Annotated in this window: 90 protein-coding genes and 2 pseudogenes; 47 read left to right on the top strand and 45 right to left on the bottom strand. The window is 71.6% G+C overall.

Going from position 1 to position 110,158, the window contains the following annotated elements; translation table 11 throughout:
* Positions 1 to 248: 248 nt before the first annotated feature.
* The 4 genes from AB0M83_RS20690 to AB0M83_RS20675 all read left to right on the top strand — a co-directional run bounded on the left by AB0M83_RS20690 (position 249) and on the right by AB0M83_RS20675 (position 3,520).
* Positions 249 to 758: a hypothetical protein gene (locus tag AB0M83_RS20690; protein WP_364519261.1), complete on the top strand. Its 510-nt coding sequence runs from the start codon at positions 249 to 251 to the stop codon at positions 756 to 758.
* A 14-nt stretch (positions 759 to 772) separates the two neighbouring features.
* On the top strand, positions 773 to 1,210 hold the full coding sequence (locus tag AB0M83_RS20685) for an SRPBCC family protein (protein ID WP_364519259.1): 438 nt from the start codon (positions 773 to 775) through the stop codon (positions 1,208 to 1,210).
* A 66-nt stretch (positions 1,211 to 1,276) separates the two neighbouring features.
* Positions 1,277 to 2,680, top strand: a complete 1,404-nt coding sequence (locus AB0M83_RS20680) for an MFS transporter (protein ID WP_364519257.1) — start codon at positions 1,277 to 1,279, stop codon at positions 2,678 to 2,680.
* Positions 2,681 to 2,842: 162 nt separating this feature from the next.
* Positions 2,843 to 3,520, top strand: coding sequence for a hypothetical protein (locus AB0M83_RS20675; RefSeq protein ID WP_364519255.1), 678 nt, complete (start codon positions 2,843 to 2,845; stop codon positions 3,518 to 3,520).
* Positions 3,521 to 3,577: 57 nt separating this feature from the next.
* Here the strand turns inward: AB0M83_RS20675 and AB0M83_RS20670 are convergent, their stop codons facing one another.
* The 4 genes from AB0M83_RS20670 to AB0M83_RS20655 all read right to left on the bottom strand — a co-directional run bounded on the left by AB0M83_RS20670 (position 3,578) and on the right by AB0M83_RS20655 (position 9,113).
* Entirely contained in the window at positions 3,578 to 5,239 is a 1,662-nt protein-coding gene (locus tag AB0M83_RS20670; RefSeq protein WP_364519253.1) for a fumarate hydratase, read from the bottom strand.
* A 631-nt stretch (positions 5,240 to 5,870) separates the two neighbouring features.
* A complete protein-coding gene (locus AB0M83_RS20665) occupies positions 5,871 to 6,899 on the bottom strand; it encodes a sigma-70 family RNA polymerase sigma factor (RefSeq protein WP_364519251.1) in 1,029 nt (342 codons plus the stop codon).
* A gap of 289 nt (positions 6,900 to 7,188) precedes the next feature.
* Complete coding sequence (gene dtd / locus AB0M83_RS20660) at positions 7,189 to 7,614, bottom strand: D-aminoacyl-tRNA deacylase (protein WP_364519249.1); 426 nt, start codon at positions 7,612 to 7,614, stop codon at positions 7,189 to 7,191.
* Positions 7,611 to 9,113, bottom strand: a complete 1,503-nt coding sequence (locus AB0M83_RS20655) for a methyltransferase (RefSeq protein ID WP_364519247.1) — start codon at positions 9,111 to 9,113, stop codon at positions 7,611 to 7,613. The genes dtd and AB0M83_RS20655 overlap by 4 nt, the downstream gene beginning before the upstream one ends.
* Before the next feature lie 28 nt (positions 9,114 to 9,141).
* Here AB0M83_RS20655 and AB0M83_RS20650 point away from each other — a divergent pair, with 28 nt between their 5' ends.
* Together AB0M83_RS20650 and AB0M83_RS20645 are read left to right on the top strand one after the other, a co-directional pair.
* Complete coding sequence (locus tag AB0M83_RS20650) at positions 9,142 to 10,407, top strand: amidohydrolase (protein ID WP_364519245.1); 1,266 nt, start codon at positions 9,142 to 9,144, stop codon at positions 10,405 to 10,407.
* A 17-nt stretch (positions 10,408 to 10,424) separates the two neighbouring features.
* Positions 10,425 to 10,760, top strand: coding sequence for a DUF3099 domain-containing protein (locus AB0M83_RS20645; RefSeq protein WP_364519243.1), 336 nt, complete (start codon positions 10,425 to 10,427; stop codon positions 10,758 to 10,760).
* A gap of 76 nt (positions 10,761 to 10,836) precedes the next feature.
* Here AB0M83_RS20645 and AB0M83_RS20640 read toward each other — a convergent pair whose 3' ends face one another.
* From AB0M83_RS20640 to AB0M83_RS20620, 5 genes are read right to left on the bottom strand one after another with little or no spacing between them, the layout of a single operon-like run.
* Complete coding sequence (locus AB0M83_RS20640; protein WP_364519241.1) at positions 10,837 to 11,709, bottom strand: carbohydrate kinase family protein; 873 nt, start codon at positions 11,707 to 11,709, stop codon at positions 10,837 to 10,839.
* The gene (locus AB0M83_RS20635; RefSeq protein ID WP_364519239.1) at positions 11,706 to 12,611 is read right to left on the bottom strand and encodes a pseudouridine-5'-phosphate glycosidase; all 906 of its coding nucleotides are present in this window, start codon (positions 12,609 to 12,611) and stop codon (positions 11,706 to 11,708) included. Before AB0M83_RS20635 ends, AB0M83_RS20640 begins: the two co-directional genes overlap by 4 nt.
* A gap of 9 nt (positions 12,612 to 12,620) precedes the next feature.
* Complete coding sequence (locus tag AB0M83_RS20630) at positions 12,621 to 13,241, bottom strand: hypothetical protein (RefSeq protein WP_364519238.1); 621 nt, start codon at positions 13,239 to 13,241, stop codon at positions 12,621 to 12,623.
* Entirely contained in the window at positions 13,238 to 13,729 is a 492-nt protein-coding gene (locus AB0M83_RS20625; RefSeq protein ID WP_364519236.1) for a PPOX class F420-dependent oxidoreductase, read from the bottom strand. The genes AB0M83_RS20630 and AB0M83_RS20625 overlap by 4 nt, the downstream gene beginning before the upstream one ends.
* Entirely contained in the window at positions 13,729 to 14,517 is a 789-nt protein-coding gene (locus AB0M83_RS20620; RefSeq protein WP_364519234.1) for a sporulation protein, read from the bottom strand. The genes AB0M83_RS20625 and AB0M83_RS20620 overlap by 1 nt, the downstream gene beginning before the upstream one ends.
* Positions 14,518 to 14,584: 67 nt before the next feature.
* Here AB0M83_RS20620 and AB0M83_RS20615 point away from each other — a divergent pair, with 67 nt between their 5' ends.
* Positions 14,585 to 14,827 carry a DUF3039 domain-containing protein gene (locus AB0M83_RS20615; protein WP_364519232.1) on the top strand — a complete coding sequence of 81 codons (243 nt, stop codon included), beginning with the start codon at positions 14,585 to 14,587 and terminating at the stop codon, positions 14,825 to 14,827.
* Positions 14,828 to 14,991: 164 nt separating this feature from the next.
* A complete protein-coding gene (locus AB0M83_RS20610) occupies positions 14,992 to 15,828 on the top strand; it encodes a hypothetical protein (RefSeq protein WP_364519230.1) in 837 nt (278 codons plus the stop codon).
* Between the two features lie 52 nt (positions 15,829 to 15,880).
* On the opposite strand, the gene AB0M83_RS20605 is transcribed toward AB0M83_RS20610, so the two are convergent.
* Positions 15,881 to 19,033 (bottom strand): efflux RND transporter permease subunit, encoded by a 3,153-nt coding sequence (locus AB0M83_RS20605; protein ID WP_364519228.1) that lies wholly within the window; start codon positions 19,031 to 19,033, stop codon positions 15,881 to 15,883.
* Positions 19,034 to 19,122: 89 nt separating this feature from the next.
* Positions 19,123 to 20,286 (bottom strand): YihY/virulence factor BrkB family protein, encoded by a 1,164-nt coding sequence (locus AB0M83_RS20600; RefSeq protein ID WP_364519226.1) that lies wholly within the window; start codon positions 20,284 to 20,286, stop codon positions 19,123 to 19,125.
* 224 nt (positions 20,287 to 20,510) lie between these two features.
* On the opposite strand from AB0M83_RS20600, the gene AB0M83_RS20595 reads away from it, so the two are divergent.
* The 5 genes from AB0M83_RS20595 to AB0M83_RS20575 all read left to right on the top strand — a co-directional run bounded on the left by AB0M83_RS20595 (position 20,511) and on the right by AB0M83_RS20575 (position 27,632).
* Positions 20,511 to 22,247: a DEAD/DEAH box helicase gene (locus AB0M83_RS20595; protein WP_364519224.1), complete on the top strand. Its 1,737-nt coding sequence runs from the start codon at positions 20,511 to 20,513 to the stop codon at positions 22,245 to 22,247.
* Between the two features lie 704 nt (positions 22,248 to 22,951).
* Positions 22,952 to 24,091, top strand: a complete 1,140-nt coding sequence (locus AB0M83_RS20590; protein WP_364519223.1) for a substrate-binding domain-containing protein — start codon at positions 22,952 to 22,954, stop codon at positions 24,089 to 24,091.
* Positions 24,092 to 24,181: 90 nt separating this feature from the next.
* Positions 24,182 to 24,955 carry an ATP-binding cassette domain-containing protein gene (locus AB0M83_RS20585; protein ID WP_086862680.1) on the top strand — a complete coding sequence of 258 codons (774 nt, stop codon included), beginning with the start codon at positions 24,182 to 24,184 and terminating at the stop codon, positions 24,953 to 24,955.
* Between the two features lie 20 nt (positions 24,956 to 24,975).
* Positions 24,976 to 26,439, top strand: coding sequence for an ABC transporter permease (locus AB0M83_RS20580; protein WP_364519221.1), 1,464 nt, complete (start codon positions 24,976 to 24,978; stop codon positions 26,437 to 26,439).
* 11 nt (positions 26,440 to 26,450) lie between these two features.
* Complete coding sequence (locus AB0M83_RS20575; RefSeq protein ID WP_364519219.1) at positions 26,451 to 27,632, top strand: ROK family transcriptional regulator; 1,182 nt, start codon at positions 26,451 to 26,453, stop codon at positions 27,630 to 27,632.
* Between the two features lie 154 nt (positions 27,633 to 27,786).
* Here AB0M83_RS20575 and AB0M83_RS20570 read toward each other — a convergent pair whose 3' ends face one another.
* A complete protein-coding gene (locus AB0M83_RS20570; protein ID WP_284745229.1) occupies positions 27,787 to 27,963 on the bottom strand; it encodes a hypothetical protein in 177 nt (58 codons plus the stop codon).
* 342 nt (positions 27,964 to 28,305) lie between these two features.
* Here AB0M83_RS20570 and AB0M83_RS20565 point away from each other — a divergent pair, with 342 nt between their 5' ends.
* Positions 28,306 to 29,112, top strand: a complete 807-nt coding sequence (locus AB0M83_RS20565) for an EamA family transporter (RefSeq protein ID WP_364519268.1) — start codon at positions 28,306 to 28,308, stop codon at positions 29,110 to 29,112.
* Between the two features lie 516 nt (positions 29,113 to 29,628).
* Complete coding sequence (locus AB0M83_RS20560) at positions 29,629 to 30,411, top strand: hypothetical protein (RefSeq protein WP_364519217.1); 783 nt, start codon at positions 29,629 to 29,631, stop codon at positions 30,409 to 30,411.
* Here the strand turns inward: AB0M83_RS20560 and AB0M83_RS20555 are convergent.
* From AB0M83_RS20555 to AB0M83_RS20545, 3 genes are read right to left on the bottom strand one after another with little or no spacing between them, the layout of a single operon-like run.
* Entirely contained in the window at positions 30,389 to 31,855 is a 1,467-nt protein-coding gene (locus tag AB0M83_RS20555; RefSeq protein ID WP_364519215.1) for an amino acid permease, read from the bottom strand. The genes AB0M83_RS20560 and AB0M83_RS20555 overlap by 23 nt on opposite strands.
* 46 nt (positions 31,856 to 31,901) lie before the next feature.
* On the bottom strand, positions 31,902 to 32,555 hold the full coding sequence (locus tag AB0M83_RS20550) for a response regulator transcription factor (RefSeq protein ID WP_364519213.1): 654 nt from the start codon (positions 32,553 to 32,555) through the stop codon (positions 31,902 to 31,904).
* Positions 32,556 to 32,589: 34 nt separating this feature from the next.
* Positions 32,590 to 33,762, bottom strand: a complete 1,173-nt coding sequence (locus AB0M83_RS20545) for a histidine kinase (RefSeq protein WP_364519211.1) — start codon at positions 33,760 to 33,762, stop codon at positions 32,590 to 32,592.
* A 109-nt stretch (positions 33,763 to 33,871) separates the two neighbouring features.
* Between AB0M83_RS20545 and AB0M83_RS20540 the strand changes: the two genes are divergently transcribed.
* The 12 genes from AB0M83_RS20540 to AB0M83_RS20485 all read left to right on the top strand — a co-directional run bounded on the left by AB0M83_RS20540 (position 33,872) and on the right by AB0M83_RS20485 (position 53,483).
* A complete protein-coding gene (locus AB0M83_RS20540) occupies positions 33,872 to 34,456 on the top strand; it encodes a hypothetical protein (protein WP_364519209.1) in 585 nt (194 codons plus the stop codon).
* The gene (locus AB0M83_RS20535) at positions 34,453 to 34,653 is read left to right on the top strand and encodes a hypothetical protein (RefSeq protein WP_364519207.1); all 201 of its coding nucleotides are present in this window, start codon (positions 34,453 to 34,455) and stop codon (positions 34,651 to 34,653) included. The genes AB0M83_RS20540 and AB0M83_RS20535 overlap by 4 nt, the downstream gene beginning before the upstream one ends.
* A 120-nt stretch (positions 34,654 to 34,773) precedes the next feature.
* Entirely contained in the window at positions 34,774 to 36,723 is a 1,950-nt protein-coding gene (malQ, locus tag AB0M83_RS20530) for a 4-alpha-glucanotransferase (RefSeq protein WP_364519205.1), read from the top strand.
* A gap of 78 nt (positions 36,724 to 36,801) precedes the next feature.
* A complete protein-coding gene (gene glgX, locus AB0M83_RS20525) occupies positions 36,802 to 38,922 on the top strand; it encodes a glycogen debranching protein GlgX (protein WP_364519203.1) in 2,121 nt (706 codons plus the stop codon).
* Positions 38,919 to 41,195, top strand: coding sequence for a malto-oligosyltrehalose synthase (gene treY, locus AB0M83_RS20520; RefSeq protein ID WP_364519201.1), 2,277 nt, complete (start codon positions 38,919 to 38,921; stop codon positions 41,193 to 41,195). Before glgX (AB0M83_RS20525) ends, treY begins: the two co-directional genes overlap by 4 nt.
* The gene (gene treZ, locus AB0M83_RS20515) at positions 41,192 to 42,904 is read left to right on the top strand and encodes a malto-oligosyltrehalose trehalohydrolase (RefSeq protein WP_364519198.1); all 1,713 of its coding nucleotides are present in this window, start codon (positions 41,192 to 41,194) and stop codon (positions 42,902 to 42,904) included. Before treY ends, treZ begins: the two co-directional genes overlap by 4 nt.
* 50 nt (positions 42,905 to 42,954) lie before the next feature.
* Positions 42,955 to 45,099 carry a glycogen debranching protein GlgX gene (gene glgX, locus AB0M83_RS20510; protein WP_364519196.1) on the top strand — a complete coding sequence of 715 codons (2,145 nt, stop codon included), beginning with the start codon at positions 42,955 to 42,957 and terminating at the stop codon, positions 45,097 to 45,099.
* 376 nt (positions 45,100 to 45,475) lie between these two features.
* Positions 45,476 to 47,458 (top strand): maltotransferase domain-containing protein, encoded by a 1,983-nt coding sequence (locus tag AB0M83_RS20505; protein ID WP_364519194.1) that lies wholly within the window; start codon positions 45,476 to 45,478, stop codon positions 47,456 to 47,458.
* Between the two features lie 34 nt (positions 47,459 to 47,492).
* Complete coding sequence (gene treS / locus AB0M83_RS20500; RefSeq protein WP_364519193.1) at positions 47,493 to 49,301, top strand: maltose alpha-D-glucosyltransferase; 1,809 nt, start codon at positions 47,493 to 47,495, stop codon at positions 49,299 to 49,301.
* Positions 49,302 to 49,306: 5 nt separating this feature from the next.
* Positions 49,307 to 50,680 (top strand): aminoglycoside phosphotransferase, encoded by a 1,374-nt coding sequence (locus AB0M83_RS20495; protein ID WP_364519191.1) that lies wholly within the window; start codon positions 49,307 to 49,309, stop codon positions 50,678 to 50,680.
* 4 nt (positions 50,681 to 50,684) lie between these two features.
* Positions 50,685 to 52,892, top strand: a complete 2,208-nt coding sequence (glgB, locus tag AB0M83_RS20490) for a 1,4-alpha-glucan branching protein GlgB (RefSeq protein ID WP_364519189.1) — start codon at positions 50,685 to 50,687, stop codon at positions 52,890 to 52,892.
* A 198-nt stretch (positions 52,893 to 53,090) separates the two neighbouring features.
* A complete protein-coding gene (locus AB0M83_RS20485) occupies positions 53,091 to 53,483 on the top strand; it encodes a hypothetical protein (RefSeq protein WP_364519187.1) in 393 nt (130 codons plus the stop codon).
* Positions 53,484 to 53,556: 73 nt separating this feature from the next.
* Here the strand turns inward: AB0M83_RS20485 and AB0M83_RS20480 are convergent, their stop codons facing one another.
* Positions 53,557 to 54,957, bottom strand: a complete 1,401-nt coding sequence (locus tag AB0M83_RS20480) for an RNA polymerase sigma factor (protein ID WP_364519185.1) — start codon at positions 54,955 to 54,957, stop codon at positions 53,557 to 53,559.
* Between the two features lie 199 nt (positions 54,958 to 55,156).
* On the bottom strand, positions 55,157 to 55,921 hold the full coding sequence (gene ppgK, locus AB0M83_RS20475) for a polyphosphate--glucose phosphotransferase (RefSeq protein WP_364519266.1): 765 nt from the start codon (positions 55,919 to 55,921) through the stop codon (positions 55,157 to 55,159).
* A gap of 67 nt (positions 55,922 to 55,988) precedes the next feature.
* On the opposite strand from ppgK, the gene AB0M83_RS20470 reads away from it, so the two are divergent.
* Positions 55,989 to 56,807 carry an inositol monophosphatase family protein gene (locus AB0M83_RS20470; RefSeq protein ID WP_364519183.1) on the top strand — a complete coding sequence of 273 codons (819 nt, stop codon included), beginning with the start codon at positions 55,989 to 55,991 and terminating at the stop codon, positions 56,805 to 56,807.
* Between the two features lie 145 nt (positions 56,808 to 56,952).
* Here AB0M83_RS20470 and cei read toward each other — a convergent pair whose 3' ends face one another.
* Positions 56,953 to 57,636: an envelope integrity protein Cei gene (gene cei, locus AB0M83_RS20465; protein ID WP_364519181.1), complete on the bottom strand. Its 684-nt coding sequence runs from the start codon at positions 57,634 to 57,636 to the stop codon at positions 56,953 to 56,955.
* Between the two features lie 515 nt (positions 57,637 to 58,151).
* On the opposite strand from cei, the gene AB0M83_RS20460 reads away from it, so the two are divergent.
* Positions 58,152 to 58,460 carry a DUF4193 domain-containing protein gene (locus tag AB0M83_RS20460; protein ID WP_086676737.1) on the top strand — a complete coding sequence of 103 codons (309 nt, stop codon included), beginning with the start codon at positions 58,152 to 58,154 and terminating at the stop codon, positions 58,458 to 58,460.
* A 138-nt stretch (positions 58,461 to 58,598) separates the two neighbouring features.
* Here AB0M83_RS20460 and AB0M83_RS20455 read toward each other — a convergent pair whose 3' ends face one another.
* On the bottom strand, positions 58,599 to 59,081 hold the full coding sequence (locus AB0M83_RS20455) for a DUF3093 domain-containing protein (protein WP_364519179.1): 483 nt from the start codon (positions 59,079 to 59,081) through the stop codon (positions 58,599 to 58,601).
* A gap of 24 nt (positions 59,082 to 59,105) precedes the next feature.
* On the opposite strand from AB0M83_RS20455, the gene dut reads away from it, so the two are divergent.
* Entirely contained in the window at positions 59,106 to 59,609 is a 504-nt protein-coding gene (dut, locus tag AB0M83_RS20450) for a dUTP diphosphatase (protein ID WP_364519177.1), read from the top strand.
* Positions 59,609 to 60,271, top strand: coding sequence for a DUF3710 domain-containing protein (locus AB0M83_RS20445; protein ID WP_364519175.1), 663 nt, complete (start codon positions 59,609 to 59,611; stop codon positions 60,269 to 60,271). Before dut ends, AB0M83_RS20445 begins: the two co-directional genes overlap by 1 nt.
* A gap of 54 nt (positions 60,272 to 60,325) precedes the next feature.
* Here the strand turns inward: AB0M83_RS20445 and AB0M83_RS20440 are convergent, their stop codons facing one another.
* The gene (locus tag AB0M83_RS20440; protein ID WP_364519264.1) at positions 60,326 to 61,006 is read right to left on the bottom strand and encodes an alpha/beta hydrolase; all 681 of its coding nucleotides are present in this window, start codon (positions 61,004 to 61,006) and stop codon (positions 60,326 to 60,328) included.
* 134 nt (positions 61,007 to 61,140) lie between these two features.
* Here AB0M83_RS20440 and AB0M83_RS20435 point away from each other — a divergent pair, with 134 nt between their 5' ends.
* Complete coding sequence (locus AB0M83_RS20435) at positions 61,141 to 61,521, top strand: OB-fold nucleic acid binding domain-containing protein (protein WP_072480405.1); 381 nt, start codon at positions 61,141 to 61,143, stop codon at positions 61,519 to 61,521.
* A gap of 9 nt (positions 61,522 to 61,530) precedes the next feature.
* Complete coding sequence (locus tag AB0M83_RS20430; protein ID WP_364519173.1) at positions 61,531 to 62,256, top strand: DUF3159 domain-containing protein; 726 nt, start codon at positions 61,531 to 61,533, stop codon at positions 62,254 to 62,256.
* A gap of 150 nt (positions 62,257 to 62,406) precedes the next feature.
* Here the strand turns inward: AB0M83_RS20430 and AB0M83_RS20425 are convergent, their stop codons facing one another.
* Positions 62,407 to 63,063: a TrkA family potassium uptake protein gene (locus tag AB0M83_RS20425; RefSeq protein ID WP_364519171.1), complete on the bottom strand. Its 657-nt coding sequence runs from the start codon at positions 63,061 to 63,063 to the stop codon at positions 62,407 to 62,409.
* A pseudogene (locus tag AB0M83_RS20420) lies at positions 63,060 to 63,734 on the bottom strand (TrkA family potassium uptake protein); the annotation flags it as partial. The pseudogene AB0M83_RS20420 and the gene AB0M83_RS20425, both read right to left, overlap by 4 nt.
* Before the next feature lie 135 nt (positions 63,735 to 63,869).
* Between AB0M83_RS20420 and AB0M83_RS20415 the strand changes: the two are divergent.
* The 3 genes from AB0M83_RS20415 to AB0M83_RS20405 are packed head-to-tail and all read left to right on the top strand — an operon-like array spanning position 63,870 to position 67,684.
* On the top strand, positions 63,870 to 65,903 hold the full coding sequence (locus tag AB0M83_RS20415) for an APC family permease (protein WP_364519169.1): 2,034 nt from the start codon (positions 63,870 to 63,872) through the stop codon (positions 65,901 to 65,903).
* A complete protein-coding gene (locus tag AB0M83_RS20410; protein ID WP_364519167.1) occupies positions 65,900 to 67,087 on the top strand; it encodes a TRAM domain-containing protein in 1,188 nt (395 codons plus the stop codon). Before AB0M83_RS20415 ends, AB0M83_RS20410 begins: the two co-directional genes overlap by 4 nt.
* Before the next feature lie 33 nt (positions 67,088 to 67,120).
* On the top strand, positions 67,121 to 67,684 hold the full coding sequence (locus AB0M83_RS20405; protein WP_364519165.1) for a TIGR03086 family metal-binding protein: 564 nt from the start codon (positions 67,121 to 67,123) through the stop codon (positions 67,682 to 67,684).
* A gap of 302 nt (positions 67,685 to 67,986) precedes the next feature.
* Here the strand turns inward: AB0M83_RS20405 and AB0M83_RS20400 are convergent, their stop codons facing one another.
* Positions 67,987 to 68,424 carry a hypothetical protein gene (locus tag AB0M83_RS20400; RefSeq protein WP_364519163.1) on the bottom strand — a complete coding sequence of 146 codons (438 nt, stop codon included), beginning with the start codon at positions 68,422 to 68,424 and terminating at the stop codon, positions 67,987 to 67,989.
* A gap of 107 nt (positions 68,425 to 68,531) precedes the next feature.
* Complete coding sequence (locus AB0M83_RS20395; RefSeq protein WP_364519161.1) at positions 68,532 to 70,001, bottom strand: aldehyde dehydrogenase family protein; 1,470 nt, start codon at positions 69,999 to 70,001, stop codon at positions 68,532 to 68,534.
* Positions 70,002 to 70,186: 185 nt separating this feature from the next.
* Between AB0M83_RS20395 and dxs the strand changes: the two genes are divergently transcribed.
* Positions 70,187 to 72,100 carry a 1-deoxy-D-xylulose-5-phosphate synthase gene (gene dxs, locus AB0M83_RS20390; protein ID WP_364519159.1) on the top strand — a complete coding sequence of 638 codons (1,914 nt, stop codon included), beginning with the start codon at positions 70,187 to 70,189 and terminating at the stop codon, positions 72,098 to 72,100.
* A 90-nt stretch (positions 72,101 to 72,190) separates the two neighbouring features.
* Complete coding sequence (locus AB0M83_RS20385) at positions 72,191 to 73,903, top strand: hypothetical protein (protein WP_364519157.1); 1,713 nt, start codon at positions 72,191 to 72,193, stop codon at positions 73,901 to 73,903.
* A 223-nt stretch (positions 73,904 to 74,126) separates the two neighbouring features.
* Here AB0M83_RS20385 and AB0M83_RS20380 read toward each other — a convergent pair whose 3' ends face one another.
* Genes AB0M83_RS20380 through AB0M83_RS20360 form a run of 5 tightly spaced genes read right to left on the bottom strand, consistent with a single transcriptional unit; the run spans position 74,127 to position 80,961 of the window.
* Positions 74,127 to 75,578, bottom strand: a complete 1,452-nt coding sequence (locus AB0M83_RS20380) for a cytosine permease (RefSeq protein ID WP_364519155.1) — start codon at positions 75,576 to 75,578, stop codon at positions 74,127 to 74,129.
* Positions 75,575 to 76,933, bottom strand: a complete 1,359-nt coding sequence (locus AB0M83_RS20375) for an aminobutyraldehyde dehydrogenase (protein WP_364519153.1) — start codon at positions 76,931 to 76,933, stop codon at positions 75,575 to 75,577. Before AB0M83_RS20375 ends, AB0M83_RS20380 begins: the two co-directional genes overlap by 4 nt.
* Positions 76,930 to 78,582 (bottom strand): thiamine pyrophosphate-binding protein, encoded by a 1,653-nt coding sequence (locus tag AB0M83_RS20370; RefSeq protein WP_364519151.1) that lies wholly within the window; start codon positions 78,580 to 78,582, stop codon positions 76,930 to 76,932. Before AB0M83_RS20370 ends, AB0M83_RS20375 begins: the two co-directional genes overlap by 4 nt.
* Positions 78,579 to 79,523, bottom strand: coding sequence for an agmatinase (gene speB / locus AB0M83_RS20365; protein WP_364519150.1), 945 nt, complete (start codon positions 79,521 to 79,523; stop codon positions 78,579 to 78,581). Before speB ends, AB0M83_RS20370 begins: the two co-directional genes overlap by 4 nt.
* Positions 79,516 to 80,961: a sodium:solute symporter gene (locus AB0M83_RS20360; RefSeq protein WP_364519148.1), complete on the bottom strand. Its 1,446-nt coding sequence runs from the start codon at positions 80,959 to 80,961 to the stop codon at positions 79,516 to 79,518. Before AB0M83_RS20360 ends, speB begins: the two co-directional genes overlap by 8 nt.
* A 130-nt stretch (positions 80,962 to 81,091) precedes the next feature.
* On the opposite strand from AB0M83_RS20360, the gene AB0M83_RS20355 reads away from it, so the two are divergent.
* The 4 genes from AB0M83_RS20355 to AB0M83_RS20340 are packed head-to-tail and all read left to right on the top strand — an operon-like array spanning position 81,092 to position 84,880.
* The gene (locus AB0M83_RS20355) at positions 81,092 to 82,564 is read left to right on the top strand and encodes a PucR family transcriptional regulator (protein ID WP_364519146.1); all 1,473 of its coding nucleotides are present in this window, start codon (positions 81,092 to 81,094) and stop codon (positions 82,562 to 82,564) included.
* A gap of 35 nt (positions 82,565 to 82,599) precedes the next feature.
* Positions 82,600 to 83,277 carry a response regulator transcription factor gene (locus AB0M83_RS20350; protein ID WP_169734892.1) on the top strand — a complete coding sequence of 226 codons (678 nt, stop codon included), beginning with the start codon at positions 82,600 to 82,602 and terminating at the stop codon, positions 83,275 to 83,277.
* Positions 83,274 to 84,398, top strand: a complete 1,125-nt coding sequence (locus AB0M83_RS20345) for a HAMP domain-containing sensor histidine kinase (RefSeq protein ID WP_364519144.1) — start codon at positions 83,274 to 83,276, stop codon at positions 84,396 to 84,398. Before AB0M83_RS20350 ends, AB0M83_RS20345 begins: the two co-directional genes overlap by 4 nt.
* Positions 84,399 to 84,439: 41 nt before the next feature.
* The gene (locus tag AB0M83_RS20340; RefSeq protein ID WP_364519142.1) at positions 84,440 to 84,880 is read left to right on the top strand and encodes a hypothetical protein; all 441 of its coding nucleotides are present in this window, start codon (positions 84,440 to 84,442) and stop codon (positions 84,878 to 84,880) included.
* On the opposite strand, the gene AB0M83_RS20335 is transcribed toward AB0M83_RS20340, so the two are convergent.
* From AB0M83_RS20335 to AB0M83_RS20295, 9 genes are all read right to left on the bottom strand, one after another.
* Entirely contained in the window at positions 84,877 to 86,988 is a 2,112-nt protein-coding gene (locus AB0M83_RS20335; RefSeq protein WP_364519140.1) for a 3-hydroxyacyl-CoA dehydrogenase NAD-binding domain-containing protein, read from the bottom strand. The genes AB0M83_RS20340 and AB0M83_RS20335 overlap by 4 nt on opposite strands.
* A complete protein-coding gene (locus AB0M83_RS20330; protein WP_364519262.1) occupies positions 86,988 to 88,178 on the bottom strand; it encodes a thiolase family protein in 1,191 nt (396 codons plus the stop codon). Before AB0M83_RS20330 ends, AB0M83_RS20335 begins: the two co-directional genes overlap by 1 nt.
* Before the next feature lie 127 nt (positions 88,179 to 88,305).
* Positions 88,306 to 88,935, bottom strand: a complete 630-nt coding sequence (locus AB0M83_RS20325) for a DUF998 domain-containing protein (RefSeq protein ID WP_364519138.1) — start codon at positions 88,933 to 88,935, stop codon at positions 88,306 to 88,308.
* A 59-nt stretch (positions 88,936 to 88,994) separates the two neighbouring features.
* Positions 88,995 to 90,218, bottom strand: coding sequence for a hypothetical protein (locus AB0M83_RS20320; protein WP_364519136.1), 1,224 nt, complete (start codon positions 90,216 to 90,218; stop codon positions 88,995 to 88,997).
* 31 nt (positions 90,219 to 90,249) lie between these two features.
* Positions 90,250 to 91,845, bottom strand: a complete 1,596-nt coding sequence (locus AB0M83_RS20315; protein ID WP_364519134.1) for an allophanate hydrolase — start codon at positions 91,843 to 91,845, stop codon at positions 90,250 to 90,252.
* Positions 91,842 to 95,369, bottom strand: a complete 3,528-nt coding sequence (gene uca, locus AB0M83_RS20310) for an urea carboxylase (RefSeq protein ID WP_364519133.1) — start codon at positions 95,367 to 95,369, stop codon at positions 91,842 to 91,844. The genes AB0M83_RS20315 and uca overlap by 4 nt, the downstream gene beginning before the upstream one ends.
* The gene (locus tag AB0M83_RS20305) at positions 95,366 to 96,001 is read right to left on the bottom strand and encodes an urea amidolyase associated protein UAAP2 (RefSeq protein WP_364519131.1); all 636 of its coding nucleotides are present in this window, start codon (positions 95,999 to 96,001) and stop codon (positions 95,366 to 95,368) included. The genes uca and AB0M83_RS20305 overlap by 4 nt, the downstream gene beginning before the upstream one ends.
* Positions 95,998 to 96,831, bottom strand: a complete 834-nt coding sequence (locus AB0M83_RS20300; RefSeq protein ID WP_364519129.1) for an urea amidolyase associated protein UAAP1 — start codon at positions 96,829 to 96,831, stop codon at positions 95,998 to 96,000. The genes AB0M83_RS20305 and AB0M83_RS20300 overlap by 4 nt, the downstream gene beginning before the upstream one ends.
* A complete protein-coding gene (locus AB0M83_RS20295; RefSeq protein WP_364519127.1) occupies positions 96,828 to 98,312 on the bottom strand; it encodes an amino acid permease in 1,485 nt (494 codons plus the stop codon). The genes AB0M83_RS20300 and AB0M83_RS20295 overlap by 4 nt, the downstream gene beginning before the upstream one ends.
* Positions 98,313 to 98,491: 179 nt before the next feature.
* Here AB0M83_RS20295 and AB0M83_RS20290 point away from each other — a divergent pair, with 179 nt between their 5' ends.
* On the top strand, positions 98,492 to 99,157 hold the full coding sequence (locus AB0M83_RS20290) for a helix-turn-helix domain-containing protein (RefSeq protein WP_364519125.1): 666 nt from the start codon (positions 98,492 to 98,494) through the stop codon (positions 99,155 to 99,157).
* Positions 99,158 to 99,195: 38 nt separating this feature from the next.
* Here AB0M83_RS20290 and AB0M83_RS20285 read toward each other — a convergent pair whose 3' ends face one another.
* From AB0M83_RS20285 to AB0M83_RS20270, 4 genes are all read right to left on the bottom strand, one after another.
* Complete coding sequence (locus tag AB0M83_RS20285; RefSeq protein WP_364519123.1) at positions 99,196 to 100,362, bottom strand: TIR domain-containing protein; 1,167 nt, start codon at positions 100,360 to 100,362, stop codon at positions 99,196 to 99,198.
* A 125-nt stretch (positions 100,363 to 100,487) separates the two neighbouring features.
* Complete coding sequence (locus AB0M83_RS20280) at positions 100,488 to 101,732, bottom strand: ribonuclease D (protein WP_364519121.1); 1,245 nt, start codon at positions 101,730 to 101,732, stop codon at positions 100,488 to 100,490.
* A 68-nt stretch (positions 101,733 to 101,800) separates the two neighbouring features.
* Complete coding sequence (locus AB0M83_RS20275; protein ID WP_033261886.1) at positions 101,801 to 102,517, bottom strand: response regulator transcription factor; 717 nt, start codon at positions 102,515 to 102,517, stop codon at positions 101,801 to 101,803.
* 912 nt (positions 102,518 to 103,429) lie between these two features.
* Positions 103,430 to 103,993 (bottom strand): DUF3000 domain-containing protein, encoded by a 564-nt coding sequence (locus AB0M83_RS20270; protein ID WP_364519119.1) that lies wholly within the window; start codon positions 103,991 to 103,993, stop codon positions 103,430 to 103,432.
* An 88-nt stretch (positions 103,994 to 104,081) separates the two neighbouring features.
* Between AB0M83_RS20270 and hemE the strand changes: the two genes are divergently transcribed.
* From hemE to AB0M83_RS20250, 4 genes are read left to right on the top strand one after another with little or no spacing between them, the layout of a single operon-like run.
* The gene (gene hemE, locus AB0M83_RS20265; RefSeq protein ID WP_364519117.1) at positions 104,082 to 105,152 is read left to right on the top strand and encodes a uroporphyrinogen decarboxylase; all 1,071 of its coding nucleotides are present in this window, start codon (positions 104,082 to 104,084) and stop codon (positions 105,150 to 105,152) included.
* Positions 105,149 to 106,549: a protoporphyrinogen oxidase gene (gene hemG, locus AB0M83_RS20260; RefSeq protein ID WP_364519115.1), complete on the top strand. Its 1,401-nt coding sequence runs from the start codon at positions 105,149 to 105,151 to the stop codon at positions 106,547 to 106,549. Before hemE ends, hemG begins: the two co-directional genes overlap by 4 nt.
* Positions 106,550 to 106,605: 56 nt before the next feature.
* The gene (gene hemQ / locus AB0M83_RS20255) at positions 106,606 to 107,298 is read left to right on the top strand and encodes a hydrogen peroxide-dependent heme synthase (protein ID WP_364519113.1); all 693 of its coding nucleotides are present in this window, start codon (positions 106,606 to 106,608) and stop codon (positions 107,296 to 107,298) included.
* A complete protein-coding gene (locus AB0M83_RS20250) occupies positions 107,298 to 108,641 on the top strand; it encodes a CoA transferase (RefSeq protein ID WP_364519111.1) in 1,344 nt (447 codons plus the stop codon). Before hemQ ends, AB0M83_RS20250 begins: the two co-directional genes overlap by 1 nt.
* A gap of 143 nt (positions 108,642 to 108,784) precedes the next feature.
* Here the strand turns inward: AB0M83_RS20250 and AB0M83_RS20245 are convergent, their stop codons facing one another.
* The 3 genes and pseudogenes from AB0M83_RS20245 to AB0M83_RS20235 all read right to left on the bottom strand — a co-directional run.
* Positions 108,785 to 109,123, bottom strand: a complete 339-nt coding sequence (locus tag AB0M83_RS20245; RefSeq protein ID WP_364519109.1) for a hypothetical protein — start codon at positions 109,121 to 109,123, stop codon at positions 108,785 to 108,787.
* Complete coding sequence (locus AB0M83_RS20240) at positions 109,120 to 109,920, bottom strand: DUF692 domain-containing protein (protein ID WP_364519107.1); 801 nt, start codon at positions 109,918 to 109,920, stop codon at positions 109,120 to 109,122. Before AB0M83_RS20240 ends, AB0M83_RS20245 begins: the two co-directional genes overlap by 4 nt.
* Positions 109,913 to 110,158: pseudogene (locus tag AB0M83_RS20235) on the bottom strand (TIGR04222 domain-containing membrane protein); the annotation flags it as partial. The gene AB0M83_RS20240 and the pseudogene AB0M83_RS20235, both read right to left, overlap by 8 nt.

The following is a 110,158-nucleotide window of genomic DNA, read 5'->3' as shown; positions in this document are numbered from 1 at the left end:
CCACAAATCCCAACTCGTTGCCAAACCCCAACAATCGGGTGGGCACCGCTACCCGCAGGGCGCGCCCCCCAACCCCCCCCCGGCGACCGGCCCCCCGACTCTCCAGGTACGTGAGCCGACTCTCCAGGTACGTGAGCCGACTCTCCAGGTACGCGGCCGGCCGCGAACCCGCCACCACCAGCCCCGGTTCCCAGACCGGATCGATCTTCCGTGCAACCCCTCGCCGCCCCCGTTCCGTCTTCGAGGGCATGAGGTACTTAGCGAAGGTGGCCGGGACAGGCGCGATCCTGCTGATGGCGACAGCCTGCGCCGGCCAGAACGTGCCCATCAGCCAACCGGCCGCCGGAGGGACCTCCGCGGCCCCCACCGGGAGCGTGTCGACGTCGCCGAGTGAGTCGGTGCTGCCCGCGCCGCCGTCGGCCGATCCGCCGGGCAAACCCCGGCTGACCGTGCCCGAAGGCAGCGTTCCGGTGCCGCCGGACAAGGTGGACGCCGCCGCGCTGCCCGCCGACTACCCGCACGAGGTGTGGACGGCGAACGGCGGCACCATCCTCAACATCCGCGCCCAGGAAGGCGGCTGCGGTCACGCCCTCGGTGAAGCCACCGAGCAGGCGGGTGACCACGTCGTGGTCAACCTGAGCGAGACCAAGGCCCAGACCGGCCAGATGTGCACCATGGACATCCGGTACCCGGTCATCTCGGTCGCCCTGGCCGCGCCGCTGGACCAGCGCACCGTCGTGTTGAAGACGACCAAATGATCTAGGGTCGGGTGATGGGAAGCCGCCAGGTCTCACGCACCGCGATCGTCGCCACGACCCCGGAGAAGATCTTCGGGCTCCTGGCCGATCCGGCCCAGCACCCGCTCATCGACGGATCCGGCACGGTCCGGGCCGCCCAGTCCGGCGGCCCGGACCGGCTCACGCTCGGCGCCCGGTTCGGCATGGACATGAAGATGGGCGCGTCGTACAAGATCCTCAACACCGTGGTCGAGTTCGAAGAGGGCCGGCTGATCGCCTGGCGCCACTTCAACGGGCACCGCTGGCGCTGGCGCCTCGAACCCCTCGACGGCGGCCGCACCGAGGTCACCGAGACGTTCGACTGGTCGACGGCGAAGTTCCCGCTCGCCATCAGCCTCAGCCCGTTCCCGCGCAAGAACGCCGAGGGCATCGAGAAGACCCTGGCGCGGCTCGGGGAGCTGTTCCCGGCCTGACGAGGACCCCGCCCCAATTAGTTGTACAGTGCTTAATATTGTCCGTGCAACTAGTTTGGGAGTGCGGTGCCGCAGCCGGTGCGACGGCGGGTGGTCCTGGCCATCTGCTGCCTGAGCCTGTTCATCGTCGGGCTCGACAACACGATCGTGAACCTCGCGCTGCCGTCGATCCGCCGTGAGTTCGGCGCGTCGGTCTCGAGTCTGCAGTGGACGATCGACGCGTACACACTCGTGCTGGCGAGCCTGCTCATGCTGTCCGGCTCGACCGCGGACCGCATCGGCCGCCGCCGGACGTTCCAGACCGGGCTCGCGCTGTTCAGCCTCGGCTCGCTGCTGTGCGGGCTCGCGCCGAACATCGGTTCGCTGGTCGCCTTCCGCGCGCTGCAGGCGATCGGCGGGTCGATGCTCAACCCGGTCGCGCTGTCCATCGTCGCCAACGTCTTCACCGATCCCCGCGACCGCGCCCGCGCGATCGGCGTCTGGGCGGGGGTGAACGGGCTGAGCCTGGCGGTGGGGCCGGTGCTCGGCGGCGTGCTCGTCGCCTGGGCGGGGTGGCGCTCGATCTTCTGGATCAACGTCCCGGTCGGCGTGGCCGCGATCGTGCTGACGGCGCTGTTCGTGCCGGAGTCCCGCGCTCCGCGCCCGCGCCGCCTCGACCCGGTGGGGCAGCTGCTGGTGATCGTCCTGCTGGCCTCGCTGACGTACGGGATCATCGAAGGCCGCGGTGCGGGCGCGCCGGTGGTGGCGGGCTGCTTCGTGGTCGCCGCCGCGGCGCTGGCCGTGCTGCTGCCGTACGAACGCCGGCGCCGGGATCCGTTGCTGGAACTCAGGTTCTTCCGCAGCGTGCCGTTCTCGGGTGCGACGCTCACCGCGGTCGCCGGGTTCGCGGCGTTGTCGGGCTTCCTGTTCCTCACCACCCTCTACCTCCAGGAGACGCGCGGCTTTTCGGTGCTGCACGCGGGATTGCTGACCCTGCCGATGGCCGTGCTGACCGCGATCGGCGCGCCGCTGTCGGGGCGGATGACCGGCACCCGGGGCCCGCGGCTGCCGCTTCTCGTGGCCGGCGCCGGGATCGCCGCGTCCGGCGCCGTGCTGGCGGGGATCGGCCCGGAGACGCCGATTTCGCTGCTGGTGGTGGGTTACGTGTGCTTCGGCATCGGGTACGGCCTGCTCAACGCGCCGATCACGAACGCGGCGGTGTCCGGGATGCCGCGCGAGCAGGCCGGGCTCGCGGCGGCCGTGGCGTCGACGAGCCGCCAGGTGGGGACGTCGCTGGGGGTGGCGGTGGTCGGCGCGGTCGTGGCGGGGAGCGCGGGAACACCGCCGGGAACCGGCCGGGCGGTGTGGCTGATCGTCGCGGGCTGCGGTGCGCTGGTGTTCGTGCTGGGCCTGGTGACGACGGGCCGCTGGGCGCGCGCGACCGCGGCGCGCGTGAGTGGTCCGGACCACGACGACGCTCCGGTGGCCTGACCTCCGCGCGATTCCCCTGCTGAGTGCCACCTCCGTGGCGAGTGGTTCGGACCAGTGCGTTTCCTCCGTGGTCGAAGCCGTCGAAAATTCGTCCGGATCCCGGTGAACCGCCGCCGTGACCGAGCCGTGTCCACGAGTGAGGTGATCAGAAAGGAGGGGCCCATGCCCCGGTTGAGCAGTGGCCGGCACCGCAAGCAGGCGACCGTCGGTCTGGCCGCGTTGCTGGGTGTTTCCGGCATCACCGCGGCCGCCATCGCGCTGAGCAGTCCCGCGGGCAACGCGGCCGAAGCGCCCAAAGAGAACTGCGGCGGGCTCGACACCGCCCTGCAGAACAACCTGACGTTCATCGCGGGCCAGCAGGCGAACCCGGACGCGCAGTCGTCCGCGCGGATCGCCAACCGGCAGGCGGTGGTCGACCTGATCCAGCAGCGGCGGCAGGTCGCCGGCTGCACGGCGAACGTCGTCGCGGCCAACGGCCAGGCCGCGCAGGCGCCGGCGCAGCAGGCCCCGGCCCAGCAGGCGCCGGCCCAGCAGAACCAGAACGGCGCCGCGGCCGGTGACCAGGCCAACGCGGGTGACACGGGCGCGACCGGCGAAGTCGTGTGCGCCGGCTCCACCGTGACGCTCTCGGGCGAAGCGGGCGCGCCGGCCGCGTCGAGCAACCAGTTCCCGGCGGGGACGAAGCTGAAGGTGACCAACCTGGACAACTCGAAGTCCACGACGGTCGAGGTGACCTCGGTGTCGGGCAGCTGCACGCTGCTCAACAACGCGGCCTTCGAACAGGTTCGGGAACCCGGAAAGTTCCTCATCCGGCGCGCACGGATCGAGCGCGTCGGCTGAGGGAGCAGGGAAGAAAGGGGGCACCGGCGGCGGGCCGGTGTCCCCTTCCCTTGCGTCCTAACGGAAGCTGATCTGCAGCACCGGGTCGCCGGTGCTGGCGAAGAAGTCGTTGCCCTTGTCGTCGATGACGATGAACGCCGGGAAGTCCTCGACCTCGATCTTCCAGACGGCTTCCATGCCGAGCTCGGCGTACTCGAGGACGTCGACCTTCTTGATGCAGTCCTGCGCGAGCCGCGCGGCCGGGCCGCCGATCGAACCGAGGTAGAACCCGCCGTGCGACTGGCACGCGCTGGTGACCTGCTTCGAGCGGTTTCCCTTGGCCAGCATGACGAGTGAGCCGCCGGCGGCCTGGAACTGCTCGACGTAGGAGTCCATCCGCCCGGCCGTGGTCGGCCCGAACGACCCGGACGCGTAGCCCTCCGGGGTCTTCGCGGGGCCGGCGTAGTAGACCGGGTGGTTCTTCAGGTAGTCCGGCATCTCTTCGCCGGCGTCGAGACGCTCCGCGATCTTGGCGTGCGCGATGTCGCGGGCGACGACCAGCGGCCCGGTGAGCGAAAGCCGCGTCTTGACCGGCAGCTGCGAGAGCTGGGCGCGGATCTCGGCCATCGGCCGGTTGAGGTCGACGCTCACGACGTCGTCGGAGAGGTCCTCTTCGGTGACGTCGGGCAGGAAGCGGGCCGGATCGCGCTCGAGCTGCTCGATGAACACGCCGTCCGCGGTGATCTTCGCCTTGGCCTGGCGGTCGGCGGAGCAGCTCACGGCGACGCCGACCGGGCAGCTCGCGCCGTGGCGGGGAAGCCGGATGACGCGGACGTCGTGGCAGAAGTACTTGCCGCCGAACTGCGCGCCGATGCCGAACTGCCGGGTCATCTCGAGGACCTGCTGCTCGAGGTCCCGGTCGCGGAAGGCGTGGCCCAGCTCGGAACCCTCCGTCGGCAGGTTGTCGAGGTAGCGCGCCGAAGCGAGTTTTGCGACCTTCAAGTTGAACTCGGCCGACATGCCGCCGACGACGATCGCGAGGTGGTACGGCGGGCAGGCCGCGGTGCCGAGGCTGCGCAGCTTCTCGTCGAGGAAGCGCGCAAGGCGCTTCGGGTTCAGGACGGCTTTCGTTTCCTGGTACAGGAACGTCTTGTTGGCGCTGCCGCCGCCCTTGGCCATGAAGAGGAACTCGTAGGCCGGGTCGTCCTGGCCATCCTTGTGGTAGAGCTCGATCTGGGCGGGCAGGTTGGTCCCGGTGTTGCGCTCGTCCCAGAAGTTCACCGGCGCCATCTGCGAGTACCGCAGGTTCAGCTGCTGGTAGGCGTCGAAGATGCCCTGCGAGAGCGCGCGCTCGTCGTCACCGCCGGTGAGGACGCCCTCGCCGCGCTTGCCGATGACGATCGCGGTGCCGGTGTCCTGGCACATGGGGAGGACGCCACCGGCGGAGATGGCGGCGTTGCGCAGCAGGTCCATGGCGACGAAGCGGTCGTTGCCGCTGGCTTCGGGGTCGTCCACGATGGCGCGCAGCTGCTCGAGGTGTGACGTGCGCAACAGGTGCTGGATGTCGGTGATGGCGGTGCGCGCGAGGGTGGTCAGCGCGGCGGGGTCGACCTGCAGGAACTTCCGCCCGGCGGCTTCGACGGTCTCGACGCCCTCGCCGGTGACCAGCCGGTACTCGGTGGTGGTGTCCTTGCCGAGGGGGAGGACTTCGGTGTGCTGAAACGTGGTGGTGGACGGCACTGCCAGGCTCCTTTGCCAGCTCCGGGATCGGTCCACCCTACGCACGCTGTTCGGGCACCGGGCATATGCACCCGGTCACTGTGGGGCACCCCACGCAGTTCTGCGTTCGGCCGCGGGCTTGGTATCCCCCCACAACCCCGAAGCCTGATTGGGACTACGGCCGGCAGTACCGCGTCAAGGCGGGAAAGCGTGCCTTGACCCGGCACTGCCGGCCGTGTTCTGGCTTCGGATCGGGGTTGCGGGGGAGGTCTGGCTCGGTGGGGGTGCGGGGAGGTCTGGCTGGGTGGGGTGCGGGTTGTGTCGCCGGCGTGCGTTCCGGCGAGCTGGTCGGGAGGCCGGGTCCACCCCGACGGACCCGACCTCCCGGGGAGAGCGCCCGGATGCGTGCACACCCGGCCGCGAGGTCTGTGCCGGCGCCGTAAAAGCCGCTAGACGAATGTGGCGTGACGCACGTCATAAGTCAATCCGGCCGAACGGGTGTCGGCGAAGGGTTGCTACCCAGGCATGTTGGCGCCGAAACCCCTGTTTTGTGGAAAATTTTCCACCTCGGCCCGGCACGAAGCGGATGTGCTGGTCGTGGGTATGCGAAAGGGGCGGGTGCCCGATGGCACCCGCCCCTCCCGGAATCAGATCAGCTGGCGTAGGCGCGGAGCCGGTCCGCGCGCTCACCCTGGCGGAGCTTCGACATGACCTCGCGCTCGATCTGGCGGACGCGCTCGCGGGACAGCCCGAAGTGCTTGCCGATCTGGTCGAGCGTGCGGGGCTGGCCGTCGTCCAGGCCGTAGCGCAGCCGGATGACCTGCTGCTCGCGGTCGTCCAGCGTCGAGAGGACCCGGCGCAGGTCGTCCTGCAGCAGGCTCGAGATCACGGCGCTCTCGGCGTCCGTCGCCTCGGAGTCCTCGATGAAGTCGCCCAGCGGGGCGTCCTCCTCGGTGCCGACCGGCATGTCCAGGCTTACCGGGTCACGCGAGTGGTCGAGCAGGTCCGAGATCTTGTGCGCCGGGATGCCCGACTCGGCCGCCAGCTCCTCGTGCGTCGCGTCGCGCCCGAGCTGCTGGTGCAGGTCGCGCTTGATGCGGGCCAGCTTGTTCACCTGTTCCACCAGGTGGACCGGGAGCCGGATAGTGCGCCCCTGGTCGGCCATCCCCCTGGTGATGGCCTGGCGGATCCACCAGGTGGCGTAGGTCGAGAACTTGAACCCCTTGGAGTAGTCGAACTTCTCCACCGCGCGGATCAGACCCAGGTTCCCCTCCTGGATCAGGTCGAGCAGCGGCATCCCCCGGCCGGTGTAGCGCTTGGCGAGCGAGACCACCAGGCGGAGGTTGGCCTCCAGCAGGTGGTTCTTCGCCACGTGGCCGTCACGGACCAGGGCGGACAGCTCCTTGCGGCGCTTCGGGGTGAGGTTCTCCCCGGTGTCCAGCATGTGCTGGGCGAAGACGCCGGCTTCGATGCGCTTGGCGAGCTCGACCTCGTCGGCCGCGGACAGCAGCGCCGTCTTGCCGATGCCGTTGAGGTAGACGCGTACGAGGTCGGCGGCGGGGCTCGGGGCGTCGAGGTCGCCGTCGGTGAGCGCCCCCACGCTCACCGGCTCCTCGGACACCTGAGCCGGGATGCGCTCGCGAATCCCGCGCGACTCGCGTTCGAGAGTCTGGACTGACATTCTGCCTCCCCGGTCACGGGCTGAACGTGTTGCTGCGGTCGTCCCACCGGGTGCGTACCCGCGGACCGGGGCCTGTGGAACCCGGTACGCCGGTCCGGCCGGCTTGGCTGGACATCTGGCACAACGCTCCGGGTTTCCAAAACGTTCCCGGCTCGCCTGAAAAGGAGACGGCTGCCGGCGCGCTCCGGTTGCTCCACCATTGCTGAGCTTTTGCTGAGAACGGTCCGTGACCGGACAACCTGAGAATCCGATGTGAATCGTGTCAGGATGTGAACCGCGACAAGGTGGTCTAGACCTCTACGAGAACGGTGAACGGACCGTCGTTGACGCTCGAGACCGCCATCATCGCCCCGAAACGGCCCGTCGCGACGGTGGCGCCGCGGCCGCGCAGCTCGGCCACGACGGCGTCCACCAACGGCTCGGCGACCTCCGGCCGCGCGGCCTGCGTCCACGACGGCCGGCGTCCTTTCTTCGTCTCGCCGTAGAGCGTGAACTGGCTCACCACGAGCAGCGGCGCATTCGCCGTGGCGCATGATTCCTCGTCGCGCAGCACGCGCAGCTCGTGCAATTTGCGGGCCATCACGGCGGCCTTCGCCGCGTCGTCGTCCACGTGGATTCCCAGCAGCACAAGCAAACCCGGTTCGGCGATCGCCCCGACGACCTCGCCGTCGACGGTCACCTCCGCCCGCGTGACGCGGGCCGCGACCGCCCTCACCGGCCCGCCGGGACGAGCATGCCGTGCCGGACGAGCTCCCGGACGACGGGCAGCGCGGCGGCCGCCAGCTCCTCGGACGACAGGCCCTGCGCCGCCGCGAGGAGCTCGATCAGGTCCTCCAAGGGCAACGCGCCGCGGCAGCCGGCCAGCAGCCGGGCGGCCAGCTCGTCGACCTCGTGCTGCCAGCCCGGCCCGTCGGTGCGGTGCAGGCGCCGGACGGTCGTCGCCCAGCCTTCGTCGCCGGGTTCCTCGATGCTTTCCAGCAAAACCGTGTCCGGGACCACAAAACGGACATCGAGCAACGAATCCCCTGACTCCCGAAGCCATTCCACGCGGTCGAGCCAGCCGGCCGCCTCCGGGCCCAGCGGGTCGTCGTAGGCCTGCCGGAGGTCCTCGCACACCACGGTCGGGGTGCGCCCGGCCGCCCGCCGCAGCGTGACGAAGCCGAAGCCGATGCCCTGGACCTCGTTGGCGGCGAACCAGTCGAGCCACGCCGCCGCCTTCGCCCGGCCCTCCGGCGAGCGCGGGTCGAGGCCCGCGTCCCGCAGCCAAGTGCCGACGTAGAGCGCCGGGTCGGCGACGTCGCGCTGGACGAACCACGCGTCGGTCTCGGCGGGCAGCCAGCGGCTCACCCGGTCGGCCCAGTCTTCGCGGGAGGTGTGCAGCCAGGAGGCGAGCAGCTGGCCGACGCCGCCCTCGTTGAGGAAGCCGGGTAGCTGCCGGACGACCAGCGCGCTAGCGTCGTCCCCGGCCAGCCCGGAGTCGCGGTAGGTGTAGTCGACGCGGGCGGGCCCGACCACGAACGGCGGGTTGCAGACGACCTGGTCGAACTTCCGCCGCGCGACCGGCGCGAACCACTCGCCGCGCACGAGCTCGACGTCGAGCTCGTTCAGCCGGAATGTCGCCGCGGCCAGCGCGAGGGCCCGCGCGGAGACGTCGGTGGCGGTCACGCGCTCGGCGTGCCGGGTCGCGTGCAGCGCCTGGACGCCGTTGCCGGTGCCCAGGTCGAGCAGGGAGCCGACGGGACGGCGGCTGGTCGCGCGGATCAGCGACAGCGACGCGTGGCCGACGCCCAGCACGTGGTCCTCGGGCACGGTGGTGCCGAGCACGTCGGCGTCGAGGTCGGAGACGACCCACCAGGAGCCTTCGTCGTCGCCGTGCGGCCGGATGTCGAGGGCGGCGCGGTAGCCGCCGGAAACCGTCGAAAGCACCCCCGCGGCGACGGCGTCTTCCGGCGTCAGGGGCGCGAAGGCGGCCTTGACCGCCGTCTCCGGCTCGGTCCCGCCCAGCAGGAACAGCCGGATCAGCGTGCCCAGGTCGCCCGCGTCCCGGCTCGCGCGTTCGGCGGGCACCGGCTCGCCGCGGCCCAGCGCCGCGTGCGCGGCCCCGCCGAGGGCGGCCACCACGCCGTCGGCGTCGTAGGAGGTGCGCCGGAAGGCTTCGCGCAGCCGCGCGCAGACGTCGTCGGACAGGTCGGGCAGTACGCTTCGCGTGCTCACGGTGGGTAATGCTGCCACGATGGCCCCCGTGACCCTTGAACGCGTCCTCGCCCCGCTCGACGCGGCGCTGCCCGAGCTCGAAGCGCTGTACATCGACCTCCACCGGCACCCCGAGCTGTCCTTCGCCGAGACCCGGACGGCGGCCGAGCTGGCCCGGCGGCTGGAGCGCGACGGCTACGAGGTGCACACCGGCATCGCCGGGACCGGCGTGCTGGGCGTCCTGCGCAACGGCGAGGGCCCGACGGTGCTGCTGCGCGCCGACATCGACGCGCTGCCGGTCGAGGAGAAGACCGGGCTGTCGTACGCGAGCACCGCCCGCGGTACCGACGAGCACGGCAAGGACGTCCCGGTCATGCACGCGTGCGGGCACGACATGCACGCCACCTGGCTGTCCGGCGCCGCGGCGCTGCTCGCGAAGGGCCGTGACACCTGGTCCGGCACGCTGCAGGTGGTCTTCCAGCCGGGGGAGGAGGGCGCGGGCGGGGCGGTCGCGATGATCCGCGACGGGCTGTTCGACCGCGCCGGGACGCCCGACGTCGTCTTCGGCCAGCACGTGGTGCCCGGCCCGGCCGGCTGGGTGCTGACCCGGCCCGGCGTGATCATGGCCGCGACCGACACCCTGCGCATCACCTTGCACGGCCGCGGCGGCCACGGTTCGCGCCCGGAGACGACCGTCGATCCGGCCGTGCTGGCCGCGTCCGTGGTGCTCAAGCTGCAGACGATCGTCTCGCGCGAGATCGCCGCCACCGACTCGGCGGTGGTCACCGTCGGCTCGCTGCACGTCGGCACCGCGAGCAACGTCATCGCCGACGACGCCGTGCTCGAGGTGAACGTCCGGTCGTTCGACCAGGCCGTCCGCGAGCGCGTGCTCGCCGCGGTGGAACGGATCGTCCACGGCGAGGCGGCGACGGCCGGCGCGCCGAAGCCGCCCGAGATCGTCCGGTCCGGCTCCTACCCGATCACGGAGAACGACGAAGCCGCCAACGACGCGCTCACCGAGGTCTTCCGCGGCCACTTCGGCGCCGACGTCGTGATGCCCGCACCGCTGGTCACCGGCAGCGAGGACTTCAGCGAGTTCGGCCGCGCGGCCGGCGTCCCGTCGGTGTTCTGGCTGGTCGGCGGCCTCGACGCGGAGACGGTCATCACGGCGATGACCGAGGGCCGGTTCGAGCGCGACGTCCCGTCCAACCACTCGCCTCGCTTCGCCCCGGTATTGCACCCGACGCTGCGCACGGGCATCGAGACCCTCGCAGCCGCCGCGTTGAGCCGGTTGTCCCACCCAGGTGTCGGATGAGCGGCACAGGTGGGACGATGGATCGTGGAGGTGGTGCAGTGACCACGCCCGCCAAGGACTCGGACCCGGTGCTGATCACCGGGGCGGCCCGGTCGTACGAAGAACAGCTCGCGACGCGCAAGCGCAAGTACGTGATCATGATGGCGTGCCGGATCCCGTGCCTGATCCTCGCGGGGCTGACCTACCACACGTGGTGGCTGGCGCTGGGGTTCCTGGCCATTTCGGTGCCCCTGCCCTGGATCGCGGTGCTGATCGCCAACGACCGCCCGCCCCGCAAGTCCGAGCAGGTCAACCGCTTCCAGAGCGAGCCGGCGGCGATCGAGCACACCACTCACCGGGTGATCGACGGCTGACCGAGCCGCCACTTGTCCGACGAAAGATGCGCTCCGGGTCGCCCCAGGCGCATCTTTCGGCGAGAAAGATGCGGGTTCAGGCCGGCTGAGGTCCGACCTTCCCGACGGCCAGTGCGCCCAGCCGCGTCCCGTGCCGCAACATGTCCACAGTGGACTCGCCGGCCAGCCAGCCGGTGAGCACGCCCGCGTCGAAGGCGTCACCCGCACCGGTCGAGTCGATGCACTCGGCCTCCACCGCCGGCACGCTCGTGACGCCGTCCGCGTCGACCCAGCTCGCGCCGTCCAGGCCGGCGGTCACGACCACCGCGCCGACCGCGTCGAGCAGCTCCTTCGCCGACGCCGGGTCCGCGGAACCGGTCAGTGCGACCAGCTCCTCGGTGTTCGGCATCAGCAGGTCGACGCCGCGCACGTCGTCCAGGAACGCGGCCGGGTCGGTGATGTGCGCGGCCGCCTGCGGGTCGACCGACGTGGTGAGGCCCAGCTCACGGGCGAGCGCCAGCGCGGCGAGCCCCGCGGCGCGCGACGGCGGGTCGAGCAGCACGTACCCGGACAGGTGGAGGTGGCCCGCACCGGCCAGCGCCGCCGGGGTGACGTCCTCCGGGCAGAAGCGCTGGTTCGCGCCGCGGTCGGCGAGCATGCTCCGCTGCCCGGAACCGTCGACCATCACCACGACGCAGCACGTCGGCGCCTCGGCGTCGACGGCGAACGCGCAGCGCACCCCCGCCGCCTCGAGCTCCGCGCGGATCAGCCGGCCGCCCGGGTCGTCGCCGATCCGCGCGAGCAACGTCGTCTCCGCGCCGAGGTGCCGCAGCCACAGCGCCGTGTTGGCGCCCGAACCGCCGCCGGTGAACCGGATCTTCGCGCGGGCGTCGCCGCCGTGCGGCAACGGCTTGTCGTGCCGGGCGATCACGTCCAGGGCCGCGTCGCCGACCACCACGATCCCGGTCATGCGAGCGCCACCGCGACCTCGGTCGCCAGCTTCGCGTTGTTGAGCACCAGTGCTTCGTTCGCGTCGATGCTGACTCCGCCGCTCGCCGTGTGGAAGTGCTCCAGCAGCACCGGCGTGACGTCGGCGCCGTGCACGCCCCGCTCGGCGACCAGCGCGAGGCCCTCGGCGAGCAGCCGGTCGTGCAGCTCTTTGTCCATTTCGGACGCTTCAGGGATCGGGTTCGCCAGCAGGACACCGGAACTCGCGTAGGCGCGGTGCGCGGCGACCACGGCGGCAGCCTGCTTCGGGTCGTCGACCCGCCAGCCGACGGAGTGCCCCGACGAGCGGAGGTAGAACGCCGGGAAGTCGTCGGTGCGGTAACCCAGCACCGGCACGGAGTTCGTCTCCAGCACCTCCAGCGTCGCCGGGATGTCGAGCACCGACTTCACGCCGGAGCAGACGACCACGGTCGGCACCTTCGCCAGCACGCCGAGGTCCGCCGAGACGTCCCAGCTCTGCGCGGCACCGACGTGCACCCCGCCGAGACCGCCGGTGGCGAACATCCCGATCCCGGCCGCGGCGGCCAGCGCCGACGTGCTCGCCACGGTCGTCGCGCCCGAGCGGCCGAGGCCGATGGCCGGGCCGAGATCGCGCAGCGACAGCTTGTCCAGGCCGGCGTCCGGCGCGCAGACGCGCTCGAGCTCGGCGGGGGAGAGGCCGACGACGACCCGGCCGTCCAGCACCGCGATGGTGGCCGGGACGGCGCCGCCGTCGCGCACCACGCGCTCGAGGCGGCGGGCGACGTCGAGGTTGCGGCCCGGCGGGAGGCCGTGGGACAGGATGGTGCTCTCCAGCGCGACGACGGGGTGCCCGTCACGCAGCGCCGAGGCGACCTCTTCGTGCAGGTTGAGTGGGGTGGTCACGAGGAACCATCATCGGTGATCGGTGCGCTTGCCGCGCCAGTGGGTCAGCTCGGCCGTCAGGTTCGCTCGAGCAGTGCTCGCCCAGCGTGTCCGCGCGGCTTCGCTGCGGTAGAGCGTCCGGGTGAGCATGCCTTCGAGGACGGCGATGCGTCCTTCGCGCCAGACGTCGTCGGGGTACTTCGCGTACTCCTCGCGCACGGCTTCGGCGTACGCGGCGTACTTCGCGGGTTCGGCGCCGAGGATGGCCAGATCGGCGTCGAGGAGCGCGGTCGCGAGGCGGTCGTCCGGTGGGGCGTCGTGCTTGATCGTCGCGAGGATCAGGCCTTCGACGCGCTCGACGTGCGGCTCGGCGACGCCCGTGAGTGCTTCGCGAGCCCAGTCCGCGCTCGCGCGTTCGTCCTCGCCGGGCTTCGCGTCGTACACGACGTCGTGCGTCCAAGCCGCGACGGCGACGATCGCGCGCTCGGCACCGCTGAGGCCTTCGGCCAGCCAGGCGGAGTCGCGCGCGACGGCGGCCGCGTGGTCGAGCGTGTGGTAGCGGCGGTGGGGCTCGCCGTAGCGGGCTTCGAGCCGCGGCCAGGCATCGGCCGAGGTGCCACCGAGCGCCGCGATCGCTTCGGACCACTTCACGGGAACGTCCAGCGCGTCGGGGTGCCGCTGAAGTCCTTCTCCCGCAACCCGAACGCCTTCTCCGGCCGCAGCCGCATCGAGGCGTTGGCGGCGGGGTCGAGGAAGTCTTCGCCGTAGGCCGTCGAGTACTTCGCGTTCATCGCGTCCAGGAACTCCCGCAGCGCGGCCGGGTCGGTGACGATCTCGGCGGTGCCTTCGACGACGACGGGCTCGTACGGGTCGTCCGTCGCGATCGACACCGCCGAGCCCGCGGCGACGTTCCGGGCCTTCACCGACCGCAGCGACGAGGAGAACCACAGCACCTCGCCGGTCCACACCGCCCAGACCGGCATCAGGTGCGGGCGCCCCTCCGGGGTGACGGTCGCCAGCCAGAAGTCGTGCGACTCCCGCAGCCGCGCCTCCGCCCACGACCACGGCAGCAGCCCCGCCGGATCGCCCGTGATCCCGTAGCCGGGCATGTGCGGGCGCTCGGCGCGCGGCGTGGCCATCAGTCGAAGATGCCGCGCGGCCGGGCGACCTGGTCGAGCCAGTCTTCGAGCTGCTTCTCCCAGTTCACGTCGGGCTTCATCGTGAACATCCCGAGGAAGTCCTGCCCGCGGCCGCCGAAGCCGCCGGACTTGCTCACCCGGACCCGCTTGGTGACCTCCAGGACGACGTCCGTGCGGCTCGACGACGCCAGGAAGGTGACCGCGAGCTGCGAGAACACGCCGGCGAAGCGCGGCGAAGGCACGAAGCGGATCTCCTGGAAGAAGGGCAGCTGCTGCTGGGCGCCGTTGATCCGGCCCTGCTCGAGGATGGCCTCGCCGAAGGTGAACCCGATCCGGCTCAGCGCGTCGAGGACCCGCTTCTGCGCCGGGAGCGGCTCGATCGCGACGGCGTCGGCGTCGAAGGGGTCGGACACGGCCGCGGCCAGGTCGAGCTCGGCCCGCACGCCGACCGCCGTGCCGGTCAGGGGCTTGGCGTAGACGCTCGTGACCGGCGTCTCCCAGGGCAACGGCACCTCGAACGGCAGCCGGACCTGCTGGCCGGCGCGGATCGTCTCCGCGCCCACCAGGTGCTGGGAGCCGAAGGGGAGGTCCTCGGTCTTGTCCGTGCCGGGGACCTGGACGCGGGCCAGCAGCGTCACCGCGAGGCCCTTGATCTCCTGGTCGACCTCGCCGCCGGCCAGCAGCACCTCGCCGTGCAGGGGCCGGCCGGGAGAGGCGGTCCGGTCGAGCAGGCGGGCGTCGATCTTCGCCCCGCCCGAGCCGAACGTCGCGAGCACCTTCTGGAACATGCCGCAGATCCTGCCAGGCCGAGGGGCTTTCGTACGAGCTTCCGCGGGACTGGGGCACAATGGCCGGGTGAGCACCGAGACGCTGACGAAGCCGGAAACCACGCCCGAGGGCACGGAGACCACCGACGACGACACCCCGAAGATGTTCCACTACGTGAAGAAGAACAAGATCGCCGAAAGCGCGGTCATGGGCAATCACGTGGTGGCGCTCTGCGGCGAGGTCTTCCCGGTGACGAAGTCGCCGAAGCCCGGTTCGCCGGTCTGCCCGGCCTGCAAGGAGATCTTCGAAGGGCTGCGCCCGGGGGAGTGATCCCGGCCTGATCCCCGGCAGGTGCGCCTGCCGGGGCTTCTTGCTGTCCGGAAGCGGACAGATCGCCGTCCCGAATGTGAAAAACCTTCATTCGGCGGGTGTGCGCGGCGCCGGACTCCTGGTAGATCCAGCGGGTCAGGTTCCCTCACCCACCGGAGTCGCACATGCGCAGAACCGGGATCGTCGTCGCCGTAGCCGCCCTGCTCACCGTCTTCGCCCCCGCGCTGGCGCAGGCCGTCACGGGCTGGTCGGAGGTCGGCCGGGACCAAGCCCGCGCCCTCGACGAAAGCCAGGGGCTCGCCACGATCGTCCGCCCGTCGGGCACCACCATCCGCTACACCGGGATCGGCACCATCCCGGCGGACCTGAACTCCCAGGGCTGGAACCACGTCGGCGACCCCGGCTCGGCGCAGGGCTGGTACGTCGAGCCCTACCAGCGTGACGACCGGGGCGCGAAGCTCTTCCGCGTCCAGGCCCCGGACGGCTCGTGGCGGAACTTCAAGCACACCCTCGAGTCGTGGGAAGCGAACAACAACTCGTTCGCCGCGGTGTCGCCGGACGCGCGCTGGCTGGTGGCGGGGGAGTGGGGCACGATGGACCGCCTCCTGGTCCACCCGATGCCCGGTGTGGTGGCGACGGACCCGGCGCAGAACCTGCCTCTCGCGGGCACGATCCGGCTCGACCACCAGGTCCGCGACGTCCAGGGCTGCGACTTCCAGACGGCGACCCGCCTGCTCTGCGCGTCCGACGACCCGGACGGCAGCCTCTTCGGCACGACCAAGCCGCTGCTGCAGGTCGACCTCGCGGGCCCGCTGTCCGGTGCGGACGTGACCGGGCACGTGACGTCGCTGGGTCAACTGCCGCTGCGCAGCGGGTGCAGCGGCAACTTCGAGGTCGAGGGCCTCGACTTCGACGAGCGGGACAACACCCTGCGCGTGATCGTGATGTCGCCGAGCATCTGCATCCTCTTCGACAGCATGACCTACCGCTTCAAGCAGTGAACGCCGAAGGCCCCGCACTTTCACGGGAAAGTGCGGGGCCTTCGGGGGTGTCTCAGGCGGTGGGGGCGGGGTCCAGGGACTCCGACTCCGGGGCCTTCGCCGGGGTCCGCCGGGCCTCACGGCGAGCGCGACGGCGTTCCTTGCGGGTCTCGACCATCGTGTACAGGGTCGGGACCAGCACCAGCGTCAGCAGCGTCGAACTGACCAGGCCGCCGATCACCACGATCGCCAGGGGCTGGCCGATGAAGCCGCCCTGACCCGTGATCCCCAGCGCCATCGGGACCAGCGCGAAGATCGTCGCCGCCGCCGTCATCAGGATCGGGCGCAGCCGGCGCCGGCCGCCCTCGGTGACCGCGTCGGCGACGCTCATCCCTTCGGCGCGGTACTGGTTGATCAGGTCGATCAGCACGATCGCGTTGGTCACCACGATCCCGACCAGCATCAGCATGCCGATCAGCGCCGGCAGGCCGAGCGCGGTGCCGGTGGCCAGCAGCAGCCCGATCGCGCCGGTCGCCGCGAACGGGATCGACACCAGCAGGATCAGCGGCTGGATCAGGCTGCGGAACGTCGCCACCATGATCAGGAACACGATCGCGATCGCGGCCAGCAGCGCCAGGAACAGGTTCGAGAACGCCTCCTGCTGGTCCTGGCTCACGCCGCCGAGCGAGTAGGACGCGCCGCCGGTGAACGTCAGCCCGTCCAGTTCGGACTTGATGTCCGCGGTCGTCTTGCTCAGGTCGTCGCCGGTGTTCTTGGCCGTCACCGTGGTGCTGAGGTCGCCACCGGTGCGGTGCACCGACGCCGGGCCGTCCACAGTGGACACCTTCGCGACCTCGTCGAGCCGGACGACGCCGGCCGGGCCCGGGATGGGCAGGCCCTTCACCTGGTCGACCGTGACCGGCGCGGTGCCGGCGCGCAGCACGACGTCGGTGCGCTGCCCGTCGACGGGCAGCTGCGTCACCGTGCGGCCGGCGATCGCCTGGTTGGCGACCTGGCCGATGGTGCTCGCCGACAGCCCGCGCGCGGCGGCCGCGGCGTCGTCCACCTCGACCTGCACCCGCGGCGAGCCGACGGCCAGGTCGCTGGTCACCTCGGTCAGCCCGGACACCCCGCGCAGCGCCTGCACGACCTGGTCGGACGCGGGCTTCAGCGCGGCCTCCGACGGCGCGGTCACCGTCACCGAGACCTGGTCGGAGTTGAACCCGGACGCGTCCGCGCCGATCTTGATCTCGCCGAGCTCCGGCCGGGAGGTCAGCTTCGACCGCAGCCGGTCGGACAGCGCGTCGAGGTCGGTGTCCTTCGCGACGGTGACGGAGATGCTCGTCGACGTGCCGCCGCCCCCGAAGCCGCCGAAGGCGCCGCCCCCGCCGATGCTGACCTGGTAGGTCCGCACCGCGGGCTCGGCGGCCAGTGCCTGCTCGACCGCCGTCGCCGCCTTCTCCTTCGCCTCGACGCTCGTGCCCGCGGGCAGCTTCTGCGTCATGTTCAGCGTGGTGCCGCCGGACTGGTCGAGGAAGTTCGTGTTCAGCCGCGTCGCGAGCCCGACCGTGCCGGCGAAGATCAACAGCGCCAAGAGCACGACGGTCAGCCGCCGCTTGGTCGCGAACCGGATCACCGGCAGGTAGGCCCGCTGCAGGAAGCCGCGGCGCTCCTTCTCGACGGCCGCTTCGCGGGCCCGCTCGGCCTCGATGGCGTCCGCCGGGATCGCCGGCTGCTTCAGGAACCAGTACGCCAGCACGGGAACCACGGTCAGGGACACCAGCAGCGAAGCCAGCAGCGCCACCGTGACGGTGATCGCGAACGGCGAGAACAGCTCCCCGACGAACCCGCCGACGAATGCGATCGGCAGGAACACCGCGACCGTCGTCAGCGTGGACGACGTCACCGCGCCGGCCACCTCGCGGACGCCGTCGAGCACCGCCCGTTCCTTCTCCTCGCCGTAAGCGAGATGTCGTTTGATGTTCTCCAGCACGACGATGGAGTCGTCGACCACCCGGCCGATCGCGATGGTCAGCGCGCCGAGGGTGAGCAGGTTGAGCGACAGGTCGCCGGTCCACAGCGCGATCAGCGCGACCACCACCGACAGCGGGATCGACACCGCGGTCACCAGCGTCGAGCGCACCGACAGCAGGAACAGCAGGATGACGACGACCGCGAACGCCAGGCCCAGCAGGCCTTCGGTGGTCAGGCCGCTGATCGCGTCCTTCACCGGCGTGCCCTGGTCGAACACGACGCTCATCTCGGCGCCGGTCTTCTTCCCCAGGTCCGGCAGCTTGTCGCGGACCGCGTCGGAGATCGCGACGGCGTTCCCGTTGTCCACCATGGTGATCGACAGGCCGAGGCTCGGCTTGCCGTTGGTGCGCGTGATCGACGTCGGCGGCGCGAAGCCGGTCTGGACGTCGGCGACGTCACCCAGCTTCACCGGCCCCCGCGCCGGCGTGCCCGGCCGGGACGCGGCAGCGGCGCCCGGCGTGAGGTACAGGTTGCGGAGAGTGTCCACAGTGGTCTGCTCACCGCCGACCTGGACGCTCAGCGTCTTGCCGCCTTCGGTCAGCGTGCCGGCCGGCACGGCGGCGCCGGCGGTCTGCAGCGTGGTCGCGATCGACGCGGGGTCGACGCCGGCGGCGGCCAGCTTCGCGTAGTCCAGCGTGATCGTGACGCGCGGCTGCCGCACGCCGGTGACGGTCACCGTGCGGACGCCGTCGATCTTCCGCAGCTCCGGCGCGACCTGGTCGGTCAGCGCGGGCGCGAGCTGCTGCGGGTCCCCGGCCGTGCCCGCGGCGACCAGCACCACCGGCAGGTCGTCGGTGCTGCCGGCGGACACCGACGGTTCGGAGTTCTGCGGCAGCCGGGGCCGGACCTGGTTCACCGCCTGCTGGATCTGCGAGACCGCCGCGTCGAGGTCGGTGCCGAACTCGAACTGCGTGACGACGCGCGAAACCCCGTCCGACGACGTCGAGTTGACCTCTTCGAGGCCCTTCAACCCCTGCAGTGCGCCTTCGAGGGGCTCGGTGACCTGCCGATCGACCGCGTCGGGCGACGCGCCCGGGTACGCGGTGACGATCTGGGCCTGCGGGAACTGCAGCGACGGGAACAGCTGCTGTTTGATCTGCGGCAGCGCGAAAGCACCGAAACCGACGACCACGAGCGCGAGCAGGCCGATCAGGCTTCGGTTGCGCAGGCTCAATCTGGCCAGCACGGACATGACTGTGGGAACCCCCTCGGGAACGACGCGGCGACCGACGCCGGCGTCAGTGACCCGCCGAGCTTGCCATGTCCGACCTGAGGGGCGACTCAGTCCGAGGGTGGATTCCGGGTCCTCCCCCGGGAGGAGACGCGACCCTGAGCAGCGCTGGGTGCCGGGTCCGGTGCGCTGGGTGACGGCTCGTCCTCTTCGGACGGTCCGGCGGCCTCCTCCGGCGCCTCACCACGGGGGGAGGTGTCTTCGGGGCGCGGGCGCCGCAGCGGCGTGGTCGTGCGGTCCCACAGCTTGCGGCCCTCTTCGGTGCGCAGCTGCTCGGAGGCGCGTTCCATCTCCAGCCGCCGCCACTTGCGCCGCTGCCGCCGGGTCGCCTTCGCCGGCCACAGCTCCTGGATCGCGCTGTTGAAGTACGCGCCGCCGACCACGGCCAGCCCGATGAAGAACATCAGCAGCAGGAACGCGATCGGCGCGGCGAGCGCGCCGTAGGTGTAGCCGGTCTTGGTGATCCAGTTCAGGTAGACCCGCAGGCCGACCGAGGAGAGCAGGAACACGACCATCGCGAGCCCCGCGCCGGGCAGCCCGCGGTGCCACGGCAGCTTCCGCGGCAGGGCGAGCTTGTACAGCGTGGTCAGCGCGAGGGTGATCATCGCCCCGAGGGCCGGGAAGTACAGGGCGCTCACCCACGACGTGACTGTCGGGCGCCACTCGGTGGGGAAGAACTCCGGCAGCAGGTCGGGGCCGATCGCCAGCAGCGGCAGCCCGACCACCAGGATCACCAGGCCGCACAGGTACAGCAGCAGCGCGAAGATCCGCTGCCAGACGTCGTTGCGGACGCCGTACTGGTCGTGGGCGACGGTGATCGCGTCCACGAACGACGACATCGCCGACGACCCCGCCCAGAGCGAGATCAGGAAGCCGATCGAGACGATTTCGCCCTTGCCGACGGTGAGGATGCTGTTCACCGTCGGCTCGATGATGTCCTGGACGGCGTTGCTGCTGAAGACCGTCTTGCAGAACCCGATGATCCGGTCGTGCACCTGGGTGACGACGTCCTGGCCGAACCACTCGCCGACGAAGCCGAGACTGCCGAGCAGGCCCAGCAGCAGCGGCGGCAGCGACAGCGTCTGCCAGAAGGCCGCTTCGGCGGCCTCGGAGAAGATGTTGCCTTCCCAGGCCTTGCCGAGCGTGCGCGTGAGGAGGCGCCACGGCCCCTTGCGGGCCACCTTCGTCGCTCCGGACGGCTGCACCTCACCCATGACGTGTCCAGCATGGTCCATCGCTGCTGATTTGGCTCGTCACCCTGCCTGCACCCGGGCGTGTCGGGGGACATCACCCGTGCCGGTGCCGGGAACTGTCGGACCCGGCCGGTAGACTCGCTGGAGTGCCCTCACCGCAGTCGCCGACACCGAAGTCGGTACCACAGTGAGGGTTTTCGCACGTCAAAGCACTTGAACGAGCACTTGAGCGAGGGGGGACCGGCATGACGGAGACGCAGCTCGGGGCGCCTCCCGCGGAGAAGGACTCGACCGCGCGCCCGCTGCGGGCGTGGCAGCGGCGGGCGCTCACCAAGTACCTGACGCGCCGGCCGAAGGACTTCCTCGCGGTGGCGACGCCCGGCGCCGGCAAGACCGTGTTCGGCCTGCGGATCGCCGCCGAACTGCTGAGCGACCGCACGATCGAAGCGGTCACCATCGTCACGCCGACCGAACACCTCAAGCACCAGTGGGCGGCGTCGGCGGCCGCGGCGGGCATCCAGATCGATTCGAACTTCCGCAACACCACCGGCGTCACGTCGTCGGACTACAACGGTGTCGCGCTGACCTACGCGCAGGTCGCGGCGCACCCCACGCTGCACCGGGTGCGCACGGAGAACCGCAAGACGCTGGTCATCCTCGACGAGATCCACCACGGCGGGGACGCGAAGTCCTGGGGCGACGCGATCCGCGAAGCCTTCACCCCGGCCGTCCGGCGGCTGTCGCTGACCGGGACGCCGTTCCGGTCCGACGACTCGGCCATCCCGTTCGTCACCTACGAGCCGGACGCGGGCGGCTTCCAGCGCAGCAAGGCCGACCACTCGTACGGCTACGCGGACGCGCTGGCCGACGGCGTGGTCCGGCCGGTCGTCTTCCTCGCGTACTCGGGGGAGGCCTCCTGGCGCACGAGCGCGGGGGAGGAGTTCACCGCGCGGCTCGGCGAGCCGCTGACCGCGGAGCAGAACGCCCGGGCGTGGCGCACGGCGCTCGACCCGGCCGGCGAGTGGATCCCGGCGGTCCTGCACGCCGCGGACACCCGGCTGTCGCAGGTGCGCCAGAGCGTGCCGGACGCGGGTGGCCTGGTGATCGCCACCGACCAGGAGTCGGCGCGGGCGTACGCGAAGATCCTCGAGCGCATCTCGGGGGAGATGCCGACGCTGGTGCTCTCGGACGACCCGAAGGCCTCGGGGCGGATCAAGGAGTTCTCCGAGACGAACGAGCGCTGGATCGTGGCGGTCCGGATGGTCTCCGAAGGCGTCGACGTCCCGCGGCTGGCCGTGGGCGTGTACGCGACGAGCGCGTCGACCCCGCTGTTCTTCGCCCAGGCGATCGGCCGGTACGTGCGCGCCCGGAAGAAGGGCGAGACGGCGAGCGTGTTCCTGCCGTCGGTGCCGGTGCTGCTGGAGCTGGCCAGCGAGCTGGAGGCGCAGCGCGACCACGTGCTCGGCAAGCCGCACCGGGAGAAGGAAGGCTGGGAGGACGAGCTCCTCGCCCAGGCCAACCGCACCGAGGACGAGCCGGGCGAAGAGGAGAAGGCGTTCACCTCGCTGGGCGCCTCGGCCGAGCTCGACCAGGTCATCTACGACGGCAACTCGTTCGGCACGGCGGTGTTCTCGGGCTCGGACGAGGAGCAGGAGTACCTGGGCCTGCCGGGGCTGCTGGAGCCCGACCAGGTCCGTGCGCTGCTGCGGAAGCGGCAGGAAGAGCAGATCGCGGACGAGAAGCGCCGCAAGCCCGCGAAGGAGGAGCCGGCGGCCCCGCAGGCTCGTCCGCAGTCGGTGAGCGAGCGGCTCGCCGCGCTGCGCAAGGAGCTGAACGCGCTGGTGGGGATGTACCACCACCGCACGAAGAAGCCCCACGGCGCGATCCACAACGAGCTGCGGCGGGTGTGCGGCGGCCCGGTCACCGCCATGGCGACCGTGGAGCAGCTCGAAGAACGGATCGTCACGCTGCGGACCTGGTGACGCCCTGGCCCGGCGCACCTCCCGTCGGAGTGCGCCCCAAGGTGGCCTTCGGTGCGTCTGACGCACCCAAGGGGCCCTTCGGTGCGTCTGACGCACCCAATGTGGCCTTGGGGCGCTCGCGACCGGAGCCTCACCGGAGCGTGCGGATGCCCTCAGTCCCGGCGCCCGCTGTCGCCCAGGAGGCTGAACTCGGCGGTCACCGTCCGTTCCGCCGGGGCCCAGCCGGACCTTCCACACTTTCGTGACGTTGCGTGCCCGATCGGTCGTGCCCCGGCTGCCCGAGCGTCCCTCGGCCGGTGGCCCTGAAGGCACATCCGGGTCCGAAGTTCGCAAGTCGGCGACCACTCCCGCGTGTTTGCCGTGGGTTCACCACCACTTCGCGGCGGATCGCGCTCGGTGTACACCGTCGGAGTATCTTCACCTCGGCACGAAACCTGGATGTAACACACGGTGAGTGCTGGCGATCACATCGTCAGCGGATCTACTCTTTCCGGGCGACGCTCAGCCTGTGTTGCCGAACCGTGTCCAATTGGTGTCATTTAATCGATCCAGCTATCTTCCCCGCAGCCGCTCAGCGGCATATGTTGTCGCCCACAACATATGCGCGTCGGTGCGCCGGGACTCTCCGGATCACCGCCTCGCAGGGCCCGAGACGACGTCGACGGCCCACTCGTCACCAATGCTTGGATCCGGAAGGAACGAGGATGCGCAGCAGAACCCTTACCCTCCTCGCCGCCACGGTGAGCACCGGCCTGGTGCTCACCGCTTGCGGTGCCAACAGTTCAGACAGCGGGGGCACGGGGAGCAACTCCGCCTCCTCCTCCGCGCCGGCCGCCGCCGGTGGCGCCAGCGGCAAGGTCGGCGTCATCCTCCCGGAGACCGCCAGCTCGGCCCGCTGGGAAGCCTTCGACAAGCCGATGCTGCAGGCCGCGCTGACGGCCCAGGGCTTCGAGGCCGACATCCAGAACGCCCAGGGTGACGCCCAGAAGTTCACCACCCTGGCCGACGGCTTCATCAGCTCCGGCGTCAAGGCCCTGATCATCGCCCCGTCCGACCCGGCCGTCGGTGCCGCTGTCGAGGCGAAGGCGAAGGGCGCCGGCATCCCGGTCATCGACTACGACCGGCCGAGCCTCGGCGGTTCCGCCGACTACTACGTCTCGTTCGACAACGAGCAGGTCGGCAAGCTGCAGGGCCAGGGCCTGGCCGACAAGCTCAAGGACAAGCCGGGCGCGCAGGTCATCCAGATCGAGGGCGCCCCGACCGACAACAACGCGACGCTGTTCACCAACGGCCAGGACTCCGTCCTGAAGCCGCTGTTCACCAGCGGCGCGCTGAAGCTGGTCCAGAAGCAGCCGATCAACGACTGGGACAACCAGCTCGGCGGCACGACGTTCGAGCAGATCCTGCAGAACAACGGCGGCAAGGTCGACGGCGTCGTCGCCGCGAACGACGGCCTGGCCGGCGCGGTCATCACGATCCTCAAGAAGAACGGCCTCAACGGCAAGGTCCCGGTCACGGGCCAGGACGCCACCGCGGACGGCCTCATGGCCATCATGCGCGGCGACCAGTACCTGACCATCTTCAAGCCGATCAAGGAAGAGGCCGAGGCCACCGCCAAGCTGGCCGCCGCCCTGGTCAAGGGTGACACCGCCGGTGCGGACGCGATCGCGACGGGCAAGCTCCACGACCCGAAGAACAACCGCGACATCAAGTCCGTGCTGCTCACGCCGACCCTGATCCTGGAGAAGGACATCAAGACCGTCGTGACCCAGGGCTACGTGAAGGCGGCCGAGATCTGCGGTGGCGACCTCGCCGCCAAGTGCAGCTCGCTCGGCATCTCCTGAGCTGCCTGCAGTACCCATGAACAGCCGGGCCGGGACGCGCACCCCGACGGCGCGTCCCGGCCCGGTCCCCATACAGGAGAAATGCCATCCATGAGTGAGCCCATCCTCGAGATCAAGGGCCTGAACAAGAGCTTCGGCCCCGTCCACGTCCTCCACGACGTGGACTTCGACGTGCGTGCGGGCGAAGTGACCGCCCTGGTCGGCGACAACGGCGCCGGCAAGTCGACCCTCGTCAAGTGCATCGCCGGCATCCACCCGTACGACTCGGGGGCCGTGCGGTTCAACGGGCAGGACGCCCACATCCGCGGGCCCAAGGACGCGGCCGACCTCGGCATCGAGGTCGTCTACCAGGACCTGGCGCTCGCGGACAACCTCGACATCGTCCAGAACATGTTCCTCGGCCGGGAGCGCGGGAGCAGCTGGAAGCTGGACGAAGCCAGCATGGAGAAGGCCGCTCGCGAGACGCTGGCCTCCCTGTCGGTGCGGACCGTGAAGTCGGTCCGGACGCCGGTCTCCTCGCTGTCCGGTGGTCAGCGCCAGACCGTGGCCATCGCGAAGTCGGTGCTGTGGAACAGCAAGGTCGTCGTGCTGGACGAGCCGACGGCCGCGCTCGGCGTCGCGCAGACCCGGCAGGTGCTGGACCTGGTCCGCCGGCTGGCCGAACAGGGCCTCGGCGTCGTGCTGATCAGCCACAACATGGCCGACGTGTTCGAGGTCGCCGACCGCATTTCGGTGCTGTACCTCGGCCGCCTCGTCGCCGAAGTGCACACGAAGGACGTCAGCCACGGCCAGATCGTGGAACTGATCACCGCGGGTCGCTCCGGTGACCTCGGCCTTGCCCGGCCCGAAGCCGTGGTCCTGTGAGCGGGAAGAAAGAACCGGAAATGACTGAAACCCCTGCCAAGCACGAAGTCGGCACACCCGCCGACGCGCTCGCGCAGACCCAGAACCCCACCGCGGCGATCACCGACTTCGGCATCGACACGACATCGATGTCAACCGGCGAAGCGGTCCGCGACTACTTCGCCCGCCTGCGGGCCGGTGAACTCGGCTCGCTGCCGTCGCTGTTCGGCCTGCTCGTGCTGGTCGTCCTGTTCAGCGCGCTGTCCGACAACTTCTTCACGCTGGCCAACATCGCCAACGTGTTCCCGCAGGGCGCGGGCGTGATCATCATCGCGATGGGCATCGTCTTCGTGCTGCTGCTCGGCGAGATCGACCTCGCCGCCGGTGTCGCCTCCGGCACCGCCGCGTCGGTGATGGCCCTGCACTACGTGCACGCCGGAAACCTGCTGGGCACGCTGGGTTCCGGCGTGTTCATCACGTTCATCGCGGTCCTCGCCGTGGCCATGCTGCTCTCGGCCTACCAGCGGATCTGGGCCGGTGCCGCGCTGTCGCTGGTCGGCCTGCTGCTCGTCGCGGTGGGCGTCCCGGCCAACGCCTGGCTCGAGATGCTGCTGGCCATCTGCGTCGGCACCGCGATCGGCTGCATCACCGGCTTCCTCGTGTCGAAGATCGGCATGCCGTCCTTCGTCGTGACGCTGGCGCTGTTCATCGTGTGGCAGGGCGTCCTGCTGCAGTTCATCGGTGAAGGCGGCACGATCGGCATCACCAACTCCGACGTCCTGTACAAGATCGCCAACGGCAACCTGAACATCCTCGGCAGCTGGATCTTCTTCCTCGTCGCCGCGGGCGGCTTCGCCGTGATCACGCTGACCAGCCACTTCAAGCGGCTCCAGCGCGGCCTGGTCGTGCAGCCGACGGCGCTGGTGCTGATCAAGGTCGGCGCGCTCGTCGTGCTGTCGGCGGTGGGCACCTGGCTGCTGACGATCAACCGCTCGCCGAACAAGGCCGTCGTCACGATCGAGGGCGTCCCGTACGTCATCCCGATCATGCTGGTGCTGCTGGTGGCCGGGACCTACGTGCTCAACCGGACCAAGTACGGCCGGTACGTCTACGCGGTCGGCGGCAACAAGGAAGCCGCCCGCCGCGCCGGTATCGACGTCCCGAAGATCCGGGCGAGCGTGTTCGTCATCGGCTCGGCGATCGCGGCCATCGGCGGCATCGTCGCCGCGTCGAAGGTCGGCTCGGTCAGCCCGCAGTCCGGTGGCCTCAACACGCTGCTGTACTCGGTCGGCGCGGCCGTCATCGGCGGCACGTCGCTGTTCGGCGGCAAGGGCCGGGTGGCCGACGCCGTCGTCGGTGGCCTGGTGATCGCCGTGGTCATCAACGGCCTGGGCCTGCTCAAGCAGCCGGCCGCGGTGGTCAACATCATCACCGGTCTGGTCCTGTTGCTCGCCGCCACGGTCGACGCGCTGTCGCGGCGCCGCGCGGCTGCGTCCACGCGCTGAACCAGCATGGAATGATCAGGCCTGTGACCAGCACACCCGTTGCACGACCGGACGAGGTGCGCCGGCACAACCGCACGACCCTGCTCCGCCTGCTGCACGTCGGCGGGCCGAGCACCCGGGCGACCCTGGCCGCCGAGCTGGGGCTCAACCGGAGCACGATCAAGACCCTCGTCGACGGGCTCGCCGAAGCCGGCGTCGTCGAGGAGAAGGTGCCGAGGCCGGGACGAGGGGCGGGCCGCCCCTCGCTCCTGGTCCTGCCCCAGCCGCACGCGGCGGTCGTGCTCGCGGTCGACCTGCAGGTCGAGCACGTCGCGATCGCCCTGGTCGGGCTGGGCGGCCAGATCCTGGGCCGCAACAGCTGGAACCTGCGCGGCCGGATGGGCCAGCCCGACGAGGTCATCACCCACGTCATCGAGTCGACGGCCGTCCTGGCCGGCGACCTCGACGTGACCCCGGTCGCGGCCGGGGTGTCGGTGCCCGGCGTCATCCGGCGGGCGGACGGGTACGTGCACGAGGCCCCGAACCTGCGCTGGACCGACGTCGCCCTCGGCGAGCGGCTCGGCGCGGTGCTCCAGATCCCCATCCTGGTCGGCAACGACGCCGAAATCGGCGCGGTCGCCGAGCACCTGCGCGGGGCGGCCCGCGGAGCGTCCGACGTGGTGTACATCTCGGCGGACGTCGGGGTCGGCGGCGGCGTCATCGCCGAGGGGTCGGCGCTGCGCGGCGGCTCCGGGTACGTCGGCGAGATCGGGCACATGGTGATCCGCCCGGACGGCCGGCCCTGCTACTGCGGCAGCAGCGGCTGCTGGGAGACCGAGGTCGGCGAGGCGGCCCTGTGCCGGGCGCTCGGCCTGCCCGAGGACACCCCGCGCGGGGCGATCCTGTTCGAGCTGCGCGAGCTGGGCCGGACCCCGGAGGTGGCGCTCACGCGGCTGGCGGGGTTCGCCGAGTGGCTGACCCTGGGCTTGATCAACGTCGTCAACCTGCTCGGGCCGCAGCTGGTGATCCTCGGCGACCTGCTGACGGTGCTGCCGGAGGCGGTGCTGCGGCACGTCGGCGAGGAGGTCCGCCGGCGCAGCCTGGTGAGCCGGGCGGTCGGCGGCACGCGGATCATCAGCTCGGCGCTGGGAGCCGACGTGAAGCTACTGGGCGCCGCGGAAGTCGCGTTCGAAGTCGTGCTGGATTCTGTCTGATTTCCTGTCCGGTTTCGTGTCCGGAATAGGCGTCTTTCGCGGCCTTACCGTGATATTCGCCACGCACTTTGCAAGTTGCAGACTGAGCAGGTTTCAGAAATGCGAAGGCGGCCGGTGCCTGTGCGCACCGGCCGCCTTCGGCGTTTCGGGGTGGTTACCGCTGGATGTCGGCGGACAGTTCCTTGAGCTTGGCCTCGTGCTCGCGGGCGTGGTGCCCGCAGAAGAGCAGTTCGCCACCCTTGAGGATGGCTCGTACCTGAGCTGCTGCTCCGCACCGGTCACAGCGGTCGGCGGCGGTCAGTTCGGGGCGGGTGAGCGTCGGCGTTGTCATGGGGGTCTCCCTCCGTCCCGGCACCGGTCGCCCGGTGCCATCGATCCAGCTACGCCCACTTCGGGACTGATGCCGCTGGCGGCGATCGCCCTCGGCTCCGCGGTGTTCGTGCTTCCACTCTTCCAGACGTTTCGCGGCTCGCAAGTGTTCCCGCGCCGGTGGGACCTGAGTCACGCCGATTTACCCCGGATGCCGTAACCGCATCCCGCAATGCAGGAGACGAATACCCGGAGAGTCACATTTTCCGTGGTCAGGCACCATGGGGTCGTGAGCACGCTGACTTCGCCGAGGAGGCTTTCCGCGGTACCCGCCCCGCTGTTGTTCGTTCTCAGCGGAATTTCCATGTACGCCGGCGCGGCCATCGCGGTCGGGCTTTTCGGCCACGCGACCCCCGCCGGGGTGGCGTGGCTGCGCTGCCTCGGCGCGGCGGTGGTCCTCCTGGCCTGGCGCCGCCCGGGGAGGGCGGCCTGGCGCGGCCGCCGGCTGGCCCTGGCGATCGCGTTCGGCATCGTGACGGCGGGCATGAACGTGCTCTTCTACGAGGCGATCGCCCGGCTCCCGCTGGGGACGGTGGTGGCGATGGAGTTCCTCGGCCCGGTCCTGGTGGCCGCGGTCGGCTCCCGGTCGCTGCGGGACGTGCTGGCGGTGGTCCTGGTGGCGTGCGGGGTGGTGGCGATCGCGGACGTCCAGCTGTCGGGGTCCGTTCTGGGCGTCGTGTTCGCCTTGGGCGCGGCGGCGGCCTGGGCGGGCTACATCGTCCTGGGCAAGCGGGTGGCCTCGGCCGAGGGATCGGGCATCGACAGCCTGGCGATCGGCTTCGCGGCGGCGACGGTGGTGCTGTCCCCGCTGGCCTTCGGGACGGGCGAGGTGTGGTCTTCACCACGGATGCTGCTGCTGGGGATCGGCGTGGGGGTGCTGTCGACGGTGGTGCCGTACGCGCTCGACCAGGTGGTGCTGCGCCGGCTGGGGCAGGCGCGCTTCGCGGTGCTGCTGGCGCTGCTGCCGGTCACGGCGGGGGTGATGGGGTTCGTGCTGCTGGCCCAGGTGCCTTCGTGGCCGGAGGCCCTGGGGACGCTGGCGGTGGTGGCCGGGGTGGCGCTGCGAAGCCGCGACGAGCCGGGACGCCCGGCGCCGGAGCCGCCGGGGTGACGGGTGAGCCGGGGCCGGGTGTGGTCGAGCTGGGGTGGGCGTGGCTCGGTTCGGCTGGTCGGCCTCGGATGCTTCGGCTGGGGCTCGCTCGGCTCGGTCTGCGGCCGCGCCGATGCAGTGAATGAGTCATTCACCTCGTCCGACGCCGTGAATGACTCATTCATGGCGTCACGACCCGCCGTCCAAACGGCCCCCTGGCCGCCTTCCCGGGCTTTTCGTCGGGCCTCGCCGATACGCTGGAGCGGGGCCGCCCCCCAGGGAAGGGCGGGGGCGTGCCGGCGGCCGGATCGTGATGGCCTCCGTCGTCCCCGACGGGGATACTCAGCCGGGGCAGCGGGAGGCGGGCGACCATGACCGACGCGGTGGCGCACGACTCCGCCGTGACCCGGCGAACGCACGGCCCACCGGTCGCGCCGGGCGTCCGACCCGGCGGGGGCAGGCGAACGCGCCCACCGGTCGCGGCGGTGAGGCTGGGAAGATGACCGTGACGAATCCGGGAAGCCGCTGAGAGGACCGATGTCTTCGGGGATCGACGGCGGGCAGCTCGACCTGTCCGGGGTGCGGTGGCTGCCGGGCGGGGCCCGGCTGGCCTCAGTCGCCCAGGCGGAGCTGCCCCAGAAGGACGGCCTGGCCGCCGCGTTCTGCGGGCTCGCGGCGCTGCGCGCGGCCGGGCTCGACGTGCTCGATCAGGACGTCGTCGCGGTGGCCGCGGGGACCGTTCGCGGCCCCGTCGTGCGCCCGCCAGGGGAGGCGGGCCGGCCGGAGTTCCGGTTGGCCGTGCCGCTCGTCGACGACCCGGCCGCCGCGGGGACGCGGGTTTCCGGGCTGGCGACGGCCGTCGGCGCGTTGTCGGGCGGGGCCCTCGCCGCGGTGCCGGTGACGGGGGAGTGGACCGGCGAGACGCTCTTCGACCTGCTGGTCGGCCTGTGGGACGTGCCGCGCGTCGCGGTGATCGCCCGGATCGACGGTGCCGAGCTCGGTGCCCACGACACGCCGGAACGCGCGCTGCTCGACTACCTCGACACCGGCGTCCCGCCACTGTGGACGTCCCGCTGGCGTCCGCGGGGCGGCCACTTCGTGCTCGTGGCGGGCGTCCGCATCGGCGCGGAAGGCACCCTGCTGTCCGTTGTGGACACTTACGCGTCGTTCGGGGACAACGGCATCCACGACCAGCCCGTCGAGTGGGTGGCCGCGGCGCTGGCCGGGCTCGGCGTGCTGGTGGTCGTCGACACCGACCAGGTCGCCGTGACGCGCGAGGCGGCCCGCGTCGCCGGCCTCACCCCGTCGTTTTGGGACTGACCTCGGCGTTCCCGGGCGCGAACCGCGAATGGCGGCGGCCGTAGGCGAAGTAGATGACCAGGCCGATCGCCAGCCACACGGCGAACCGGATCCAGGTGAGCACGTTGAGGTTGAGCATCAGGTACAGGCACGCCAGCGCCGCCAGGATCGGGACCACCGGCGAGAACGGCACGGAGAACGGCCGATCCAGGTCGGGACGGCGGCGGCGCAGTACCGGCACCGCGACGGCCACGATGATCATCGCCGACAGCGCGCCGATGCTCACCATGTCGGCCAGCTCGGAGATCGGGATGAACGCGGCCAGCACGGCGATCAGCGCGGCGCCGCCGATGGTCATCCGGTGCGGCGTGCCCCACTTCGGGTGGGTGCGGCCGAGCGCCTTCGGCAGCAGGCCGTCGCGGCCCATGGCGAAGCCGATCCGCCCGATCGTGACGAGCTCGACCATCATCACCGACGTCAGCCCGGTCACCGCGCCGAGCGAGATCAGCGCGCCCACCCAGTGCTGGCCGACCCGGTCGAACGCGTCGGCCAGCGGCGCGCCCGTGTCGATGTCGGTGAACGGGATCATGCCGGTCAGCACGATCGACACGCCGATGTAGAGGAGTGCGCACACGCCGAGCGCGCCGAGGATGCCGACCCGGAGGTCCTTGCGCGGGTTCAGCGTCTCCTCGCCGAGGTTCGCGAGCGCTTCGAAACCGGTGTAGGCGAAGAAGACGACCGCGGCGGCGGTGATCATCCCGGCGATGCCGTAGACCGACTGCTCCAGGCCGAGCGCGGCCTGGACGATCGGCTGCTCCAGCACCGTCGTCCCGGCTGCAGGCGCCTGGGCCGGCGGGATGAACGGCGTCAGGTTCGCGCCCTTGACGAAGAACAGGCCGACCGCCAGCACGAGCACGCAGACGGCGACCTTCACGCAGACGAGCAGGTTGGTCAGCCAGGCCGACTCCTTGATGCCCAGCACGGCGACGACGGTCAGCACCGCGATGATCAGCACCGCCCCGACGTTCACCTTCGCGTCCTCGCCGAACCACTCCGGCGACAGCCCGAGCAGGTTGGCGAGGTAGCCGGACCAGCCGCGCGACACCACGGCGGCGCCGAGCGCGAACTCCAGGAGCAGGTCCCAGCCGATGATCCAGGCGAACACCTCGCCGAGGGTGGCGAAAGCGTACGTGTAAGCACTTCCGGCCGTCGGGACGCTGGAGGCGAGCTCGGCGTAGCAGAGCGCCGCGAGCCCCGCGACGACCGCGCCGAGCACGAACGACAGCGTCACCGCGGGCCCGGCGTGCGTCTTCGCCTCGACGCCCGCCAGGGTGAAGATGCCGGTGCCGATGATGATCCCGACGCCGAACCCGACCAGGTCGCGCCCGCGCAGCCGCCGTTTGAGCTCCCCCGAGTCCTGGCGCTTCAGGACGTCGTCCACGTTCAACGTTCTCCGCACACCCATGAGGAGAAGTTAGAAGGTCACGGACGTTTTCGCAGAACGGCCCGGGTCAGGTTTCCCCGGCCAGCCCGGTCTCCTGGGCGAGGATCGCCGCCTGGACGCGGGAGCGCAGATCCAGTTTGGTCAGCACGCGGGAGACGTGCGTCTTCACCGTGGTCTCGCCGATGTGCAAGCGGGAGCCGATCTGGGCGTTGGACAGGCCCGCGCCGAGACAGCCGAGGACTTCGCGCTCGCGCTCGGTCAGATCGCCGAGGCCGTGCGGGGCGGGCGCCGGGTCGCGGGTGCTCGCGGCGAACGCGGTGATCAGGCGGCGCGTGACCTGCGGGGCGAGCACCCCTTCGCCGGCCGCGACCAGCTTCACCGCTTCGATCAGCCGGGGCGCCGCGACGGACTTGAGCAGGAACCCGGCGGCACCGGCCCGCAGCGCGGCGTGCACGTACTCGTCGAGGTCGAACGTCGTCAGCACCAGCACTTCGGTGAGCCCTTCGGCGACCAGTTCGCGGGTGGCGGCGATGCCGTCGGTGCCCGGCATCCGGACGTCCATCAGCGTGACGTCCGGCCGCAGCGCGCGGGCCTGGCGCACGGCGGCGGCGCCGTCGGCGGCCTCGCCGACGACCTGGATGCCCTCGGCGTTGTCGAGGATCATGATCAGGCCGGACCGGATGGCGCTGTGGTCGTCGGCGACCAGGACTTTGACGGTCACGGGGTCCTCCTCGCCGGAGACGGTGTCGTCTCCCTCACGTCGTGCCTCCCACCGGCAGCTCCGCGCGGACCAGCCAGCCACCCCCGGCCGGGCCCGCGGTCAGCGTGCCGCCGACCGCGTCCGCGCGTTCGCGCATGTTCAGCAGACCCGTGCCGGAGCCGTCGGCCGGGGGCGCGTGGCGGTGGTGGACGTCGTTGCGGACCTCGACCGCCAGAACGCCGTCGACGTAGCGGAGGTCGACGTCCACCCGCCCGCCCGGCGCGTGCTTCACCGCGTTGGTCAGTGCTTCCTGCGCGATCCGGTACGCGGTCAGGTCGACCGCCGTCGGCAGCGGCACTTCGTCCACTGTGGACCCGACGCGCACCTCCAGCCCGCTCGCCCGCGCCGACTCCACCAGCTTGGACAGGTCCGCCAGCCGCGCCGGCGCGGTCGTCTCCGCGTCGCCGCCCTCGGCCTTGAGCAGGCCGATCATCGCGCGCATCTCGTCCAGCGCGCTGACGCTGTTCTCCCGCACCGACTCCAGCACCGTCTTCGCCAGCTTCGGGTCCGGCAGCGACAGCGCCGCCTCCGACTGGATCGCGATCGCCGACAGGTGCCCGGCGATCACGTCGTGCAGGTCGCGGGCCAGCCGCCCGCGTTCGGCGGCCACCGCCGCCCGCCTGTCCAGCTCCGCGATCTTCGCCAGCTGCCCGGCGTTCGCCCGTTCCGTCTCGGCGATGTCGCGCTGCTGCCGGACGTTCGCCGCCCACCACACCGGTGTCAGCACGAAGGGCAGGACACCCAGCCCGGCCAGCACCGCCGTGCGCCACTGCTCCGCCACCACCAGCACCGCGGCCAGCACGACGACCACCGCCGCGGCGGCGACGCCGATCATCACCCGGCTCGTCCGCCGCGAACCGTACAAAGTCGCGGCGTAGAGGAAGTCGGTGAAGACGATCATCACCGGCAGCGACGGGCTCAGCGCGATGTCCACCGCCAGCACGGCCGTCGCCAGCAGGAGCGCGCCGGGCACCCACCGGCGAAGGAGCTCGAGGCCGGACAACGCCGTCAGCTCCAGCAGCCGCACCCACAACGGCGCGTGGTCGAACCCCGCCAGCAGCCGGTGGATCCCGGCCGCGTAGACCAGGAAGCCGACCAGCCAGGTGGTCAGCGCGATCAAGCCGTCCTGCTGCCACACCGGGAGCGAGCGCAGGCGTGGGAGGTGCACGCGATCATCTGATCACGTCGCGTGGCGGGTCCGCGTCCTACGAAGTGATGACGCGGCGTCGTGCTCATTGACGACGCGCCCGGGCGCCCGCCCGGGCGAAGGTCGGAATGTGAACGAGATCGGGAAGTTCCTCGCGGAGAATCCGATGGCCGCCGTGATCGCGGCCGGGGAAATCGGGTTTTGGGTGTTCATCGTGGCCGGGCTGGCGGTGCGCTACGCGCTGCACGCCCGGCGGGCGTCGGCGGTGCTGCTCGCCATGGTGCCGGTGGTCGACGTCGTGGTGCTGGTGGCGACGGTGATCGACCTGGCCGGTGGGGCGAAGGCGAACTTCACCCACGGTCTCGCCGCCGTCTACCTGGGCTTCAGCGTCGTGTTCGGGCCGAGCATGGTCCGCTGGGCCGACGCGCGGTTCGCGCACCGGTTCGCCGGCGGGCCGCCCCCGCCGCCCAAGCGGTACGGGCGGGAGAAGCTGCGCCACGAGTGGCGCGAGTTCGGCAAGTGCGTGCTGGCCTGCGGGCTGGCCGCGCTGGCGCTGCTGGTGGCGATCCACGCGATCGGCACGCCGGAGCAGGTCGCGCCGCTGTGGGGCTGGTTCCCGCGGCTGGGGGTGCTGGCGGCGATCTGGCTGGCGACCGGGCCGGTCTGGGAAGGGCTCTTCGGCAAGCGCGAGCCGGCCCGCGAGGTGCGGCGATGACCGAGCTGCTCGGGATCCTCCTGGTCGTGCAAGGCGGCGGCGGGCTGCTCAACCGCCTGCTCTGCGCGCACTCGCCGAGCTGGTTCGTCCAGCTGCACCTGCTGCCGCCGTCGCTGCACGTCGTGGCGAGCGTGGTGATGCTGTCGGCCGGCGCGGCGCTGCTGTTCGCGGGACGGGCGCGGAAGAGTCCGGAGTGAGGCGATCTCGCGCGGTCCGGGTCCGGGTCCGGTCCGCCACGCCGTAGGTGCCGCCCGGCTCCTGAGTGACGTCGCCCCGCGCAGATGGCGGGAACGGCCCGGCACCGGAATGCTGGTCCCGTGCCCGACGAGATCCCCGCCCGCAGCGCCCTGCACCAGCTCGCCGACCGCCACGGCGTCGCCACCCGGTACGAGAACGCCGACCAGGAGTGGGTCGAAGTCGAAGACGACGTCGTCGTCGCCGTGTTGGGGCAGTTCGGCGTCGACGCCACCAGTGACGACGCCATCGCCGAAGCGCTGGCCGAACCGGCTCCCGACCGGTTGCCGCCGACGATCGTGCTGAAGGAGGGCACCGGCCGGCCGCTGCCGGGAGACGCCGAGGTCGTCCTCGAAGACGGGAGCCGGCGGGCCGTGCACGGCGAGCTCCCCGCCGACCTGCCGCTCGGCTGGCACCGGGTCGTCACCGCCGGCCAGGACGTCGTGCTCGCCGTCGTGCCCGCGAAGCTGCCGGACGTCCCGCCCGCCTGGGGCTGGATGCTGCAGCTCTACGCCCTGCACTCGGCCGGCTCCTGGGGCATCGGCGACTACGCCGACCTCGCGGCCTTCGCCGCCCGCTCGGCCTCGGAACTGGACGCCGGCGTGCTGCTGGTCAACCCCGTGCAGGCCTTCAGCCCCGCCCACCCCGTCGAACGGTCGCCGTACTCGCCCGCGAGCCGCCGGTTCGCCAACCCGATCTACCTGCGCGTCACCGCCACCGAGACGTTCGCGCGGGCCGACGCGGCGACACGGGAGGCGGTCGAGTCGCTGGTCCCGGACCGCGACGGCGAGCTCATCGACTACGACAAGGTCTGGACGGCGAAGCGCGCCGCCCTCGAGCTGCTGTGGCCGCACCGCGTAGAAGACCTGCCGAGGGACGCCGACCTCGAAGACTTCGCCCTCTTCTGCGCCCTCGCCGAACAGCACGGCGCCGACTGGCGGGAGTGGCCGGAGCCCCTGCGAGACCCGGCCGGGCCCGAGGTCGAGAAGGCCCGCGGGGAGCTGAAGGAGCGCGTCGGCTTCCACGCCTGGCTGCAGCACCTCTGCCGGACGCAGCTGGAAACGGCCCGCGAAGCCGCGCGCGACGCCGGGATGACCGTCGGGATCGTGCACGACCTGCCCGTCGGCGTGCACCCCGGCGGGGCCGACACCTGGGCGGTGCGGGACGTCTTCGCCGCCGACGTCCGCGTCGGTGCGCCGCCGGACGCCTTCAACCAGCAGGGACAGGACTGGAACCTGCCGCCGTGGCGGCCGGACAAGCTCGCCGAAGCCGGGTACGCGCCGTTCCGGGACGTCATCCGTGGCGTCCTGCGCTACGCCGACGGCATCCGCGTCGACCACATCGCCGGGCTCTGGCGGCTGTGGTGGATCCCGCCGGGCGAGCCCGCGCACCGCGGCACCTACGTCCACTACGACGCCGAGGCCATGGTCGGCGTGCTCGCGCTCGAGGCGCACCGGGCCGGCGCGGTCGTGGTGGGGGAGGACCTCGGCACCGTCGAGGAGACCGTCACCGAGACCATGCACGAGCGCGGCATGCTCAGCTCGGCCGTCCTGTGGTTCGAACGCGACTGGGACGCGCCGGGCAAGCCGTTCACCCGCCCGGACGGGTGGGATCCGGAGGCCATGGCCAGTATCTCCACGCACGACCTGCCGACGGTCTCCGGCTGGCTCGAGGGCGAGCACGTCCGGATCCGGGCCGAGCTGGGGCTGCTGGACCGGGGCGTCGAAGCCGAAGAAGAAGCGGCCGCCGCGGAACGCCAAGCGCTGCGAGAACTCCTTGCGCGCGAAGGGATTCCGGCCGACGACATGGTCGTCGCGCTGCACACGCTGCTCGCGAAGGCCGCGTCGCGGCTGGTGCTGACCTCCCCGGCCGACGTCGCGGGCCAGGTACGGCAGCCGAATCTGCCCGGGACGGTCGACCAGTACCCTAACTGGCGGATCCCCCTCCCCGTCAGTGTCGACGGCTTCTTCACCGCCGAGGGGGTGCGCGCCGCGGTCGCGCCGCTGGCGGCGGCGCGTCCCCTGCCCGGGTAACGGGTACCCCACGGCACGCGATTCCCGTCCGTCAGCACGGACACCCGGCACAACCTGCGAAAGCTCGAGGAGAACCCAGTGCGGCCCTGGCCCGGAACGCCCTACCCGCTCGGCGCCACCTACGACGGAGTCGGGACGAACTTCGCCCTGTTCTCCGAGGTGGCCGAGCGCGTCGAACTGTGCCTGTTCGACGCCGAGGGCAACGAGACGCGGTACGCGCTCGAAGAGGTGGACGGCTTCGTCCACCACGGTTACCTGCTCAACGTCGGCCCCGGACAGCGGTACGGCTTCCGCGTCCACGGCCCGTACGACCCGGCCCGCGGGCTGCGCTGCAACCCGAACAAGCTGCTCATCGACCCGTACGCGAAGGCCGTCTCGCACGGCGTGAAATGGGACGAGTCGCTGTTCGGGTACAAGTTCGACAACCCGGAGGAGCGCAACGACGACGACTCCGCCGGCCGGGTGCCGTACTCGCTGGTGGCGAGCCCGTTCTTCGACTGGGGCAACGACCGCCAGCCGAAGCGGCCGTACAACGAGACGGTGATCTACGAAGCCCACGTCAAGGGCATGACGGTGAACCACCCGTTCGTGCCCGAGGCGCTGCGGGGCACGTACGCCGGGATGGCGCACCCCGCCGTCGTCGAGCACCTGCAGAAACTCGGCGTGACGGCGGTGGAGCTGCTGCCGGTGCACCAGTTCGTCTCCGACCACGGCCTGGAGGAGAAGGGGCTCACGAACTACTGGGGCTACAACACGATCGGGTACTTCGCCCCGCACGACGCCTACGCCGCGATGCCCGGCGAGGGCGGCCAGGTCCAGGAGTTCAAGGGCATGGTGAAGGCCTTCCACGAGGCCGGCATCGAAGTGATCCTCGACGTGGTTTACAACCACACCGCGGAGGGCAACCACCTCGGGCCGACGCTGTCGATGCGGGGCATCGACAACGAGGCCTACTACCGGCTGGTGGAGGGGGAGCCCGAGTACTACATGGACTACACCGGCACCGGCAACTCGCTGAACGTGCGCAACCCGCACACCCTGCAGCTGATCATGGACTCACTGCGGTACTGGGTGACGGAGATGCACGTCGACGGCTTCCGCTTCGACCTCGCCTCGGCGCTGGCGCGCGAGTTCTACGACGTCGACCGGCTGTCCACGTTCTTCGACCTCGTGCAGCAGGACCCGATCGTGAGCCAGGTGAAGCTGATCGCCGAACCGTGGGACGTCGGCCCCGGTGGCTACCAGGTCGGCAACTTCCCGCCGCTGTGGACGGAGTGGAACGGGCAGTACCGCGACACCGTCCGCGACTTCTGGCGCGGCGAACCCTCGACGCTCGGCGAGTTCGCGTCGCGGATCACCGGCTCCTCGGACCTCTACCAGGACGACGGCCGCCGCCCGTTCGCGTCGATCAACTTCGTCACCGCCCACGACGGCTTCACGCTGCGGGACCTGGTGTCCTACAACGAAAAGCACAACGAGGCGAACGGCGAAGACGGCCGTGACGGCGCCGACGACAACCGGTCGTGGAACTGCGGGGTCGAGGGCGAGACCGACGACCCCGAGGTGAACGAGCTGCGCGTCCGCCAGCAGCGCAACATGCTGGCCACGGTGATGCTCTCCCAGGGCGTGCCGATGATCCTGCACGGCGACGAGTTCGGCCGCACCCAGCAGGGCAACAACAACGTCTACTGCCAGGACTCCGAGCTGTCCTGGATGGACTGGGAGCTGGCCACCGAGCACGCCGACCTGGTCCGGTTCACCGGCGGCCTGAGCGCGTTCCGCCACCGGCACCCGGTGTTCCGCCGCCGCCGCTTCTTCCAGGGCGGCCCGGTCGGCAAGGGCGACAAGCTCGGCGACATCGCCTGGTTCACCCCGGCCGGCGAGGAGATGACCGAGCAGAACTGGGACGACGGCTTCGGCAAGGCGGTTGTCGTCTTCCTCAACGGCCAGGCGATCCCGGACCTCGACCCGCGCGGGATGCACGTCGAGGACGACTCGTTCCTGCTCGCGTTCAACGCGCACTTCGAGGACATCGACGCCAAGCTCCCGGGCAACGGCTACGGCCAGGCCTGGACCGTCGTGGTGGACACCGCGGCGGGCGAGGTGGAGCCCCTCGACGCGAAACCCATCGAAGGCGGCGGCCAGTTCACCCTGCCCGCCCGGTCCCTGATCGTGCTGCAGCGGACGGAGCCCGCATGACGGTGCCGGAGTCGACCTACCGGGTGCAGCTGCGCCCGGAGTTCCCCTTCAGCGACGCCGCCGGTATCGCCGGCTACCTGCGCGACCTGGGCATCGGCGCGCTCTACGCGTCGCCGGTGCTGGACGCGGCGCCCGGCTCGACCCACGGCTACGACGTCGTCGACGCGACGCGCGCGCGGCCGGCGCTGGGTGGCGAATCGGCCCGGCAGGAGCTCAGCACGCTGCTGAAGGAGCTCGGGCTCGGCCTGGTCGTCGACATCGTGCCGAACCACATGTCGGTCGAGGTGCCGAAGGTCAACCGGTGGTGGTGGGACGTGCTCACCCACGGCCGCGAGTCCGAGTACGCGTCCTACTTCGACATCGACTGGGACCGCGGTCCGCTCCTGCTGCCGGTGCTCGGCGACGACGACGCGGTCGCCGAGCTGACCGTCGACGGCGGCGAACTCGCCTACTACGACCACCGCTTCCCGCTCGCCCCCGGCACGGAAGGCGGGACGCCGCAAGAGGTCCACGAGCGTCAGCACTACCGGCTGATCGGCTGGCAGCGCGGCAACGCGGAGCTCACCTACCGCCGGTTCTTCGACATCACGAACCTCGCCGCGGTCCGCGTCGAGGACCCGACGGTGTTCGCCGAGACGCACGGGGAGGTCCTGCGCTGGGTCGCCGACGGCGACGTCACCGGCCTGCGCGTCGACCACCCGGACGGCCTCGCCGACCCGGGCGGGTACTTCCGGCGGCTGCGCGAGAACGCGCCGGACGCGTGGATCGTCGCGGAGAAGATCCTGCACCCGGGCGAGCCGCTGCCGCAGAGCTGGCCGGTCGACGGCACCACCGGCTACGACGCCCTGCGTGAGATCGCCGGCGTCTTCGTCGACCCGGCCGCCGAGCCCGACTACACCGCGTTGGCCACGGAACTGGGCGTGAAGACCGGTTACCACCGCGTCGAGGCCGAGGCTCGGCGCCTGGTGACCGACCACATCCTGGTCGCCGAGGTCCGGCGGATCGCGGCGCTGCTGCCCGGCGTCGATCCGGAGCAAGCCCGGCAGGCAGTGGCCGAGACGATGATCGCCTTCCCCGTCTACCGCTCCTACCTCCCGGAAGGCGCGGCGCACTGGACGGCCGCGATCGACGGGGCCCGGCAGGCCCGGCCCGACCTCGCCGACGCGCTGCTCGTCCTCGACGCGTACGTGCGGAAGAACCCCGGCGGCGAGCTGGCCACCCGGATCCAGCAGACGTCCGGCATGGTCGTGGCCAAGGGCACCGAGGACACGACGTTCTACCGCTACACCCGCTTCGCCGCGCTCAACGAGGTCGGCGGCAACCCCGACCGGTTCGGCCTCGGCGTCGAGGAGTTCCACCGCCTGGCGGCCGAGCGCGAAGCCGGCCACCCGGCCGCGATGACGACGCTGACCACGCACGACACCAAGCGCTCGGAGGACACCCGCGCGCGGATGGCGGTCCTTTCCGAGGTGCCCGGCGAGTTCGCCGAGGCCGTCCGCCGGTGGACCGCGCGGCGCGGGATCGACGAGCCGTCGCTGAACCTCCTGGCCTGGCAGACCCTGGTCGCGACCTGGCCGATCGAGCCCGCCCGCCTGCGGGACTACCTCGACAAGGCGGCCAAGGAGGCCAAGCTCCGGACCAGCTGGACCAGCCACGACGAGGCGTTCGAGGCCGACGTCGCGGCCTGGCCCGAAGACGTCATGGGCGACGCCGAGCTGGCGTCGGACGTCGAGGCGTTCGTCTCACGCATCGAGCGGCCCGGCTACGTCAACTCCCTCGGCCAGAAGCTGGTGCAGCTGACCGCGCCCGGCGTCCCGGACGTCTACCAGGGCACCGAGCTGTGGGACTTCTCGCTGGTCGACCCGGACAACCGCCGTCCGGTCGACTACGCGGTCCGGCGCGAAATCCTGGCCCGGGTCATCGACGGCGAGCTGCCGGAGATCGACGCGTCGGGCGCGGCGAAGCTGCTCGTCGTGCACAAGGCGCTGCGGCTGCGCCGGGAACACCCGGCGCTGTTCCGCGGCTACCGGCCGCTGCGGGCCGAGGGCGCGGCCGCCGAGCACGTCCTGGCGTACACGCGCAGCGCCGGCCTCGCCGTGGCGGTGACCCGGCTGCCGGTCGGGCTCGAGGCCGCCGGCGGCTGGCGCGACACCGTGCTGCCGCTGCCGGCGGGCGTCTGGACCGACGTCCTGACCGGCCGCGACGCCGCCGGCGACGTGGCCACCCTGTTCGAGCGGTACCCCGTGGCGTTGCTGGTGCGAGGAGACGCATGAAGTTCAGCGTGTGGGCCCCCGCGGCCCGCCGGGTCCGGGTGAGCGTCGACGCCGGGGTGCACGAGATGACCGCCGGCGACGGCGGCTGGTGGCACGCCGAAGCCGACGGCGTCAACTACGCCTTCCTCCTCGACGACTCGGACGACCGCCTGCCCGATCCGCGGTCGCGGTGGCAGCCCCACGGCGTCCACCAGGAGTCGCGCGTCTACGACCACGGCGAGTTCGAGTGGACGGACGACGCGTGGCACGGCCGTCAGCTGCCCGGCGCGGTCCTCTACGAACTGCACATCGGGACCTTTGCCGAGGGCGGCACCTTCGACGCGGCCATCGACCGGCTCGACCACCTCGTCGAGCTCGGCATCACCCACGTCGAGCTGCTGCCGGTCAACTCCTTCGACGGCACCACCGGCTGGGGCTACGACGGCGTCCTCTGGGGCGCGGTCCACGAGCCCTACGGCGGCCCCGACGGCTTCAAGCGGTTCGTCGACGCGGCCCACGCGCGCGGCCTGGCCGTCGTGCTCGACGTCGTCTACAACCACCTCGGGCCGTCGGGGGCGTACCTCGACCGCTTCGGGCCGTACTTCGCCGGGCAGAACGACTGGGGCCCCGGGCTCAACCTCGACGGCGCCGGCTCGGACGAGGTCCGCCGGTACGTGCTCGACAACGCGTTGAGCTGGTTCCGCGACTTCCACGTCGACGCGCTGCGCCTGGACGCCGTGCACGCGCTGCTCGACCGGCGGGCGGTCCACCTGCTCGAGCAGCTCGCGGTCGAGGTCGAGGAGCTGTCGGCGGCGCTGAACCGGCCGCTGACGCTGATCGCCGAGTCCGATCTGAACGACCCGAAGCTCGTCACGGCCCGCGAGCGCGGCGGCTACGGCCTGCACGCCCAGTGGTCGGACGACTTCCACCACGCCCTGCACGTCAAGCTCACCGGCGAGACGTCGGGCTACTACACGGACTTCGCGGCGCAGGACGCCGTCGAGCGGGTGCTGCGCGAGGTGTTCTTCCACGCCGGGACCTGGTCGTCGTTCCGCGAGCGGACCCACGGCCGCCCGGTCGACACCCGGACCGTGCCGGGCCACCGCTTCCTCGCCTACCTGCAGAACCACGACCAGATCGGCAACCGCGCGACCGGCGACCGGCTCTCCGCGACCGTCTCGCGCGACCGGCTGGCCTGCGGCGCGGCCGTCCTGTTCTGCTCGCCGTTCACGCCGATGGTGTTCATGGGGGAGGAGTGGGCGGCGAGCACGCCGTGGCAGTTCTTCGCCTCCTTCCCGGACCCGGAGCTGGCCGAGGCCGTGCGTACGGGCCGCCGTCGCGAGTTCGCCCGGCACGGCTGGGGCGAGTCCGACGTGCCCGACCCGATGGACCCGGCGACGGCCGAGCGTTCGCGGCTCGACTGGACCGAAGTGGACACGCCCGGCCACCGGGAGATGCTCGAGCTGTACCGGACGCTCATCCGGCTGCGCCGCGAGCACTCCGCACTGGCCGGTCCCCGCGTCGCCGACCTGCGGGTGGACGCCGCGCCGGACGGCTCGTGGCTCGTGCTGCACCGCGGCGGGCTCCGGCTGGCCGTCAACTTCGGGTCCGGCGAGGTCACGCTCCCGCTCGGCGCCACGGAAACCCTGCTCACCTGGGCCGGAGCCGCCGTGGACGGAGGCGCCGCGGTCCTGCCGCCGGACAGTTTCGTTCTGGTCGAAACCCGGTAACCGGCCGGTACGCCGAGCGGGATGTGACCCGGATCTGGGACGATTCAGGAATGGCCACACGACCCTCGACCCAGCACGTCCGCGCCGGACGCCCGTTTCCCCTCGGCGCCCACCCGGAGGCCGGCGGGGTGCGGTTCGCGATCACCTCCGCCGTCGCGGACGCGGTCGACCTGTGCCTGATCGACGCCGACGGGTCCGAACGCCGGATCGCGCTGACCGAACGCACCTTCGGCGTCTGGCACGGCCTGGTGCCCGGGGTGACGCCGGGGCAGCGGTATGGCTACCGGATCCACGGCCCGTACGACCCGGCCCGCGGCCTCCGCTGCAACCCGCACAAACTGCTCCTCGACCCGTACGCCCGGCAGATCACCGGCGGCCTGACCGACCTGGCCGCGGCGCAGGGCTTCACCGGCGACCCCGAGCGCGGCCCGATGTCCACAGTGGATTCGCTGGGCAGCGTGCCGCTGTCGGTGGTGTCCTCGCCGGGCGGGCCGGACACCGGGGTCAAGCCCGAGGTCCCGTTCGAGGAGGCGGTGATCTACGAGCTGCACGTCAAGGGCTTCACGCAGCAGCACCCGTTCATCCCGGAGGCGCTGCGCGGCACCTACCTCGGCCTGGCCCACCCGGTGGCCATCGAGTACCTGACCCGGCTCGGCGTCACGTCGGTGGAGCTGCTGCCGGTGCACTCGTTCCTCGACGAGCCGTCGCTGGTCCGGGCCGGGCGGCACAACTACTGGGGGTACTCGCCGCTCGGCTTCTTCGCGCCGCACGCCGCCTACGCCAGCGAGCCGGGCCACGAGGTCGAGGAGTTCCGGCTGATGGTGGCCGCCCTGCACGCGGCCGGCATCGAGGTGATCGTCGACGTCGTGTTCAACCACACCTGCGAGGGCGGCCCGGACGGGCCGACGCTGAGCTTCCGCGGGCTGAACGCGCCGGTGTACTACCTGCACACCGAGCGCGGGCACATGGCCGACATCACCGGCTGCGGCAACACCCTGGAGGCCGGCTCGCCGACCGTGGTCCGGCTGGTCACCGACTCGCTGCGGTACTGGACGCAGGAGCTGGGCGTCGACGGCTTCCGCTTCGACCTGGCCAGCACGCTCGGCCGGGCCCGCGGCGGCGTGTTCGACCCGGCGTCGACCCTGCTCACCGCGATCACGACCGACCCGGTGCTCTCGCGCTGCAAGCTGATCGCGGAGCCGTGGGACGCGACCGGCGAGGGCTACCGCGTCGGCGGCTTCGGCGCCCAGTGGGCGGAGTGGAACGGCCGCTACCGCGACACCGTGCGGGACTTCTGGCGCGGCGCGACCGGCGTGCGGGACCTCGCCTACCGGCTGTCCGGCTCGTCGGACCTTTACGACCACAACCTGCGCCGGCCGTGGCAGTCGATCAACTTCGTCACCGCCCACGACGGCTTCACGCTGCGGGACCTGGTGTCCTACAACGAAAAGCACAACGAAGCCAACGGCGAGGACAACCGCGACGGCGGCAACGACAACCGCTCGTGGAACCACGGCGCCGAGGGCGGCACGGCCGACCCGGCGATCCGCGACCTGCGCGCGCGGCAGGTCCGCAACATGTTCGCCACGCTGCTGCTGTCCACCGGCACCCCGATGATCACCGCGGGTGACGAGTTCTGGCGGACCCAGGGCGGCAACAACAACGCGTACTGCCTCGACGACGAGACGTCCTGGCTGGACTGGACGCCGGAGGAGCCCGAGGCGGAGGCCATGCTGGCCTTCGCCCGCCGGGTCGTGCGGCTGCGGGCGAACAGCCCGGCGCTGCGGCAGCCGGAGTTCTTCGAAGGCCGGACGACGCCGACCGGCAAACCGGACCTGGTCTGGTTCCGCCCCGACGGCGAGGAGTTCGGCGAGACCGACTGGTTCGAGGACCGGCACACCCTCGGCATGTGGGTCGACGGCTCGAACAGCCAGGCCCGCAACCGCGACGGCGAGCTGGTGCCCGACCACTCGTGGCTGATGTGGCTGCACGCGGGGGACGAGCCGGCCGAGGTGGTGCTGCCGGGCCGAGAGTACGGCGAGACGTTCAAGCCGACGCTCGACACGAGCACTTCGGACGGCAGCCCGGCCAACCCGGGCCCGCTGGAGGCCAAGAGCCGGCTGACGCTGCAGTCCCGGTCCCTGCTCCTGCTCCGCGCCCCGCGCTTGGCCGCCGAGCACGTCGACGGCCCCTGACGCCCGTACCCGGAGAGTCGGCTCGCGTACCCAGAGGGTCGGACGGCGTACCCAGAGGGTCGGCTCACGAGCCGACGCTCCAGGTACGCGAGCCGACCGTCCAGGTACGCGAGCCGACCGTCCAGGTACGCGAGCCGACTGTCCAGGTACGCGTGTCGTCCATTCGTGTACGGGTATTCCCCGGCAGGGTCCGGCGGCGGGGCGGGCGCGTGCTTAACCTGCCGGACATCTGCCGGAAATTCGTTGCGGGGGAAGCGTTTCATCCGAACCCGAGTGGGTACACAGGTAGAGAGCCCTGCCTCGAACGCGCTTGATCGAGTCGGGCAGACTGACGACGCCTGCGCACAAACCGACACACTTTCGAGGGGCGTTGCCCATGACCGGCCGGCTCGGCATCGACGACGTCTCCCCCAGCGTGAGCTGCGGCCGGTATCCGGCCAAAGCCGTTGTGGGGGAACACATCCCGGTCACTGCGACCGTCTGGCGCGAGGGTCACGACGCCGTCGCGGCCACCGTCGCGTGGCGCGGTCCCGGCGATCGGCTGACCCGCCAGACGCGGATGGTGCCGCGGGGTCCCGATCACCCCGACGAGTTCGCCGCGGTGATCGTCCCGGACACCACCGGCACGTGGACCTACCGGATCGACGCGTGGGGCGACCCCTGGGCGACGTGGGAGCACAACGTCGAGGTGAAGGTCGCCGCCGGGCAGGGCCCCGAAGACCTCGCCAACGACCTCGAGAACGGCGCCCGGCTGCTGGAGCGCGTCTCGCGCCGCCCGGACCGCCGGGCGGAGAAAGCGCTGCTGACCGGCGCGGTCGCCGCGTTGCGCGACGAAGGGCGCGGCCTCGCCGAGCGGGTCGGGCCCGCGCTCTCGCCCGAGATCCGCCAGCTCATGCACGAGTTCCCGGTGCGCGAGCTGATCACCAAGGGCAAGCCGCACAAGCTGTGGGTCGACCGCCGCCGGGCCGCGTTCGGCTCCTGGTACGAGCTGTTCCCCCGCTCCACCGGCGGGCTCGACGCCGAGGGCAAGCCGGTGCACGGCACCTTCACCACCGCCGCGGCCGCGCTCGACCGGGTCGCGAAGATGGGCTTCGACGTCGTCTACCTGCCGCCGATCCACCCCATCGGCCGCGTGAACCGCAAGGGCCCCAACAACACCCTCGACGCCAAGCCCGACGACGTCGGCTCGCCGTGGGCCATCGGGTCCGACGAGGGCGGGCACGACGCCATCCACCCGGAGCTCGGCACCTTCGAGGACTTCGACGCCTTCGTCGCCCGCTCGGAAGAGCTGGGCATGGAGGTGGCGCTGGACTTCGCGCTGCAGGCCGCGCCGGACCACCCGTGGGTGCTCAAGAACCAGGAGTTCTTCACCACCCGCCCGGACGGCTCGATCGCCTACGCGGAGAACCCGCCGAAGAAGTACCAGGACATCTACCCGATCAACTTCGACAACGACCCCAAGGGCGTCTACGAGGAGATGCTGCGGGTCATCACGGTCTGGATCGACCACGGGGTCAAGATCTTCCGGGTCGACAACCCGCACACCAAGCCGCCGGACTTCTGGGCCTGGCTGATCCAGTCGGTGAAGGACGCCCACCCGGACGTCCTGTTCCTGGCCGAGGCGTTCACCCGCCCGGCGCGGCTGTGGGGCCTGGCCCGGCTCGGCTTCACCCAGAGCTACACGTACTTCACGTGGCGGACCGGCAAGCAGGAGCTGATCGACTTCGCCATCGACCTGCGCGAGCACTGGAACGAAGGCCGGCCGAACCTGTTCGTGAACACCCCCGACATCCTCCACGAGTCGCTGCAGCGCGGCGGGCCCGGCATGTTCGCGCTGCGGGCCGCGCTGGCCGCGACGATCTCGCCGACGTGGGGCGTCTACTCGGGGTACGAGCTGTTCGAGCACGTCCCGGTCCGCGAGGGCAGCGAGGAGTACCTCGACTCCGAGAAGTACCAGCTGCGCCCGCGCGACTTCGAGCGCGCGCTCGCCGAGGGGCGGTCGCTGGAGCCGTGGATCGCGAAGCTGAACGCCGTCCGCCGCGCGCACCCGGCGCTGCAGCAGATGCGCACCCTGCACTTCCACCACGTCGACAACGACGCGCTGCTGGCGTACTCCAAACAGGACCCGGCGACCGGCGACACCGTGGTCACCGTCGTCACCCTCGATCCGTACGGGCCGCAGGAAGGCACGCTGTGGCTCGACACGGCGGCCCTCGGGTTCGAGTCGCACGAGCGGCTGATCGCCCACGACGAGGTCACCGGCGACACGTGGGACTGGGGCCCGGCGAACTTCGTGCGGCTCGAGCCCTGGCGGGCCGTGGCGCACATGGTGTCGGTCCGGCGGCGGCTCGCCGGTTAGCGGGGGAACGGATCGAGGGACTGAGGTGGAACACATGGCGGAGGAAGCCCGCCCCGACGCGGCACTCGGGCTCGAGGGTGTGCCGCACACCGGCGAGGCGATGACCGCCGACGGCATGCTCGTCGAGCCCCAGGCCGGCGACTTCCGGTCGGCGCAGCAGGCGCCGAGCAACCCGGAGTGGTTCAAGGGCGCGGTGTTCTACGAGGTGCTGGTGCGCGCGTTCGCCGACTCCAACGGCGACGGCACCGGCGACCTGAGAGGCCTGGCCGGCCGGCTGGACTACCTGGCCTGGCTGGGCATCGACTGCCTGTGGCTGCCGCCGTTCTACGCGTCGCCGCTGCGCGACGGCGGATACGACATCAGCGACTTCCGCGCCGTGCTGCCGGAGTTCGGCAGCGTCGAGGACTTCGTGTTCCTGTTGAACGAGGCGCACCGGCGCGGCATCCGGGTGATCACCGACCTGGTGCTCAACCACACTTCGGACGCGCACCCGTGGTTCCAGCAGTCCCGCAGCGATCCGGACGGCCCGTACGGCGATTACTACGTGTGGAGCGACGACGACTCCCGCTACGCCGACGCGCGGATCATCTTCGTCGACACCGAGACGTCGAACTGGACGTACGACCCGGTGCGCGGCCAGTTCTACTGGCACCGGTTCTTCTCCCACCAGCCCGACCTGAACTTCGAGAACCCCGACGTCCAGAACGCGATGATCGACACCCTGCGCTTCTGGCTCGACCTGGGCATCGACGGGTTCCGCCTCGACGCCGTGCCGTACCTGTTCGAGCAGGAGGGCACCAACTGCGAGAACCTGCCGCGCACGCACGAGTTCCTCAAGCGCTGCCGCAAGGTCGTCGACGACGAGTACCCGGGGCGGATCCTGCTCGCCGAGGCCAACCAATGGCCCTCGGACGTCGTCGAGTACTTCGGCGACCCGGCGGTCGGCGGCGACGAGTGTCACATGGCGTTCCACTTCCCGCTGATGCCACGGATCTTCATGGCCGTGCGCCGCGAGTCGCGGTTCCCGATCTCGGAGATCCTCGTCCAGACCCCGGAGATCCCGAGCGGTACCCAGTGGGGCATCTTCCTGCGCAACCACGACGAGCTGACCCTCGAGATGGTCACCGACGAAGAGCGCGACTACATGTACACGGAGTACGCCAAGGACCCGCGCATGAAGGCCAACATCGGCATCCGCCGGAGGCTGGCCCCGCTGCTCGACAACGACCGGAACCAGCAGGAGCTCTTCACGGCGATGCTGCTGTCCCTGCCGGGCTCGCCCGTTCTGTACTACGGTGACGAGATCGGCATGGGAGACAACATCTGGCTCGGAGACCGCGACGCGGTGCGCACCCCCATGCAGTGGACCCCGGACCGCAACGCCGGGTTCTCCTCGTGCGACCCCGGCCGGATCTACCTGCCGGTGATCATGGACCCGGTGTACGGCTACCAGGGCCTGAACGTCGAGGCGCAGTCGAACAACGCGTCGTCGCTGCTCAACTGGACCCGGCGGATGATCGAGGTGCGCAAGCAGCACCACGCGTTCGCCGAGGGGGAGTTCGTCGACCTCGGCGGGTCCAACCCGAGCGTGCTGGCGTACAAGCGCCAGTGGCGGCGCCCGGACGGCGGCGAGGACGTCGTGCTCTGCGTGAACAACCTGTCCCGGTTCCCGCAGCCGGTGGAGCTGGACCTGTCCGCGCACCGCGGGTGCACGCCGGTGGAGCTCACCGGTGGCGTGCGGTTCCCCAGCATCGGGGACCTGTCGTACCTGCTGACGCTGCCGGGCCACGGTTTCTACTGGTTCCAGCTGACGAGCCCGGGAGACGAAGGCGAAGCGAGGTGAGTCCCTTGTCCGACCCGCGTGAGCTGGTCGACGACCTGACCGACGATCTGGTGCGCTGGCTGCCCGAACAGCGCTGGTTCGCCGGCAAGGACCGGCCGGTGACCGGCGTGCGGCCGCTCGGCGTGACCGAGCTGGTCGAAGGCGACCCGCAGCTGCTGCACGTGGTCGTCGAGGTCGAGCAGGGCGATCGGTCCGAGCCCTACCAATTGCTCGTGGGCCGGCGGACGCACCCGCCGGAGATCTCGTCGACCAGCTGGATCGGTGCCGTCGGCGACCTCAACGCCTACGAGGCGTCCGGCGACCTCGACGTCACCGGTGTGCTGCTGGACCTGATGGCCCGGGAAGGCCGCGTGGGCTCGCTCGTCTTCGAGCACGAGCCCGGCGTCGAGCTGGAGACCGGCCTGCGGGCACGGCCGATCACCTCGGAGCAGAGCAACACGTCCCTGGTCTACGGCGGGCAGTACATCCTCAAGCTGTTCCGGAAGCTGACGCCGGGGAAGAACAAGGACCTGCTGCTGCACCGGGCGCTGCAGGGCGTCGGCAGCAAGCACATCGCGCAGGTGCTCGGCTCGATCACCGGCGACCTCGACGGCGAGCCGACCACGGTCGGCATGCTCCAGCAGTTCGTCGCGGACGCGGTCGACGGCTGGGCGATGGCCACCACGAGCGTCCGCGACCTGATGGCCGCGCCGGAGCTGCACGCCGAAGAGGTCGGCGGCGACTTCGCCGGCGAGGCCGAGCGGCTCGGGCGGGCGGTGGCCGAGGTGCACGCGGACCTGGCCGAGGCCCTCGGGACCGAACCGGTCGACGCCGACGAGCTGGAGCGCTCGATGAAGGCGATGCTCGACCGGCTCGACGCCGTCGCCGGGCGGGTGCCGGAGCTGGCCGCGCACGCCCCGGGGCTGCGGACCGCGTTCGAGACGCTGCGCACGCTGCCCGCCGACTCCGTGACCATGCAGTACATCCACGGCGACCTGCACCTCGGCCAGGTGCTGCGGACGGTCACCGGCTGGCTGCTGATCGACTTCGAGGGCGAGCCGGCGGCCCCGGTGGAGGAGCGCCACGCGCTGCGGTCGCCGTTGCGGGACGTGGCGGGCATGCTGAGGTCGTTCGACTACGCGGCCCAGCAGATGCTGGTCGGGCAGCCGGACGAACCGGCGCTGGCCCAGCGGGCCATGGAGTGGTCGCAGCGCAACCGGGCGGCGTTCTGCGAGGGCTACGCCGCGATCGCGGCGGACCCGCGCGACCAAGGCGAGCTGCTGCGCGCCTTCGAACTGGACAAGGCGGTCTACGAGGTGAGCTACGAGCACGCGAACCGGCCCGACTGGCTGGGCGTGCCGCTCGCCTCGATCGCCCGGATCACCGACGGAGAGGGATGACGCCGTGAACGCGGTTCCGGAAGGCCTCCCGGCCGCGGCCCCGGCGGCCGCGGACATCGACCGGCTGCTGGCCGGCTCGCACCACGACCCGCACTCGGTGCTGGGCGTGCACGCGGTGGGCAAGGGCTTCGCGGCCCGGGCGCTGCTGCCCGGCGCGAAGGCCGTGGCTCTGGTCAGCGGCGAAGACCGGTACCCGATGGAGCCGGTCATCGACGCCCTGTTCGCCGTCGCGGTGCCCGAGCACCCCGGCGACTACCGGCTGGAGATCGACTACGACGGGCACTCCGTCACGGCCGACGACCCGTACCGCTGGCTGCCCACGGTCGGCGAGCTGGACCTGCACCTGATCGGCGAGGGCCGGCACGAGCGGCTCTGGGAGGCGCTCGGCGCGCACGTCCGTTCATACGAGACGCCGGGCGGCGTCGTCGAAGGGACGTCGTTCGCGGTCTGGGCGCCGAACGCCCGCGGTATCCGCGTGATCGGCGACTTCAACGGCTGGGACGGCCGCGGGCACGCGATGCGCTCGCTCGGCTCGTCCGGGGTCTGGGAGATCTTCGTGCCCGGTGTCGGGGCCGGCACCTGCTACAAGTTCCGGATCCTCGGGGCCGACGGGAACTGGCACGAGAAGGCCGACCCGATGGCGTTCGGCACGGAGCAGCCGCCCGCGACGGCGTCGGTCGTCACGACGTCGGCGCACCTGTGGGACGACGACGTGTGGGTCGCCCAGCGCGAAGCGACCGAGTGGGCGGCGGCGCCGATGAGCGTCTACGAGGTCCACCTCGGCTCGTGGCGGCCCGGGCTCGACTACCGGGAGCTGGCCGACCAGCTCGGTGACTACCTGGTCGAAACCGGGTTCACGCACGTGGAGCTGCTGCCGGTGTCGGAGCACCCGTTCGGCGGCTCGTGGGGCTACCAGGTGACGTCGTACTACGCGCCGACGTCCCGGTTCGGCTCCCCGGACGACTTCCGCTACTTCGTCGACCGCCTGCACCAGCGGGGGATCGGCGTGCTCGTGGACTGGGTGCCGGCGCACTTCCCGCGGGACGCGTGGGCGCTGGCGAAGTTCGACGGCACCGCGTTGTACGAGCACGCGGACCCGCGCCGCGGTGAGCAGCCCGACTGGGGCACGCTCGTGTTCGACTTCGGCCGCAACGAGGTCCGCAACTTCCTCGTCGCCAACGCGCTGTACTGGATCGAGGAGTTCCACCTCGACGGCCTGCGCGTCGACGCCGTCGCCTCGATGCTCTACCTCGACTACTCCCGCAAGGAAGGGGAGTGGCTGCCGAACCAGTACGGCGGCCGCGAGAACCTGGATGCCGTGCGGTTCCTGCAGGAGCTGAACGCGACCGTCTACAAGCGACACCCGGGTGTCGTGATGGTGGCCGAGGAGTCGACGGCGTGGCCGGGCGTCACGCGCCCGACGCACCTGGGCGGCCTCGGGTTCGGGTTCAAGTGGAACATGGGCTGGATGCACGACACGCTCCGGTACCTGTCGCACGAGCCGATCCACCGCGCGTACCACCACAACGAGATGACCTTCTCGCTCGTGTACGCGTGGAGCGAGAACTTCGTGCTGCCGCTCTCGCACGACGAAGTGGTGCACGGCAAGGGATCCCTGTGGGGCCGCATGCCGGGCGACGCCTGGAACAAGGCGGCCGGGCTGCGCTCGCTGCTGGCGTTCATGTGGGCGCACCCGGGCAAGCAGCTGCTGTTCATGGGCGGTGAGTTCGGCCAGCCGCAGGAGTGGTCGGAGCAGCGGTCGCTGGACTGGCACCTGCTGGACGAGCCGCTGCACCGCGGGGTTCAGGACCTGCTGCGGTCGCTGAACTCGGTGTACCGGTCGACGCCGGCGCTGTTCAGCCAGGACACGTCCCCGGACGGCTTCCGCTGGATCGACGCGAACGACTCCAGCGGCAACGTGCTGAGCTTCCTGCGCATCGGCGCCGACGGTTCGCGGCTGGCCTGCGTGGCGAACTTCGCGGGCGTGCCGCACCACGACTACCGCGTCGGCCTGCCGGCGGCGGGCCGCTGGCGCGAGGTGGTCAACACGGACGCGGAGGCGTACGGCGGTTCGGGCGTCGGGAACCTGGGCCTGGTGGAGGCGACGGAGGACCCGTGGCACGGCCAGCCGGCCTCGGCGATCCTCCAGCTCCCGCCGGCGGGCGTCCTCTGGCTCACCGAAGAGGAACCCCCGCCCCCAGACCTCCCGTGATCCAAGCCGGAACTCGCGTGATCAAGGCCGTAACTCGCGTGACTGAGGCCGGAACTCGCGAGTTCCGGCTCTGATCACGCGAGTCACGCGCTCAGTCACGCGAGTCACGCGCTCAATCACGCGTGATGCCCGCTCAGTCACGCGAGATGCCCGGAAAAAGGCTCGGCCGGGCGCGTGTCGCGGGCTTACCATCAGTGCATGACCGGCGCCGGCGGCGTCCTCGCGAACCTGATCCTGTTCGCCGTGGTCTGCATCGCTCCCACGGTGTTGTTCTGGTGCGCGCTGCGGTTCCCCGCGGTGCTGCGGTGGGTGCGGGAGAAACGCGCGAAGCCGCAACCGGTGGGTCCGCCGATCGAGCGGGTCGCGGCGGACCTGCGGCGGGTGCACCGCCTGCTGGCCGGCTACCCGTCCGGCACCCCGGCCGCGCGGCGCTTCGGCACGCGCCAGGCGTACGACGAGCTCCTCATGCAGGCCTGCCGCCAGGTCGGCGTCCCACACCGGCTCGCCGAGCTGCCCGAGGGCATGGACCGCGAGATCGAACGCCTGCGCGTCGAGGAGTCGCTGCGGGAGCGCGGCCTGGCTGTGCCCTGAGACCGGCCGGATCCGAAACGGAAGAACCCCGCCACCGAGGTGACGGGGTTCTTCCGTTGGTACCGAAGGAAACTCAGTCCAGGTAGTCGCGCAGGACCTGGGACCGCGACGGGTGGCGCAGCTTCGACATCGTCTTCGACTCGATCTGCCGGATGCGCTCCCGGGTCACCCCGTACACCTGGCCGATCTCGTCGAGCGTGCGCGGCTGGCCGTCCGTGAGGCCGAAGCGCAGCCGGACCACGCCCGCCTCGCGCTCGGACAGCGTCTGCAGCACCGACTGGAGCTGATCCTGCAGCAGCGTGAACGACACCGCGTCCACCGCGACGACCGCTTCGGAGTCCTCGATGAAGTCGCCGAGCTGCGAGTCGCCCTCGTCGCCGATCGTCTGGTCGAGCGAGATCGGCTCACGCGCGTACTGCTGGATCTCCAGGACCTTCTCCGGGGAGATGTCCATTTCCTTGGCGAGCTCTTCCGGGGTCGGCTCGCGGCCGAGGTCCTGGAGCAGTTCGCGCTGTATGCGGCCGAGCTTGTTGATGACCTCGACCATGTGCACCGGGATGCGGATGGTGCGGGCCTGGTCGGCCATCGCGCGGGTGATCGCCTGGCGGATCCACCACGTGGCGTACGTCGAGAACTTGTAGCCCTTGGTGTAGTCGAACTTCTCCACCGCGCGGATCAGGCCGAGGTTGCCCTCCTGGATCAGGTCCAGGAACGCCATGCCGCGGCCGGTGTAGCGCTTGGCCAGCGACACCACGAGCCGGAGGTTCGCCTCCAGCAGGTGGTTCTTGGCGCGCTCGCCGTCACGCACGATCCACTTGAGATCGCGGCGCATCTGGGTGACGAGCTTCTCGCCCTCCTCCTCGGCGGTGCGCACGCGCTCGGCGGCGTAGAGCCCGGCCTCGATCCGCTTGGCCAGCTCCACCTCCTCCTCCGCGTTCAGCAGCGCGACCTTGCCGATCTGCTTGAGGTAGGCACGCACGGAGTCGGCCGACGCGGTGAGCTCGGCGTCCTTGCGCGCCTGACGCAGCGCCTCGGACTCCTCCTCGTCCCAGACGAAGTCCGGGTTGTCGGAGCTCTTCGCGGCCGCCGCCTTGTCGGCCGCGGCACCACGGCGGCGCTGCGCCGGGGTCTCCTCGTCCGACTCGTCGTCGTCATCGTCTTCTTCAGCGGCGTCCGGCTCGTCGGTGACCGTCTCGTCGACGACGTCGACCTCGACCTCTTCCAGGTCCGACAGGTCGGGCGTGTCGAGTTCGGCTTCGTCGATCTCGACGGGACCGTCCGGCTCGCCGTCTTCGGTCTTCGCGCCCTTGGTCGCGGGCTTCTTCGCCGGAGCCTTCTTGGCCGGAGCCTTCTTCGCGGTGGTGGTCTTGCGGGCCGCAGGCTTCGCCGTCCCGGTGGCTGCCTCTTCGGCCGGCTCGCCGGCTGCGGTCGCGGTCTTCGTCCCGCCTCGGGTTGCGGTTCTTGCGGCTGCCACTTACGCCCTTTCGCAGCGGTCGATCATGACGAGCAACGGCACGGGTGCCACTGCTGCCTCACATTCGGGGGATCACGCCTCGGCCTGCGGTTTTAGCCTCCGCAGCCGTGGGCCGTGTTCCATTGTAACGACGGTACGCGCATGCGTCGCGAAGCGATCACCCTCCGGCCCGCTCCGGCGCCGGAGATCGGCTCCGGATCTAGTGCTGGATGCCCTCGCTCGCGGCCGCCGCGGCACCCACGATCCCCGCGTTGTTCTGCAGCGTCGCGACCAGCACCGGCGTGCGGATGTCGAGCAGCGGCACCCATTTCTCGGCCTTCTTGCTGACCCCGCCGCCGACGATGAACAGATCGGGCCAGATCAGGTTTTCGAGCACGGTCAGATAACGGTGCACGCGCTTGGACCATTCGGGGTACGACAGGCCCTCGTTGTCCTTCACCGAAGCGGCCGCGCGCTTCTCCGCGTCGTGGCCGTCGATCTCCAGGTGGCCGAACTCGGTGTTCGGGACGAGCTTGCCGTCCTGGAACACCGCGCTGCCGATGCCGGTGCCGAAGGTGAGCAGGGCGGTGACGCCCTTGCGCGCGACGGGGTCGCCGAAGCGGATCTCCGCCATGCCCGCCGCGTCGGCGTCGTTGAGCATCGCGACCTGGTCGACGCCGCGGCCGAGGCGCTTGGCGAAGAGGGCGTCGGCGTCGGTGCCGATCCACTGCTTGTCGATGTTCGCCGCGGTGTGCGCGACGCCCTTCTTGACCACCGCCGGGAGCGTCACGCCGACCGGGCCGTCCCAGCCCGCCTGCGTCACGATCTCGGCGACGACGTCCGCGACCGCCGACGGCGTGGACGGCTTCGGCGTCTCGATCCGGATGCGGTCGCCGATGAGCTGCCCCTTGTCCAGGTCGACCAAGGCGCCCTTGATCCCGCTGCCGCCGATGTCGATGCCGAAACCTCGGCGGGTCGCCTCCACCACGGACGTGGTCCCTTCTCGCACGATTCAGAAGCCTGCCTCGGAGACTTTAACCGGATGTGGTGACATGTCGGACGTGGGAGTTGACGAGTCGTTGCTGAAAAGCGTCGCGGTGCAGGTCGCGACGGATGCCGCCGAGCTGGTCCGCGAGGCCTGGGAGGGGATGGCGGGCGGCCGGTCGGTGGCCGTGGGCACGAAATCCGCGGACACCGACGTCGTGACCGCGGTGGACCACGAGTCGGAGCGGCTCGTGCGCGCGCGGCTGGCTTCGCTGCGGCCGGGGGAGCCGGTGCTGGGCGAAGAGGGCGGTGGCACCGCCGGCGACGGCGTGACCTGGGTCGTCGACCCGATCGACGGGACGGTCAACTTCCTCTACGGGCTGCCGTGGTTCGCGGTGTCGGTGGCGGCGCAGGTCGGCGGCGAGTCGGTGGCCGGCGCGGTGGTGGAGCCGGCGAGCGGCCGCGTCTGGTCGGCCGCGCGCGGGCAGGGCGCGTTCCTGGACGGCCGCCGGCTGGCGGTGTCGGCGCCTACGCGGCTGGAGCTGACGCTCGTCGGGACCGGGTTCGCGTACTCGGCGGAGCGGCGGACGCGGCAGTCGCGCTTCGCGGCGGAGCTGCTGGGCCGGGTCCGGGACATCCGGCGCAACGGCGCGGCGTCACTCGACCTGTGCGCGGTGGCGGCGGGCTGGCTCGACGCGTACGTGGAGCACGGGCTGCACCGCTGGGACTGGGCCGCAGGGGCCCTGATCGCGGCGGAGGCGGGCGCGGAGGTGCACCTGCCGGGATCGGCGCCGGAACTGGGCGCGGACGCCACGTACAGCGCTGCGCCGTCCATCGCCGGCCCGCTGCGGAAGGTCATCGCCGACTGCGGCGCGGCGGAGGTCTGAGCGGTCTTGAATGACTCATTCAGGGGCGCCGGACGTCCTGAATGAGTCGTTCAAGACTTCGAGCGGCCGAAACTGTCGGTGCCTGCCGGTAGCGTGGAAAACGGGGGCGCCCCCACGCGCGCGGGTTGCCGGTCGTGGTGCGCCGTCAGCAGGCGACGTCGCGGGCCGAGGCCAGCAGCGTCTGGTCGATGACCGGGGCCTTCGCGTCCGTGGACTGCTCGTTCGAGCCGCCGCCCTGGTGGGCCTTGGACCAGTCGGCGAGCTGCGTGAGGATCTGGCGGGCCTCCGCGCGGGGCCGTAGGTCCCCGAAGAGGGTGCCCGTGACCAGGTCGACGCTCGCGTCCTTGCGGTTGTCCTGGACCAGCTCGGCGCACGGCACGACCAGGCTGATCGTCCTCGCCGCGGTGACGCCGTTCTCGCCGAAGCGGATCTGGCCGCGGCACTTGGCCTCACGGCCCTCGTAGGCGGGGTCGTTGGCCGGCTCGCCGACGCCGGTGAAGCCCAGCTCCTTCAGCGACGTGGTGGTGATGCCGCCCTGGCCGCGGGTGCCGGAGGCGTTGAGCACCTTCACGGCGACCTTGTCCGGCGGCACCGGCGCGCGGTCGTCCAGGGCGTTGTGGGGGAGGGTGCTGAACGTGACCCCCGGCGGCGGGCTCGCGGCCGGGTCGCACTTGACGGCCTCGTCGACGTCGCCCTTGCCGACGGCCGCGTTGATCCAGACGACGATCGCGCCGAGCGCGAGCACTCCGATGACGATCAGCGCCGGCAGCGGCTTGTGCCTGCGATACGGCCGCGTCCCACGGTCCCCGATGCCGTTCCCCGACGCCACCCGCCCGTCCCTTCCCGAACATCCGTACCGACCGTGCGAACCCGGCACCGTCGTGGCCGATCAGCCTAGGCGCCGCGCCGGGCACCCGGCGTCCCGGGTCACCCCGCCGGATTCCCCGCCGAGCCGGTCGTCGCCGAACCCCGCCCGCGACCGATCCCCGTGCGGCGATCGCACCACGGCGGGGTCGGACGGGGCAAGCGGACACGGGTCGCCGGTGAAGTTCTCCACCCGCGCGCAACCCGAACGGACGACAACGCGTCTTACCTGCGGGTTCCCCCTGTCGGGTGACGATTGCCGGGCAATGTCTGACTCGTTGCAGAACCGTCGCGGGCGTGAGCTACCCTTCGCGGGCTCCGGCCGCAGGAAGAGGCGCATAAAGAAGAGACCTCGGTCACTTCGGCCGTCGGGCACAAACAGCGGCCCTGGAACGTTGACCAGCGGCACGGCGGACTCACGGGCGCACCCGGGGGTCCGGGAAAACGACTACACAAGCTGATCGCAGGGGTGAGGGACACATGGCTACCGACTACGACGCTCCGCGCCGCAGCGAAGCCGACGAGCTGGCCGAAGACTCGTTGGAGGAGCTCAAGGCCCGGCGGAACGAGAACCAGTCCGGCGTCGTCGACGTCGACGAGGACGCGACCGCCGAGAACTTCGAGCTGCCGGGTGCCGACCTTTCCGGGCTTTCCGGGGAGGACATGACCGTGAAGGTGGTGCCGAAGCAGGCGGATGAGTTCACCTGCTCCGTGTGCTTCCTGGTGCACCACCGCAGCCGGCTGGCCGAGGAGAGCGGCGGACGCCTGATCTGCCGCGACTGCGCCTGACCGCGCGGGATCTCGGCACAGGATCACGGGGACGAACAGACGCGACGGAGAGCCTCGAGGGCAGTAAGGGGCAGGCTCGAAGCGCGCTGGGGACAAAGGGGGCCGGCCGGCAGGCCGGCCCCCTTCCCATGTCTCGGGTCAGGCGCCCTTGATCAGCTCGGCGACGCGCTCGGGGCGCCGGGTGCTGAACAGCCAGTACGGCGTCGGGTCGGCCGGATCGGTGAGCGTGACGCGCACGACCGGGCCGACCCAGCCGCGGTGCAGCACGTAGGCGGCGGGGTCGCCGTCGCGGCCCAGCGCCTTGCGCTTGGCGTCCTTGTCGAAGATCTCGACCTGGCCGGCGTAGCGCAGCGGCAGGTGCGCGTCGCCCACCCACAGCTCCGGCTCGTCACCGCCGGTGACGCGGACCTTCGAGCGGCCGAGCGACAGCATCAGCCCGACGACGACCGGCAGCGCGATCACGTACGGCAGCCACGCCCGGATGCCCGGGTAGCCCATGTCGACCTCGGCCGCGAGCAGGACCGCGCCCAGCACCGGCAGCGGCCAGCCCCACCACGGCACGTACAGCCGTTCGGAATGCCGGACCGCGGCACTCGCGGCCGTCTTCGCAGATTCACCCACGGGTAGAGAGTAATCTCGCCGCCCGTGTCCAGCGTTCAGGTACTCCTCTCCCGGCTCGACCCGGATGTCCCGCTGCCCGCCTACGCCCGGCCGGGCGACGCGGGCGCCGATCTCGTCACGACCTCGGATATCGTCCTGAAACCCGGGGAACGCGGCGTCGTCGGCACCGGCGTCGCGATCGCCCTCCCGCCCGGGTACGCGGGGTTCGTCCACCCGCGGTCGGGCCTGGCCGCCCGGGTCGGCCTCTCGGTGGTGAACACACCGGGCACGATCGACGCGGGCTACCGCGGGGAGATCAAGGTCTGCCTGATCAACCACGACCCGGTGCACCCGGTGAAGCTCGCGCGCGGCGACCGCATCGCCCAGCTGGTCGTGCAACGGGTCGAACACGCCGAATTCGTCGAGGTCGCCGAGCTCGACGCCACCGAACGGGGCGACGGAGGCTACGGCTCGACGGGTGGACACGCCACACTGGGAGCAGACGCGCTCGCCGCGAGCGCCGTGGCTGGGGAAGGAACGGAGAAGTAGTGGGGATTTTCGGACGCAAGCGGCGGACCGAGGGCGGGTCCGGCGGAAGGCACGGCGCGCCCGAGGCCGACGACACGATCGAGGACGACGCGTACGACGAGGACGACGAGCTGTCGGACGTCTCCGACGGCCCGTTCGACGTCGCGGACTTCGAGGACGACGGCGTCCCGCGGATCGACCTCGGCTCGGTGAAGGTGCCGGTGCCCGACGGATCCCAGGTCCAGGTCGAGATGGACCCCGAGACCGGCGGCGTGCGCGCCGTGCACGTCGTCACCGAGCAGGGCCAGATCACGGTCAGCGCCTACGCCGCGCCGCGCTCGGGCGGCCTCTGGCGCGAGGTGAGCACCGAGCTCGCCGAGCAGCTGCGGGCCGACGGCGCCAAGGTCAACATCGGCCGCGGCGTGTGGGGCCTGGAGATCTCGGCCATCGTCGGCGACGTCTCGCTGCGCTTCGTCGGCGTCGACCGGCCGCGCTGGATGCTGCGCGGCGTCATCGCCGGGCCGCAGTCGGAGGCCGCGGCGGCGGTGGAGGTGCTGCGCGGGATCGTGCGGCGCACGATCGTCGACCGCGGCGACGCGCCGATGCCGGTCCGCACCCCGCTCACCATCACGCTGCCCGAGGCCGTCGCCGAGCACATCGCGGCCCAGCAGCAGCAGGGCTGACGCTCAAGCCTCTGAAGGCCACCTTGAGGGCACCTAGCGCTCTCAAGGTGGCCTTCAGCGGCTCCGGGCCCGGAGGAAGGCGAGCACGGTCGCCCGGCCGAGGGACTCGCGATCCGCGCCCAGCGCCGTGAGCGTCGTCTCGCCGAGCGAAGCGCGGGGGAGCGCGCGAGCCCACTCCGCCGCGACTTTCGTCGGGTGGATCGGGTCGTCGGTGCACGTGCCGACCCCGGCCGGGACGGCCAGCCCCGCCAGCTCGGCCAGCGCCGGGGACGGGCGGCCCGCGGCGACGCGCAGGCCGGCCGCCAGCCCGTCGCCGTGGCGGCGCCACGCCCGGTCCAGTTCCGCGCGCAGCCAGTCCGGGCTGCCCGCCGTCTGCGCCAGGGCGGCGTCGACGCCGGAATCGGCCACCAGATCCGCGGACAGCGTCGCGGCCAGCGATGCGGGTGCCTGGCCCGGATGGCCGTTCCAGGCCGGGAGCGCGGCCAGCAGGCCCCCGCAACGGCCCGGATTGGCCACGGCCCACTCCGCGGCGAGGTGGGCGCCGAACGAAATGCCGCCTACGAGCAGTTCGCCGTGTTCGTCCGCCAGCGCGTCCAGCGTCGCCAGGTAGCCGTCCGCCAGGGCCGCACCGGGCGGCGGCGGTGGGGCGATGAGCGGGACACCGAGGGCGCGCAGCGGGCCGGCGAAGACCGCCCGGACGAACACCTCGTCCGAGCCGGTGCCGGGCAGCAGCACCGCCGGGGGAACTCTGATCGCGGACGTCACGTTGCGATCTTTGCGCAAAGGCGTTTCCCTGGCGGGGACCGCAGTACGCTGGAATCGCACGGGCCGCAAGCAGTTTGTCGGGGCCCCGGAGCACAGGAGCACCTATGTCCGCCAAAGACGGCGGCTACTTCAGCCGGTTGGTACGCAAGCTGACCAGCGACGTCGACGAGCTCGACGCCGATGAGATGTCGATGAGGTCCGGCGCCGAGGGCGCCCAGCGGGCCTGCGACTGCCGTTCCGGCGAAGAGGTCACCGTGATGGGGAGACTCCGCAGCGTGGAGCTCTGCCCGACGAACGAGGCCGCCACGCTGGAGGCGGAGCTGTTCGACGGGACACAGGGCGTGACGCTAATCTGGCTCGGCCGCCGCCGGATCCCGGGCATCGAGCCTGGCCGGACGATCAAGGTGCGCGGCCGGATGGCCGAGCGTGACGGCCAGAAGGTGCTGTACAACCCCTATTACGAGCTCCAGAGCCCAGTGAGTTGATCACCCATCGTGACTGAACCCGCCCCGAGCGAGAAGAAGACCGACGCGGAAGAAGAACCGCAGCCGACCCTGCTCGAGCAGATGGGCGGCGTGTCCGGCCTGATCTACTCGTCGGTGCCGGTGATCGTCTTCGTCCTGGCGAACGCCTTCTTCGGCCTGACCGCCGCCATCTGGACGTCGGTGGGCAGCGCGGTGGCCATCACCGTGCTGCGGGTGGTCCGCAAGGAGCCCCTGCAGCCGGCGATCTCCGGTTTCTTCGGCGTCGCGATCGCCGCGTTCATCGCCTACCGCACCGGGTCCGCGAAGGGGTTCTTCCTCTTCGGGATCTACGCGAGCCTCGTCTACTGCGGCATCTTCGTGCTGTCGGTGGTCGTGCGGTGGCCGATCGCGGGCGTCGTCTGGAACGTGCTGAACGGCACCGGGCAGGCGTGGCGCAAGGACAAGCCGTCCCGCTACGCCTACGACATCGCGACGCTGGCCCTGGCGGCCGTGTTCGCGGCCCGGTTCGTCGTCCAGCGGTGGCTCTACCAGGAGGACTACACCGGCTGGCTGGCCTTCGCGAAGATCGCGATGGGGTACCCGCTGTACGCGCTGGGCCTGCTGGTGGTGGTCTGGGCGGTGCGCCGGTCGGACAAGCGGCTCAAGGCGCAGGCGGAGGACGAGCCGAAGCCGGAGACCGACGCCGAGGTCGAAGCCCGGCTGCGCGAGAAGTACGCCCAGGCCCCCGAAGCCTGACGGTTCCGCTCCGGGGCCGGCGCGCTGCTCGCGAAGCGACACAACCCGCGCGCGTGGGGGGACCCCCGGTTTTTACATTACCGGCCGGCACCGACAGTTTCGATCACGAAGAAGGCCCCGGCAGCAGCTGCCGGGGCCTTCTCCGTGAACTCAGTACCCCAAAGCCGTCCGGATCTCCGGCTCTACGTCCGCCGTCGCGACGAACAACAGCTCGTCGCCCGGCTCCAGGGGGTCCTCCGGCTGCGGCACGATCACGCGGTCGCCCCGCAGGATCGTCACCAAAGCCGCGTCCCTCGGCAGCGTCAGCTCGCTCACCGGCTTGCCGGCCAGCGGGGTCTCCGCGGGCAGCGTCAGCTCGACGAGGTTCGCGTTGCTCTGCCGGAACGTCATCAGCCGCACCAGGTCGCCGACGCTGACCGCCTCCTCGACCATCGCCGCGAGCATCCGCGGGGTCGACACGGCGACGTCGACGCCCCAGGCCTCGGTGAACAGCCACTCGTTGGCCGGGTTGTTCACCCGCGCCACCACGCGCCGGACGGCGAACTCCGTCTTGGCCAGCAGCGACACGACGAGGTTCGCCTTGTCGTCGCCGGTGGCGGCGATGACGACGTCGCACTGTTCGATCCCGGACTCCTCCAGGATCGACACCTCGCAGGCGTCGCCCAGCACCCAGTCGGCCTGCTCGACGGTCTGCGGCTCGAACTGGTCGGCCTCCCGTTCGATGAGCATCACCTGGTGCCTGCCGTCGATCAGCTCGCTGGCGATGGAGCGCCCCACCGCGCCCGCGCCGGCGATCGCGACCCTCATGCCTCGTCCTCCGGTTCGCGGTTGGCCACACTCGTCACGTCGCTGACCGTGCCGGAGCGCGCCGCCACCCACACGTCGTCGCCGTCCTGCACCATCGTCTTGCCGTCCGGCAGCACCGGCGTGCCGAAGCGCATGATGAACGCCACCCGCGCGCCGGACGCCTCCTGCAGCGACCGGACGGAGTGCCCGACCCAGCCCTCGTGCAGCGGCAGCTGCAGCAGCGCGATGTTGCCCGACGGGTCCCGCCACGCCGACGCGACGCCGTCCGGCAGGAGCGTGCGCAGGAACCGGTCGGTGGTCCACGGCACGGTCGCCACCGTCGGGATCCCCAGCCGCTCGTACACGGCCGCGCGCTTGTGGTCGTAGATCCGCGCGACGACGTGTTCGATGCCGAAGTTCTCGCGGGCGACCCGCGCGGAGATGATGTTCGAGTTGTCGCCGCTGGACACCGCGGCGAACGCGCCGGCCCGCTCGATGCCCGCTTCGATCAGCACCTTGCGGTCGAACCCGACCCCGACGACCTGCTGGCCGTGGAAGTCGCTGCCGAGCCGGCGGAACGCCTGCTGGCTCTTGTCGATGACGGCCACCTCGTGGCCGAGCCGCTCCAGCGCAGCGGCCAGGGACGCGCCTACCCGGCCGCATCCCATGATCACCACGTGCACGCCCTGCCTCCTCTTCGGCGGTAAACCCGTCCGTACCTACCCCGACATGCCAGCGCCGAACCTACCGTGCGCCGCTGCGGTCTCCGCCTTCCTCCCCACCACCACCCTCAACCGAGGAGCTCCGCTCCGCTGTACTGTCCGGTGGTGTCGAAGTTCCCGACCGTGCTGAAACGCCTGGTCCTCGGACGTCCGTTCCGCAGTGACAGGCTCGCTCACACGCTCCTCCCCAAGCGCATCGCGCTGCCCATCTTCGCGTCCGACGCGCTCTCGAGCGTGGCGTACGCACCCGAAGAGATCTTCCTGACACTGAGCGTCGCGGGCCTGTCCGCCTACGCGCTGGCGCCGTGGATCGGCATCATGGTCGCCCTGGTCATGCTGGTCGTCGTCGCGTCCTACCGGCAGAACGTGCACGCGTACCCGAGCGGCGGCGGCGACTACGAGGTCGCCAACACGAACCTGGGCGGGAAGTTCGGGCTGACCGTGGCGAGCGCGCTGCTCGTCGACTACGTGCTGACGGTCGCGGTGTCCACTTCGTCCGGTGTGGCCAACATCGGGTCGGCGGTGCCGTGGGTGGCGCAGCACAAGGTGCTGGCCTCGATCGTCATCGTGGTCGTGCTGACGTCACTGAACCTGCGCGGCATCCGGGAGTCGGGGAAGGCCTTCGCGATCCCGACGTACGGGTTCATCCTGGGCATTCTGGTCATGGTCGTGTGGGGTCTGGTGCAAGCCGCCACCGGCACCGAGATGAAGGCCGAAAGCGCCGGGTTCACCTTGAACGCCGAGGGGACCTTCGCGGGCGTCGCGTACGCGTTCCTGGTGCTGCGGGCGTTCTCCTCCGGCGCGGCGGCGCTGACCGGGGTCGAGGCGATCAGCAACGGCGTCCCGGCGTTCCAGAAACCCAAGTCGAAGAACGCGGCCACCACGCTGCTGATGATGGGCCTGCTCGCGGTGACCATGCTGGTCGGCATCATCACGCTGGCCACGATCACCGACGTCAAGTTCGCCGAGGACCCGGCGGAGCAGCTCGCCGGCGCGCCGGCCGGCTACGAGCAGAAGACGATCGTCGCGCAGATCGCGCACGCGGTGTTCGCCGACTTCCCGCCGGCGTTCTACTACATCTCCTTCTCCACCGGCATCATCCTGCTGCTGGCCGCGAACACCGCGTTCAACGGTTTCCCGGTGCTGGGCTCGATCCTGGCGCAGGACCGCTACCTGCCGCGGCAGCTGCACACGCGCGGCGACCGGCTGGCGTTCTCCAACGGGATCCTGTTCCTCTCGGCCTTCGCGCTGGTGCTGATCATCGCGTTCGACGCCGAGGTGACCCGCCTCATCCAGCTCTACATCGTGGGCGTGTTCGTGTCGTTCACGGTGAGCCAGGCCGGCATGATCCGGCACTGGAACCGGTTGCTGGCCAAGGAAACCGACCCCGGCGTGCGGCGGCGGATGCGGCGCTCGCAGACGGTCAACGCGGTCGGCCTCACCATGACCGGCGTCGTGCTGGTGATCGTGCTCATCACCAAGTTCCTGCTGGGCGCGTGGATCGCGATCGCGGCGATGGTGGCGATCTTCATCCTGATGACGGCGATCCGGAAGCACTACGACCGCGTCGCCGACGAGCTGAAGGACCTCGGCGACACCCCGACCGTGCTGCCGTCGCGCAACCACGCGATCGTGCTGGTGTCCAAACTGCACCGGCCGACGCTGCGCGCGCTGGCCTACGCCAAGGCGATGCGCCCGGACGTCCTCGAAGCCGTGACGGTCAACGTGGACGACGCCGACACGCGCCGGTTGACCGCCGAATGGGACGCGCACAACTTCAAGGTGCCGCTCAAGGTCGTCGAGTCGCCCTACCGCGAGATCACGAAACCCGTGCTGGACTACGTGAAGCGCGTGCGCGGGGACAACCCGCGCAACGTGGTCACGGTGTTCATCCCGGAGTACGTGGTCGGGCACTGGTGGGAGCAGGTGCTGCACAACCAGAGCGCGCTGCGGCTCAAGGGCCGCCTGCTGTTCCAGTCCGGCGTGATCGTGGCGAGCGTGCCGTGGCAGCTGGAGTCCTCGGCGAAGGCGGCCGCGCGCGTCCGCAACGAGCGCCCGGCGGCCGGTGACGTCCGCCGCGGCTTCTCACCCAACGGAAAACCCATCGTCACCCCCAAACCCAAGGAGCCCGCCGAATGACCAGCTGGCTGGGCCGGGTTCTCGAGGTGGAGGTCGGCGCGGTGGCGCACGGCGGCCACTGCGTCGCACGCGCCGAAGGCCGCGTGGTGTTCGTCCGGCACGCGCTGCCGGGCGAGCGGGTGCGCGTCGAGGTCACCGAGGACAACGGCGGTTCGTTCTGCCGCGGCGACGCGATCGAGGTGCTTTCGGCTTCGGAGTTCCGGGTCGAACCGCCGTGCCCGCTCGCGGTCCCGGGTGGCTGCGGCGGCTGCGACTGGCAGCACGCTTCCCCTTCGTACCAACGTGACTTGAAGGCCGCCGTCGTGGCGGAGCAGCTCCAGCGGCTGGCCGGCATCGAGCGCGAGGTCGTCGTGGAAGCCCTCGAAGGCGGTCCGCTCGACTGGCGCAGCCGCGTCCGGCTGGTCGCCGACCGCGACGGGCGCGCGGGCCTGCGCGCCCACCACAGCCACCGCGTGGTGGCCCTCGAAGACTGCCCGATCGCGGTCCCGGGCGCGCTCGACGACGTCCTGGCGCGGCGCTGGCGGCCGGGCAGCGAGATCGAGGTGACCAGCGACGGCGACGGCGGTGTCCACGTGCGCGAGCTGTCGACGGTCCGCGGCAAGGTCCGCGCCCGGCAGCTGGCGGGCGGGGTGGCGGTCCAGCACGCGGCGGGCCGCGACTGGCACCTCGACGCGCACGGCTTCTGGCAGGTCCACCCGGCGGCGGCGTCGACGCTGGCCGCCGTCGTGGCCGAGTGGGCGGAGGCGCCCGTGGGCGGATCGGCCTGGGACCTCTACGCCGGGGTCGGGCTGTTCGCGTCGGTGCTGGCTTCGCAGGTCGGCTCGTCGGGCCGGGTGCTGGCGATCGAGTCCGGCCGGCGCGCGGTCGCCGACGGGGAGAAGAACCTGGCCGACCTGCCGCAGGTGTCCTGGCGGGCCGGGCGCGTCGAGCACCTGCTGGAATCGGCCGCGAAGCCGGTGGACGTCGTGGTGCTGGACCCGCCGCGCAAGGGCGCGGGCAAGGCGGTGGTGGAGTCGATCGTGGCGGGTTCACCCGATCGGATCGTCTACGTGGCGTGCGACCCGGCGGCACTGGCCCGCGACCTGGCGACCTTCGCTTCGCACGGCTACGGCCTGACGGACCTGAGGGCGTTCGACGCGTTCCCGATGACCCACCACGTGGAGTGCGTGGCGCTGCTGTCCTGAGTTTTTGTCGGTGGTGGCCGTCACACTGCGGGCATGACTCCTCTCGACGATTTCGATCGCGCGGCTTCGACGGTGACCGGCCTGGTTTCGGCGATCGGCCGTGCGCAGTGGACACTGCCGACGGCGTGCGCGGACTGGGACGTCCGCGCGGTCGTCAACCACCTCGCGCACGGCAACGCGAAAGTGGCGTTCTGGGCGGGTTCGGGGCCACCGGCTCCGGACGGTGACTACCTGGGTGCTTCGCCGGCAGCTGCATTCGTTGCGTCGGTCGCGGCGGCGCGGGCGGTGCTGGCCGAGCCGGGGCTGTTCTCGCGGAAGGTGACGACACCGCTGGGGGAGCTGCCGGGCGTGTTCCTGGTCCACATGCGCGTGAACGAGTACCTGGCCCACGGCTGGGACCTCGCGGACGCGACCGGTGCTTCGACCGATCTGCTGCCGGACCTGGCGGAGGGGGCGCTGGAGCAGTGGCGGTCCCGGTTCGGGTCGGCGGCCCGGCCTCCGGGCGGCCCGTTCGGGCCGGAGGTGGAGGCGCGTCCAGGGGCGACGGCGGCGGACCGGCTGGCGGCGTTCCTCGGCCGGAAGGCGGTGAACGGCTAGCCGGCGCCGCGCGAAAAACTCCCGCGCACCGCGAAGGCGGGCACCTGCCGGCGGGCGGGTGGCTTGTTTCGAGGGAGCGCGGGCGCACCCTGACTTCGGTGGCGCCGAGGTCCGGGTGCTGCGCGGCGACGTGATCACGCAGCGGGGTTCTCGCGTGCCGCCAAGGCGGCCTACAGTCGGCCGCGGGCGAGGCTCGTGTCGAGGGGAGCGCGGGCGGCGGGCTGTCGCTCAGGCCCGGTGCGCTGCGAAGGCTGCCGCCAGGTCGGTCGCGGGTGTGCTCGCCTCGAGGAAGGCGTGAACGCTCACACGGCCCGGCGCACCGCGAACGCCGCCGCCAAACCGGCCGCCGTCATCGCCACTCCGGACGCCAGCAGCACCCAGGACCCCGCGCCCGGCACCACCCGCGCCGCCGGCTGGATTCTCGTCACGCCCGGGAGCGTCACCACCAGGTGCCGCAGGACCACGCCCGTCACGACCAGACCCGGGAGGGAGGCCATCGCCAGCGGCTCGTCCTGGCGGCGGGCGAACGTCAGGTACGCCAGCGTGCCCGCGATCAGCACCGCCGCCGCGCAGACCAGGCGCAGTCCCAGGTCCAGCTCCGGATCCGGCGTCCCCGGCGGCAGCAACCCGGGGTAGTCCGCCGTGCGCAAGGTCAGTCCCGCGATCACGCCGACCCCCGCGATCCCCACCGCCGCGGCGCGCGGGCCGCGGAGCCGCTTCCCCGGTCGCTGCTGGTCCACTCCGGCCTCCCTGGGTCGCGGTGGAGGCAGCATAAGGCGCGGGAAACGGCTTTCCGAGCACGTTTCGCGCGCTGGGCCGTTCGGTGGATCTCGATCGAGGGACCCGCTCAGCCGGCGAACCAGCGCTGCGGCGCCGGCCGCAGGTTCTGGTAGATGTGCTTGACCTCGGTGTACTCGCCGAGCCCCGTCGGGCCCAGCTCGCGGCCGAACCCGGACTGCTTGTAGCCGCCCCACTCGGCCTGCGGCAGGTACGGGTGGAAGTCGTTGATCCAGATCGTGCCGTGGCGCAGCCGCCCGGCCACGCGCTGCGCCCGCGAAGCGTCGTTCGTGAACACCGCCCCGGCCAGGCCGTAGTGGGTGTCGTTGGCGATGCGGACGGCGTCGTCCTCGTCGGTGAACGTCTCGACCGTCAGCACCGGCCCGAACGACTCGTCGACGACCGCCGACGAACCCTGTTTCACCTGGTCGAGGATGGTGGGCAGGTAGTAGAAGCCCTCCGCCAAGGAAGGATCGTCGGGGCGCCGCCCGCCGGTCCGCAGCACCGCTCCCTCGGCCAGCGCCGCCGCCACGTACCGCTCGATCTTCGCCCGGTGCGCCGCCGAGATCAGCGGTCCCGTCTCGGCGCGCTCGTCGAACGGCCCGCCCAGGCGGATCCGCTCGGCCCGGCGCACCAGCTCGGCGACGAACTCGTCGTGCCACTCCCGTTGCACGATCAGCCGCGCGCCCGCCGAGCACACCTGGCCGGAGTGCAGGAACACCGCCGTCAGCGCGTAGTCGACCGCCGTCTCGAAGTCGGCGTCGGCGAAGACCACATTCGGGTTCTTCCCGCCCAGCTCCAGGGCCACTTTCTTGACCGTCGCGGCCGCGGCGGCGGCAATGACCCGGCCGGTCGCGAGACCCCCGGTGAACGACACGAGGTCGACGTCCGGGTGCTCGGCCAGCGGCGCGCCGACCTTTGCGCCGGCCCCGAGCACCAGGTTGGCGACGCCGGGCGGCAGGCCCGCCTCGGTGAGCAGCTTCAGGAACAGGATCGAGGTGTGCGGCGTCAGCTCGCTGGGCTTGAGCACGAACGTGTTGCCCGCGGCCAGCGCCGGCGCGATCTTCCACACGGTCTGCAGCAGCGGGTAGTTCCACGGCGTGATCAGCCCGCAGACGCCGACCGGTTCGTGCACGATCCGGCTGAAGGCGTCCGGGTTGCCGGTGTCGACGACGCGGCCCGCGTCCTGCGCCGCCAGCTTGCCGAAGTAGCGCAGGCAGGCGGCGATGTCGGCCATGTCATAGCGGCTTTCGACCAGGCGCTTGCCGGTGTCGAGCGACTCGGCTCGGGCGAACGCCTCCGCGTCCCGGTCCAGCAAGTCCGCGGTGCGCAGCAGCAGGTCACCGCGCAGGTGCGCGGGCGTGCCGGGCCACGGGCCGGTGTCGAACGCCCGGCGGGCCGCCGCGATGGCGGCTTCGGTGTCCTTGGCGGTGCCCTCGGCGACCGTCGCGACCAGGGAACCGTCGGCCGGGCAGCGGATCTCCCGCCGGCCGCCGCCGAGCGCGTCCACCCATTCGCCGCCGATGAAGAAGTCCGCCATGCGTCCCATTCTCGCGGCCACGCCGCGTGACCGCCACAGCACGGTGGGGAGACGAGGTTCACCCCGGCAGATGACGGGTGATCGCGCTCCGCCTGTGACGCCGGACGCGGCGGGCGGAAGGCCGGTGGCCGTCCTCCGTAGACTGGCCGGACGCGGGGCGTACCGACCAAGTGAGGTGGAGACGAGTGACGTTGCTGGAGTCCGTCAACGGACCGGCGGACCTGAAGCGCATGAGTGTCGAGGACCTCGGCGAACTGTCCGCCGAAATCCGGGACTTCCTCGTCGACAAGGTCCGCCGCGCCGGCGGGCACCTGGGGCCGAACCTCGGCGTCGTCGAGCTGACCATCGCGCTGCACCGCGTGTTCGACTCGCCGCGCGACGCGATCGTCTGGGACGTCGGGCACCAGGCCTACGTGCACAAGATCGTCACCGGCCGCGCGGACGGCTTCGACCGGCTGCGCCAGACCGGCGGCGTCACCGGTTACCCGTCGCGCGCGGAGAGTGACCACGACTGGGTCGAAAGCAGCCACGCGTCGTCCGCGCTGTCCTATGTGGACGGCTTGGCGAAGGCGTTCGCCCTGGACGGCGGCGAGCGGCACGCGGTCGCCGTCGTCGGCGACGGCGCGCTCACCGGCGGCATGTGCTGGGAGGCGCTCAACAACCTCGCCGCCCACCGCGAGCGCCCGGTCGTCATCGTCATCAACGACAACGGCCGCTCCTACTCGCCGACCATCGGCGGCCTCGCCGACCACCTCGCGGCGCTGCGCCTGCAGCCCGGCTACGAGCGGCTGCTCGACGGCGGCCGCGAGCTGCTCCGGCACACCCCGGTCGTCGGCAAGCCGATCTACGCCGCGCTGCACGCCGCGAAGGCCGGGCTGAAGGACGCGCTGAGCCCGCAGGCGATGTTCTCCGACCTCGGCCTGAAGTACCTCGGCCCGGTCGACGGCCACGACCAGGTGGCGCTGGAGAAGGCCCTGCACAGCGCGAAGGCGTTCGGCGGCGCGGTGATCGTGCACGTGGTGACCGAGAAGGGCCACGGCTACGCGCCCGCGGTCAACAACGAGCACGACCAGATGCACCAGACCGACCCGATCGACCCGGAGACCGGCCTGCCGCCGGTGAAGGGCCCGAGCTGGACCGGCGTGTTCGGCGACGAGCTGGCGAAGATCGGCGCCGAGCGCGAGGACGTCGTCGCGATCACCGCGGCGATGCTGCGCTCGACCGGTCTCGACAAGTTCGCCGAGGCGTTCCCCGACCGCTGGTACGACGTCGGCATCGCCGAGCAGCACGCGGTCACGTCGGCCGCCGGGCTGGCGATGGGCGGGCTGCACCCGGTGGTCGCGATCTACTCGACGTTCCTGAACCGCGCGTTCGACCAGGTGCTGATGGACGTCGCGCTGCACCGCCAGCCGGTGACGCTGGTGCTGGACCGCGCCGGCATCACCGGGCCGGACGGCCCCAGCCACCACGGCATGTGGGACCTGTCGCTGCTGGGCATGGTGCCGGGCATGCGGGTGGCCGCTCCGCGCGACCCGGGCACGCTGCGCGAGGAGCTGCGCGAGGCCGTGGCGGTGTCCGACGGCCCGACGGCGCTGCGCTTCTCGAAGGGCAAGGTCGGCACGGACGTCGCGGCGGTGGAGCGGCTGGGCACGGTCGACGTGCTGCGCCGCCCTGTCGACGGTGCCGACGTGCTGCTGGTGACGGTGGGCCCGTTCGCGACCTTGGGCCTGGCAGCGGCCGACCGGCTCGCGGACCAGGGCATCGGCGTGACGGTGGTCGACCCGCGCTGGGTGCTGCCGGTCCCGGCCGAGCTGGTCGCGCTGGCTGCGCAGCACAAGCTGGTGGTGACCGTCGAGGACAGCGGGCGCCATGGTGGGTTCGGTTCGGCGCTGGCGGCGATGTTCCGCGACGCGGAATGCGACGTCCCGCTGAGGGACCTGGCGGTGCCGCAGACGTTCCATGATCTGGGGAGCCGGGATGAGGTTTTGGGGCGCATCGGGCTGACGGCTCAGGACGTGGCTCGGCGGGTGACCGAGTGGGCCTCGGGCCGCCTCGGCTCGGCCGAGCGGACCGAGTCCGCACGCGACCACTCGGCCTGAGCTCGCGCCAGGCCGGGTCGGGGCGACCCGGGGGCTCGCAGTAGGTTCCGGGGGTGTCGGCCGGCGGTGCCGCACGAGGGGGAGGACCGCGTGACGGAATCTCGGACACTGCTGCCCGGAACACCCGGCGAGGTGCCGGCCTGGTACCGGAAACCGGGCGTGTGGGCCTGGACCGCCATGGGCGCCACCGCGCTCCTCTTCGCGAACCTCGCCTGGCAGCGCCGGTGGATGAGTGACGACGGCCTGATCGTGCTGCGCACCGTCCGCCACCTCTACGAGGGCAATGGCGCCGTCTTCAACGCGGGGGAGCGCGTCGAGGCGAACACCAGCACCTTGTGGACCTTCCTCGTCTGGCTGTTCGGCCTGATCCCCGGGGCCGGGCTGGAGTGGGTGGCCGTCGTGACCGGGCTGGTCTGCGCGGTCGGCGGGTTGGTGCTGGCCATGGCCGGTGCGCGGCGCCTGCACCGCCCGGCCGGGACCGGTCTCGTGCTGCCCGCCGGGGCATTGCTGGTGTGCGCCCTTCCGCCGTTCTTGGACTTCGCGACCTCCGGGCTGGAAACCGGCTTGATCTCGCTCTGGCTGGGTGGCTCCTGGTGGCTCGTCGTGCGCCGGGCGACCGGTGTCACCGAGCGGTCGTGGCCGGTGGCGCTCGCGCTCGGGCTGGGGCCGCTCGTGCGGCCGGACCTGGCGCTGTTCAGCGCGTTCGGGTTCGCCGCGTTGTCCTTCGTCGCCTGGCGCGGCTGGCTGCGCGCCCTGGGCCTGGTCGCGGTCGCCGGTGCGCTGCCGCTGGCCTACCAGGTCTTCCGCATGGGCTACTACGGCTTGGTCACCCCGAACACCGCGGTGGCCAAGGAGGCGTCGGCGGTGCACTGGGACCGGGGCCTGCGCTACCTGGCCGACCTGGTCTCGCCCTACACCCTGTGGCTGCCGCTGCTGCTCCTGGCCGGCGTGTTCGTGCTGGTCGCCCGTCTCCTGCCCCGGACCCGGGTCACTCTCGTGCTGATCGCTTTCCCCCTGCTGGCCGGGTTGGTGATGGCGGTCTACGTGCTCCGCATCGGCGGCGACTTCATGCACGGCCGGATGCTGCTGCCGGCGCTCTTCGCCCTGCTGCTCCCGGTGATGGCGGTCCCGGTGACGCGGTGGACCGCGCTCCTGGTGGCCGCGGTCGGCGGGTGGGCGCTCGTCGCCGGCATCTGGCTGCGCGTGCCCTACGACGCCGACGCGCGGCACTACGACCCGGCGACCGGGATCGCCGACGAGCGCGGTTACTGGTCGGCCGCGAGCGGGCGCGAGCACCCCATGCACGGCGATGACTACGCCACCGCCATGGGGCTGCGCGAAGCGGAGGCGATGCTGCGAGAAGCGCCGTCTTCGATGGTGATCGCGCAACGCGGTTCGTGGCTGCGCTACCCCGCGGCGGCCCCGGACGGCACGTTCGTGGTCGGCAGCATCGGCGCGCTCGGCATGGTCGCTCCGCTGGAGGTCCGGGTGCACGACGTGTACGGGCTGGTCAGCCCGCTCGCCGCGCACTCGGAGGCGGCCGGTTCCCGGCGCAGCGGGCACGAGAAGGACCTGCCGCCGGCGTGGAACGTCGCCGACGGCGGCGGCGCGGGCGAAGGTGCGCTCCCCGCCGACCAGATCGCGGCCGCCCGAGTCGCCCTGGAGTGCGCCGAGATCCGCGAGATGCTCGATTCGGTGCGGGCCCCGCTCACCGCGAACCGCTTCTGGGACAACCTGACCGGCGCGTTCGCCCGGAGCGCGTTGCGCTATCCCGCCGATCCGCGTCAGGTCGCTTGCCGTTGAGGTCGCGCGCCGCAAGGTGGTTGCCGCTGGGAGCGGCCGGCACCGACCCGAAGCAACTCGCCTGGCAAGACTTCCGGCCGCGCCGATGCAGTGAATGACCCATTCACCTCGTCCGACGAGAGGAATGAGTCATTCACTGCGTGAGCCGGGGCCGGCCGCCCGAAACTGTCGGTGCTCGCCGGTAGAGTGGAAAACGGGGGCTCCCCCGGCGGGCTCTCTGCGGTCAGGCCTCCGCGGGCACGGTGACGACCACCGCAGGCGCGGGCACGGAACTGAACACTTCCGGCGGTTCCGGGAACAACTTCACCAGCACCGGATACGCCACCGCCGCCGTCACCAACGTCACCAGCAGGCTGATGTCCACGCCGCCCGCGATGTCCCGCAGCGGTCCCGCGATCATCGGTGTGTTCGCGCACAGCAGTCCCAGTGTCGTCGCCGGGATCCAGGCCGCCATCGCTCGCCAGTTCACCCCTCGGGCGAACCAATACCGGCCACCTCGGCGGCCCTCGTTGAACACCTGCAGGTCCGCCACGTCGTAGAACCCGCGCCGCTGGACGAAGCCGATCATCATGATCACCATCCACGGTGAGGTGCACAGCACGATCAGCGTCGCGAACGCGTTGATGCTCGACACCATGTCCAGCACGAAGTTGCCGACGAAGATGAACGCCACGCTCAGCGTCCCGATCAGGAGCGTTGCCCGGACCCGCGACAGGCGCGGGAAGATCGAGCTGAAGTCGAGGCCCGTGCCGTACAACGACGTCGTGCCCGTAGACAGGCCGCCGATCAGCGCCACCACGATCAGCGGGATCGCGTACCACAGCGGGGAAACCGCCGTCAGGCCGGTGATGTAGTCGGCCGGGTCCGCCACCAGCGTCGCCGTCGCGATGCCGAAGCCGAAGGGCAGCAGGGTCGCCACCTGGGCCAGGAACGGCGCCGCCAGGAGAGAACGCTTGCTGTACCGGGCAGGGATGTAGCGGGCCCAGTCGCCGAGGAACGCGCCGAACGAGATCGGGTTGGCCAGGGCCGTCAGGGCCGCGAGGGTGAACGTCGGCCAGAACGTGCCCAGTGCGTACGTCCCCGTGCCCGCGTAGCCCGGGTCGAACGAGCCGCCGTACGCCACGATCCCCAGCAGCATGATCAGCGTGCCGAGCACCACCGCGACGCGGTTGACCAGCAGCATGAACCGGTAGCCGTAGATGCAGACGACGAGCGTCGCGAGCGCGATCAGGCCGTACGCGATTCCGCGCAGCGCAGCGCCGCCGTCGAAGCCGAAGAGCCGCTGGGCCGCGCCGGCCACGGCGTCGCCGCTGACCCAGACCGAGATCGCGAAGAACGTGATCGCCGTCAGCAGCGACAGGAACGACCCGACGCACCGGCCGACGACGCCGAAGTGCGCGCCGGACGACACCGCGTTGTTGGTCCGCGTGCGCGGTCCGAACAACGCCATCGGCGCCAGGACCAGGCCGCCGACGACGACCCCGAGCGCCGTCGCCAGCGCCGCGTCGCGGAAGCTCAGCCCGTACGCGATCGGCAACGTGCCGAGGATGATCGTGGCGAACGTGTTCGCGCCGCCGAACGCCATCCGGAACAGGTCGCGCGGGCGCGAAGTCTGTTCCTCCGGCGGGATCGGCGCGATCCCGTGCTGCTCGACCTCCGTGATCTTCTCGCTCATGCGAACCTCGTCATCACGTGCTTGACCCGCGTGTACTCGGCGAAGGCGTACCCCGAGAGGTCCTTGCCGTGACCGGAGTGGCCGAACCCGCCGTGCGGCATCTCGGCGACCAGCGGTCCGTGCGTGTTCACCCACACACAGCCGAAGTCGAGGTCGGCCGACACCCGCGCGGCGACGCCGAGGTCGTTCGTCCAGACCGACGACGCCAGCCCGTACGGGACACCGTTGGCCAGCGAAACCGCCTGGGCTTCGTCCGAAAAGGACTGGACGGTGATGACCGGTCCGAAGATCTCTTCCTGGACGATCTCGTCGTCCTGGTGCAGGCCGGAGATCACCGTGGGGGAGAAGTAGAAGCCCCGAGCGCCGAACCGCGTCCCGCCGGTTTCGACGCGGGCGTGCGAGGGCAGCCGCGAGATCAGGCCCTCGACGCGCGAGAACTGCGCCGCGCTGTTCAAGGGCCCGAAGTCGACGCCGGGCGTCCGCGCCGCCGCGGCCTTCGCCAGCGAAGCGACGAAGTCGTCGTGGATCGACGCGTGCACCAGGACCCGGCTGCCCGCGGTGCAGTCCTGGCCCGCGTTGTAGAACGCCGCGCCCACGATGCCTTCCGCCGTCGCCGCGAGGCCGGCGTCCGGGAACACCAGCAGTGGTGCGTTGCCGCCCAGCTCCAGGTGGGTGCGCTTGAGGTCGGCGGCCGCCACGGTGGCGACGTCGATGCCCGCCCGCGTCGACCCGGTGATCGAGACGAGGTCCGTGATCGGGTGACGCACCAGCGCGCGGCCGGTGTCGCGGTCGCCGGTCAGCACGGTGAACGCGCCCGCCGGCAGGAACTCCGCCGCGACCTCGGCCAGCAGCACGGCGGTCGACGGCGTCGTCTCGGCCGGCTTGAGCACCACGGTGTTGCCCGCGGCCAGCGCCGGTGCGATCTTCCAGACCGCCATCATCAGCGGGTAGTTCCACGGCGCGATCTGCGCGCAGACGCCCACCGGCTCGCGGCGGACCACCGAGGTGTGGCCCGGCGCGTACTCCCCGGCGGCCGTGCCCTCCAGCTGCCGCGCGGCGCCGGCGAAGAACCGCAGCGCGCTCACGCACTCCGGGATCTCCTCCTCCAGCACGACCGACCGGATCTTGCCGGTCTCGCGCACTTCGAGGTCGGCGAACTCCGCGGCCCGCGCTTCCAGCGTGTCGGCGATCTTCAGCAGGGCCAGCTGCCGCTGCGCCGGGGTGCTGCGACGCCATCCCGCAAACGCTTGCGCGGCGGATTCGAGCGCGTGGTCCACATCGGATTGCTCAGCGATGACACTGGTGCCGAACACCTCGCCGGTCGCCGGGTCGGTCAGCTCGAGGGTGCGGGTCATGCCTGCTCCAGGTGGGTCGGCGCGAACAGCTTCAGCAGGGCCGGGAGGACGACCACGGACGGCCCGGGCGTGCGCAGCGCTTCGGCGAGGTCCGCGCCGACGGTGTCCGAAGAGGACAGCTTGGCGGATACGCCGAAGGACGAAGCCAAAGCCACGAAGTCGGGCCGGGTCAGCTCGGTGGCCGTGGTGTGGCCGAACGCGTCGGTCAGGTACTCGCGCAGGACGCCGTAGCCGCCGTCGTCGACGACCAGCCACGTGACGTCGAGGCCGTGCTGCACCGCGGTCGCCAGCTCGGCGACGCCGTACATCGCGCCGCCGTCGCCGGACACGGCCAGCGTGGGCGCGCCGGCGGCCGCGCCGCCGAGCGCGCCCGGCAGGCCGTAGCCCAGGCCACCCGCGCCCTGGGCGGTGTGGATCGGCGCGCCTTCGGGGTTCCACGCCGACCAGGCCCAGTACGCGGCGATCGTCATGTCCCAGAACGTCTGGGTGCCGCCGGGGAGCGCCGCGCGGATGTCGTCGATCAGCTTGCGCTCGACGGCCAGGTGCTGACCGTCCAACCGGGACTCGACGCGCGCGAGCAGCCCGGAAACCGCCTTCTCGGCCCGGCCGTCGGACGCCCGCATCGGCACCCACTCCAGCAGCGCCTGCAAGGTCAGCTTCACGTCGGCGTGGATACCGAGCCCCGGGTAGTTCGACTCCAGCTTGCCCAGGTCGGCCTCGACCTGGATCACCCGGCCGCGCGGGGCGAACTCGCGGTAGTTGCTGGACAGCTCGCCGAGGCCGGAGCCGAGCACGAGCAGCACGTCGGCGCCGGCGAGGAACTCCGTGGTGTGCCAGTCCTCCATCCAGGACCGCCCGGACAGCTCGTGGTCCCAGCCGAAGACGCCCTTGCCGCCGAAGGTCGAGATCACCGGGGCGCGCACCGCCTCGGCCAGCGCCGTCAGCTCGGCGTGCGAGCCGGACCGCAACGCTCCGCCGCCCGCCAGGATCACCGGATTCGACGCCGCGGCCAGCAGATCGGCGGCCGCGGTGACCAGTTCGGGCAGCGGTTCCAGGGGCGGGGGAGTGGCCGACACCGACGTGATCGGCGGGAGCCCGGCCGGGCCGAGCAGCACGTCCTGCGGGATCTCGACCCACACCGGGCCGTACGGCGCGGTCGCGGCCGACGTCCACGCCTCGCGCAGCGCGGTCGGGATCTGGCTGGCGCGGCGTACGACGTGCACCGACTTGACGACGTCCCGGAAGCTCGCCTGCTGGTCGGGCAGTTCGTGCAGGTAGCCGTGCCGCCCGCCGCCCAGCCCGGCGACCGGGACCTGGCTGGAGATCCCGAGCACCGGCACCGACGCGGCCCGGGATTCCTGCAGGGAAGCCAACGTCAGCAGCGCACCCGGGCCGGTGGAGACGATCAGCGGCGTGACCGGCACCGGGCCGTCGGGGTTCGCCGCGAGCCGCGCGCGGGCGTGCCCGTCGGCGGCGAAGGCGAGGTTGTTCTCGACGCGTCCGCTGATCACCCGCAGGTCGCCGGCGCGCCGCAGCGCTTCGAACAGGCCCAGCGCGTGCTGGCCCGGCAGGCCGAACACGGTGTCGGCGCCCAGCGCGCGAAGGGTTTCGACGACGACATCGCCGCCGATGCGTTCGGTATCGGTCATGCGCTCTTTCCCAAGGACAGCAGGCTCACCAGGTCGTAGGCGACGTGGGAGGCCGCGATGGCCGTGATCTCGGCGTGATCGTAAGCGGGAGCCAGTTCGACGACGTCCGCCCCGACCAGGTTGAGATCACGCAGCCCGCGCAGGATCTCGAGGAGCTCGCGGCTGGTCATCCCGCCCGCCTCGGGCGTGCCGGTGCCGGGCGCGTGGGCCGGGTCGAGCACGTCGATGTCGACCGAGACGTAGAGCGGCCGGTCGCCGATGCGCTGCCGCAGCGCGTCGACGGTCTCGGCGACGCCGCGGCGCAGCACGTCGCCGGAGGTGACGATGCCGAAGCCGAGCCGGCGGTCTTCTTCGAGGTCCCGCTTGCCGTACAGCGGCCCGCGCGTGCCGACGTGCGACAGCGCGCTCGTGTCGAGGATGCCTTCTTCGGACGCCCGCCGGAACGGGGTGCCGTGGGTGTACGGCTCGCCGAAGTAGGTGTCCCAGGTGTCGAGGTGCGCGTCGAAGTGCAGCAGGGCGACGGGCCCGTGCTGCTTCGCTGCGGCCCGCAGCAGCGGCAGGGCGATGGTGTGGTCGCCGCCGACCGTCACCAGCCGCGTCCCGTTCGCTTGCAGCGCTTCGGCTTCCTGCTGCAGCGTTTCGATCGCTTCGCCGATGTTGAACGGGTTCACCGCGATGTCGCCGGCGTCGACGACCTGCTTATCGGCGAACGGCGAGACGTCCAGCTCCGGGTGGTACGGCCGCAGCAGCCGGCTCGCCTCGCGCACCGCCGCCGGGCCGAACCGCGCGCCGGGCCGGTAGGACACGCCGGAGTCGAAGGGCACCCCGACGACGGCGATGTCGGCGCGCTCGACCTGGTCGATCCGCGGCAGTCGCGCGAAGGTCGCGAAGCCGGCGAACCGGGGGACGCGCGACGAGTCGAGGGGTCCGATGTTAGGCACTGGTGGGCTCCTGTTCCCGGGTCTCGGTGGTGGTGTCTTCGCCGTTGAGGCGGCGGGTCCAAAGGGAAAGAACCGAGTCGGCCGTGCGGGGCGTGGCGAAGCTGACCGCCAGGTAGACGACCAGGCTCGCGCCGAGGCCCCAGTAGATCGGGGTGTTGGCGGCGACGCCGTCGATGATCATGAAGGCGATCACGGACACCGTGCCGGCGACCATCGACGCGTACGCGCCCTGCCGCGTGCCGCGCTTCCAGAACAGCGCGCCGACGATCGCGACGAGCAAGCCGCCGACCAGGATGTCGTAGGCGATGGTCAGGGCGTTGACGACGTCGTCGACGACCATCGCGATGCCGATCGCGATCAGCCCGAGCACCAGCGTGGCGATCCGGTTGCGGCGGACCTCGCCGCCCTTCTTCAGGCCGATCTTGGTGAGCAGGTCCGACGTCGTGGTGGTGGAGCAGGCGATGAGCGCGCCGCTCGCGGTCGACATCATCGCCGAGAGCGCGGCGGCCAGCACCAGGCCGCGGACCCCGGTCGGCAGCAGGCGCTCGACGATCGTCGCGAAGGCGTCCTGCGCGCTGGCGAGATCCGGGTACAGCGTGTGCGCCGCCGTGCCGATCAGGGCGCCGGCCAGGCCGTAGACCAGGCAGTAGACGCCGGAGGTGATGCCGCCGGACGTCGCGATCGCCGGGGTGCGGGCGGTGAACACGCGCTGCCAGATGTCCTGGCCGATCAGCAGTCCGAAGGTGTAGATCACGAAGTAGGTGATGATCGTGTCGGTGCCGATCGAGGTGAAGCTGAAGAAGCTCGCGTCGAGCTTTTCGCTCATGCCGGAGAAGCCGCCGGCCGAGCTGATCGCGACCGGCAGCAGGATCGCCAGGATGCCGATGGTCTTGATGACGAACTGGGCGATGTCGGTCAGCGTGATCGACCACATGCCGCCGAGCACCGAGTAGAGGACCACGATCGACCCGCCGATCGCGATGCCGGCCCAGTTCGGCAGGTCGAAGAGCACCTTGAAGATGGTCGCGAACGCCAGCGTCGAGGTCACCGTGAGCATGAGCGTGTAGCCCCACATGACGACGCCGGACACCGCGCTGGTGCGGCCGCCGTAGCGCAGGTCCAGCATCTCGCCGACGGTGTAGACCTTCAGCCGCACCAGCCGCCGCGCGAACAGCGCGTGCAGCACCAGGATGCCGACGCCGATGCTGACGACCAGCCACATGCCCGAGATGCCGTAGGTGTAGCCGAGCTTCACGCCACCGACGGTGGAGGCGCCGCCGAGGACGACGGCCGACATCGTGCCGGAGTACATGAACCAGCCCAGCCGGCGCCCGGCAACGAGGTAGTCGGACTTGGTCTTCGCGAGCCGCAGGCCGTACCAGCCGACCCCGAGCATCCCCGCGATGTACAACGCGATCACGGCGTAGTCCCCGGTCACGGTGTCCTCCTCACGTCGTTTCGGGCCACCGTAGGTTCGGCTGACACCCCAGCGGCATGGGATGCTTCATCCCAATGTCGCCGAAGTCGAGGATGAAATGGCCCAAATCCCGGAGTTCTTGTCCACGGAGGTGAATGTCCCGTTACGGGACGTGGTCGGCAACCGGGAGCTCGCGCTGGAGGTCGTCCCCGAGACGTTGCGCCCGGGCGCGCTGGACCTCCCCGTGCGCTGGGCCCACGTCAGCGAGCTGCAGGACCCGGCGCCGTACCTGGTGGGCGGCGAGCTGATCCTCACGGCTGGTGTCAACCTGCCCGGGCAGCTCGACCGGTACGTGCGCGGCCTGCGGGACGCCGGGGTGACGGCGCTGGGCTTCGGCCTCACCCCGACGGTGCACGAGACGTTGCCGGAGTCCCTGCGCCGGGCCTGCGCGCGCCGCGGGCTGCCGCTGCTGGTGGTGCCGTCGCGCACGCCGTTCCTGGCGGTCAACCGGGCGGTCTCCGTCGCGCTGACCGAGGCCGGGCAGCGTGACCAGCGGCGGATCACCGCGGCGCGCGAGACGCTGACCCGCGCCGCGAGTGGCGGGCTCGGCGAGCTGACGTCGTCGCTGGCGGCGGTGCTGGGGTCCTGGGTCGCCCTGGTCGGCGCCGGGGACGTGCTGGCTTCGGCGCACGACGCACCCACGCCGCTGCCGCCGCAGGTGCGGGAGCTGATGGCGACCGTGCGCGCGGGCAGCGGGATCCGGAGCGCGACGACCGAGCTCGACGGCGGGTTCGTCGTCGTCCAGCCGGTGTACCCGCAGGCGACGGCGTCGCACCTGGTGGTCGTCGGCCGGTCCCGCCGGCTCGAAGGGGCCGACCGGGCGATCCTCGCCGTCGGCGCGGCCTTGCTCGGCCTGGTCGGCCGCGCGGGCTCGGACACGGCCGAGCTGGGCGCGGCGGCCACCGGGCTGCTGCTGGGCCGGACGGCGCCCGGGGAGGTCGCCCGGTCGCTGCTGGGCTCGGAGGTGGTCCGGCTGGTCGGCGGGACGGCGTACCGGCGTGGCCCGGACGAGGTGGCCCAGCGCCCGGACTGGCTGCGGGCGCGGCTGGACACCCCGCTGGTTTCGGTGCGGTCCGGCCGGTTCGTGGCGATCGCGGGCTCCGCGCCGCCGCTCGCGGTGCTGGAGGGCTTGCGCGACCACGGCTGGCTGGTGGCGGCGGGCTCCCCGGCGCCGGCCGGACAGCTGTCCGAGGGCGAAGTCGACCTGCTGCTCGCGCGGGCCCGGGCACTGGGGCGCCCAGTGGTGGCCGGGAGCTCGCCGCTGGACTTCGACTCGCTGGTGGCCCCGGACGCTTCCCGCGGGTTCGCTTCGAAGGCCCTGGAGCCGTTGGTCGCGCTCGACCAGGCGGGGGACCGGTCCTTGGTGCTGACGCTGCGGACGTGGCTGGCCCACCACGGCGGCTGGGAACCGACGGCCGCGGAGCTGGGCGTGCACCGCAACAGCGTCCGGCACCGGATCGCCCAGGTGGAGAAGGCCCTGGACGTGGACCTGGCGGACCCGGAGGTCCGCATGCGGTTGTGGTTCGCCCTCCGGTGGGCCACACCCGACGCACATCGTCCTTAAAGGGCACTCTCAGGAAAATATGGAATTGTGGAGCCGTGCGAGTTTTGGTAGTAGAGGACGAAGAACCCCTGGCCGACGCGATCGCCCGTGGCTTGCGCCGCGAGGGCATGGCGGTGGACGTCGCGCTCACGGGTGACGACGGGCACGAAAAGGCCGCCGTCACGCGGTACGACGTCGTGTTGCTGGACCGGGACCTGCCCGGGATGTCCGGGGACGAGCTGTGCCGCGAGATCGTCGCGTCCGGGGAGCTGACCCGGGTGCTGATGCTGACCGCGAGCAGCTCGGTGTCCGACCGCGTCGACGGGCTGTCGCTCGGCGCCGACGACTACCTCGCCAAACCCTTCGCCTTCCCCGAGCTGGTCGCCCGGGTGCGGGCGCTGGGCCGCCGGGCCACCCCGGCCGCGCCGCCGCTGCTGACCGCGGGTGACGTCGAGCTGGACCCGGCCAAGCGCACCGTCCGGCGCGCGAGCGGGCCGGTCGAGCTGACGCGCAAGGAGTTCGGCGTCCTCGAAGTGCTGCTGTCGGCCGCCGGTTCGGTCGTCAGCAGCGAAGAGCTGCTCGAACGCGTTTGGGACGAGAACGCCGACCCGTTCACCACGACCGTCCGGGTCACCGTCATGACGCTGCGCAAGAAGCTCGGCGAGCCGGGGATCATCGAGACCGTCGTCGGCTCCGGGTACCGGGTGCCGGAGCCCGGCGCGCCGCGCGCGTGAACCTGCCGGGCACCCGCAGCCTCCGCGCCCGGATCACCCTGCTGGCGACCGTGCTGGTCGCCGCCGTCAGCCTGCTGCTGCTCTGGCTGGCCTGGACGCTGGTCCGGGACTCGCTCGACAACGTCCCGCAGATGCCGCCGGGCAGCGTGGTCGTCGTCGACGGCGTCCAGGTCGACGCGTCGACCCTCGCCGAGCACCTGCGCGTGCACGCCCGCAACCGCATGCTGCTGTTCGGGTCGATCGCGTTCCTGCTGGTGGTGGCGGCCGCGGCGATCCTCGCCTGGACGTTCACCTCGCGCGTGCTGCTGCCGCTGCGCGAGATCACCGGTACCGCACGGCGGCTGTCGGTCGAGTCGCTGGGCGAGCGGATCGGCGAGGTGCGCTCGCACGACGAGCTGGCCGAGCTGGCCGGCACGTTCGACGACATGCTCGACCGGCTCCAGTCCGCGTTCGACGCGCAGCGCCACTTCGTCGCGAACGCGAGCCACGAGCTGCGGACGCCGCTGGCGGTGATCCGCACGGAGCTCGACGTCACCTTGTCCGACGACGACGCCGACGAAGCCGAGCTGCGCCGGATGGGCGGGGTGGTCCGCGACGCGACCGAGCGCGCCGGGCAGCTGGTGAACTCGCTGCTGCTGCTGGCCCGCACCGACGGCGCCGGGCTCGGGGTGCGCGAGCCCGTCGACCTGGCGGCGGTCGTCGACCGAGCCTGGCGTGCGGCCCGCACGGAAGCCGAGCAGCGCGGGATCCGGGCGACGTTCGCGGTGGTACCGGCGCCGGCGTTCGGCGACCCGGCGCTGCTGGAGCGGATCGCGGGCAACCTGCTGGAGAACGCGGTCCGCCACAACGTCGAGGGCGGCTGGCTGGAGGTCGTGACGCAGCCGGGCCCGCAGTGGTCGGTGCTGCGGGTGCGCTCGTCCGGGGGCCTGGTGGACCCGGCGACGGTGGCGGAGCTGTTCGAGCCGTTCCGCCGGGCGGGGGTGGCCCGCACGGCCCGGTCCGGCGCGGGCCTGGGGCTCTCGATCGTCCGCGCGGCGGTGGCGGCCCACGGCGGAAGCGTGGCGGCGGAACCGATCGTGGGCGGCGGTCTCGGCGTGACGGTCCACCTCCCCGTCCGCTGAGCAGTCTGCCGCGACCGGTGTCCCCGGAGCCGGGATGTGCTGTGATCGTCGGTGTGGAAGACAAGCCGCTGGTCCGCGTCGTGGCCCCGGTCTTCGCGCTGGCCCTGGCGGCCGGCGTGGGGCTGGCCTTCGGCGTCGCGGCCCTGAAGCGCCCACCCGACCTGCCGGTGGATACGAACCCGGCACCCCTGTCCGGGCACACGCTGTGCGCGGCGGTCGTCGTGGTCTTCCCGACCGATGCCGAGATGCAGGCGGCCGTGCCGTCCTTCCGCGACGACCCCGCGGCCCGGCGGGTCTTCGTGGACCCGCCGTCGATCTCCCTGCTCGCCGTCCCCGGCACCGACCTGACGGCCTGGGCGCAGGACCTGCACGCCCGCTACCGGACCGCCGAGCGGGTGACGGTCATCGACTCCGACCGGGCGGCGGCGCAGCTGGAACTCACCGCGCCACCGCCGAAGTGCCCTCGTGAGGGCGAATACTAGGAAGCCGGGACCGAAGCCACGCCCGGAGCGAGGAACGGCTTGCCGTTCACCCGCTCGGACACACCGGAGCGGTCCAGGTACGGCGTGATGCCGCCGTTCCAGAACGGCCAGCCCGCGCCGAGGAGCAGGCACAGGTCGATGTCCTGCGCCTCCGCGACCACGCCCTCGTCGAGCATGATCCGGATCTCCTCGGCGATCGCCGCGAGCGCGCGCTCACGCACCTGCTCCGAAGTGGACGGCCGGTCGCCCTGCGTCCACAGCTCGACGACCTCGGGGTCGGGCGACTGGTTGCCCTGGGAATCCCAGACCCAGACGCCCTTCTTGCCCGCCTTGACGAACTTCGCGAGGTTCTCGGACACGGTGAACCGGTCCGGGAACGCCTCGTGCAGCGTCTCGCCGACGTGCAGCGCGATGGCCGGGCCGACGAGCTGCATCAGCGTCAGCGGGGTCATCGGCAGGCCGAGCGGCTCGAGCGCCCGGTCGGCGACCTCGAACGGCGTGCCTTCGTCGACGGTGACCAGCACTTCGCCGAGGAAGCGCAGCAGAAGCCGGTTGACGACGAACGCCGACGCGTCCTTCACCAGCACGCTGGACTTCTTCAGCTGCTTGCCGACCGAGAACGCCGTCGCCAGGGACGCGTCGTCGGTCTGCTCGCCGCGGACGATCTCCAGCAGCGGCAGCACGGCGACCGGGTTGAAGAAGTGGAAGCCGACCACCCGCTCGGGGTGCTGCAGCTTCGACGCCATCGCGGTGATCGACAGCGACGAGGTGTTCGTCGCGAGGATCGCCTCGGGCTTGACGTGCTGCTCCAGCTCGGCGAACACCTGCTGCTTGACGCCCAGCTCCTCGAAGACGGCCTCGATGACGAAGTCGGCGTCGGCGAACGCGGCCTTGTCGAGCGAGCCGGAGACCAGCGCCTTGAGCCGGTTGGCGCCGTCCGGGGAGACGCGCTTCTTGGCCAGGAGCTTGTCGATCTCGGCGTGGACGTAGCCGACGCCCTTGTCGACGCGCTCCTGGTCGACGTCGGTCAGCACGACCGGCACCTTGAGGCGGCGCACGAACAGCAGCGCGAGCTGGCTGGCCATCAGGCCGGCGCCGACGATGCCGACCTTGTTCACCTTGCGTGCCAGGGACTTGTCCGGCGCGCCGGCCGGGCGCTTGGCGCGCTTGTTGACCAGGTTGAACGAGTACAGCCCGGCGCGCAGGACGTCGGACATGAGCAACTCGGCGAGGCCGTCGGTCTCGGCCGCGTAACCCCGGTCGAGATCGTTCTCGCGGGCCAGCTCCAGCAGCTCGACGGCCTTGGTGGCGCCCGGCGACGCACCGTGCGTGCGCCCGTCCACAATGGACTTGGCGCGGGCGACGGCGGCGTCCCAGCCCGATCCGCGGTCGATCTCGCGGCGCTCCGGGACGATCTCGCCGTTGACGACCTTGGCCAGCCACAGCAACGACTGCTCGAGGTAGTCGGCGGAGCCGAAGACCGCGTCGACGATGCCGAGCTCGGCCGTCTGCTTGACGTTGAGCATCTTGTTCTGCGCCAGGGCGTTCTCGATGATCACCGTGACGGCGGCGTCCGCGCCGATGAGGTTCGGCAGCAGCTGCGTGCCGCCCCAGCCCGGGAACAGGCCGAGGAAGACCTCGGGGAACGCGATCGCGGCGGTGTTCTCGGAGAGCGTCCGGTAGTGGCAGGACAGCGCGAGCTCGAGCCCGCCGCCCATGACCGCGCCGTTGATGAACCCGAACGTCGGGATCTTCGTCTCGGTGAGGCGGCGGAACACGTCGTGGCCGGTCTGGGCGATTTCGCGCGCCAGCTTCGGGTCGCTCACGGACTCGACGCCGGACAGGTCCGCGCCGACGGCGAAGATGAACGGCTTGCCGGTGACGGCGATCGCGGCCGGCTCGGCCTCGAACGCTTTGTCGACAGCCGCGTTCAGGGAAACGAGTCCCTGGGGGCCGAACGTGTTGGGCCGGGTGTGGTCGTGGCCGTTGTCGAGCGTGATGAGCGCGACGGGCTTCTCGAGCCCGGGCACCTTCACCAGCCGCGTCACGGCGTGCGTGACGACCTCGTCGGGGAAGGCGGCCTTCGCTTCTTCAGCGGTGAACGTCATTACTTGGCCCCCTCGAACGCCGGGTTCTCCCAGATCACGGTGCCGCCCATGCCGATGCCGATGCACATCGTCGTCATGCCGTACCGGACGTCGGGCCGCTCGGCGAACTGGCGGGCCAGCTGCGTCATGAGCCGGACGCCGGACGAGGCCAGCGGGTGCCCGCACGCGATCGCGCCGCCCCACTGGTTGACGCGCGGGTCGTCGTCGGCGATGCCGAAGTGGTCGAGGAAGGCCAGCACCTGCACGGCGAAGGCCTCGTTGATCTCGAACAGGCCGATGTCGTCGATGGACAGGCCGGTGCGCTTGAACAGCTTCTCGGTGGCCGGCACCGGGCCGATGCCCATGACCTCCGGCTCGACGCCGGCGAAGGAGTAGCCGACCAGCCGCATGGCGACGGGCAGGCCCAGCTCGCGGGCGGTGTCCTCGTCGGCCAGGATCGAGGCGGTGGCGCCGTCGTTGAGGCCGGCCGCGTTGCCCGCGGTGATCCGGCCGTGCGGGCGGAACGGCGTCTTCAGGTTCGCGAGGGTTTCCAGCGTGGTGCCGGGCCGCGGCGGCTCGTCCTCGGTCGCGAGACCCCAGCCGAGTTCCTTCGACCGGGTGGCGACGGGGACCAGCTCGGGGCCGATCTTGCCGGTCTTGACGGCTTCGGCGTACTTCTCCTGGCTGCGCGCGGCGTAGGTGTCGGTGCGCAGCTTGGTGATCGCGGGGAACCGGTCGTGCAGGTTCTCGGCGGTCTGGCCCATGACGAGCGCGGTCGGGTCGACGAGCTTGTCGGCGATGATCCGCGGGTTCGGGTCGACGCCCTCGCCCATCGGGTGGCGGCCCATGTGCTCGACGCCGCCGGCGATGGCGATGTCGTAGGCGCCGAAACCGATGCCGGACGCGGTGGTCGTGACGGCGGTCATCGCGCCGGCGCACATCCGGTCGATGGCGAAGCCGGGGACCGACTTCGGCAGCCCGGCGAGCAGCGCGGCGGTGCGGCCGATGGTCAGGCCCTGGTCGCCGATCTGGGTGGTGGCGGCGATGGCCACCTCGTCGACGCGCTCGGGCGGCAGCTCCGGGTGCCGCCGCAGCAGCTCACGGATGGCGTTGACGACGAGGTCGTCGGCGCGGGTCCCGGCGTAGATGCCCTTGTCGCCGGCCTTGCCGAAGGGGGTCCGTACCCCCTCGACGAAGGCGACGGTGCGCACGCCCCGCGCGGTCGGCGCGAGCGGCGTTGCTGGTGCGGCCACGAATGCTCCATGAAGTAGACGGTGATAGCCGCACGATAGCCCTTGTTACCCGCCGGTAACCAGTGGTGTGGCCCGGTCGAGTGGGCTACGGCACACTCTTGGGCTCCATCGTCCGTCCCTTCACCAGCCACGCGACGCCGAACGCCTCCACGGCGACGGCCTCCAGCCACAACGCCGGGTGCAGCTCCGGCACGAGCCGGAGGTAGCTCGTCAGCGCGATGAGCACCAGGCAGGCGAGGATCGCGCCGCCGCAGACGCGGTAGACGACGCTCGTGCCCGGGGACTGCTCGCCGTCGTGCGGGAACAGCCGCAGGCAGAAGTAGGCGAGGGAGAGGAAGAACACGGCCGCGAAGGCGAGGTGCAGGACCCCGGAGGTCCGGTCCCAAGCCGACACGTCGTGGTCGGGGGTGGTCGGGAACAGCGCGAGCCCGATCGCCCCGAGCCCGGCGACGGTGCTCGCGACGTTGTCGACGTAGTCGTGGCCGTAGTAGGCGAGCAGGAACACTCCGGCCGCGCACATCGCGCCGACCAGGACGTCACGCAGGTCGGTGTAGTAGTACCCGCTGAGCGAGCCGATGAGGTCGCCGCCCTGCACGAGCTGCTTGCCGAGGATGAGCACGAACGGCAGCGCGAGGCCGATCAGCCCGATGGCGCGTCGCAGGAACAGGTACGAGTGGACGAGCGTGGTCTGGGGGGATTTCGTCGCCGTGGTCATGGCCGCCTCCGGGGTCTCACCGAGGTCATCGGCGGACTCCTGCCCCGGAATGAGCGTTGTTATCCGACGGCGGCCCAGATCCTCAGCTGATCGTTACGGAGTTCGGCGAACGCGCCGTCGTGGTGGGCGATGGGGTGGAACCCGGAGGCGATGCCGACACGGGCGCCTTCGGCCGGGTCCCAGACCTCGAGCCCGGCTTCGGCGGCGACGTACAGCAGGCCGTCGTGGGCCCACATCCGCCCCTTCGGGCCGGTGAAGGATCCGGTCTGGCGCCCGGTCGCGGCGTCGCGCAGCTCGATGCCGCAGACGGGCGGGTCGGCACTTTGCAGGGCCACGGTGTTTTCGTCGAGCCAGGCGATCGGGGTGTCCCAGGTGTCGCCGCGATCGGCGAGGTGGCGTCCGTGTTCGGGGGCGTGCCGGTCGCCCGCGAGCCACGCCGCGCAGTCGATGATCAGCGGGATGCCCACCGGGTGCCAGGCCCAGCCGTCGGTGAGCAGCGCACGGCCGGACGGGCTGGGTAGCAGGGCACCGAAGTAGTAGTCGAGGTAGTGCTCGGGATTGTCCTCGCGGGTGGTGGGGCGCTCGGTCAGCAGGCGGCCGGTGGCCGCGTCGAAGACGTCGAGCCGGTTCGAGTCGGTGGCCGCGACGAACCTGTCCCCGTCGAGGAAGGCGAACGGGAAGCGGGTCCACTCGTTGTCGTCCCAGTCCCGGTCGAGGTCGAGCACGGTGACCCACTCCGCCAGGTCTACGACGGTGCCGTACTGCCCGTAGTCCGAGACGATCGCCGCGAACCGCCCGTCGCGCGAAGCGTGCAGCACGGGGCCGCGAGGTCGGTCCGGCCCGTCGTTCCGCTCGACGTCACGCTCCTCGGGGAGCACGACCGGCCCGAGAAGCCACTGGTCCTCGTGGTCGATCCGGACGAAACCCGCTTCGGTGAGCGCGAGCCAGCCGTCCGGCACCGGCACGAGGCACCGGTCGTTCAGCGGCGTTATCGAGCAGGGACGCGTCGTCCAGATTCCGGCGTGCTCCCGGTCCCGCAGCAGAACCTCGGGCGAGCCGCGCAAGCCGAGGTGCGCCAGGCGCTCGGCGCGGTCGAAGCAGCCGACGCAGGCGTCGAGCAGTTCCGGTGCCTCGGCATCGGCGCAGTCCGGGCACCGCAGGTCGAAGTCGGTCTTGATCCCGGTGAGCACGCGGAAGCACGCGGGTCCGTTGTCGGTGGTGAGGTGGGCGCAGACGCGCGCCCCGGCGGCCGGAGCGAGATGGCCGCACGCAAGAACTTTCACCACTTCAGTGTGGACCGGCGGCGCAACCCGTTTACCGGACGCCGAGGTGGGCCAGCCAGCCGCCCTTCGCCGAGATGTCTTCCGCTCCCTCCGTGGCCGCGGGTTCGCACAGGAAGCCGGACACTGACGAGCCGTCGGCCAGCTCCACCTTCCCGATCGCCAGCGGGGCCGGGATCCGGGACACGAACTCCCCGAAGCCGCGCACCGGCAGATCCCACACCTCCGCCGCGATCGCGACGCCGCCGGACGCGACCCGCACCAGACCCGGCTTCGGCGGCACCGTGTCCAGCGCGTACAGCCGGTAGGACGCCGCCGTGGAAACCGAAGAGACGAACCGGCCGCCGCGGGAGGTCAGCTCGTGGTTCAGCGGCTGACCACGCAGGTGCGCGCCGACCACCACAATCGGGATCCGCTCGCCGCGAAGGCTTGCCAGCGCCGCCAGTTTCAGGTCGTCGTGCGGAGCACCCACCAGCATCACGCCGAACGGGCGCCCGGCCACCGTGCCTGCCGGGACCGCCAGTGCCGACAGCCCGAACAGGTTGGTGGAATTGGTGAACCGGCCCAGTCGCGCGTTGACCGCGACCGGGTCGGCCGCTACCTCAGTGAGAGCAGGGTGCTCGGTCGTCGTCGGGGTCAGGAGCGCGTCGACGCCGGCCAGGACCGCGAGGGCCTCGGCGCGCAGCCGGGCCACGGTCCGCCGATCGGCGAACAGCCGGTGCGCCGGGATGTCGCGGGCGCCGGTGATGATGCCGTGCACCACCGGGTCGCAGTCGTCCGGGTGCCGCTCCAGGAACTCACCGACGGCGGTGTACCGCTCGGCGACGAACGCGCCGCCGTACAGCAGCTGCGCCGCTTCCAGGAAAGCCGACATGTCCACAGTGGTCACTTCGGCGCCGGCCGCGGCGTACTCCGCGACCGTGGCCTCGAACGCCTCCGCCCAGCCATCGGCCAAGGGGCCCAGCTCGGCCGGGACGCCGATCCGGAACCGTCCCGGGTGGACCTGTGCGGGCTCGGCCAGGCAGGTCAGGGCGAACGACGCCTCCTCCACCGTCCGCGCGAACAGCGACACGCAGTCGATGCTCGCGCAGGCGGGCACGACGCCCTCGGTCGGCAACAGCCCGGGCGTCGGCTTGAGCCCGACGATCCCGTTGTACGCCGCGGGCACCCGCCCGGAACCCGCGGTGTCGGTGCCCAGCGCCAGGTCGACGATGCCCAGCGCCACGGCCACCGCCGAACCCGAGCTGGAGCCGCCCGACACAAAGGCCGGGTCCACGGCGTTGCGCACCGCCCCGTACGGGCTGCGCGTCCCGACCAGCCCGGTCGCGAACTGGTCGAGGTTGGTCGTGCCGAGCACCAGCGCCCCGGCCGCCCGCAGCCGCGCGACGACCGGCGCGTCCGCCTCGGGCTTGTACGCGTAAGCCGGGCAGCCCGCCGTGGTCGGCAACCCCGCGACGTCGATGTTGCCCTTGACCGCGACGAGCTTGCCGTAGAGCGGCAGTCCACGCTCTTCCAGCGCGGCGGCCTCGGCCAGCACCTCGGCCTCCGGCCGCAGGTCGATCCAGATCTCCGGCCGGTCCACCTGCTCGATCCGCCGGTACGCGGCATGAACTCGTTCCAGGACGCTCATCCGAGCACCACCAGCGGCGTGCCGGGGGCGACCTGATCACCGGGGGACACCAGCACCTCGACCACCTCACCGCTCGCCGGCGCGGGGATCCGCGCCTCCGTCTTCATCGCTTCCAAGGTCACCAGCGACTGCGTGTCCTCCACGCGCTCGCCCGCCGTGACGTCCACCCGCCACACCGTCGCCGCGAACGGCGCCTCGACGACGTGACCACCCGGCGGCGCCTCGACCCGCTTCGGCGGCCTCGCCACCGGTTCCGGCTTCGGGTCGAACTCGCCCGCCGCGGCCCACGCGCGCCGTTCCGCCTCGAACGCCGCCGCCTGCGTCGCCCGGAACCCGGCGATGCCCTCCGCGTTGTCGGCGAGGAACCGCTGGTACTCGGCCAGCTTGAAGGTGCCGTCGGTGGTGTCGAGGGCCAGCCGCCCGGACGCGCTCTGCGCCCGCAGGTCGAGCAGTTCGTCCGCGGACACGGGGTACCAGGAGATCCGGTCGAAGAACCGCAGGCACCACGGCTGTTCCCCGCCGTGCCAGCTGTTCCACACCTGCACGGTCCGGCCGACGAACTGGTAACCGCCGGGCCCCTCCATGCCGTAGATGCAGAGGTACGCGCCGCCGATGCCGACGGAGTTCTCCGCGGTCCACGTCCGGGCCGGGTTGTACTTCGTCGTCACCAGCCGGTGGCGCGGGTCCAGCGGCGTCGCCACCGGCGCGCCCAGGTAGACGTCGCCGAGGCCGAGCACCAGGTACTCCGCGTCGAACACCGTCCGGTAGACGTCGTCCACACTGGACAGTCCGTTGACCCGCCGGATGAACTCGATGTTCCACGGGCACCACGGCGCGTCGTCGCGCACCCCGGTCATGTACCGCTCGATCGCCTCGCGCGTCGCCGGGTCGTCCCACGACAGCGGCAGCCGGACGCTGCGGCTCGGCACTTCGAGGGCGTGCGTCGGCGGCAGGTCGCGCTCCAGCTCCCGGACCAGGCCGAGCGCCTTGCCGACCGGCAGCGCGTCCGGGTCGACGTGCACCTGCAGCGACCGGATGCCCGGGGTGAGGTCGACGATCCCCGGCATGCCCTCGGCCGCGAGCCGTTCTCCGAGCGCGTGCACCCGCATCCGCAGGGCCAGGTCGAGCTTCATCTCGCCGTATTCGACGAGCAGGTTGTCGTCCCCGCCGCGCCGGTAGGTGACGGACGGCTCGTCGCCCTCGGACGCTTGCCGTCCCAGGACACCGCCGTCGTGCCGGGCGTTCCTGGTGGACGTCACGACGGTGGCCGGCCGCCGCCGCAGCGTCGCGGCGTGGTCGGGGTCGATCGGCACGAACCGCACGGTGTCGCCCGGGCGCAGCTGCCCGAGCTTCCACCGTTCGCCGGTGGCGACCGTCGCCGGGCAGACGAACCCGCCCAGGCTCGGCCCGTCCGGGCCGAGCAGGATCGGCAGGTCACCGGTGTAGTCGACGGCGCCGATCGCGTACGGCGTGTCGTGGATGTTCGACGGGTGCAGGCCCGCCTCGCCGCCGTCGGCCCGGGCCCACCGCGGCCGCGGCCCGACGAGCCGGACGCCGGTGCGGGCGGAGTTGAAGTGCACCTGCCAGTCGGTGGCGTAGAACGTGTCGACGTCTTCGGGGGTGAAGAACTCCGGCGCCGCGTGCGGTCCTTCGAGCGCGCCGATCGTCCAGTGCGACCCGAAGTCCGGACGGTCGCCGACCGGGCCGAGCACCGGGTCCGCGGGGGCGGGTCCGGTGCGCAGGACGTCGCCCACGGCCAGCGCGCGGCCGCCGTGCCCGCCGAACTTGCCCAGGGTGAACGTCGCCGCGCTGCCGAGGAACGCCGGGACGTCGACGCCGCCGCGGACGAGCACGTAGCTGCGCAGCCCGGCGGTGCACGCGCGGACGTCGAGGGTGGCCCCGGCGGGCACCTCGACCGGTGTCCACGAGGGAACGTCGGTGCCGTCGACGAGGACCGTCGCCGGCGCGCCGGTGACGCACACCTGTGTGGCGTGGGAGAACCGCAGCGTCACGCCGTCCACGGTGCACTCCAGGCCGGGCGCGCCTTCGGGGTTGCCGAGCGCGAGGTTGCCCAGCCGCAGCGAGCGGTCGTCCATCGGCCCGCTCGGCGGCACCCCGACGTGCCAGAAGCCGGTGCGGCCCGGCCAGTCCTGCACGGTCGTCATCGTCCCGCCGCGCACGACGTCGACGCGGGGTTCGGCGTCTTCGATTGCGTCCAAAGTGGACGTGTCGTGGGCGGCCACGCCGAACGCCGCGGCGGCGGCCGCCGCCCGCAGCTGCCCGAGGTTGGTGCGCACACCGTCGACCCGGGTCACGGCGAGCGCCTCCCGCAGGTGCGCAAGTGCGTCGTCGCGGTCGGTGCCGGTGCAGATCACCTTGGCCAGCAACGGGTCGTAGTGGGTCGTCACGGACGTGCCCGGTTCGACCCAGGTGTCCACGCGCGCAGCCGGGGGCAGGGTGACCCGCGTGACGAGCCCCGCGCTCGGCCGGTGCCCGGCACTGGGGTCTTCGGCGTACACCCGCGCTTCCACGGCGTGCCCGCGCGCGACCGGCACCGCGCGGAACATCGCGCGGTCGCCCTGCGCGAGCCGGAGCATCCAGGCGACGAGGTCGACGCCGTAGACCGCCTCGGTGACCGGGTGCTCGACCTGCAGCCGGGTGTTGACCTCGAGGAACGCGGCCTCTTCGCGCTCGGGGTCGTAGACGTACTCGACCGTGCCCGCCGAGCGGTAGCGCACCGACGAGCACAGCGCGACGGCCGAGTCGACGAGCTGCTTCCGGATCGCGTCCGGCAGGTCCGGCGCCGGGCACTCCTCGACGACCTTCTGGTTGCGCCGCTGCAGGGAACAGTCGCGGGTGCCCAGCGCGAGGACCTCGCCGAAGCCGTCGCCGAACACCTGGACCTCGACGTGGCGGGCGCGGCGCACCAGCCGCTCCAGGAACACCCCGGTGTTCGCGAAGCTCTTGGCCGCGACGCTGCGGACGCTGTCCCACGCCTCGCGCAGCTCCCCGGGGGCCGCGCAGGCGCGCATGCCGATCCCGCCGCCGCCCCCGGTCGCCTTGAGCATCACCGGGTAGCCGATGTCCTCCGCGCGCGCCAGTGCCTCGTCCACATCGGACAGCAGGCCGGTGCCGGCCAGCAGCGGCACCCCGGCCGCGATCGCCGCCTCGCGCGCGGTGTGCTTGCTGCCGAACACCTCCAGGTGCCCGGGCGAGGGCCCGGCGAACGCGAGCCCGGCGTCCTCGCACGCTCGCGCGAACGCCGCGTCCTCGGACAGGAACCCGTAACCGGGGTGGACCGCGTCGCAGCTGGTGGCGAGCGCGGCCTCGACGATCGCGCCGGCCCGCAGGTAGCTTTCCGCGGCGGGTGCCGGGCCGAGCCGCACGGCCCGGTCGGCGAGCCGCACGTGCGGGGCGAGGTGGTCGGCGTCGGAGTACACGGCGACGGTCTCGAGGCCCAGCTCCCGGGCGGTGCGCAGGATCCGGACGGCGATCTCGCCGCGGTTGGCGACGAGCAGCCTCACTCGCCGCCTCCGGAGGACGTCACGACCATGCGGACCGGCGTCGGGTCGAACCCGTTGCAGGGGTTGTTGATCTGCGGGCAGTTCGACACGAGCACGAGGACGTCGGTTTCGGCGCGCAGCCGGACCTCGAGGCCGGGCGCGGAGATCCCGTCGACGATGCCGAGGGTGCCGTCCTCTTCGACCGGCACGTTCATGTACCAGTTGACGTTGCTGACCAGATCGCGCTTGCCCAGCCCCCACTTCGCGCCTTCGCTGAGGAAGTTCTCGACGCAGGCGTGCTGGAAGCGGGTGTGCTGGCCGTAGCGGAGGCTGTTGGACTCCTTGCTGCACGCGCCGCCGAGCGTGTCGTGGCGCCCGCACGTGTCGGCGACGACGGTCAGCAGCGGCGCGCCCTCCTGCGTGCGCAGGACGCTGCCCGTGGTCAGGAAGATGTTCCGTTGCGCGGCGATCGTCGCCGCCGCGCTGTAGCGCTTGGCCGTGTCGTTCGCGTCGTAGCAGAGGAAGTCGACGGCCTGGTTGCCACCGAGGTCGATGATCGCCAGCTCGCTGCCCCGCTTCAGCACGGTGGAGAACGGTGCCCGCGCCGGGACGTCGAACGTCGACTGCAGCTGCGACTGGTACGCCGTGCTCATGCGATCCCCCGGGCGGTGAGGTAGTCGGCGGTGTTCTCGAAGGCCCGCTGTGCCTCCGGCGAGTGCGTCCACTCCGGACTGTCCGGAGTGGACGGGGTGGCGCGCCAGGCGAGCACTTCGAGGTTCGTCACGGTGTAGTCCGGCCGTGGGTCGACCGGGTGGGCGACGTTGGCGATGAGCACGATCGCCGGGATCTCGATCCGGAGCTCGACGGCCCGGCCCGCGCCCGCGGACCCGGTGAAGTCCAGGCCGCCGCCGGGCTGGACGCGCACGCCCTGGAAGAACGACAGGCTCGGCGGCAGGTCCCGTGGCTCGAGGCCGTTCTTGGCCGCCGCCAAGGTGAACAGCGGCAGCCCGGCGGGGGAGGGGCCCTGCGGGGCACCGTCGCCGTAGCGCTCGGTGTTGCCGTCCACTGTGGACGTCCCGCAGAGGGCGTCGTGCCGTCCGCTCGAGTCCGCGACGATCGTCGCGAGCACCCGCGCCTGGTCCGACAGCAGCGCCACCTTCGCGCCGAGGTAGGCGTTCCACTGCACCTTCACCGTGTCCGCGACGTTCAGCCGTTCCCACGGCTGATCGGCGTTGAACAGCAGCAGGTGCGCGCAGGCGTCGCCGTCGACGTCGGTCAGCCGCAGCCGCGTGCCCCGGGCGAGCACCTTGTGCGTGTAGCCGCCCCCGGCCACCGTTTCGGCCCAGGTCAGCGCGTCGGGCGCGACGTCGGGCGGTGGTGCCGGCCACGTGCTCGCCGGGATCGACGGCATCGTTTCGACCACGGTGCCGGCCTGGGCGCGGGCGTGGTCGCGGGCGCCGTGGGTGGTGGCGGTGGTGCTCATGGACGTCCTCTCTCGAGCGCGGGTTCGAGGGCGGGGGCGGGACGCGGGCGCGGCCGGCAGAGCCAGCCGAGCAGCAGTGCGCCGCCGACGAACTCTATCGGGAACAAGAGCATCCAGGGGGCGCCCGAACCGGTCACGTCGTAGATCTCCGCGCGCGGCCAAGCGATGTTCACGATCATGGCGGCGCCGTAGAGGACGGCCGCTCCGTTCACCGGAACAGCCCAGCGGCCGAGGGAGAACAACCCGGGCTCGGCGAGGAAGCGCCCGCGCAGCCGGTTCACCAGCAAGGGTCCGGTGACCAGCAGGTACGCCAGGTAGACGACCACCACCGACGTCCCGGTGATCGTGCTGAACAGCGTCGGGTTGCCGAAGTTGAGCAGCAGCAGCCCGATCGCGAGCCCGCCGGACACCAGGGCGGGCGCGACCGGGGTGCCCGTGCGCGAACTCACCGACGAAAGTCGGGTGGCCGCGGGGAGCGCGCCGTCGCGGGCCATCGCGTAGATCAGCCGGACGGTGCCGGTCTGGATGGTGAGGGTGCAGACGACCACGGCGATTGCGACGTCGGCGAGGAAGACCCGGCCGAGGGTGTCGCCGAAGACGGCGGTGATCACGTACGGCAGGCCGCGGCCGGCGAGCTGCCCGTCGGTGAGGCTCGGCGCCGCCATCAGCGCGGTGAGCACGACGGCCAGCCCGCCGATCCCGGACACGAGCACCGCGCGCAGCACCGCGCGCGGAGCGGCCCTTCGCGCGTTCTTCGTCTCCTCCGCGACCGAGGCGGCGGTGTCGAAGCCGTAGAGGACGTACGCCGCCATGAGCGCCGAGGCGAGCACGCCGCCGAGCCCGGCGCTCGTGCCGGGAGCGTCGTGCAGCACCACCTGCGGCCCGCGGACCGCGAACAGGGCGAGCCCGGCGACGAGGACGACGACGCCGAGCAGTTCGGCCGCGACGCCGACGTCGTTGATCCGCGCGATCAGCCGCACGCCGCCGGCGTTGACCGCGGTGGTGAAGACGAGCAGCGCGGTGCCGAGCAGGACGGCGTTGGCCGCGCCCGACGGCGACGTCACCGCGGGGTCGCCGCCGACGAGCTGGAAGCCGTCCCACACCGAGGGCAGCACGATCTGCAGCGCGATCGCCGCGGCCGCGAGCGCGACGACGCAGCCGAGCAGCATCATCCAGCCGGCGAGCCAGCCGAGGAAGCCCCGGGTGAGCTGTTTCGCCCACTGGTACACGGATCCGGCGAGCGGGAAGCGCGCGGCGAGCTCGGCGAAGGTCAGGGCCACGAGCAGCTGACCCGCGAGCACGACCGGCCACGTCCAGAAGAAGAGCGGGCCGCCGAAGGTGTAGCCGAAGCCGAAGAGCTGGAAGACGGTCGTGAGGATCGAGACGAACGAAAACCCGGCGGCGAAGGCGGAAAACCCGCCCAGCGACCGGCGAAGCTCCTGGCGGTAACCGAAGGCGGTGAGTTCGTCGGGTGGGGACATGGGCGCTCCTGACCTGGTTTCGATCGCTTGACAGAAACTAGGTTCCGGGCACGTCGTGATGATCTCCGGCGCGTTAGCGGCTCGTTAACGGCCACGCCGACCGCACGTCAACAGCGACTTGCGGCGGTAACCGCCCCTCGGTGCGGGTGCCCGCGGCGCGGACCTGGCAAGATCACGGCGTGGTCAAAGGGGCGGGGGTCGGCAGGCCCAGGGCGAGCGGCGCGGCGGCGAACCGGCCGGACGCGCGGCTGGCCGTGCTCGACGCGGCGGGCGAGCTGTTCACCGGAGCCGGCTACGCGGCGACGACGACCCGGGCGATCGCCGAGCGCGCGGGGCTGCGCCAGGCGTCGCTCTACTACCACTTCCCGGCCAAGGAAGACATCCTCGCGGCCCTGCTGGCCGAGACGGTCCGCCCGTCCCTGGACCTGGCCGCGCGGTTGGTCGCGGACTCGTCCCCGGCGGCGGTCCGGCTGTGGGCGCTGGCCTACGCGGACATCCGCCTCCTCGGCGGCGCCCGCCACAACCTGGGCGCGCTGTACCTGCTGCCGGAGGTGGCGTCCCCCAACCTGGCCCGCTTCCGCGCCGAGCGCGCGGACCTGAAGGCGGCGTACGGGCAGCTGGTGGCGGCTTCCGGAGTCGCACCCCCGGCGGTGAGCATCCGGACGGACCTGGTGTTCGGCCTGGTGGAGAGCATCGCGGTGATCCGCCGGGACGATCCGGCGCTCGACGTCGAGGCCCACGTGCGCGAGGGGGCCGACGGAGTGGTCCGCCTGGCGGGCCTGCCGGAGCCGACGGACGACCTGCGCGCCGAGGCCCACACCCTGCTGACGACGCTCACCGGCTGAAGGGACCTTCGGCTCACCAGTTCCGCTGAAGGTGCCCTTCAGCGCGCCTGGACCGGGGGCGGCCCGCCGACCTGGGCGGGGCAGCCGGCCAGCAGGTTGCTGATGATCCGGGAGAGCTCGCGCATCGTGCGCATCCCCAGCTGGATCGACTGGGCACCGACACGCAGCGGCCGGATCGCCGCGCGCAGGGGTGCGTTGATCGCTTCGAGGGGCCGGACCCGGGTGAGGAACTCGGTGATCCGGGCTTCCAGCTCCATCAGGCCGTTCAGCATCTCGACGAACTCGTCGTACTCCCGGCGGGCCCGGTCCAGCAGCTCCGGCGTCATGTGCGAGTCCATCAGGCGCATGTACGAGCGGATCGTGGAGTCGGTTTCGGCGACGGTGGCTTCGAAGTCGGTGCCGACCTGCTGGATGGTGACCGCCGGCGGCCTGATGGTGTCGGCCGCCCGGACGACCCGTGCCTTGAGGGCTTCGGGTGTCATCCCGGCGACCTCCCCGGTCACCTGGCGCATTTCCTCCGCCAATTCGTCCAGCGAGTGGCTGATCGCGTCGAGCTGCCGTTCCAGGAGCTCGCCGATCTTCGTGAGGTTTTCCTTGTATTCCTGGAGGCCGGGCCCGTCCTCTTCCGGCACGAAACCGTCGAGGAGGAGCTGGTCGCAGTTCTTCAGCTTTTCCAGCGCGGCTTCCGCGGAGCGGATGGCCAGGATCAGCTTGTCCGCGACCACGGCCATGGTCCGCCGCCACTCGGCGGTCCCGGAACCGGCGAGCACGGCGTCCTTGATGTCGACGTACTGCAGCTTCTCGATGATCCGGATGTTGGCGTCGTCGCTCTGCCCGGTGATGAGCTCGTGCCCCAGGACGATCAGCGGCAGGATCAGCTGCGTCAGCCCGAGCTCGTTCGCTTTGGCGTAGAACGCGGTGAGCTCTTCGCGGCAGGCGCCGCTCTCGTAGAAGTAGTTCATCGAAATGACCGGGATGAACACCATCGCGGCGTTGATGCCGTCCTGGATCTTGGTCCGCCAGTCCTCGCCCCAGCCGATGCTCTCGCGGTCCACGAACACTTCGATCTTGCGCCCGTGCGCCGAGGCGCAGAACTTCTCCAGCGAATTCTTCAGGGGCGTAACGAAATTGAGGAAACTGTCGTCTTCATGGGTGAAACTGAGGAAGCACTGGACAGCGGGCTGATCGGCCAGGAAATCGGTCATCGGTACCTTCGGCGGCGTCGCGGCGTTTTCCGGCGCAGCCTAGAGCAGGCGGGGGACCGAGTCCGGGCGGTTCCGGTGAGTGCTCCGGAAATGTCCCGGATCTGTCCGCTCGCAAGCCCCCGGGATCAGGAAGCCGTGGTCTGGAGGGCCTTGCTCAACGCCGTGGCCGTCAACCCGATCTGCCACGGCCGCGCGCCGCCCGCGCGGAGGACCGCGGCCACCGACTCCTCGTCCGTCTCCGCCGGGGGACGCCAGCACGTGCGGCGCACCAGATCCGGCAGCAGGAGGTTCTCCACCGGCAGCCGCCGGTCCTCCGCGATCGCCGTCAGCGCCGTGCGCGCGGCCGACAGCCGGGCCGCCGCGTCCGGGTCCTTGTCCGCCCAGCGGTTCACCGGGGGCGGGCCGTCCGTCGGCTGGGACGGGGACGGCAGTTCGGAAGCCGGGAGCGCGCGAGCCGCCTGCAGGTGCCGGAGCCAGCTCGCCGTGTACTTGCGCTGGACCCGGCCGCTGAACACCGGCAGCGCCTGGAGCTCCTCGACCGTCTTCGGGTCGGCCGTCACCGCGTTGATGATCGCGCTGTCCGGCAGGATCCGGCTCGGCGCGCGGTCGCGTTTGCGGGCCAGCTCGTCACGCGCCTGCCACAGCTCGCGGACCGCCGCCAGACCGCGCGGGTTGCGGATCTTGTGCACGCCGGACGTCCGGCGCCACGGCTCCGCCCGCGGACCCGGGGGCGGAGCCGTGCGCACGAATTCGAACTCCTGCTGCGCCCACTCCAGCTTGCCCTGGGCGCCCAGCTCCGCCTCCAGCTTTTCGCGCAGCTGGATGAGCAGCTCGACGTCGAGGGCCGCGTAGTTGAGCCAGTCGACCGGCAGCGGCCGCTTCGACCAGTCGGCCGCGCTGTGCCCCTTCTCGAGGGTGTAGCCCAGCAGCAGCTCGACGAGGGTCCCCAGCGCGACGCGCTCGTAACCCGCCAGCCGGCCGGCCAGTTCGGTGTCGAACAGCGCCGCCGGGTGCAGGTCCAGCTCGGCGAGGCAGGGGAGGTCCTGGGAGGCGGCGTGCAGCACCCACTCCAGGGAGTTGAGGACGTTCTTCAGCGGGGTGAGGTCGTCCAGCTCGGTCGGGTCGATCAGGACCGTGCCGGAACCCTCGCGCCGCAGCTGGACGAGGTAGGCCTTGGGCCAGTACCGGTAGCCGGACGCGCGTTCGGTGTCGACGGCGACGGCGCCGGTGCCCGCGGCGAGGCGTGCACAGGCTTCGAGCAGCGCGGCTCGATCGGTGACCACCGGGGGTGTGCCCTCGACGGGCTCGCGTAGCAGCACAGGGCCGCCCGTGGACTCGATCTCCATCCCGGTGGCCTCTGCACTTCCCATAACCGACGACCCTACGGGACGGGCGTACCGCGCCTGGTCCGCCCGCCCCGCAGGGCTGTTCGCCTGTGTCAGCGGATCACGCCGGCCCGCATGGCCAGCGCCACCATCTGAGCCCGGTCGCCCGTGCCGAGCTTGCGCCCGATCCGGGACAGGTGGGACTTGACGGTGAGAGCGGAGAGCGAAAGCTCCTCGCCGATCTCCTTGTTGGATTGCCCGTCGGCGACCAGCTGGAGCACCTCCACCTCACGAGCGGAGAGCTCGCGCGGGGTGTTGTCGGTGCCCGCGACGCGGGTCCCGGTGGCCAGCACCGGAGCCACGCTCGGGTCGGCGTAGACGCCGCCCTCGAGCACACGCCGCACGCCATCGGTCACGACGACCGGCGACGCGGACTTCAGCAGGTACGCCTGGGCCCCGGCCTGGAAGGCCGAGCGGACCGCGTACGGGTCGTCCGAGGATGCGAGTACGACCACGCGCGGCCAGCCGTGGCTACGGAGTTCCGTAACCAGCTCGATGCCGCTGCCGTCCGGCAGTCCGAGATCGAGGATCGCCAGGTCACAAGGCCCAGTGGCCTGTGCTCGCGCCCTCGCCTCGGCCACCGTGGCGGCCTCGTGGACGGTCCCCGCACCCATCTGTGCGAGTCTTGCTGCGATTGCCTCCCTCAACAGCGGGTGGTCGTCGACCACCAGTACCGAAAAAAGCTCTTCCCGCGGGTGCGGAACCATGCTCGCCGGCAATGCACCGGCTGGCGTGGATCGGACGGCCTGAGAAATGCCGACGGTAGCCACGTCACTACCTCCCTGGAGTCGGTCGTGCCCCCCGACCGGCACCGGGACCTTCGGCCGTTCAGCCGCGCCAGCTTTAGACCGAAAGTGGTGTCGTCGAAGGCACTGTAGCCGCCCTGAGGCCGTTGCGGGGGGATCGAATGGGTATCTATCTCAAACGAACAGTCACTCAGTGGGTTCGGAGTAACACGATCGGGCTAGTACACGGCCGGTTGCTAACGGATAGCCCAGCGAACACGATGCTAAGAAGTTACCGGCGCCCAAATGGCCGTGCAGATGAGGCGTGCAGCTGCCGGTGCGCGTAGTGGCGAGGGGCCGGATGGGGGTCCCGGCGGCCCGGAATGTGCCTCCGGCCGGGACATGATCATCAGTGCGGAACGGGTTCCGCGAGCCTCTACAAGGCCGGAACGGTGACTGTCCGTGGCCATTGGCGGTGATCTCCGGGCCGTTCGCCGGGAATTGATCTTGTAGCGGTGCGTGACCGCGCGGCGTCCACGAACGGGGGTGCCGGCGAAGACGTGAAATCGCCTCAGGAACGTCGAGGTGCGCGACCGGATCGGATTGCCTTCGCCGGCACGTTCCGCCCGCCGGAGGCGCGCTGAGAGGGCCGACCGGGTGTTCCCGTTGGTTTGGACGGCGTTCTACGGACGTGAAATTTGCTCACATCCGTACAAGTGGACGGCTCCGGCGCCGGCTGGGGTGTGGGGCTGTTACCGAGCCGTTGCCGACGATCGCCCGGACGGCCGCAGAGCCGGGGCCCCGAACGTCATGAACGACCCATTCAGGACGCCGCACGCGGTGAACGACCCTTTCCTGACGTCGCTGTCGGGGGTTTGGCCGAAGTTGCCCGGCTTGGCTGCCGGGGCGCCGGTGCGCGGTGAACGACTGACGTCGGCAGCCGTCTCGGGCCGGGATTCAGGAGCTCTGGCGCTGTCCGAACATCGTCACGCCGACCGGCGGCAACCCGACGACACTGGCCATGACCTGGCAGAACGCCTGCCCGTGCGGCAGCAGCCCGGCGTCCGTCGGCGTCCACGACGCCCGCAGCTCCAGGTCGTCCGTCCGCGCTGGGCCGGAGATGTCGCCGAAGCGGGCCGACGACGTCTCCGTCACCGTGCCGCCCAGCGCCGTCCAGCTCGCGCCCGACACCTCCAGGGCATCGGTCAGCCACGACCAGCCGACCGCCGGCAGGAACGGATCCGCCGCCAGTTCCCGGTCCAGCTCCGCACGCACGTACATGACCAGCCGCAGCACGCCGTCCCAGCCCTCTTGGCCTTCGGGGTCGTGCAGCAGGACGAGCCGGCCCGAAGCCAATACGTCCGCGGGCCCGGCCACCTCGCAGCTGACCGCGTACGACCACGGCGCGAGCCGCTGCGGCGCCCGCATCGGCTCCAGCAGCACCTCCCGGCGGGGCCGGACCGACTGCAGCGCCACAACTGCTTCACGGAAGAGTTCGGGCACTGGCGTCATCGCGGTCACGCTTCGACTTTAGGGCGGACACGCCCCGTTGCGGGCGCAGGCGCGCCGAGAGAAGAGCCCCACCGGGCTCGTGGCACGATTGACGGCGATGTCTCCGACCACGCCCCTGCCGCAGCGAGCCGTTCCGTCCGGCCGCCGCGAGCTGCCCGAAGCCCCGTTCCTGGCCGCCGCGCGCGGCGAACGCCCGGCCCGCACGCCGGTCTGGTTCATGCGCCAGGCCGGCCGCTCGCTGCCCGAGTACCGCGCGCTGCGCGAGGGCGTTCCGATGCTCGACGCCTGTTTCGACCCCGAGATGCTCGCCGAGATCACGCTGCAGCCGGTGCGCCGGCACGACGTCGACGCGGCCATCCTCTTCAGCGACATCGTCGTGCCGCTCAAGGCCGCCGGGGTCGACATCGACATCGTCCCCGGCACCGGCCCGGTGGTCGAAGCGCCGGTGCGCGACCTCGCCGCCGTGAAGGCGCTGCCGGAGCTCGAGCCGGACCAGGTCGCCCAGGTCGCCGACGGCGTCGGGCTGCTGGTCGAGCGGCTCGGCGGGACGCCGCTGATCGGCTTCGCCGGCGCACCGTTCACCCTGGCCAGCTACCTCATCGAGGGCGGTCCGAGCCGCAACCACGAGCACACCAAGGCGCTGATGCACTCGGAGCCGGCGCTGTGGCACGAGCTGGCCGGCCGCCTGGCCGACACCGCGCTGACGTTCCTGCGCGCCCAGCTCGACGCCGGCGTCGACGCGATCCAGCTGTTCGACTCCTGGGCGGGCGCGCTGTCGGAGCGGGACTACCGCGAGTTCGTGCTGCCGCACTCGGCGAAGGTCCTCGACGGCGTCGCCGCGTACGGCGTGCCGCGGATCCACTTCGGCGTCGGCACCGGCGAGCTCCTCGGCGCCATGCGCGACGCGGGCGCGGACGTCGTCGGCGTCGACTGGCGCATCCCCCTGGACGAAGCGGTGCGGCGCCTCGGCGGGCGTGCCGTGGTGCAGGGCAATCTCGACCCGGCGCTGCTGCACGCGTCCTGGCCGGTCCTCGAAGCCGAGGTCCGCCGGATCGTCGAAGAGGGCAAGGCGGCCGACGGCCACATCTTCAACCTCGGCCACGGCGTGCTGCCGGGCGTCGACCCCGACGTGCTGACCCGCGTCGTCGGGCTGGTGCACGAGCTGTGAAGCGCGTCGCGGTCGTCGGCGGCGGTGTTTCCGGGCTGACCGCGGCGTACCGGTTGCGGCGGCTGCTCGGCGACGACGCCGAGATCGTCGTGTTCGAGAAGACGAAGACACCGGGCGGGAAGCTGCGTACGGCCGAGCTGGCCGGCGTCCCGTACGACGTCGGCGCCGAGGCCTTCCTCGTCCGCCGTCCCGAGATGCTCGGGCTGGCCCGCGAGCTGGGGCTCGACGTCGTGCACCCGACGAAGGCGCGCGCGAAGATCCACGCCGGTGGCGCGGTGACCGGCCTGCCGCCGGGCACCGTCATGGGTGTTCCGGCGTCGGCGGAGTCGGTGGCCGGGGTGCTGTCGGAGGCGGGGCGGCGGGCCGTCGAGGCCGAGCCGTCGCTGCCCGCGCTGCGGCTGCCGGGCGGTGACCTTCCCCTCGGGCCGCTGCTGCGCGAGCGGTTCGGCGACGAGCTGGTCGACCGGCTCGTCGACCCGCTGCTCGGCGGCGTCTACGCGGGCGGTGCGGACGGCCTCGGCCTGCGCGCGACCATGCCCGGCCTGGCCGCGGCGGTGGCCGCGGGCGCCGGTTCGCTGACCGCGGCGGCCCAGGCGCAACTACCGGCGAACCCGTCGTCGGCGCCGGTGTTCGGCACCGTGCCCGGTGGCCTGGGCACGCTGGTCGACCGGCTCACCGAGCTGTCCGGCGCCGAGCTGCGGACCGGGCTGCCGGTCTGCGAAATCGACCGCCACGGCACCGGCTGGCGGCTCCGGATCGGCGCGAACCCCACCGCGCACGCGCCCGCGGACAACACGGTCGAGGCCGACGCGGTGGTGCTCGCGGTGCCCGCGCCCTCGGCCCGGCGGCTGCTGGCCGACCTGGTGCCCGCGGCTTCGGCGGCGTTCGGCGAGGTCGAGCTGGCGTCGATGGCCGTGGTGGCGCTGGCGCTGCCGCCCGGCACGCGGCTGCCCGACGCCTCGGGGATCCTCATCGGCCAGGGCGAACGGGACGCTTCGGGCGTGCCGTACGCGGCGAAGGCGTTCACGTTCTCTTCGCGGAAGTGGGCGCACTTCGGCACCGGCCCGGTGCTGGTCCGCGGCTCGGTCGGGCGCTTCGGCGAGCTGGGCGCGCTGCAGGCGGACGACGTCGAGCTGGTCCGCGTGGTCCGCGACGACCTGGCGCGGCTGACGGGCGTGACGGCGGCGCCGATCGAGACTCTGGTGACGCGCTGGGGTGGCGGCCTGCCGCAGTACGGCACGGGCCACCTCGAGCGCGTGGAGCGGATCGAGAAGGCGATCGCCGGGGTGCCGGGGCTCGCGGTGGCGGGCGCGACCCTGCACGGCGTCGGGCTGCCGGCGTGCGTGGCCACGGCCGAAGCGGCGGCCCAGCGGATCGCCGCGCACCTCTCTTCGTGAGTGCTCTCACCTGACCCGTGGCAGCGGCCGCGTCGCCGCGGTGACAGGATGGAAGCATGGCGCGGGTCAACTACAACGAGCTCAACGACACCATCCGCTACACCACCTGGTCGGTCTTCCGGATCGAGCCCGGGCGGCTGGGCGAGGACCGCGGGACGGCCGGTCGCGAGACGACCGAGTACCTCGACGGCCTGGAGGCGAAGGGTGTCGTCGTCCGCGGTGTCTACGACCTTTCCGGCCTGCGCGCCGACGCCGACTTCATGATCTGGTGGCACGCCGAGGAGATCGAGCAGGTCCAGGCGGCCTACTCCGGCTTCCGCCGCACGCCGCTCGGCCGCGCGTCGACGCCGGTCTGGAGCCAGACGGCGCTGCACCGGCCCGCGGAGTTCAACAAGAGCCACATCCCGGCGTTCCTCGCCGGCGAAGAGGCGCGCAAGTTCATCTGCGTCTACCCGTTCGTGCGCTCCTACGAGTGGTACCTGCTGCCGGACGCCGACCGTCGCAAGATGCTCGCCGACCACGGCAAGGAAGCCCGCGACTACCCGGACGTGCGCGCCAACACCGTCGCGTCGTTCGCGCTGGGCGACTACGAGTGGATCCTGGCCTTCGAGGCCGACGAGCTGCACCGGATCGTCGACCTGATGCGCCACCTGCGCGGCACCGAGGCGCGGCTGCACGTGCGCGAGGAGATCCCGTTCTACACCGGCACGCGCGTGCCGCCCGCCGAGCTCGTCGCGGCCCTGCCCTAGTGCGCGAGATCCTGGACGGCGTCTGGCACACCCTCACCGGGGAGACGCCGGGACCGGTCGAGCTGACCGGCGCCGAAGACGTGCTGCCCGGCCCGTACCGGGTGGCGGCCGCCGCGACGGCCTCCGTCGCGGCGGCGACCCTGGCGGCCGGCGAAATGCTGAAGCTGCGCGAAATCGACCCCGGCGTCGTCACGGCCGACACGCGGCACGCGGCGGCGGCTTTCGCGAGCGAAGGGTTCTCGCGCGTCGAGGGCGCTTCGCCGGAGTCGGTGTGGGCGCCGCTGTCGGGCAACTACCGCACGGCCGACGGCTGGGTGCGCCTGCACTGCAACTACCCGCGCCACGAAGCGGCGGTGTGCTGGGGGCTCGGCGTGCCGGGGACGCGCGAGGCCGTCGAAAAGGCGGTCGCCGGACGCGGCGCACGCGAGGTCGAGCACGCCGTCGTGTCGGCCGGGGGAGCGGCGGCCCAGCTGCGCTCGCCCGAGGACTGGGCCGCGCACCCGCAGGGTTCGGCGGTGGCTTCGCTGCCGTTGGTGGACTTGGCGCCGATCGGCGAAGCGCCGAAGCGGACGTTGTTCTACTCGGACCGTCCGCTGGGCGGTATCCGGATCCTGGAGCTGACGCACGTGCTGGCCGGCCCGGTGGCCGGCCGGGTCCTGGCCGCGCACGGCGCCGACGTGCTGCACGTCGGCGCGGCGCACCTGCCGCGCGTCGAGACGCTGGTGCGTGACACCGGCCAGGGCAAGCGTTCGACGTTCGTGGCACTGGACACCGAGGGCGGCCGCGCGCGGCTGAAGAAGCTGATCAGCCGGGCGGACGTGCTGGTGCAGTCGTTCCGCCCGGGCGCGCTGTCCCGCATCGGCTTCGGGCCCGCGGAGCTGGCCGAACTGCGGCCGGGCCTGGTGATCGCCGACTTGAGCGCGTACGGCTGGGAAGGCCCCTGGGCCCGGCGGCGCGGGTTCGACAGCCTGGTCCAGATGTCGAACGGCATCGCTTGGGACGGTTCGGGCGACCCCGCGCCGTTGCCGGTCCAGGCCCTGGACCACGGAACGGGCTGGCTCGCGGCGGCAGCGGTGATGACGGCATTGCACCGCCAGGTAACCGACGGCGGCACGTGGCGGGTCCGACTTTCGCTGGCGGGAACGGGCCGGTGGCTGGATTCGTTGGGCCGCAAGGATCCTGCTGGTGCGGACGTCGAGTTCGGTGACTTGCTGGAGGACGTGGACAGCGGTTACGGCCGGCTGACGCGGGTCCGGATGGCGGGCGGGTTGCCGGGCGCGGAGCCACATTGGGACTTCGGGACGCGGGTGCCGGGTGTCGACAAACCGACTTGGACTCCCTGACGCAGGCGGGTTCTGACGCAGCCTTGCCGGGGTGTGGACAAGCGGCGGAGGCGGGCGGGAAGCGATGCCGTGAATGACTCATTCACCTCGTCCGACGCCATGAATGAGTCATTCAAGACATCCAGGCACCCACCGCGGCGACCTCAGCGGCGCCGAAGGCGGGAAACCAACCCCCGCTTGGGCTTCGGCAAGTGCCCTTCCGCGATCAACCACGTCACGAAAGCATCCGCGTAAGCCCCCGACCGCTCGGTATCCCGCTTGGGCCGCGAAGCGTTGAACTCCGCGAACAACGGCCCGAACCGCTCCCCAAGCGCCTCCGCCAGCTCAGGCCGCTGATAAGCCAGCACCCGCCCATGCTTGCGGCGCAACACGTCCGCCTCCACGCGAAGCCGCGAAGCGTCGAAACCCGCCGGCGCCGGCCCGTCAGCCAGCAATGCCCGGAGCAACGAGGCCTGCTGGGCCGCCAAATCCGCGCGGCTCACACCGTCACCGCCGCGCGCAACGCTGCCAGCTCCGCCGCCAGCTCGTCGTCGGCCGGGTAGTCGTCGTCGCGTTCCAGCAGCACTCCCGGTGGGTCCGTCCGGCGGCGCAGCTCGGTCAGCAGCGCCAGGACCTCCGGCAGCACCGGGTGCGCGTGGGTGTCGTGGTAGACGCCGTCGCGCTCGATGCCGCCCGCCATGTGCACGTACGCCAGCCGCTCCCACGGGATGCCGTCGAGGAACGCCGCCGGGTCCGTGCCGATGTTGCGGGCGTTGGCGTAGAGGTTCGCGACGTCGATGATCAGCCGGCAGTCCGTCCGCTCGGTCAGCTCGGTGAGGAACTGCTCTTCGGTCAGCTCCGCGCCGGGCCAGTCCAGCACCGCCGCGATGTTCTCCAGCGCGAACGGGACGTCCACGATGGACTGCGCGAGCCGGACGTTGGCCACCAGCACGTCCAGCGCCTCACGGGTGCGGGGGAGCGGCATCAGGTGACCCGAGTCGAGCCCGCCCGCGCGCACGAAGCACACGTGGTCGCTGACCAGCGGCGCGTCCAGGGCCCGCGCGATCTCCGCGAGGTGCTGGACGCGCCCGGTGTCGAGCGGTTCCGCTCCGCCCAACGACAAGGACACGGCGTGCGGCAGCACCGGCATGCCCCGCTTGCGCAGCGCGTCCAGCGTCTCCGGGAGGTGGTCGGCGTGCAGGTTCTCGGCGACCACCTCCACCCAGTCGACGCCGGGCAGGCGGGCGATGGACAGGTCGAGCTCGTGCCGCCAGCCGATCCCGATGCCGAGCTCACCCACCGCAGCCACCTCCGCCGCACGACGAGCCGCCGCCGCAGGAAGAGCCGCTGCTGCACGACGACGAACTCGAGCAGGACGACCCGCCCGACGACCCGCCGCCGCCGGCGGAGCCCGCCGTCGGCATCAGGGCCGTGCTCAGCTCTTCGTCGGGGTAGTGCGCCATGCCGCCGAGGGCGACCGCGGCCGCGGCGCCGCCGAGCAGCACGCCGCCCGCCAGCATCCCGGCCGGCACCGGCCC

It is taken from the genome of Amycolatopsis sp. NPDC051106, assembly GCF_040682775.1.
Lineage (GTDB): Bacteria > Actinomycetota > Actinomycetes > Mycobacteriales > Pseudonocardiaceae > Amycolatopsis.
Note: the sequence above shows the minus strand (reverse complement) of the source record. Positions and strands in the feature narration are given on the sequence as shown.

What these genes read in the sequence shown, in the direction of transcription:
- AB0M83_RS20620 (WP_364519234.1), bottom strand. Translation starts at nt 14,517, where the DNA reads ATGTTCCAGAAGGTGCTCGCGACGTTCGGCTCGGGCGGGGCGAAGATC.
- hemE (WP_364519117.1), top strand. Translation starts at nt 104,082, where the DNA reads ATGTCTCCGACCACGCCCCTGCCGCAGCGAGCCGTTCCGTCCGGCCGC.
- AB0M83_RS20460 (WP_086676737.1), top strand. Translation starts at nt 58,152, where the DNA reads ATGGCTACCGACTACGACGCTCCGCGCCGCAGCGAAGCCGACGAGCTG.
- AB0M83_RS20410 (WP_364519167.1), top strand. Translation starts at nt 65,900, where the DNA reads ATGACCAGCTGGCTGGGCCGGGTTCTCGAGGTGGAGGTCGGCGCGGTG.
- AB0M83_RS20485 (WP_364519187.1), top strand. Translation starts at nt 53,091, where the DNA reads ATGACCGGCGCCGGCGGCGTCCTCGCGAACCTGATCCTGTTCGCCGTG.
- AB0M83_RS20505 (WP_364519194.1), top strand. Translation starts at nt 45,476, where the DNA reads ATGACCGGCCGGCTCGGCATCGACGACGTCTCCCCCAGCGTGAGCTGC.
- AB0M83_RS20325 (WP_364519138.1), bottom strand. Translation starts at nt 88,935, where the DNA reads ATGACCACGGCGACGAAATCCCCCCAGACCACGCTCGTCCACTCGTAC.
- AB0M83_RS20595 (WP_364519224.1), top strand. Translation starts at nt 20,511, where the DNA reads ATGACGGAGACGCAGCTCGGGGCGCCTCCCGCGGAGAAGGACTCGACC.
- AB0M83_RS20625 (WP_364519236.1), bottom strand. Translation starts at nt 13,729, where the DNA reads ATGGCCACGCCGCGCGCCGAGCGCCCGCACATGCCCGGCTACGGGATC.
- AB0M83_RS20690 (WP_364519261.1), top strand. Translation starts at nt 249, where the DNA reads ATGAGGTACTTAGCGAAGGTGGCCGGGACAGGCGCGATCCTGCTGATG.
- AB0M83_RS20285 (WP_364519123.1), bottom strand. Translation starts at nt 100,362, where the DNA reads ATGACCGATTTCCTGGCCGATCAGCCCGCTGTCCAGTGCTTCCTCAGT.
- AB0M83_RS20380 (WP_364519155.1), bottom strand. Translation starts at nt 75,578, where the DNA reads ATGAGCGAGAAGATCACGGAGGTCGAGCAGCACGGGATCGCGCCGATC.
- AB0M83_RS20395 (WP_364519161.1), bottom strand. Translation starts at nt 70,001, where the DNA reads ATGGCGGACTTCTTCATCGGCGGCGAATGGGTGGACGCGCTCGGCGGC.
- AB0M83_RS20640 (WP_364519241.1), bottom strand. Translation starts at nt 11,709, where the DNA reads ATGACCGGGATCGTGGTGGTCGGCGACGCGGCCCTGGACGTGATCGCC.
- AB0M83_RS20585 (WP_086862680.1), top strand. Translation starts at nt 24,182, where the DNA reads ATGAGTGAGCCCATCCTCGAGATCAAGGGCCTGAACAAGAGCTTCGGC.
- AB0M83_RS20375 (WP_364519153.1), bottom strand. Translation starts at nt 76,933, where the DNA reads ATGACCCGCACCCTCGAGCTGACCGACCCGGCGACCGGCGAGGTGTTC.
- AB0M83_RS20645 (WP_364519243.1), top strand. Translation starts at nt 10,425, where the DNA reads ATGGATCGTGGAGGTGGTGCAGTGACCACGCCCGCCAAGGACTCGGAC.
- AB0M83_RS20315 (WP_364519134.1), bottom strand. Translation starts at nt 91,845, where the DNA reads ATGAGCGTCCTGGAACGAGTTCATGCCGCGTACCGGCGGATCGAGCAG.
- AB0M83_RS20610 (WP_364519230.1), top strand. Translation starts at nt 14,992, where the DNA reads ATGCGCAGAACCGGGATCGTCGTCGCCGTAGCCGCCCTGCTCACCGTC.
- AB0M83_RS20300 (WP_364519129.1), bottom strand. Translation starts at nt 96,831, where the DNA reads ATGAGCACCACCGCCACCACCCACGGCGCCCGCGACCACGCCCGCGCC.
- AB0M83_RS20580 (WP_364519221.1), top strand. Translation starts at nt 24,976, where the DNA reads ATGACTGAAACCCCTGCCAAGCACGAAGTCGGCACACCCGCCGACGCG.
- AB0M83_RS20435 (WP_072480405.1), top strand. Translation starts at nt 61,141, where the DNA reads ATGTCCGCCAAAGACGGCGGCTACTTCAGCCGGTTGGTACGCAAGCTG.
- treS (WP_364519193.1), top strand. Translation starts at nt 47,493, where the DNA reads ATGGCGGAGGAAGCCCGCCCCGACGCGGCACTCGGGCTCGAGGGTGTG.
- AB0M83_RS20555 (WP_364519215.1), bottom strand. Translation starts at nt 31,855, where the DNA reads ATGGGTGTGCGGAGAACGTTGAACGTGGACGACGTCCTGAAGCGCCAG.
- treZ (WP_364519198.1), top strand. Translation starts at nt 41,192, where the DNA reads ATGAAGTTCAGCGTGTGGGCCCCCGCGGCCCGCCGGGTCCGGGTGAGC.
- AB0M83_RS20565 (WP_364519268.1), top strand. Translation starts at nt 28,306, where the DNA reads ATGTACGCCGGCGCGGCCATCGCGGTCGGGCTTTTCGGCCACGCGACC.
- AB0M83_RS20675 (WP_364519255.1), top strand. Translation starts at nt 2,843, where the DNA reads ATGCCCCGGTTGAGCAGTGGCCGGCACCGCAAGCAGGCGACCGTCGGT.
- treY (WP_364519201.1), top strand. Translation starts at nt 38,919, where the DNA reads ATGACGGTGCCGGAGTCGACCTACCGGGTGCAGCTGCGCCCGGAGTTC.
- AB0M83_RS20605 (WP_364519228.1), bottom strand. Translation starts at nt 19,033, where the DNA reads ATGTCCGTGCTGGCCAGATTGAGCCTGCGCAACCGAAGCCTGATCGGC.
- AB0M83_RS20560 (WP_364519217.1), top strand. Translation starts at nt 29,629, where the DNA reads ATGTCTTCGGGGATCGACGGCGGGCAGCTCGACCTGTCCGGGGTGCGG.
- glgX (WP_364519196.1), top strand. Translation starts at nt 42,955, where the DNA reads ATGGCCACACGACCCTCGACCCAGCACGTCCGCGCCGGACGCCCGTTT.
- AB0M83_RS20535 (WP_364519207.1), top strand. Translation starts at nt 34,453, where the DNA reads ATGACCGAGCTGCTCGGGATCCTCCTGGTCGTGCAAGGCGGCGGCGGG.
- AB0M83_RS20570 (WP_284745229.1), bottom strand. Translation starts at nt 27,963, where the DNA reads ATGACAACGCCGACGCTCACCCGCCCCGAACTGACCGCCGCCGACCGC.
- AB0M83_RS20470 (WP_364519183.1), top strand. Translation starts at nt 55,989, where the DNA reads ATGTCGGACGTGGGAGTTGACGAGTCGTTGCTGAAAAGCGTCGCGGTG.
- AB0M83_RS20665 (WP_364519251.1), bottom strand. Translation starts at nt 6,899, where the DNA reads ATGTCAGTCCAGACTCTCGAACGCGAGTCGCGCGGGATTCGCGAGCGC.
- AB0M83_RS20425 (WP_364519171.1), bottom strand. Translation starts at nt 63,063, where the DNA reads ATGAGGGTCGCGATCGCCGGCGCGGGCGCGGTGGGGCGCTCCATCGCC.
- AB0M83_RS20590 (WP_364519223.1), top strand. Translation starts at nt 22,952, where the DNA reads ATGCGCAGCAGAACCCTTACCCTCCTCGCCGCCACGGTGAGCACCGGC.
- AB0M83_RS20685 (WP_364519259.1), top strand. Translation starts at nt 773, where the DNA reads ATGGGAAGCCGCCAGGTCTCACGCACCGCGATCGTCGCCACGACCCCG.
- AB0M83_RS20305 (WP_364519131.1), bottom strand. Translation starts at nt 96,001, where the DNA reads ATGAGCACGGCGTACCAGTCGCAGCTGCAGTCGACGTTCGACGTCCCG.
- AB0M83_RS20295 (WP_364519127.1), bottom strand. Translation starts at nt 98,312, where the DNA reads ATGTCCCCACCCGACGAACTCACCGCCTTCGGTTACCGCCAGGAGCTT.
- hemQ (WP_364519113.1), top strand. Translation starts at nt 106,606, where the DNA reads ATGGCGCGGGTCAACTACAACGAGCTCAACGACACCATCCGCTACACC.
- AB0M83_RS20370 (WP_364519151.1), bottom strand. Translation starts at nt 78,582, where the DNA reads ATGACCGATACCGAACGCATCGGCGGCGATGTCGTCGTCGAAACCCTT.
- AB0M83_RS20575 (WP_364519219.1), top strand. Translation starts at nt 26,451, where the DNA reads ATGATCAGGCCTGTGACCAGCACACCCGTTGCACGACCGGACGAGGTG.
- AB0M83_RS20335 (WP_364519140.1), bottom strand. Translation starts at nt 86,988, where the DNA reads ATGACGTTCACCGCTGAAGAAGCGAAGGCCGCCTTCCCCGACGAGGTC.
- AB0M83_RS20405 (WP_364519165.1), top strand. Translation starts at nt 67,121, where the DNA reads ATGACTCCTCTCGACGATTTCGATCGCGCGGCTTCGACGGTGACCGGC.
- AB0M83_RS20600 (WP_364519226.1), bottom strand. Translation starts at nt 20,286, where the DNA reads ATGGGTGAGGTGCAGCCGTCCGGAGCGACGAAGGTGGCCCGCAAGGGG.
- AB0M83_RS20280 (WP_364519121.1), bottom strand. Translation starts at nt 101,732, where the DNA reads ATGGGAAGTGCAGAGGCCACCGGGATGGAGATCGAGTCCACGGGCGGC.